The sequence below is a fragment of the Heyndrickxia sp. NPDC080065 genome (assembly GCF_050281185.1).
Classification (GTDB): domain Bacteria; phylum Bacillota; class Bacilli; order Bacillales; family Bacillaceae_C; genus Heyndrickxia.
Window position 1 is genome coordinate 1 of sequence record NZ_JBNNWS010000019.1, and the last position, 96,362, is coordinate 96,362.

At 34.7% G+C, this 96,362-nt stretch carries 94 protein-coding genes, 2 pseudogenes, 2 riboswitches and 1 other annotated feature; of the genes and pseudogenes, 83 read left to right on the forward strand and 13 right to left on the reverse strand.

Annotation, left to right across the window (positions count from 1 at the left end; all coding sequences use genetic code 11):
• Positions 1 to 445: 445 nt before the first annotated feature.
• The 24 genes and pseudogenes from ACQKP0_RS20435 (at position 446) to ACQKP0_RS20550 (ending at position 21,179) form a co-directional block, all read left to right on the forward strand.
• Positions 446 to 1,015 (forward strand): hypothetical protein, encoded by a 570-nt coding sequence (locus ACQKP0_RS20435; RefSeq protein WP_427407688.1) that lies wholly within the window; start codon positions 446 to 448, stop codon positions 1,013 to 1,015.
• A gap of 190 nt (positions 1,016 to 1,205) precedes the next feature.
• Entirely contained in the window at positions 1,206 to 2,102 is an 897-nt protein-coding gene (gnd, locus tag ACQKP0_RS20440; RefSeq protein ID WP_427407689.1) for a phosphogluconate dehydrogenase (NAD(+)-dependent, decarboxylating), read from the forward strand.
• A 395-nt stretch (positions 2,103 to 2,497) separates the two neighbouring features.
• Entirely contained in the window at positions 2,498 to 3,340 is an 843-nt protein-coding gene (locus ACQKP0_RS20445; RefSeq protein ID WP_427407690.1) for a DegV family protein, read from the forward strand.
• Between the two features lie 135 nt (positions 3,341 to 3,475).
• Complete coding sequence (locus ACQKP0_RS20450) at positions 3,476 to 4,909, forward strand: DEAD/DEAH box helicase (protein WP_427407691.1); 1,434 nt, start codon at positions 3,476 to 3,478, stop codon at positions 4,907 to 4,909.
• On the forward strand, positions 4,902 to 5,609 hold the full coding sequence (locus ACQKP0_RS20455) for a phosphoribosyltransferase family protein (RefSeq protein ID WP_427407692.1): 708 nt from the start codon (positions 4,902 to 4,904) through the stop codon (positions 5,607 to 5,609). Before ACQKP0_RS20450 ends, ACQKP0_RS20455 begins: the two co-directional genes overlap by 8 nt.
• Before the next feature lie 70 nt (positions 5,610 to 5,679).
• Positions 5,680 to 6,075: a TIGR03826 family flagellar region protein gene (locus ACQKP0_RS20460; protein WP_427407693.1), complete on the forward strand. Its 396-nt coding sequence runs from the start codon at positions 5,680 to 5,682 to the stop codon at positions 6,073 to 6,075.
• Positions 6,076 to 6,441: 366 nt separating this feature from the next.
• Entirely contained in the window at positions 6,442 to 6,708 is a 267-nt protein-coding gene (gene flgM, locus ACQKP0_RS20465; protein WP_427407694.1) for a flagellar biosynthesis anti-sigma factor FlgM, read from the forward strand.
• A 111-nt stretch (positions 6,709 to 6,819) separates the two neighbouring features.
• Complete coding sequence (locus tag ACQKP0_RS20470; protein ID WP_427407695.1) at positions 6,820 to 9,273, forward strand: hypothetical protein; 2,454 nt, start codon at positions 6,820 to 6,822, stop codon at positions 9,271 to 9,273.
• Positions 9,274 to 9,275: 2 nt separating this feature from the next.
• Entirely contained in the window at positions 9,276 to 9,575 is a 300-nt protein-coding gene (locus ACQKP0_RS20475; protein WP_427407696.1) for an EscU/YscU/HrcU family type III secretion system export apparatus switch protein, read from the forward strand.
• A gap of 207 nt (positions 9,576 to 9,782) precedes the next feature.
• On the forward strand, positions 9,783 to 10,235 hold the full coding sequence (gene fliS, locus ACQKP0_RS20480) for a flagellar export chaperone FliS (protein ID WP_427407697.1): 453 nt from the start codon (positions 9,783 to 9,785) through the stop codon (positions 10,233 to 10,235).
• A gap of 3 nt (positions 10,236 to 10,238) precedes the next feature.
• Positions 10,239 to 12,023, forward strand: a complete 1,785-nt coding sequence (locus tag ACQKP0_RS20485; protein ID WP_427407698.1) for a flagellin — start codon at positions 10,239 to 10,241, stop codon at positions 12,021 to 12,023.
• A 271-nt stretch (positions 12,024 to 12,294) separates the two neighbouring features.
• Positions 12,295 to 12,732: a YaaR family protein gene (locus tag ACQKP0_RS20490; RefSeq protein ID WP_427407699.1), complete on the forward strand. Its 438-nt coding sequence runs from the start codon at positions 12,295 to 12,297 to the stop codon at positions 12,730 to 12,732.
• A 109-nt stretch (positions 12,733 to 12,841) separates the two neighbouring features.
• Complete coding sequence (locus tag ACQKP0_RS20495) at positions 12,842 to 13,327, forward strand: flagellar protein FlgN (RefSeq protein ID WP_427407700.1); 486 nt, start codon at positions 12,842 to 12,844, stop codon at positions 13,325 to 13,327.
• A gap of 22 nt (positions 13,328 to 13,349) precedes the next feature.
• Positions 13,350 to 14,996, forward strand: coding sequence for a flagellar hook-associated protein FlgK (gene flgK / locus ACQKP0_RS20500; RefSeq protein WP_427407701.1), 1,647 nt, complete (start codon positions 13,350 to 13,352; stop codon positions 14,994 to 14,996).
• Positions 14,997 to 15,011: 15 nt separating this feature from the next.
• Entirely contained in the window at positions 15,012 to 15,920 is a 909-nt protein-coding gene (flgL, locus tag ACQKP0_RS20505) for a flagellar hook-associated protein FlgL (protein ID WP_427407702.1), read from the forward strand.
• Between the two features lie 42 nt (positions 15,921 to 15,962).
• Complete coding sequence (locus ACQKP0_RS20510; protein ID WP_427407703.1) at positions 15,963 to 16,556, forward strand: DUF6470 family protein; 594 nt, start codon at positions 15,963 to 15,965, stop codon at positions 16,554 to 16,556.
• A gap of 10 nt (positions 16,557 to 16,566) precedes the next feature.
• Complete coding sequence (fliW, locus tag ACQKP0_RS20515; protein ID WP_427407704.1) at positions 16,567 to 17,004, forward strand: flagellar assembly protein FliW; 438 nt, start codon at positions 16,567 to 16,569, stop codon at positions 17,002 to 17,004.
• Positions 17,005 to 17,008: 4 nt separating this feature from the next.
• On the forward strand, positions 17,009 to 17,236 hold the full coding sequence (csrA, locus tag ACQKP0_RS20520) for a carbon storage regulator CsrA (protein WP_427407705.1): 228 nt from the start codon (positions 17,009 to 17,011) through the stop codon (positions 17,234 to 17,236).
• A 149-nt stretch (positions 17,237 to 17,385) separates the two neighbouring features.
• Positions 17,386 to 18,219 (forward strand): flagellin, encoded by an 834-nt coding sequence (locus tag ACQKP0_RS20525; protein ID WP_427407706.1) that lies wholly within the window; start codon positions 17,386 to 17,388, stop codon positions 18,217 to 18,219.
• 134 nt (positions 18,220 to 18,353) lie between these two features.
• Positions 18,354 to 19,583, forward strand: coding sequence for a flagellin lysine-N-methylase (fliB, locus tag ACQKP0_RS20530; RefSeq protein WP_427407707.1), 1,230 nt, complete (start codon positions 18,354 to 18,356; stop codon positions 19,581 to 19,583).
• Between the two features lie 272 nt (positions 19,584 to 19,855).
• Positions 19,856 to 20,341, forward strand: a pseudogene (tnpA, locus tag ACQKP0_RS20535) (IS200/IS605 family transposase).
• 261 nt (positions 20,342 to 20,602) lie between these two features.
• The gene (locus ACQKP0_RS20540) at positions 20,603 to 20,767 is read left to right on the forward strand and encodes a helix-turn-helix domain-containing protein (protein WP_427407708.1); all 165 of its coding nucleotides are present in this window, start codon (positions 20,603 to 20,605) and stop codon (positions 20,765 to 20,767) included.
• A gap of 73 nt (positions 20,768 to 20,840) precedes the next feature.
• A complete protein-coding gene (locus ACQKP0_RS20545; protein ID WP_427407709.1) occupies positions 20,841 to 20,996 on the forward strand; it encodes a hypothetical protein in 156 nt (51 codons plus the stop codon).
• Between the two features lie 15 nt (positions 20,997 to 21,011).
• Positions 21,012 to 21,179, forward strand: coding sequence for a transposase (locus ACQKP0_RS20550; RefSeq protein ID WP_427407777.1), 168 nt, complete (start codon positions 21,012 to 21,014; stop codon positions 21,177 to 21,179).
• A gap of 883 nt (positions 21,180 to 22,062) precedes the next feature.
• Here the strand turns inward: ACQKP0_RS20550 and ACQKP0_RS20555 are convergent.
• Positions 22,063 to 22,290 (reverse strand): hypothetical protein, encoded by a 228-nt coding sequence (locus ACQKP0_RS20555; RefSeq protein ID WP_427407710.1) that lies wholly within the window; start codon positions 22,288 to 22,290, stop codon positions 22,063 to 22,065.
• Between the two features lie 212 nt (positions 22,291 to 22,502).
• Entirely contained in the window at positions 22,503 to 22,937 is a 435-nt protein-coding gene (locus ACQKP0_RS20560; protein WP_427407711.1) for a VOC family protein, read from the reverse strand.
• Between the two features lie 389 nt (positions 22,938 to 23,326).
• Positions 23,327 to 23,604 (forward strand) — a binding site (T-box leader).
• Positions 23,605 to 23,671: 67 nt separating this feature from the next.
• Between ACQKP0_RS20560 and ACQKP0_RS20565 the strand changes: the two genes are divergently transcribed.
• The 10 genes from ACQKP0_RS20565 to flaG all read left to right on the forward strand — a co-directional run bounded on the left by ACQKP0_RS20565 (position 23,672) and on the right by flaG (position 32,917).
• A complete protein-coding gene (locus ACQKP0_RS20565) occupies positions 23,672 to 24,529 on the forward strand; it encodes an SAM hydrolase/SAM-dependent halogenase family protein (RefSeq protein ID WP_427407712.1) in 858 nt (285 codons plus the stop codon).
• A 45-nt stretch (positions 24,530 to 24,574) separates the two neighbouring features.
• The gene (locus ACQKP0_RS20570) at positions 24,575 to 25,132 is read left to right on the forward strand and encodes an ECF-type riboflavin transporter substrate-binding protein (protein ID WP_427407713.1); all 558 of its coding nucleotides are present in this window, start codon (positions 24,575 to 24,577) and stop codon (positions 25,130 to 25,132) included.
• 61 nt (positions 25,133 to 25,193) lie between these two features.
• A complete protein-coding gene (locus tag ACQKP0_RS20575) occupies positions 25,194 to 26,903 on the forward strand; it encodes an ABC transporter ATP-binding protein (RefSeq protein WP_427407714.1) in 1,710 nt (569 codons plus the stop codon).
• Complete coding sequence (locus ACQKP0_RS20580; RefSeq protein ID WP_427407715.1) at positions 26,894 to 27,724, forward strand: energy-coupling factor transporter transmembrane component T family protein; 831 nt, start codon at positions 26,894 to 26,896, stop codon at positions 27,722 to 27,724. The genes ACQKP0_RS20575 and ACQKP0_RS20580 overlap by 10 nt, the downstream gene beginning before the upstream one ends.
• Positions 27,725 to 27,777: 53 nt before the next feature.
• Positions 27,778 to 28,125 carry a cupin domain-containing protein gene (locus tag ACQKP0_RS20585; protein ID WP_427407716.1) on the forward strand — a complete coding sequence of 116 codons (348 nt, stop codon included), beginning with the start codon at positions 27,778 to 27,780 and terminating at the stop codon, positions 28,123 to 28,125.
• Between the two features lie 446 nt (positions 28,126 to 28,571).
• On the forward strand, positions 28,572 to 30,752 hold the full coding sequence (gene fliD / locus ACQKP0_RS20590) for a flagellar filament capping protein FliD (protein ID WP_427407717.1): 2,181 nt from the start codon (positions 28,572 to 28,574) through the stop codon (positions 30,750 to 30,752).
• Positions 30,753 to 30,776: 24 nt separating this feature from the next.
• Positions 30,777 to 31,181, forward strand: a complete 405-nt coding sequence (gene fliS, locus ACQKP0_RS20595; protein WP_427407718.1) for a flagellar export chaperone FliS — start codon at positions 30,777 to 30,779, stop codon at positions 31,179 to 31,181.
• On the forward strand, positions 31,181 to 31,528 hold the full coding sequence (locus ACQKP0_RS20600) for a flagellar protein FliT (protein ID WP_427407719.1): 348 nt from the start codon (positions 31,181 to 31,183) through the stop codon (positions 31,526 to 31,528). Before fliS (ACQKP0_RS20595) ends, ACQKP0_RS20600 begins: the two co-directional genes overlap by 1 nt.
• Positions 31,529 to 31,753: 225 nt before the next feature.
• Positions 31,754 to 31,837: riboswitch (cyclic di-GMP riboswitch) on the forward strand.
• A 205-nt stretch (positions 31,838 to 32,042) separates the two neighbouring features.
• Positions 32,043 to 32,387 (forward strand): hypothetical protein, encoded by a 345-nt coding sequence (locus ACQKP0_RS20605; protein WP_427407720.1) that lies wholly within the window; start codon positions 32,043 to 32,045, stop codon positions 32,385 to 32,387.
• 170 nt (positions 32,388 to 32,557) lie between these two features.
• Entirely contained in the window at positions 32,558 to 32,917 is a 360-nt protein-coding gene (flaG, locus tag ACQKP0_RS20610) for a flagellar protein FlaG (protein WP_427407721.1), read from the forward strand.
• A 122-nt stretch (positions 32,918 to 33,039) separates the two neighbouring features.
• Here the strand turns inward: flaG and ACQKP0_RS20615 are convergent, their stop codons facing one another.
• Positions 33,040 to 33,348 (reverse strand): hypothetical protein, encoded by a 309-nt coding sequence (locus ACQKP0_RS20615; protein ID WP_427407722.1) that lies wholly within the window; start codon positions 33,346 to 33,348, stop codon positions 33,040 to 33,042.
• A 161-nt stretch (positions 33,349 to 33,509) separates the two neighbouring features.
• Between ACQKP0_RS20615 and ACQKP0_RS20620 the strand changes: the two genes are divergently transcribed.
• From ACQKP0_RS20620 to ACQKP0_RS20730, 23 genes are all read left to right on the forward strand, one after another.
• A complete protein-coding gene (locus tag ACQKP0_RS20620; RefSeq protein WP_427407723.1) occupies positions 33,510 to 34,502 on the forward strand; it encodes a phosphotransferase enzyme family protein in 993 nt (330 codons plus the stop codon).
• A gap of 405 nt (positions 34,503 to 34,907) precedes the next feature.
• Complete coding sequence (gene hpf, locus ACQKP0_RS20625; protein ID WP_427407724.1) at positions 34,908 to 35,456, forward strand: ribosome hibernation-promoting factor, HPF/YfiA family; 549 nt, start codon at positions 34,908 to 34,910, stop codon at positions 35,454 to 35,456.
• A gap of 147 nt (positions 35,457 to 35,603) precedes the next feature.
• On the forward strand, positions 35,604 to 35,954 hold the full coding sequence (locus ACQKP0_RS20630) for a hypothetical protein (protein ID WP_427407725.1): 351 nt from the start codon (positions 35,604 to 35,606) through the stop codon (positions 35,952 to 35,954).
• 59 nt (positions 35,955 to 36,013) lie between these two features.
• Complete coding sequence (locus ACQKP0_RS20635; protein WP_427407726.1) at positions 36,014 to 36,463, forward strand: Lrp/AsnC family transcriptional regulator; 450 nt, start codon at positions 36,014 to 36,016, stop codon at positions 36,461 to 36,463.
• A gap of 817 nt (positions 36,464 to 37,280) precedes the next feature.
• Positions 37,281 to 38,891: a gamma-glutamyltransferase family protein gene (locus tag ACQKP0_RS20640; RefSeq protein WP_427407727.1), complete on the forward strand. Its 1,611-nt coding sequence runs from the start codon at positions 37,281 to 37,283 to the stop codon at positions 38,889 to 38,891.
• A 327-nt stretch (positions 38,892 to 39,218) separates the two neighbouring features.
• On the forward strand, positions 39,219 to 39,779 hold the full coding sequence (locus tag ACQKP0_RS20645) for a chromate transporter (RefSeq protein ID WP_427407728.1): 561 nt from the start codon (positions 39,219 to 39,221) through the stop codon (positions 39,777 to 39,779).
• Positions 39,776 to 40,306, forward strand: a complete 531-nt coding sequence (locus ACQKP0_RS20650; RefSeq protein WP_427407729.1) for a chromate transporter — start codon at positions 39,776 to 39,778, stop codon at positions 40,304 to 40,306. The genes ACQKP0_RS20645 and ACQKP0_RS20650 overlap by 4 nt, the downstream gene beginning before the upstream one ends.
• Before the next feature lie 428 nt (positions 40,307 to 40,734).
• Complete coding sequence (gene secA, locus ACQKP0_RS20655) at positions 40,735 to 43,248, forward strand: preprotein translocase subunit SecA (RefSeq protein ID WP_427407730.1); 2,514 nt, start codon at positions 40,735 to 40,737, stop codon at positions 43,246 to 43,248.
• Between the two features lie 100 nt (positions 43,249 to 43,348).
• A protein-coding gene (gene prfB / locus ACQKP0_RS20660; protein WP_427407731.1) for a peptide chain release factor 2 occupies positions 43,349 to 44,450 on the forward strand; the annotation gives its coding sequence in 2 pieces (ribosomal slippage) (positions 43,349 to 43,420 and positions 43,422 to 44,450; 1,101 coding nt in all).
• 442 nt (positions 44,451 to 44,892) lie between these two features.
• A complete protein-coding gene (gene cccB, locus ACQKP0_RS20665; protein ID WP_427407778.1) occupies positions 44,893 to 45,216 on the forward strand; it encodes a cytochrome c551 in 324 nt (107 codons plus the stop codon).
• Positions 45,217 to 45,551: 335 nt separating this feature from the next.
• Positions 45,552 to 46,238 (forward strand): cell division ATP-binding protein FtsE, encoded by a 687-nt coding sequence (gene ftsE / locus ACQKP0_RS20670; RefSeq protein WP_427407732.1) that lies wholly within the window; start codon positions 45,552 to 45,554, stop codon positions 46,236 to 46,238.
• Entirely contained in the window at positions 46,228 to 47,112 is an 885-nt protein-coding gene (gene ftsX / locus ACQKP0_RS20675) for a permease-like cell division protein FtsX (protein ID WP_427407733.1), read from the forward strand. Before ftsE ends, ftsX begins: the two co-directional genes overlap by 11 nt.
• A gap of 87 nt (positions 47,113 to 47,199) precedes the next feature.
• Positions 47,200 to 48,519: a murein hydrolase activator EnvC family protein gene (locus ACQKP0_RS20680; RefSeq protein ID WP_427407734.1), complete on the forward strand. Its 1,320-nt coding sequence runs from the start codon at positions 47,200 to 47,202 to the stop codon at positions 48,517 to 48,519.
• Positions 48,520 to 48,744: 225 nt separating this feature from the next.
• On the forward strand, positions 48,745 to 48,996 hold the full coding sequence (locus ACQKP0_RS20685) for a hypothetical protein (RefSeq protein ID WP_427407735.1): 252 nt from the start codon (positions 48,745 to 48,747) through the stop codon (positions 48,994 to 48,996).
• 440 nt (positions 48,997 to 49,436) lie between these two features.
• Positions 49,437 to 50,882: a cardiolipin synthase gene (cls, locus tag ACQKP0_RS20690; protein WP_427407736.1), complete on the forward strand. Its 1,446-nt coding sequence runs from the start codon at positions 49,437 to 49,439 to the stop codon at positions 50,880 to 50,882.
• Positions 50,883 to 51,024: 142 nt separating this feature from the next.
• The gene (locus ACQKP0_RS20695) at positions 51,025 to 52,167 is read left to right on the forward strand and encodes a trans-sulfuration enzyme family protein (RefSeq protein WP_427407737.1); all 1,143 of its coding nucleotides are present in this window, start codon (positions 51,025 to 51,027) and stop codon (positions 52,165 to 52,167) included.
• 269 nt (positions 52,168 to 52,436) lie between these two features.
• A riboswitch (SAM riboswitch) is annotated at positions 52,437 to 52,549 on the forward strand.
• Positions 52,550 to 52,677: 128 nt separating this feature from the next.
• Positions 52,678 to 53,973: an O-acetylhomoserine aminocarboxypropyltransferase/cysteine synthase family protein gene (locus ACQKP0_RS20700; protein ID WP_427407738.1), complete on the forward strand. Its 1,296-nt coding sequence runs from the start codon at positions 52,678 to 52,680 to the stop codon at positions 53,971 to 53,973.
• Positions 53,974 to 54,032: 59 nt separating this feature from the next.
• Positions 54,033 to 55,037 carry a homoserine dehydrogenase gene (locus ACQKP0_RS20705; RefSeq protein ID WP_427407739.1) on the forward strand — a complete coding sequence of 335 codons (1,005 nt, stop codon included), beginning with the start codon at positions 54,033 to 54,035 and terminating at the stop codon, positions 55,035 to 55,037.
• A gap of 274 nt (positions 55,038 to 55,311) precedes the next feature.
• A complete protein-coding gene (locus ACQKP0_RS20710; protein WP_427407740.1) occupies positions 55,312 to 55,851 on the forward strand; it encodes an RNA polymerase sigma factor in 540 nt (179 codons plus the stop codon).
• Positions 55,844 to 56,359: an anti-sigma factor family protein gene (locus ACQKP0_RS20715; RefSeq protein WP_427407741.1), complete on the forward strand. Its 516-nt coding sequence runs from the start codon at positions 55,844 to 55,846 to the stop codon at positions 56,357 to 56,359. The genes ACQKP0_RS20710 and ACQKP0_RS20715 overlap by 8 nt, the downstream gene beginning before the upstream one ends.
• 3 nt (positions 56,360 to 56,362) lie before the next feature.
• Positions 56,363 to 57,202 (forward strand): hypothetical protein, encoded by an 840-nt coding sequence (locus ACQKP0_RS20720; RefSeq protein ID WP_427407742.1) that lies wholly within the window; start codon positions 56,363 to 56,365, stop codon positions 57,200 to 57,202.
• A gap of 62 nt (positions 57,203 to 57,264) precedes the next feature.
• Positions 57,265 to 58,491 carry an MGDG synthase family glycosyltransferase gene (locus ACQKP0_RS20725; protein ID WP_427407743.1) on the forward strand — a complete coding sequence of 409 codons (1,227 nt, stop codon included), beginning with the start codon at positions 57,265 to 57,267 and terminating at the stop codon, positions 58,489 to 58,491.
• A gap of 22 nt (positions 58,492 to 58,513) precedes the next feature.
• On the forward strand, positions 58,514 to 59,212 hold the full coding sequence (locus ACQKP0_RS20730; protein WP_427407744.1) for a polysaccharide deacetylase family protein: 699 nt from the start codon (positions 58,514 to 58,516) through the stop codon (positions 59,210 to 59,212).
• A 68-nt stretch (positions 59,213 to 59,280) separates the two neighbouring features.
• Here ACQKP0_RS20730 and ACQKP0_RS20735 read toward each other — a convergent pair whose 3' ends face one another.
• Positions 59,281 to 60,582, reverse strand: coding sequence for a VTT domain-containing protein (locus tag ACQKP0_RS20735; protein WP_427407745.1), 1,302 nt, complete (start codon positions 60,580 to 60,582; stop codon positions 59,281 to 59,283).
• Between the two features lie 292 nt (positions 60,583 to 60,874).
• On the opposite strand from ACQKP0_RS20735, the gene ACQKP0_RS20740 reads away from it, so the two are divergent.
• Complete coding sequence (locus ACQKP0_RS20740) at positions 60,875 to 62,332, forward strand: S41 family peptidase (protein ID WP_427407746.1); 1,458 nt, start codon at positions 60,875 to 60,877, stop codon at positions 62,330 to 62,332.
• Positions 62,333 to 62,455: 123 nt separating this feature from the next.
• Complete coding sequence (locus tag ACQKP0_RS20745) at positions 62,456 to 63,643, forward strand: PDZ domain-containing protein (protein WP_427407747.1); 1,188 nt, start codon at positions 62,456 to 62,458, stop codon at positions 63,641 to 63,643.
• A 278-nt stretch (positions 63,644 to 63,921) separates the two neighbouring features.
• Here the strand turns inward: ACQKP0_RS20745 and ACQKP0_RS20750 are convergent, their stop codons facing one another.
• Positions 63,922 to 64,785 (reverse strand): TetR/AcrR family transcriptional regulator, encoded by an 864-nt coding sequence (locus ACQKP0_RS20750; RefSeq protein WP_427407748.1) that lies wholly within the window; start codon positions 64,783 to 64,785, stop codon positions 63,922 to 63,924.
• 123 nt (positions 64,786 to 64,908) lie between these two features.
• Here ACQKP0_RS20750 and ACQKP0_RS20755 point away from each other — a divergent pair, with 123 nt between their 5' ends.
• The 9 genes and pseudogenes from ACQKP0_RS20755 to ACQKP0_RS20795 all read left to right on the forward strand — a co-directional run bounded on the left by ACQKP0_RS20755 (position 64,909) and on the right by ACQKP0_RS20795 (position 71,253).
• A complete protein-coding gene (locus ACQKP0_RS20755; RefSeq protein ID WP_427407749.1) occupies positions 64,909 to 66,357 on the forward strand; it encodes an MDR family MFS transporter in 1,449 nt (482 codons plus the stop codon).
• A gap of 268 nt (positions 66,358 to 66,625) precedes the next feature.
• Entirely contained in the window at positions 66,626 to 67,075 is a 450-nt protein-coding gene (locus tag ACQKP0_RS20760; protein WP_427407750.1) for a LytTR family DNA-binding domain-containing protein, read from the forward strand.
• Positions 67,075 to 67,494: a DUF3021 domain-containing protein gene (locus tag ACQKP0_RS20765; protein ID WP_427407751.1), complete on the forward strand. Its 420-nt coding sequence runs from the start codon at positions 67,075 to 67,077 to the stop codon at positions 67,492 to 67,494. The genes ACQKP0_RS20760 and ACQKP0_RS20765 overlap by 1 nt, the downstream gene beginning before the upstream one ends.
• Positions 67,495 to 67,767: 273 nt before the next feature.
• Positions 67,768 to 68,436 carry a DUF2306 domain-containing protein gene (locus tag ACQKP0_RS20770; RefSeq protein ID WP_427407752.1) on the forward strand — a complete coding sequence of 223 codons (669 nt, stop codon included), beginning with the start codon at positions 67,768 to 67,770 and terminating at the stop codon, positions 68,434 to 68,436.
• Positions 68,437 to 68,440: 4 nt separating this feature from the next.
• Positions 68,441 to 68,571: pseudogene (locus ACQKP0_RS20775) on the forward strand (ABC transporter permease); the annotation flags it as partial.
• A gap of 466 nt (positions 68,572 to 69,037) precedes the next feature.
• Positions 69,038 to 69,682, forward strand: a complete 645-nt coding sequence (locus tag ACQKP0_RS20780) for an SdpI family protein (RefSeq protein ID WP_427407753.1) — start codon at positions 69,038 to 69,040, stop codon at positions 69,680 to 69,682.
• Positions 69,683 to 69,903: 221 nt separating this feature from the next.
• The gene (locus tag ACQKP0_RS20785; protein WP_427407754.1) at positions 69,904 to 70,308 is read left to right on the forward strand and encodes a DUF2606 family protein; all 405 of its coding nucleotides are present in this window, start codon (positions 69,904 to 69,906) and stop codon (positions 70,306 to 70,308) included.
• A gap of 277 nt (positions 70,309 to 70,585) precedes the next feature.
• On the forward strand, positions 70,586 to 71,059 hold the full coding sequence (locus ACQKP0_RS20790) for a carboxymuconolactone decarboxylase family protein (protein ID WP_427407755.1): 474 nt from the start codon (positions 70,586 to 70,588) through the stop codon (positions 71,057 to 71,059).
• Between the two features lie 83 nt (positions 71,060 to 71,142).
• Positions 71,143 to 71,253 carry an aspartyl-phosphate phosphatase Spo0E family protein gene (locus ACQKP0_RS20795; protein WP_427407756.1) on the forward strand — a complete coding sequence of 37 codons (111 nt, stop codon included), beginning with the start codon at positions 71,143 to 71,145 and terminating at the stop codon, positions 71,251 to 71,253.
• 359 nt (positions 71,254 to 71,612) lie between these two features.
• Here ACQKP0_RS20795 and ACQKP0_RS20800 read toward each other — a convergent pair whose 3' ends face one another.
• On the reverse strand, positions 71,613 to 72,053 hold the full coding sequence (locus ACQKP0_RS20800; RefSeq protein ID WP_427407757.1) for an Lrp/AsnC family transcriptional regulator: 441 nt from the start codon (positions 72,051 to 72,053) through the stop codon (positions 71,613 to 71,615).
• A gap of 120 nt (positions 72,054 to 72,173) precedes the next feature.
• Here ACQKP0_RS20800 and ACQKP0_RS20805 point away from each other — a divergent pair, with 120 nt between their 5' ends.
• Entirely contained in the window at positions 72,174 to 72,596 is a 423-nt protein-coding gene (locus ACQKP0_RS20805) for a carboxymuconolactone decarboxylase family protein (protein ID WP_427407758.1), read from the forward strand.
• Positions 72,597 to 72,910: 314 nt separating this feature from the next.
• Entirely contained in the window at positions 72,911 to 73,726 is an 816-nt protein-coding gene (locus ACQKP0_RS20810; protein WP_427407759.1) for a hypothetical protein, read from the forward strand.
• A 150-nt stretch (positions 73,727 to 73,876) separates the two neighbouring features.
• On the opposite strand, the gene ACQKP0_RS20815 is transcribed toward ACQKP0_RS20810, so the two are convergent.
• Positions 73,877 to 74,536: a potassium channel family protein gene (locus ACQKP0_RS20815; protein WP_427407760.1), complete on the reverse strand. Its 660-nt coding sequence runs from the start codon at positions 74,534 to 74,536 to the stop codon at positions 73,877 to 73,879.
• A 126-nt stretch (positions 74,537 to 74,662) separates the two neighbouring features.
• A complete protein-coding gene (locus ACQKP0_RS20820) occupies positions 74,663 to 76,009 on the reverse strand; it encodes a TrkH family potassium uptake protein (RefSeq protein ID WP_427407761.1) in 1,347 nt (448 codons plus the stop codon).
• A 321-nt stretch (positions 76,010 to 76,330) separates the two neighbouring features.
• Here ACQKP0_RS20820 and ACQKP0_RS20825 point away from each other — a divergent pair, with 321 nt between their 5' ends.
• The 5 genes from ACQKP0_RS20825 (at position 76,331) to ACQKP0_RS20845 (ending at position 83,316) form a co-directional block, all read left to right on the forward strand.
• On the forward strand, positions 76,331 to 77,581 hold the full coding sequence (locus tag ACQKP0_RS20825; RefSeq protein ID WP_427407762.1) for a glycosyltransferase family 4 protein: 1,251 nt from the start codon (positions 76,331 to 76,333) through the stop codon (positions 77,579 to 77,581).
• A complete protein-coding gene (locus tag ACQKP0_RS20830) occupies positions 77,578 to 78,894 on the forward strand; it encodes a glycosyltransferase (protein ID WP_427407763.1) in 1,317 nt (438 codons plus the stop codon). The genes ACQKP0_RS20825 and ACQKP0_RS20830 overlap by 4 nt, the downstream gene beginning before the upstream one ends.
• A gap of 19 nt (positions 78,895 to 78,913) precedes the next feature.
• Complete coding sequence (locus ACQKP0_RS20835) at positions 78,914 to 79,201, forward strand: hypothetical protein (RefSeq protein ID WP_427407764.1); 288 nt, start codon at positions 78,914 to 78,916, stop codon at positions 79,199 to 79,201.
• Between the two features lies 1 nt (position 79,202).
• Entirely contained in the window at positions 79,203 to 81,959 is a 2,757-nt protein-coding gene (locus ACQKP0_RS20840) for a glycosyltransferase (RefSeq protein ID WP_427407765.1), read from the forward strand.
• 79 nt (positions 81,960 to 82,038) lie between these two features.
• A complete protein-coding gene (locus ACQKP0_RS20845; RefSeq protein ID WP_427407766.1) occupies positions 82,039 to 83,316 on the forward strand; it encodes a nucleotide sugar dehydrogenase in 1,278 nt (425 codons plus the stop codon).
• 378 nt (positions 83,317 to 83,694) lie between these two features.
• On the opposite strand, the gene spoIIP is transcribed toward ACQKP0_RS20845, so the two are convergent.
• The 3 genes from spoIIP to ACQKP0_RS20860 form a co-directional block, all read right to left on the reverse strand.
• Positions 83,695 to 84,819 (reverse strand): stage II sporulation protein P, encoded by a 1,125-nt coding sequence (gene spoIIP / locus ACQKP0_RS20850; RefSeq protein WP_427407767.1) that lies wholly within the window; start codon positions 84,817 to 84,819, stop codon positions 83,695 to 83,697.
• A 142-nt stretch (positions 84,820 to 84,961) separates the two neighbouring features.
• Positions 84,962 to 85,198, reverse strand: a complete 237-nt coding sequence (locus ACQKP0_RS20855) for an indolepyruvate ferredoxin oxidoreductase subunit alpha (protein WP_427407768.1) — start codon at positions 85,196 to 85,198, stop codon at positions 84,962 to 84,964.
• Positions 85,199 to 85,325: 127 nt separating this feature from the next.
• A complete protein-coding gene (locus ACQKP0_RS20860) occupies positions 85,326 to 85,460 on the reverse strand; it encodes a hypothetical protein (RefSeq protein ID WP_427407769.1) in 135 nt (44 codons plus the stop codon).
• A 135-nt stretch (positions 85,461 to 85,595) separates the two neighbouring features.
• Between ACQKP0_RS20860 and ACQKP0_RS20865 the strand changes: the two genes are divergently transcribed.
• Positions 85,596 to 86,228: a helix-turn-helix transcriptional regulator gene (locus tag ACQKP0_RS20865; protein ID WP_427407770.1), complete on the forward strand. Its 633-nt coding sequence runs from the start codon at positions 85,596 to 85,598 to the stop codon at positions 86,226 to 86,228.
• A gap of 35 nt (positions 86,229 to 86,263) precedes the next feature.
• On the opposite strand, the gene pnpS is transcribed toward ACQKP0_RS20865, so the two are convergent.
• Complete coding sequence (gene pnpS, locus ACQKP0_RS20870) at positions 86,264 to 88,033, reverse strand: two-component system histidine kinase PnpS (protein WP_427407771.1); 1,770 nt, start codon at positions 88,031 to 88,033, stop codon at positions 86,264 to 86,266.
• On the reverse strand, positions 88,026 to 88,733 hold the full coding sequence (locus ACQKP0_RS20875; protein ID WP_427407779.1) for a response regulator transcription factor: 708 nt from the start codon (positions 88,731 to 88,733) through the stop codon (positions 88,026 to 88,028). The genes pnpS and ACQKP0_RS20875 overlap by 8 nt, the downstream gene beginning before the upstream one ends.
• 358 nt (positions 88,734 to 89,091) lie before the next feature.
• Between ACQKP0_RS20875 and ACQKP0_RS20880 the strand changes: the two genes are divergently transcribed.
• From ACQKP0_RS20880 to ACQKP0_RS20910, 7 genes are all read left to right on the forward strand, one after another.
• On the forward strand, positions 89,092 to 90,006 hold the full coding sequence (locus ACQKP0_RS20880) for a phosphate ABC transporter substrate-binding protein PstS family protein (protein WP_427407772.1): 915 nt from the start codon (positions 89,092 to 89,094) through the stop codon (positions 90,004 to 90,006).
• A 146-nt stretch (positions 90,007 to 90,152) separates the two neighbouring features.
• The gene (gene pstC, locus ACQKP0_RS20885) at positions 90,153 to 91,100 is read left to right on the forward strand and encodes a phosphate ABC transporter permease subunit PstC (RefSeq protein WP_427407773.1); all 948 of its coding nucleotides are present in this window, start codon (positions 90,153 to 90,155) and stop codon (positions 91,098 to 91,100) included.
• Positions 91,100 to 91,984 (forward strand): phosphate ABC transporter permease PstA, encoded by an 885-nt coding sequence (gene pstA / locus ACQKP0_RS20890; RefSeq protein WP_427407774.1) that lies wholly within the window; start codon positions 91,100 to 91,102, stop codon positions 91,982 to 91,984. The genes pstC and pstA overlap by 1 nt, the downstream gene beginning before the upstream one ends.
• Before the next feature lie 103 nt (positions 91,985 to 92,087).
• Entirely contained in the window at positions 92,088 to 92,846 is a 759-nt protein-coding gene (pstB, locus tag ACQKP0_RS20895) for a phosphate ABC transporter ATP-binding protein PstB (protein ID WP_427407780.1), read from the forward strand.
• A gap of 117 nt (positions 92,847 to 92,963) precedes the next feature.
• On the forward strand, positions 92,964 to 93,749 hold the full coding sequence (gene pstB, locus ACQKP0_RS20900) for a phosphate ABC transporter ATP-binding protein PstB (RefSeq protein ID WP_427407781.1): 786 nt from the start codon (positions 92,964 to 92,966) through the stop codon (positions 93,747 to 93,749).
• Between the two features lie 69 nt (positions 93,750 to 93,818).
• Positions 93,819 to 94,472, forward strand: a complete 654-nt coding sequence (phoU, locus tag ACQKP0_RS20905; RefSeq protein WP_427407775.1) for a phosphate signaling complex protein PhoU — start codon at positions 93,819 to 93,821, stop codon at positions 94,470 to 94,472.
• Positions 94,473 to 94,732: 260 nt separating this feature from the next.
• Positions 94,733 to 96,220 carry a tetratricopeptide repeat protein gene (locus ACQKP0_RS20910; RefSeq protein WP_427407776.1) on the forward strand — a complete coding sequence of 496 codons (1,488 nt, stop codon included), beginning with the start codon at positions 94,733 to 94,735 and terminating at the stop codon, positions 96,218 to 96,220.
• Positions 96,221 to 96,362 lie beyond the last annotated feature (142 nt).

Sequence of the window (96,362 nt, forward strand, 5' to 3'; positions counted from 1 at the left end):
CACTGTAATATAAATTGAACCGCCGTATACGGAACCGTACGTACGGTGGTGTGAGAGGGGCGAAAATAATTAAATTATTTTCCCTCTACTCGATTGTCGGTGTCTATTATCGGTGTCAGGCACCGCCCGTGGAAAATTAGGGTATTTTTCCGCCTGAGACGGACAAAATGTTATTTGTTACCAATAAATATTGTGACATAAGTTTCACAGTAAATTTGAAGGATTTTTTACTTCTTGACCATGTTAGTTGTTTAGTAAACAGATTTTCTTTAAAATAGAGATTTGAAGAGATTTATCCCGTTTAATGGACAGTAAGACTCCCATCTCAAAACTTGTAGACAATTAAAGAGATATTGTCAGGAGTACATTTGCCTGTAGAAGCCTGATTGGTTTAACTAGGGGAAAGCTCTACCGAATTTATCTAAATTTTGGAAGGTCGTGTAACATGAAAATAAATAAATGGAAGTTTTTCCTTATATTCATGCTTATGAATAGCTTACTTCTTGCTGCATGTGGGAAGGATGAAAGTTCAAAAACGAATAACGATACAAATGTAACGAAAAATAATCAAGAAAATCAACAAGCCAATCCAAAGGGATCAACAGCTAAAAATGATGAGGCTGCTCCTCCTATTAAAGAACCGGAAAATCTCCCAGCAAAAGAGAAAAAAGCCATACTTTCTGTTTTAGATAAGCATTACAAATCATTCAATAAGAAAGATTTAAATGGCTATATAGGTACTCTCTCTAAAAATTCTACTTCATTTAAAATTGAGGATGAACGAGACTACATAAAAAAGATGTTTGATACGATGAATATCAAATTAGTCCCTGAAAATGTCGTCATCATTGATTATAAGGACACAGAGGCAAACGTATTTACCCAAATGAAAACGATTGTTTCTGAAAAAGGATCCAAGAAAAAGGTAGAAAAATTAAGTCGTCAAGTTAACACTTTCAAAAAAGAAAATGGCAAGTGGAAAATTTTCTCCACCTACGCCATGGAAACAAAATAATAAATAAATAACTTGAACAATTTTTTCCAAAAATCAGGATCTGTTAAAAACTATATGCAATAAATGCTTACAAAGACACGTTCAGTATAGTTTGCCTTACGAACAGTGCCAAACAATAAAAAGTTGCACGGAATTAATTTTCTTCTATAATAAAAGTATTGCAAACAAAAGATGAAAGGCGGCAAATAATATGCAAATAGGTATGGTAGGATTAGGGAAAATGGGGTACCAACTTTCATTAAACCTAATCGATAAAGGATATAACGTTTCAGCATTTGATGTAAATAAAGATTCAGTTGATCAAATTTCTAAAGAAGGTGGACAAGGAGCATACACTCTAGAAGAGCTTGTTAAACAGCTAGATCGTCCACGTAAGCTTTGGTTAATGGTACCAGCAGGGGACATTACTGAACAAGTATTTGGGGAGCTGCTTCCATTGCTAGATGAAGGTGATATTCTCATTGATGGAGGAAATGCGCACTACAAAGATTCTCTACGTCGTTACGATATCGCCAGTGAAAAAGGTGTTCACTATTTAGACTGCGGAACAAGTGGCGGTGTTGAAGGAGCTAGACAAGGGGCTTGTACGATGATTGGCGGAGACCAAGAAGCGTTCGCACAGGTTGAAAATTTATTCCGCGATATTTCTGTTGAAAAAGGGTATCTTTATACTGGAAAAGCAGGAAGCGGTCATTTCTTAAAAATGATACATAACGGAATTGAGTACGGAATGATGCAAGCAATCGCAGAAGGCTTTGATATTTTGGAAAAAAGCCCATTCGATTACGATTATGAAAAGGTATCAACTGTATGGAACAATGGTTCCGTTATCCGTTCATGGTTAATGGAATTAATGGAAAATGCATTTTCAAAAGACAGCAAGCTAGAAAAAATTAAAGGTGTAATGCAATCTTCAGGCGAAGGAAAATGGACAGTTGAAACAGCACTTGACTTCCAAACAGCAGCACCTGTCATTGCCTTATCCCTTATGATGCGTTACCGTTCTTTAGAAGACGATACATTCACAGGTAAAGTTGTAGCAGCACTTCGAAACGAATTTGGCGGACACGCAGTCGTTGAAAAATAAGTACATTATTGGCACTTAGAACCTCAGGTTACTAAGTGCCTTTTTTTCGTAAAGTTTGTTGCTTTTTTAGTGATATTTTATTAACAATCTGAGTTGATTGTAGCGGAGGGCACTTGACTCCTGCGGGAAAAAGAGGGAAGTGGAGACCCCGCAGGCGGTAACGCCGAGGAGGCTCCCATCCCTCCCCGCGGAAAGCAAGTGTCTGTAAGTTTATAGTCTAAAAACAACAATTTATACGAAAAGAGCCTACTATTAAAGCCAAAAATATCTCTTTCTCAATGTTTAACTACCGATTATTAAGAATTTCGATTTCAAAATAAAAACGATTTCACTTTTCAAATTGGTCATTTTTTAATAAAATGGAAACAAACTAAATTAAGGATGATTAAGAGAAAATGAAAACAGTTATAGTAACGGATAGTACTTCTTATATTCCAAAGGACATCCGCGAAAAGTTTAACATACATATGATTCCGCTAAGTGTCGTAATTGGCGGTGAAACATATGAAGAAGAGATGGACCTAACCACTGATCAATTTTACGAAGAATTAAAAAGAAAAGACCGATTACCTACTTCATCCCAGCCGTCATCAGGGAAGTTTGTAGCATTATTTGAAAAGTTAGCACAGGACTATGATACGATTATCAGCATCCATCTTTCAAGCGGTATCAGCGGCACTTATCAAGGAGCTATTACTGCGGGAACAATGGTCGAAGGGGTAAAGGTGTTTGCCTACGATTCTGAAATTAGCTGTATGGCACAAGGGTTTTACGTAATCGAAGCTGCAAAAATGGCAGCTGAAGGAAAGTCACCTGACGAAATTATTACCCGTCTAGACGAAATGAAAGCATCGTTACGAGCCTATTTCATGGTCGACGATCTTAGCAATCTTCAGCGGGGAGGACGTCTTACAAGTGCTCAAGCCATTATCGGAAGCTTACTCAAAGTGAAACCGATTCTTCATTTTGTGGACAAGGTCATCGTTCCATTTGAAAAAATCCGTACCCGTAAAAAAGCGATGAATCGAATTGTTGAATTATTAGGCGAAGATGCAAGCAAAGGTACACCACTCCAAGCATCAATTATTCACGCAAATCGTGAAGAAGATGCTAAGGAATGGAAAGCTGAACTAGAACAGCTTTATCCAAATGTGGATTTTTCCATCAGCTATTTCGGTCCAGTCATTGCCACCCACCTGGGCGAAGGGGCCATGGGATTAACTTGGACGATAAAATAAGCAGCCTCTTTTTCTAATCGAAAATCTAGCGTGCGACTATAGATTAAAGCAATTTTTCCGAAAAGATGCCCTCGAATACGCAGTTAGCTACAACACAAAATAGCATACGCTATGTGAAATCAACCAATAAGTACAATGGCGCCATTCAAAAATGGATGGCGTCTTATAAAAGGAGTGGAATACTTGCCAACTGTAATTTCCCCTGAATTACAAACCTTTCTCACAGGCCGCAAGCTCCTCCTAGATGAAATACCCTACCCAGAAAAACTCATCCAACAACATCAAGAAAATGGCTGTATCACCGCTAATCAAGGAATTATCCAAAGCGGTAACCAACTAAAATGTGAACGCTGCGGAAATACTACTACACACCTTTTTGCAGAGTACCCTTGCGCGAGATGCCAGAAGAAATGTACCTACTGTCGAAGCTGTATTATGATGGGACGAGTCTCAACCTGTACCTCGCTGCTCCAATGGACAGGACCAGCTCCACTCAATCAATTCATTCACTCACCTCTCGAATGGGAGGGCTCACTATCACCAGGACAGCAAACCGCATCAGAAAAAGTAAAAACAGCTATCCTATCAAAATCTCAGCTTTTGATCTGGGCTGTATGCGGCGCTGGAAAAACTGAGATCCTCTTTGAAGGAATCAACGAAGCATTATCCAAAAACCTGCGGGTTTGCATTGCTACACCCCGCACAGATGTTGTACTCGAACTTGCACCACGTTTTCAAAAAGTATTCCCAAGTATAGACGTAGCTGCCCTCTACGGTGGTAGTGAAGACCGTCACAAATATGCACCACTCACCATTACAACGACTCACCAACTATTTCGATTCTTTGAAGCATTCGATGTCGTCATTGTTGATGAAGTAGACGCTTTTCCCTATTCCTATGATCGAACCCTCCAATGGGCAGTCGAAAAGGCAGCCAAACCAAATGCAGCAAAAATCTACTTAACAGCTACGCCTAATGAAGAATGGCAATCAGACTGCAAAACCGGAAAACGCTCCTACGTCACTATCCCAGCCCGATTTCACCGTCACCAACTCCCAGTTCCAGAATTCGCTTGGTGTGGTAACTGGAAAAAATCATTTGAAAAAGGGAAAATCCCACCCATGATCGAGAACTGGATCCAATCAAGACTACAAGAAGGAAAACAAGCACTCATTTTCCTTCCAAACATCAAACTGATGGAAAAGACCGCTAAATACTTTCAAAGACTCCATCCGAAAATTGAAACAGTCCACGCAGAAGACCGGGACCGCAAAGCGAAAGTTGAAAGAATGCGAAATAAAGAAACCCCAATCTTATTAACCACCACTATAATAGAAAGAGGTGTTACCTTTCCTAATATCGATGTTGCAGTCGTTGGGGCTGAGGATGGTATTTTTACCGAAGCTGCACTCGTGCAAATCTCTGGAAGGGTCGGCAGAAGCGCACAGCATCCAACCGGGACGATTACTTTCTTTCACTATGGACGAACAAAAGCAATGAATAAAGCGTACAAACATATTATTGAAATGAACAAGGAAGCAAAAGAAAGGGGGTTAATCGATGGGTAACCAATGCCATTATTGTCATATACCCATTCATTTTGAACTCACATGGAAATCAATTATCATACAGCCGTCACCGAAATATTTATGTGATGACTGTAATAAAAAGCTTCATCCAATCAAAGGCCTAACCTGCCAAACATGCAGCCGGTCACTCGAAAAGCTATCAAGCGAATACATCAAAGATAATATCTGCCTCGATTGTCATCGTTGGGAAGCTGATCCCGAGTGGTCAGGTATCCTTGAAAAAAATATTTCCTTATATGAATACAACGAGTTTCTGAAGGAGCTGATCGCCCGTTTCAAATTCAGAGGCGATTATGTACTAGCAAAAATTTTTTCACAAAAGATAAAAAATACCCTCTCATCCATGACATATGATGTTATTATTCCAATTCCCCTCAGCAAAGAACGTCAACAAGAAAGAGGCTTCAACCAAGCCATCGCACTTGCCCATGAAGCGGAGCTGCAAACAGCGGCAATCCTAACAAGGATCCATTCTGAAAAACAATCAAAGAAATCACGTCAAGAACGAATCCACATCGATCAAGTTTTTCACTTAAAAGATGATACATCTATGAAAGGAAAAAACATTATTTTGTTTGACGATATTTATACAACAGGCTCTACATTAAGACATGCCGCAAAACAATTAAAAATAGCAGGAGCAAGCACCGTGAAAGCAATAACAATTGCCCGAGGATAAGTGATTAACAATATTGTCCAATTATCCGATATAATAGATAGAAAGTGAAAGTACTAGGAGGAGAAGACGGATGGCAGAACTTCAAAATTGTCCGAGATGTGGTACACTATATGTTCGAAACAGCTTCCGCGATGTTTGTGAAAAATGCTATAAGGAAGAAGAAAAAAAATACGAAATCGTATATACGTTTCTAAAGAAACAGGAAAATCGTTCTGCGACGAAAGACATAGTAGTTGAGAAAACGGGTGTAGACGAAGAATTAATTTTTAAATGGATACGAAAAGGACGCCTGCAGCTCACCAGATTTCCGAACCTTGGTTATCCTTGTGCGAAATGTGGTACAATCATACGTGAAGGCAAGCTCTGTACCAATTGTATAAGCACAATACAGAACGATCTTGAAATTCATGAAAAAGAAAAAATACGAAAAGAACAAATTCACAATCAAACCTATCATAGTCAATAAAAGCGAATCCAAACACACTGTTTGGATTTTTTAAAAGATAAAAAAGTATAAAATTTACTAAGGCTATTAGACATGAAAAGTGTCTGCTATGTCTAGCTCCAGCGCCTATCGACTAGCGTACTTCAGGACTCCTCCCTACGATAAGTCAACATCGATTCGCCCTTTAGGGGCTCATCGTGTTTCTTTTATCTCAGTCGAAGTCCCTCCAAGGAAAATTTTACTGCCAATTTTCCCAGACCGTACGTCGATGAGCAAGGCGCTTGCGCTTTTCTTAATAAATGGGAAAAATCAACTATAAAACTTACATGAAATTGACCGATATAATTATTAGATAAGAATACGTTCAGTTGAAAGGAGCGTAATGCAATGAAAATTAATAACTATGGTTCATCGAGAATCAATCCATATAATCAACAAAAGAATCAATTAAATCAAATCGCAAACCAGAATAAAAAGAATATAGATAAAGTAGAAATATCTGGTGCGGCTAAAGAAATGCTGCAAGGGTCAAGCATTGAAAAAGAACGTCAAGCCAAAATTGAACAATTAAAAAACCAAATTGAGAACGGACAATACAAGCCTGATCCAAAGCAAACTGCTGAAAGTATAATGAAATTCTATTCTGGGAAATAAATTGGAAAAAGATGATGGGAGAGTATCATCTTTTTTCTTTTAGCGCTATATTATGATGTTCAAACTTTATCAAAATAAGAAGTAACTTCTTGCTACTTGGAGTGTGAAAAAATGAATGTAATTAATGACTCAAAATTATCAACTGTCATTCCTAGAGACAAAACCATCAACTTAAAAACAGATGATGTTTATAACGTAAATATAAAAGAAAAGCTACCGAATAACGAAGCAATTTTACAAATAAATGGTCAAGATGTGAAAGTAACTGTTCAAGGGGAGATGCCTGCAAGTAATAGGGCGACAGTACAAATAATAGATTCTAATCAGTCAATTCCAGTAGTTAAGGTGTTAACCTCATCAAAACAATCGATTCCATCTCCAACTATAGATTCAAGACGTCCAATTCAGTCAGAATTTCCACTCTCGAATGATCTAAAAAAAGCAGTGGGACTGATTCTTGAAAAAGGGATCTCTCTTGATCAAGAGTCGATTAAGAATATTGAAAATTTTATTGAGAAAGCAACTGGTACAATTGAACCAAAGCTTGAAACGCTTACTGCGATGGCAAATAAACGTTTGGACTTTACTTCTGTTCAAATAAATGCCGTTCATGCAACTCTACATAGTGAATCATTGAGTCATTCTTTAAATGATTTAATAGATGAAATAAAACCGGATTATAAATTTAATGTTGAAAGAGAAGTTAATCCTTATTCAAATAAAGCTGAGGATAATCGCTTATCTGATCAAAATACAGATTTTTTAAAAGCGATTGAACAGTTAAAAAAAGAATTAAGCATAAATCCTTCAAAGGATTCAGTCATTTCAAAAGAGATAGAAAAGGCACTTAGCCAAGCTGAACAACTCCATCGTGTAGGAGTCGATAAACTGATCCAAACGATTGAAAAACTACAATCAATGGTAAAAGATCCCCAAAAATTGGCGGCATTGAACGGAATAAAAAAAGAACTTCTACAAGGAAACGATATAAAACAAATAGTAGAAAAGCTTCAATCCCAATTTATGAAGGAACTATCCAATTCAAAAGATCTAAAGGATATAGTTAAACTAGATCAAATATCCAAAAATTTATTAAATCAAGTTATTCATAATAGTAGATTACCTATAAATTCTGAAAGTAATTTCCCGAACATCTCTGAAATGATTAAAATGATCCAAAAGCAGCCCAATATAAATAAAGTATTGGAAACGATCAAATTTCAATTATTGGATGCTTCTGGTTTAAATGATGAACAGTTAGAGATGATTCAACAATCAATTAACACGGCAGAGCAGCATGCGAATAAGGGAAAAGAAATATCTGCAAGAAGTGAATTGATGGGTACGTTTAACCAATTAGAAAACGAAATAGGTGCCTCTCATAAAGATATACAAGGGGGTAGTACAGATTTTCAAATCTCTGATGATCTATTAGAAGGAATCCCTTTACAATCTAAAGATATAATCGTCACAACGATTACAAAAAAATTATCGCAAGCTGCAATTGATTTTAAAGAAGTAAAAAGGAACATTACACAAAGTCTGCAAACAATGCTATCACTGCTTGATACATTCCAACAGCGGTCAACTAGTCAAGTAAAACCACTGCTTGAAACAACAATCAAACAATTAGATAATGCTATTTTAAAAAGCGATTTCATGCTCTATACCGATATGGAGACAGAAAAAAAACTAATGAATGCAAGTACCAAGTTAAGTGAAGCGAAGAAAATGCTTTCAAATGGGGATATAGGCGGAGCTAGTAAAATCATTGCAGAAGTGAAAAATATGATGGAAAAATTAATATATAAACCGTCAGATGTTAGAGTGAAACATTTTGTTTCCAATGAGTTACTAAACATTGAAAAGCCATCATTAAATGAAAGACTAGTTCATACGATGGATCAGTCGATACAGGAGATGAAGCAAGCTCCATCTGCAAGACATACTTTAGAATTCCTGCGGCAAATGGGATTAACCTATGAAGCTGAACAAGCACACTCTATAGTGACAAAGGGACATTCTCAAGAAGATTTAAACCATTCAATGAAAAATATTTTAATGAAATTAATGGAATCAGATGCCCAAGAAAATTATTCGAAATCTGCTGAAAACATATTACAGCAATTAACAGGTCAACAATTGCTAAGTAAAACGGATTACAACGGACTTCAAAGTATGATGTTGACGATCCCATACTTAATGAAGGATCAATTAGAAAACGTGAAGGTTTATATTAATTCTAGAAATAATTCGGAGAAAATAGATTGGGAAAATTGCAGCCTATATTTTCTTCTAGAAACAAAAAAGCTTGGTGAGTTTGGAATTTTATTAACATCCCAAAATCGTAATCTCTCATTTACACTCAAAAATGATCGAATAGGATTTAAAGAAAAAGTAGAGCCTCTTGCTGAAAAAGCGAAAGAACGATTAACAGAAATGGGATATACGATCGGAAATATTCAATTTACTCGTTTAACAAGCGCTGAAAAGAACGAAAACACAATGCCAAAACAATCAGAACGAACGAAATCTAGTGATAGAGGATATGATTTTACAATATGATGATGTCAAATACTCACTATTTTAACCAGAAAAATCGAAAAAAAATCAATGGGCCTTCCGCAGCGGTCATTCGTTATGATAAAGATATGGAGGGTTCTCCAACTGTTGTTGCTCAAGGGACAGGCCATGTAGCAAAGAAAATTATTGAACTTGCCAAAGCGCATGATATAAAGATGCAAGAGGATGAGAGTCTCGTTCAAAATCTTTTGGATATTGATTTAGGAGAAAATGTCCCTCCACAACTATATTCGGTCATCGCTGAAATACTGCTCTTAATTGAAGAAATAGAAAAAAATTATTAATTAAGGCTCTTTTCGTAAACTTTGTTGCTCTTGAATCGAAAATCTTTTTTTACGAAAAGAGCGGAGAATCATAGCTATATTAGCTTATTAGCACTTATACCAAATAGCAGCACGTAAAAATCGGCATTAAGATTTTTACAATCTTTGCGAAAATACTTAAATAAATTGGCGGTAAATCCGATATAAAAATTGTAGGAGGAATGACACATGGAAATCCTTAATGAAGACTGGATATATCAAAAATCCTCACAGGAAATAACCTCATTATTATATGAGGCACTTATAGATAATTTGACAGAAGCACTCAATGAATTAGAAAAAGACGACTTTATTACGACAAATCAAAAGCTCCAAAAAGCGAATGACATCCTTGAAAGATTAGGAGTTGGCATCAATTATGAAGCAGGTGTCATCGCGAACCAGTTAGATACACTATACAATTATATGGCTAATAGGTTAGTTGAAGGAAACCTTTATAAAAATCGATCGGTTATCAAAGAAGTATTAGAGATTGTTGAACAATTAGCAGACGCCTGGAACCAGGCATTGAAAGGTAAACCGAGTCACATTCAATCGATTATACATAAACAAACAAACGCATATGAAAAAAATATTTTGACATCCGAACAACCAGTAAATTCATTTGTAGGGGAGAAATAATTAATGAGAATCAATAATAATATTCAAGCATTAAATGCTTATCGCAATTTAAATCAAACGATGGGAAGTACTTCTAAAAGTCTTGAGAAATTATCTTCAGGGCTAAGAATTAATCGTGCAGCTGATGATGCAGCAGGTCTAGCGATCTCAGAAAAAATGCGTTCCCAAATTCGTGGTCTAGATATGGCGGAACGAAATTCATTAGATGCAGTTTCCCTCATACAAACCGGAGAAGGTGCATTAAACGAAGTACATAGCATCCTACAAAGAATGAGGGAACTTTCTGTTCAAGCAGCAAATGGCACATTAGAAACACAGGATCAAGAGGCAATACAGTCAGAAATTGATCAACTTACATACGAAGTCGATCGTATTGCGGATACTACTCAATTTAACCAGAAGAAGCTGTTTAGAGGAAGTGAACAAGGCCGGGCATTTGCAGATGTATCTTCCAATCAAGTTTCCTATGCAGGAGATGGAACTTGGCAAGGAGTTGTGACTGCAGATCCAACAAAGCCTGCAAGTGTTGAATTGGATTTTTCAATAGATGTCGGTAAATTAACAAGCAATGAAATTGATGGAATGACATTTGTTATTAATGGCAAAACTTATGAAATCGATACAACTGGCGCAAAGAAAGGTATTCAGGAAAATGGAAATATCGCAGTAAATGTTAATTGGATCAATACAAAAAATGATGATAATGCAGTAAATAATATTAATGAATTAATGGACAAATTAGCATCTGCGATTAATAAAAATGACGAGACATTCGATCAAAGTAAGATTATTAAAGCCAGCAATAATGATAATAAAAATGATGGTGTTATCGAAATTGGAAAACTTACCCTTGTAACATCTAAGAACATGTCTCCTGCAGATGCAGATAAGATTGGGGTTTCATCAAATGTTACAGGGCTAACTATCATTGATCCAGCCACATCTAATCCAATTGATCATATAGTAGGCTCTGACGAAGCAACTGCAAAATCAATTACGCTTCCATTTTCAAAAATACCTCAAGATGGAGATCAAATACAAATCGATGGTTTAATCATTAAATTTGGAACGACTCCTGGAGGCTACACAGGTGGAAGTAATGCGATTATTGATATTACTGATAAAGATGTTTTCTCCATTTTAAAAGAAATCGATGATATCTTAACAACAGCATCCAATGATCCTACACAGCCAGTGCCTGCTTTAACTTCGCATAAAGTAGTAGGGAATACACTTGTACTTGCTACGAATAAAACAGATGATGGAAAAGGTTTTAATTCAGGAACGAATGGATTAGAAATAGCTATCACAGATAATAATTTTAAAAATAACCAAGATAAAGAGCTTTCTATAGAATTCCAAATTGGTGCTAATAGTGGAGAAACATTAAAAGTATCATTGGGAATTATGGATGCAGCTAGTTTAGGTATCGGATGCGATGAGAAAGGTAATCCGATAACCACACCTGGAGTAAAAGCTGCTAAAGGTGTTGATGTTACGACTGCAGATGGAGCAAGTGCGGCGATTACAATTTTTGACAAAGCTATTCAGAAAGTATCAGAACAACGCAGTAAACTTGGTGCTATTCAGAACCGTTTAGAACATACGGTTTCAAATTTACAAAATGCCAATGAAAACTTAACTTCTGCCGAATCACGAATTCGTGATCTTGATATGGCAAAGGAAATGACGAACTTTACGAAAAATAACATTCTAAATCAAGCTGGACAAGCAATGCTGGCACAAGCCAACCAGCTTCCGCAAGGAATTTTACAATTATTGAAATAATGTTTAACATGGGGGGAGGACATTTAGGACTCCACCTCATTTTTTTGTACAGGAAAAATCTCTTCTGTATTTTTTCTATCGGCTTTGTTAAACAATGTTGTTGTTTCTAATAAAAACCTGTATGGTATGCGTTCAGCTAGTTTTACTATGTAAAGAAATCGCTTCACGCATTCCATACAAGGTAATTATTATCAATAATAACCATAAACAAAGCCTTTCAATATGTAAAATCATTTAAAATATCTAGAAAAAGCTGTTAGAGGTGTTATATATGGAAGTAGGAAAAGTAGATAAAATAGGTTTGAATAAACTGCAGAAAAAGGAACAGGTTGCAGCAGAATCGGTTTCATTTTCAGAAGTGATGGCAAAAGGACGGGAAAACATCGCTTTAGAAAGAATGACTAAGCTAATGAAGGATATCGAGGATCAAGGTCAAAAACTGGCAAAGTCTAGAACAATCGAAGACTTTCGCAAATATAAGAAACTAGTAAAATCTTTTATGGAGGATGCTGTCAATAATGGTTTGAAGCTAGAAGAACAGCGCGGACTAAATTGGCGTGGGCGTTCGAAAATATATAAAATCGTTAAACAAGTCGATTCCAAGCTTGTTGATTTAGCAAACAAAGTACTTGAAAAAGAACAAAAGGGATTAGAAATTCTTAATTTAGTTGGAGAAATTCAAGGACTAATAATTAATATATATACTTAAAAATTTTGTTTTTTTGTCGATAAAAAGAATAGAAATATATGAACTTACTAAAATACTCTGATCCTTCTTACTTATATATCGACTCTAATAATAGAAAGGAGGTATTTCCGTGTCAACCGAAGCATTAATAGATACGTTAGATAAGCTGCAGAAGCTCCACGAAAAACTATATGATCTTGCCATATTAAAAACAGAATACATAAAAAAAGGTGATATGGAAGGTCTTCAATCGATCCTTAAAGATGAACAAACCTTTGTTGCAGCGATTCATACGATGGAAGCTAAACGACTGGAAGCAGCTAAGCATTTACTAGGAACAGAAGATGATTCAGAAACTACACTGTCAGACTGTATTGCAGCTGCATCTGAAAAGCATAAGGACAAGCTGACAACACTTCAAACCAATCTTGTAACTAGTATTGAAAAATTAAAAAACCAAAATGAATTAAATCAAATGCTTACCTATCAATCATTACAATTCGTCAATATGACATTGGACATCCTTCAACCAATACCAGATACGATGAACTACGGCAGACCGAATGAGCAAACGGCTCAGATGCCCTCAATACCATTATTTAATTCGAAGGTTTAACAGATAAAACGGAGGGAATACGATGATTTCCACTTTTCATGGATTAGAAACAGCTAAACGTGGGATGACAACCCAGCAGAATGCTCTTTACATAACAGGTCAAAATATATCAAATGCCAATACATTAGGATACACAAGGCAACGTATTAATTTTCAAGCAACAGAGGCTTATCCATCCGCTTCAATGAATCGTCCGCAAATTCCTGGTCAAATGGGGACAGGTGTAACAGCGGGTTCTGTACAGCGTGTACGTGAATCATTTTTAGATGTACAATTTCGTGGTGAAAACAATAAGCTTGGCTATTGGAATCAAAGGGCAGATTCATTAGCAAAAATGGAAGATATTATGAATGAACCAAGTGATACAGGACTTTCTTCATCCTTAGGTCAATTTTGGCAGTCATTACAGGACTTAAGTGTTAATCCAGAAAATGATGGAGCAAGATCCGTTGTATTACAGCGCGGACAAGCGGTTGCAGAAACATTTCATTATTTAAGTGATTCCATTATCGGAACGCAAAAGAACATAGGCAATGAAATTAGTGTTTCTATTAAACACATTAATTCCATTCTTGATCAAATAAGCAAAGTGAATAAACAAATCTCTGAAGTAGAACCACATGGATATCTGCCAAATGATTTATATGATGAACGTGATCGATTAGTAGATGAACTCTCATCATATGTAAATATTAAAGTAGAAACAACTCCAAGCGGCGGAAAGCCTTCTTCCATTGCTGAAGGAATCTATAATATAAAAATGATAAACCCGAATGGACAAGAAATTTATTTGGTCCAAGGCAGTAATTATCAATCTTTTGGAATTAAAGGCGGCTTTGACAGCGATGGGGATGGTACTTTAGATCAACCACCTACAGATGGAGTTATTGAGGCATTGCTCATAGGTGGAACAGAAGTGAAGTTCTCTAAAGATGGACAGGTCGGACTAGCGCAAGGAAAACTTCGCGGATTAATCGAAAGCTATGGGTATAAAGACACGGTAATCGAAAACGGAATACCAAAGGATGTAATAAAAGGTATTTATCCTGATATGCTTGATCAATTGGATAAGCTGGCATACACATTTGGAACTGTTTTTAATAAGATTCATAATGAAGGCTATGATTTGAATGGAAATAAAGGTGAGGATTTCTTCAAATTTGATGGAATTACCGATTATAAAGGTGCTGCAGGAGCGATCAAACTAAATGATGCCATCACGAATGATATGATTGCAGCTTCTACAGCGGTGAATGCTGATGGAAAAGTAGAATCCGGGAACGGAACGAATGCAATCAATCTAGCAAAAATTCAAGGCTTTGATTTATCAGGATCCATTACACTAGAAGGATTCGATAATCAAAAAACTATAGATCTAAGCAGTCTCAACCTGCCATTCAAGTCAGGAACGATTAGTACCAACTATCAAGGAATCATCGGTAAGCTTGGTGTTGAAGCACAACAGGCAAATCGTTTAACTGCAAATAGTGCAACACTTGCACAATCAGTAGATGATAAACGACAATCTGTCAGCTCGGTCTCACTAGATGAAGAAATGATTAACTTAATTAAATTTCAACAAGCATACAATGCATCCGCACGAAATATTACCATCGTTGACGAAATGCTAGACAAGATTATCAATGGCATGGGCCTAGGTGGAAGATAAGGGAGTGAAACATAAATGCGCGTAACCCAATCAATGCTATCCAATAATTTTTTAAAACATATTAACCAAAGCTATGACAAAATGGGAAAAATCTCAGAGCAAATGAACACACAAAAGAAAATAACACGTCCATCCGATGACCCAGTTGTAGCGATGAAAGGAATTGCTTACCGTACAAATCTAATGGAAGGACAGCAGTATAAACGCAACTTCTCAGAGGCTCATAACTGGCTTGACAATACCGATGCAGCATTGGATCAAGCAACAAAAGCATTACAGCGAATTCGTGAATTAACTGTCCAAGCGAATACTGGAACGTTGGAAGGGAATCAGAGAGATTCGATAGCGAAAGAAATTGAACAGCTACGGGATCAATTGAAGGAAATTGCTAATTCCAGAGTGGGAGACAAATATTTATTTAATGGAACAGAAACATTAACACCCCCAGTAGGTGATATTACTGGAAACAAGCTTGATGCAGATGGCAACCCCATCTATGAAGTATCAACAAATAATGAATCTGTGAAGCTTGAGCTTGGAAAAGGAATTTATGTTGAAGTGAACTCCGATCCAACAAAAGTGTTTTCGAAAGACTTATTCAGTGATCTGAATAAATTACTAGATAAATTAAAGCCGGAAAATACTTCAGTCGATTTAGCAGATGATTTAAAAACTCTAGATAAGAACATTAATTCATTAATTAATGAACGCGCTACAATAGGTGCACGCAGTAATCGTGTCGAGTTAATGGAAGACCGCATCGATCAACAAGAAACTTTAGCAACAAAAATGATGTCAGAAAACGAAGATGTGGATATGGAAAAAGTGATAACTGACTTAGTAGTACAAGAATCTGTACAGCGTGCCATATTAGGAATGGGTGCACGAATTATTCAACCATCATTAATGGACTTTTTACGCTAAAAGCTATCTTTTTGGATAGCTTTTTTACTAGAGGTGAATAGCATGAATTTCCCGCAAATACGAATACAATCGCAAATGGCACAAATCGATTTAACCACTATGCCAGCAAAGCAAACAATTGAACAACCAGGTCCAGACATGGACATTCAGCAGCCACCGGCCGAATTAAATATTGATCAGGTACCTGGCAGGCTCTTCATTGACCAAACAGAGGCACGAGCAGATGTCGATTTAAAATCTATACGACGAAGAATCGCAGAATTTGCCCAAAATGGATATCAGGAATGGCTTAATGGAATCGCAAGAAGAACACAAGAAGGCGATTGGCTGATGAAGATAGAAAACAAAGGAAATCCTGTTGCAAGCCTTGCAAAGGAAAATGGAAAACTCTTCCCAACCTTTGATTTCAATATCGGCTATGTCCCAAAAGCAGGCAGTGTTAAAATTGATTTTGAACCAGCAAAGCTCAATATTCAATGGAATACTCATAAGCCTATTAATCAAACCAATATAAGAAAACCAATCATCGATTATCAGCGAGGAAATGTTGATATCAGAATAAAACAATATCAGAACCTGAAAATTGACTTTGCTAAATTAAAATATGTTGGAATCAATTATGAACTAGAAATTTAGGAGTGATTTGATGCAAATCCAAACACGCTATCATGGTGAAATAGAAATAAACGAAAAAGAAATCCTCCACTTTACAAAAGGAATTCCGGGATTTCCTGATGAGAAGCAATTTATCTTATTAGCCATGCCCGACCAAAACCTTTTTACTATTATGCAATCTGTTGAAACACCAGAACTAGCATTTGTTCTAACCAGTCCTTTTAGCTTTATTGAAAAATATGAATTTGAACTTGATGACAGTACCATCGAACAGTTAGCAATTAAAAACCAAGAGGATGTCAGCGTATTCGCAATTGTCACTTTACAAGACCCATTTGAAAAAACAAGTGCTAATCTTCAAGCACCCGTAATACTAAATGTAAAAAACAATGAAGCGAAACAAGTCATCTTAAATGATACCATTTACAAAATCAAACATCCGCTCTTTGAGCAGCCAGTAAAGGGGTGAGGAGATGTTAATTCTTTCACGAAAAAAAGGCGAAACCATCCAAATCGGTGACAACATCGAAATCACGATTACTGCCATCAAAGGCGATCAAGTCAAACTCGGTATCAACGCACCAAAAAATGTGGAAATCCACCGCAAGGAAGTTTACTTAGGTATACAAGCTGAAAACAATGAAGCATCCAAAGATATCTCCAATCTTTTATCTCTTTTACCAAAAACAAAAAAAGAATAATTTTTTTAATAAAAACTATAAAACCTTCTCGAAAAGTGTCGATATAAAGTGTGTAAGAGAGAGATGGAAGGACGGCCGACTTTCGTTTCTCGAAAACTATTTACATAGTTCACAAGGATGTGGGCTGTACATTCAAGGAGGAAAATTAAATGATTATCAATCATAATATTGCGGCGTTAAACACACACCGTCAACTAACAAGTGCAACAAATGCACAATCTAAATCAATGGAGAAATTATCTTCGGGTCTTCGTATTAACCGTGCAGGAGATGATGCTGCAGGTCTAGCAATCTCTGAAAAAATGCGTGGACAAATTCGTGGGTTGGATATGGCTTCTAAGAACTCTCAAGACGGTATCTCTTTAATTCAGACTGCTGAAGGCGCATTAAATGAAGTACATTCAATTCTTCAAAGACAAAGGGAACTTGCAGTACAATCAGCTTCAGACACAAACGTGTCTGCTGATAGAACGGCTCTAAAGGATGAATTTGATCAGTTATCAACAGAAGTTAAAAGAATTATGGATACAACTCAATTCAATACAATGAATTTGTTAGATAAGTCAGCTGGTACTAATGGTGTAATTAAGCTTCATGTAGGTGCAAATAATGGTCAATCAATGGATCTTAAATTGGACACAGCAGGTGTAGATTTAACTGCTGTTGAAACTGCAGTTAAAGCAATTGATATCTCTACACAAACAGGAGCTGATGGTGCATTAACAACGCTTGATACTCAAATTGCATCAGTTTCATCAGGAAGAAGCTATTTAGGTGCAGTTCAAAACAGATTAGAACATACAATCAATAACCTTAGCACTGCAAGTGAAAACTTGACTGCAGCTGAATCTCGCATCCGTGATGTAGACATGGCGAAAGAAATGATGGCGCAAACTAAAAACTCTATCCTTTCTCAAGCTGCTCAAGCAATGTTGGCACAAGCTAACCAACAACCACAAGGTGTATTACAATTATTACGTTAATAAAAATAAATGCAAAAAAGGAATGGAAATCCCATTCCTTTTCGTTTATAAAATAGTTAATTTTTCCAAAAGGAAAAACATACCATTGGTTTTCTTTTTGGAAAGATTACACTACATCAAGGGAGCAAGGATAAATGACAACAAAAGTAGTTGATACTTTAATTCCATTATATATAAAAGAATTCTCTTGTATTGGTGCAGCATGTGAAGATACTTGCTGTTCAGGATGGAGAGTAAATATTGATGAAGAAACATATAAAAAGTATAAAAAAGTTAAAAAAATCGAGATGAAATCTAGATTGGAAAAAAATATAATTCGAAACCGTTCTAATCCTACTAAGAGTAATGTAGCGAAAATGAAACTGGAAAAGGGGAGTTGTTCTTTTTTAAGTAAGGAAGGTTGGTGTGATATTCAATCGCAGTTAGGAGAAGATTATTTATGTAATACATGTGCTACATATCCAAGAAGAAATAATATAGTTAATCGAGTATTCGAACAATCTCTAACTGTATCCTGTCCGGAAGCTACTAGATTAGTGTTACTGAACGAGAGTGGAATTGAATTTGAACAGGGTCAGAAAGAGGTAAATATTAAAGAACTTATAAGTATAATTAATACAAGTAGTGACGAAATCACACATTGGAAAGACCTTTTTAATGAGTATCGTTATATTACTATTTTTATTTTACAAAATAGGAACTATACTCTTGAAGAACGTTTGTTAGTGTTAGGAATGCTTTATGATGAACTAGAAGAATACGTAAAAAAAAATAATATAAATGAAATTCCTAATTTATTTGGGCAATATTTAAAATGTGTGGAAGATTATACATTTAAAAATGCATTTAATAATGTTTCTAATCGATTAGATATAAAAATCCGGCTATGTAGAGAATTAGTGGTAGTACGTTTGAACCAAGGAATAAATTCTTCTAGGTATTTGGAATGTTCCAGAGATATGATGTCAGGATTAAATATTGAAGCGAAAACTACAAATGAGGAAGTCAAAGAAGCTTATGAGGATGCTTATACGAAATATTATGTGCCATTTATGAAAGAGCATGAGTATATGCTGGAAAATTACCTTGTAAATTACTTATTTAAAAATTGTATACCAATGGATTGTTCTTCTCCATTTGAAAGTTACTCACGAATGATCTTGCATTACACTTTAATTAAATTTCATTTAGTTGGGATGGCAAATCATCACAAGGGGCTAACTACTGAATTAGTAATTAAACTAGTTCAATCCCTTTCTAAGACGTTTGAACATAATCCCACATATTTTGAAAAGATATTGGGTTTAATAAAAGAAAATAACATTATGAATTTGACGTATATGTCTATGTTAATCAAAAATTAGTAACAATAGTTTTGCTTAGTTATTTAAGTTTATTGTTTTCACAATCGCAAGGGGCAGTAAACATTTAATAAAGATATAGTCTATTCTTTATCCGAAAGGAACTGTGGCAATGGAAATTTTTATTTCCGTCGCCTCTTTTATTATAGAAAAGAAAACCCCAGGCTAGGCCTAGGGTTCTTAAAAGCTTTCACCGTGGTATTAAAAAAACTTTCTCTTGGTGCTAAAATATTTTTGGTTTGCTAACCAAAATATTAGCATACGGAGGAGTTTTAATATCAAAAGAAACTAATAGTTAAGCACACACAACTTGAAATTTTAAGTATCACATCGTATTTGCCCCGAAATATAGAAAGCAAGTAATTTATGGGAAAATAAAAAAGACATTGGGGTAAATTCTTCGCACACTTTGTGAAAGAAAAAAGGTGTAGAGATAATTGAAGCAACAGCTTGTAAAGATCATGTACATATGCTTGTGAGTAACCCACCGAAAGTAAGTGTGTCGGCATTCGTAGGATATTTAAAAGGAAAAAGTAGTCTAATGATTTTTGATCGTCATGCAAATTTAAAATATAGATACGTCAATCGAAAATTTTGGTGTACTGGATATTATGTAGATACAGTTGGAAGAAACAAAAAAGTAAATAGAAGAATATATACGAAATCAATTACAAGATGATGTAGTCGCAGAACAATTAAATATGATGGAATATATTGATCCGTTCACAGGTGAAGATGTACAGAAAAAGAAACGAAGGTAAATTGAAGCCTTTGAGTCATGCCCAGTAAAAGCAGTACACTTGGCGAACCATTCGAAGGCTTTAGGGTTTGGTCAGCAACAAAGGCTTTCAGCCGCAAAGAAAACCACCCGTTATCTGATATTATCCCTTCAGTGTAGACAGTTTGAAAAAAAACATACTGCTACATAGGAGGGATTTATTTTGGCTAAAAAAAGACAAAAGATCATAAACTATTCGTTTGAGTACAAACTTGAAGCTGTAAAAAAATAATTTGAAGGTGAAATGGGAAATAAAACTCTTACTAATGAACTTGGTTTACCTAACTACTCCTATATACGTCGTTGGGTAAAAAATTATAAAGATTTGAGTGAAACCGGTCTAGACGATCGACGAGGAAAGCCTAATTTCCTATTAAAGGCAGACCAAAAACCAGACCAATGTCTTTAGAAGGGGAAAATAAGATATTAAAAATGGAGGATGAGCTTTTAATAATGTAACAAGCTTTTTAAAGGAGGTGAAAATGAAGGATAACTCTGTACGATTTAAAATTATAAAGGAATTATCCGTAGATTATCCAGTACAATTGCTTAGTGAATTTGCTGGAGTGTCAAGAAGCGGTCATTATAAATTGTTAAAGTTAAAAAATGTTAAAACGCCAAAACAACAAGAAGATTAGTTAATAAAATGATTAATAGTAGAGTGTTATAATGAAATAAATGGAATCTATGGATATTGCCGTGTTAAAATTTGGCTTTTACGTAAATATGGGATAAAGGTAAACTACAAAAGAGTATACCTGCTAATGAAAGAAATTGAAATAAGGCTAAAGTTAGAAGAAAAAGAGGAAATTACAAAATAAGAAAAGAGAATATAGTAGTTTCTAATATCCTAAATCGTGAGTTTACTGCAACAGTTCTAAATCAAAAGTGGGCTACAGATATTACTTATCTGATGTTTAATCAAAAACGTTTATATTTATCTGCAATAATAGACTTCTATAATAGTGATATTGGTGCCTATAAGATTTGTGATACCAATGATTTAAAGTTAGTCGTAAATACAATAAAGGAGGCCAAAAAAAGCAAGATATGCGTAAAGTTGCTCTTCACAGTGACCAAGGATTCCTATACACATCTCGACAATACCACAAACTTCTTAAGAAGTTTAAGAGTACTCCAAGTATGTCTAGAAAAGGGAATTGTTTAAACAACGCCAGTATGGAGAACTTTTTTGGTCATTTAAAATCAGAGGTTATGTATCTTCATTTATTTAAAATGAAGAGGAGGTAATTGAGGTAATTAATCGATATATTTATTTTTATAATAACGATCGTTTTCAAAAATATTTCAGCAACCTTAGTCTTGTGTAGTACAGGAATTCTAAAGTTGCTTAGAAGACGAAAGGAATACATTGGCTCCTTCTTCAGCTTACAGATTATACAGTTGGATAAAGAGGTGCTGCAAGTGTTTTCCCTGACAGTAGCCCCTCATCCAACTACCCTGTAAGCAGCTGAAAGGGGGTTATTATTAATACTGTCTACTTGACAGGGATATGTTTATATCATTAGTGATTTTTAGTTTTGTAAGTATTTTTCTATTGAATAATTTTTTTTAAACAATATATAGCATAATGTTGTAGTTTGTTTGTATTTAAGTCCTGTTAAGTTTTTATCATTTCAAGTTTTAGAATATGTTTTCACTATTATTTTTATTTGTTTTATCTAAATATAAAGATTATCTCAATCATCCATTCATTCTCACGAACGAATCCCCAGATAATTGGTAGCAAAACTCAATCTCATTAATTAGTTTAATTCCAGCATCAGGTACTGGAGTCATTGCTTTTTCACTAAAGATATAAGTTAAAGAGATCACACAGCCATTTACTGGGGAAATTTCCTTTTTCGTTTCCAAGTTGTGGAGAAGTTGGTCGACAGCGTGTTCATCAATTTGTCCTTTATGTTTTTTCACCAGTACAAAGAGAAATGTTTCTCCTAGTTGGAGACAGATTGCTACAGATTACTGGAAGCAAAAACTGATTGTTATTTTGAAGAAACATCAAAAAAATTTAAAAAATTTATATCCTACTATCAGTTATAATCAAGACTTTGTCAGAATCTGTATTAATTAAAAACAAAAACGACCCACCCGCAACATGCGAACAGGTCGATTGTTCAACATAATTAAAAATTCATTTGTTCCCCTTCAGTGAAAATTTGGAAGTTAACTCCAAACTTATCCGTCACACTACCATAAGCAGGGCTAAAGAAAGTTTCTTGAAGTGGCATTCCCACTTGACCGCCTTCCTGCAATGCTTCATAAAATTTTGTTGCTTTTTCTTTTTCATTTGTTGTAATGCAGATGGTCACTTGTGTTCCGCTTTGATGGGGCTGACCCGGGAACGTATCGGAAAGCATGAGTTCCGTTTCACCAATTTTTAATGTAGCATGGCTTATACGATCCTTTGTCCCTTTAGGTATAGGGAATTCGGGGTTTTCTGGCATTTCTCCGAAAGATTGGCTAAAAAGAACTTGAGCATCCAATGCTTTTTCATAGAATTGGATCGCTTCCTTTGCATTTCCATCCATTACTAAGTAGGGGATCAATCGTAATGTCATGATACATCATCTCCTTGGTTTCATTAGAATTTATTATTATTATTGATAATGACATAGTCAGGCAGAATAATCACAAAATCAGCCTTATTACATTATTACCAATAGAAAAATTATAAAACAAAGAACGTTTGTTCGCAACATATTTTTTAAAAGAGATTTCGATTTTACTGCAACAGCAATAATGACCAGGAAGCCATTCAACTATTGCTAGATTATTATTTTTCTTCCTATTGGTTTAAATACTAGAATCTTCGCGTCAGATCCAATCCAAATCTTTATAAGATTTCATTTATTACCCCCAATTCGAATTTTTCGAAATTAATCTTGCACAATCAAATTCTTTTCAGTATAATAGCATTAATATTTATCTACCATAATTTTATATCACAGTAAAAACATTGAAGAGAAAAAGTAAGATTCACCCATTTTTTCAAAAGAGAACTTCGGTAGCTGAAAAGAAGTAAAAAATGAGAATCTGAACAATGGCCTCTGAGTTTCGTACTGAACGTATCTGATGATATTAGTAGGTTCCGACGAGATTTGGTACTCGTTATCCATACCACAGTATAAAGAGTTGCAATTTTAAACTCATGTACTTGTTGAGGCTGTATGTGTGAGCATGCAGTGAAGTAAGGTGGTACCACGTTGATTCAACCACGTCCTTATCGTAATTGATAATGGCGTGGTTTTTTGTTTTTTATGGAATCATAAATGAAAATTAGGAGGAAAACAAAATGAGTAAAAACTTAGTGATTCAATCAGATTTTGGTACAAGTGATGGTGCCGTTAGTGCAATGTATGGAGTAGCAATTTCAGTCGATCCAACACTACGAATTTTTGATTTAACTCACGACATTCCACAATATAATATATGGGAGGGATCTTATCGTCTATATCAAACGATTACGTATTGGCCTGAAGAAACAGTGTTTGTTTCTGTTGTGGATCCTGGAGTAGGTTCTGATCGTTTAAGTGTAGTTGTAAAAACGGCAGATCATCATTATATTGTGACACCTAATAATGGGACGCTGACCCATATTAAAAATGACATTGGAATCCTTGAAGCCCGTGTAATTGATGAAACAGTCAATCGACTTCCGAAGTCCGGGGAATCGTACACATTCCATGGTCGTGATGTTTATGCATATACAGGTGCAAGGTTAGCAACAGGAGTTATTTCATTTGAAGAGGTAGGTCCGAAGCTTGATGTAAGTGAAATAATTGAATTGCCAAATTCAGGGCCAACGGTTAACCAAGGGGTAATTACGGGAACAATCGATATTCTGGATGTTCGTTTTGGGAACCTGTGGACTAACATTAGCCGCGAATTATTCATTAATACAGGTATTTCATATGGAGATTCGGTGGAAGTAACCATTGCAAATGATACACATCAAGTTTATAAAAATATTATGACATTTGGCCGCTGTTTTGCTGATACTCGATTAGGAGAGCCTCTACTCTTTGTGAATTCATTAGATAAATTAGGTGTTGCCATTAATCAAGGATCATTTGCAAAAGCCTATCATATCGCAACGGGGGCGAATTGGAAAATAATTATTCGCAAAATACCAAAAATCATCTATAATTAATAATCGAATATTTATGAAAAATTAATATAAAAGGGGGACAAAAGTATGAGGAGAAATCAATTATCAATTAAAACCATCGTTGCCATTGGAATCGGAGCAGCAGTTTTCGTTATTTTAGGAAGATTTGCATCAATACCAACTGGAATACCAAATACAACAATTGAAACAACCTATCCTTTTCTAGCATTAATGTCTGTAATATTTGGTCCAATTGCGGGGGCATTGATCGGTTTAATTGGTCACGCTTTAAAGGATGCCGTATTTTATGGAGGTATTTGGTGGAGTTGGGTGATTGTATCATCATTCGTTGGATTAATTATTGGATTAGTTGCTAGAAAAATTGATATTGAATCCGGTGTTTTCCGTAAGAAACAAATTGTTACATTTAATATCGTTCAAGTCATTGCCCAAGGAATTGGTTGGTTTCTGCTTGCGCCTACTTTAGATGTTTTCATTTATGCAGAACCTGCAAATAAGGTTTATTTACAAGGACTAGTTGCTGGGGGATTAAATATTGCAACAGTAGGTGTGATTGGTACGATTTTATTGATAACCTATGCTAAAACACGTAGCCAAAGTGGAAGTCTAACGAAGGATGTTTAAGATCATAGATTGAAACTTTTCATCTTTTGTAAAAAAGCAAAGTTTTTTAAGGAGAACAGCAATGAAAAACCCGGTTATTCAATTTGAAAATTTTAGCTTTAAATACCGTAGTCAAGCTGAACCAACATTGTTAAATATCGATTTAACGATTTATGAAGGTGAGAAAGTATTAATTGTCGGGCCGTCTGGTTCTGGGAAGAGTACACTTGCCCATTGTATGAATGGACTTGTTCCTTTCTCTTATAAAGGTGACATGTCAGGCAGCTTGAAAATTAAGGATAAAGAATCAAAGGATTTAGATATTTTTTCAATATCGAAAATGGTAGGAACAGTATTGCAGGACCTGGATGGGCAATTTATCGGTCTTTCCGTAGGTGAGGATATTGCCTTTGCCCTTGAAAATGACTGTACACCACAGAAATCAATGGTAAAACAAGTAGTCGATGTGTCAAAATTGGTCGATTTGAGTGAATACTTGGAAGCCTCCCTGCATCAGTTATCCGGCGGACAAAAGCAGCGAGTAGCACTTGGAGGAGTAATGGTCGATCAAGTGGACATCCTCCTTTTTGATGAACCACTGGCAAATCTTGACCCGGCAACTGGAAAGCATGCTATCTCATTGATTGATCAAATTCAAAAAGAAACAGATACAACCGTTATTATTATCGAGCATCGCTTGGAAGATGTTTTACATTGTCATGTAGATCGGATCATTGTAATGGATGAGGGAAGGATTGTTAGTGATACAACTCCTGACGAATTATTAGCTTCTACAGTATTAGAATCAAGTTATATTCGAGAACCCTTGTATATAAAAGCCTTGAAATACGCTGGTTGTTCTATTACAAAGGACATGCGCCCTGCACATTTAGATACTTTAGATCTCGAAGCATGTAAAGAAAAACTAACGCAATGGTTTGAAACAGCAAACCCATTTGTAGCGCGGGAAAAAACCACTCCTATATTAGAAATGGACAATGTTTCCTTTGGATATGGAATAAAAAATACATTAGATGGTATTTCTTTTTCAGTTGAGAAGGGGGAAATGATAAGTATCGTTGGTAAAAATGGTGCTGGAAAGTCAACCTTATCAAAATTGATTTGTGGCTTTGAAAAAGTTCAATCTGGAAGAATACTTTTCGATGGGAAGGATATCACAAAGGATACAATTAGTGAGAGCTCTGAACGGATTGGGATGGTTATGCAAAATCCGAATCAGATGATTTCTAAACATATGATATTTGATGAAGTCGCGTTAGGTCTTGTCATGCGCGGTGTGCCTGAAAGCGAAATAAAAGAACGTGTAGAGAAAACCTTACATATTTGCGGGCTTTATCCATTTCGAAATTGGCCGATTTCTGCTTTAAGCTTTGGCCAAAAGAAGCGGGTAACAATTGCGTCGATATTAGTGCTTAATCCTGACATTTTAATCCTTGATGAACCAACAGCAGGTCAAGACTTCCGTCATTATACAGAAATTATGGAATTTTTAGTGGAATTGAATTGTCAAGGGGTCACCATTATAATGATAACTCATGATATGCATTTAATGCTTGAATACACACCGAGGGCAATTGTGATTGCAGATGGAAAAATAATTGCAGACGATTTTGCCTCTCGTATTCTCTCAAATAAAGATGTGATCGAAAAGGCAAACCTAAAAGAAACATCATTATACGACTTGGCTGTACGCACCAATATTCCGGATCCGCAAGAATTTGTTGCACGATTTATTGCCTTCGATAAGGAGGTAAGAAAAACATGGCAGTAGAGATGCTTTCATATATAAAACGGACTTCACCCGTCCATGAACTGTCAGGTGTCACGAAGCTACTCATCTTTATCATGTGGTCATCTGCTGCGATGCTTACATATGATACTCGTGTACTACTATTTTTATTGGTTTTGAGTATCACTATTTTCATAGTTTCTAAAGTACAGCTTCGGGAAATTGCATTTGTTATGCTATTCATTATTCTCTTTTTAATTTTAAATAATATCGCTATTTACATTTTTTCTCCTCAAGAAGGAGTGGAAATTTACGGAACTAGTCATGTACTCGTTGATTTGGCTGGACGATATAATATAACCGCGGAACAGCTATTTTATCAATTTAATATCACACTCAAATATTTTGTTGTGATTCCTGCTGCCCTGCTTTTTATCGTAACGACTCATCCGAGTGAGTTCGCGGCTTCTTTAAATAAGATCGGGGTAAATTATAAAATTGCTTATGCTGTATCACTTGCACTAAGATATATTCCTGATATTCAAAGGGATTTCCGAAATATTGCCCAATCGCAACAAGCACGTGGAATAGATTTATCGAAAAAAGAAAAGCTTTTTAAACGGGTAAAAAATGCAGCATCAATTATCATTCCATTAATTTTTTCAAGCTTGGATCGTATTGAAGTAATTAGCAATGCCATGGAATTACGAGGCTTTGGAAAAAATAAAAAGCGCACTTGGTACAGTGCGAAACCATTTAAACGGGCGGATTACATTACAATTCTTTTAGGAGTCTGTGTATTAGTAGTTTCATTGTGGATTACATTTCATGATGGAAGTCGATTTTATAATCCGTTTTTGTGATTATTATTTACCTCTCAAAACAATAACTTTAGATAGATAAAAGGAGAAAGAGGATGCAAAAAAAAGGACAATTAGAAGTTTTTAACTTACATGAAATAATAAAAGATCAAAAGGATTACACAAACTTTATCGTAAGCGAAGTTAATGACCACGCTCTTAGAATAGCTGTAATAAATGGAGAATTCCATTGGCATAAGCACGAAGATTGTGATGAATTATTTTATGTATTAGAAGGGGAACTTTTCATAGACTTAGAAAATGATAAAACGGTTTCATTGAAACCAGGTGAAATATTTACTGTACCTGCTAATACAATGCACCGAACTCGTTCAAATGAAAGGACAGTTAATTTATGTTTTGAAAAGTCGATTAATGATATAAAAGGAGATATTAGTAAGTAATCTTGTCCAAGATAGGATTGAAAGAAGCGAACAACCTATATAGTAGGTCATTCGCTTTTTTATTTTTGTTTAGGAGACTGGAATTTTTGCACTTTCATTACACAAAAACAAATTTGTGTTCTAACCGAACGAATTTTTGTCGAAACTGCATGAATTGTGATCCGAACTGCGTGAATTTTGACCTGAACTGCACGAAAACCCGGTCGAATTGCACGAATAGTTTTTTCACCTATAAAAAGATGCTTTCCCCACAAAAATAATCCATTGCGTTCTAAACATTTACAAAACTATACCGATATATATGTTAGGAAAATATACATCAAATTGATTTGACATAATATGACCATCTAAAGGATTTTTGTAATAAAGATGACTATAAATATAGGAACTAAAAATTGATTTCCTGGAACCAAAATAGATAAAAGGCTTTAAAAGGAGTGAACCAAATGGTACGTATTAGTGGATTGGCCAGTGGCATGGATATCGACCAAATGGTAAAGGATTTAATGAAGGTCGAGCGGATGCCATTAGATAAATTAAAACAGAAAAAGCAAACACTCGAATGGCAGCGCGATGATTATCGTTCAATAAATACATTACTTTTTAACTTTCGAACAACTTTAACGAATATGAAATTAACGCCTTCATACCGAGTTCGAAGTGCGGTGTCTACGAATGATTCGTTATTAACAGCAACTGCAACGAGTGGGGCAGCGATGTCTTCGTATACAATTTCTAAAGTAAAACAATTGGCAACAGCGGCAACCAAGGTTAATGCAGGTTCAATATCCAATGACCCTAAAAACAAAGTAGATTTAAATGCAAGTTTAATGAGTCAAGAATCAAAGCTATCAGGTATGACATGGGAACAAGGTGTCGTTGAATCCAAATCTATTAGTGTATCTTCTGACGATGGTATTGTTTCTTTCTCATTAGATGGGGCAACAGTAAAAATAAGTGCTGGAATGAATATAAAGGTTGATGGAAAAACATATAAAGTTGTTACTGGGAAAACTCAAGATCAACTTGCAGATAATGAAGTGTTGTTTGACCAAGGACCAAAAGATTCTAATACAGAAGCTACCTTAACATTTATGTCACTTAAAAAAGGTAGTACTGTAAAAATTGATTATGTAGCTGATAAAAAAGTAGAAAACAAAAAAATTACAGCAGATACAAAAGAATTTCAACTAAGTCATGGTGCTATATATTATAACGAAAGCGACATAAATTCAGTCTTTTCTTTAAAGATAAATAATGAAAACTATACGCTTGGTACAACAAAAGATGGCGAAACTGAAATCTTGGACAAAGATAATAAATCTATAGGTACCTTAAATAAACAGACTGGAAAAATAAAGTTTAATGATGAATTCTCAACAATGTTAAAAGATTTAGCTGATTCGAAAGAGGAGAACGGAGAGGAAGATTTAACTTTTGATGTTGAAATCCAATATCAACAAAACTATTCAAAGTTTAATATAGAAACCTATACTTCCAAATACCCAGATGGTGTATCAGAAAATATTTTCATTGAAGGAACAGATTCTTTAAATAAAGTTATGTCAAAAGTCAACAATTCCAATGTGGGAGTAACGATGTTTTATGATTCTCATACCGATCAAATGACTTTAACAAGAACAGAAACTGGAAATTTTCATGGAAATTCTAAATATATTGTTGATAGCGATGGGAACCTTGCGGAAAATCCCAATTACACAGAAAGCGACCAAGAAATTTTTACTTCTGGTGACTTCATAAATAAAGTTTTAAAATTCGAGGGAGCTAAAGAAACCGGCGGTGAAAACGCAATTTTCGAAATCAACGGTCTCCAAACTGAACGTACATCTAACACGTTCGAAATGAACGGTGTTACCTTTACACTGAAAAAGACCTTTGAGACAGCCGAGAGTGTTACAATAAAAAATGACTCATCCAAAGTCTTCGATAATATCAAAGCATTCGTAGATGAATACAATAAATTAATAGATACAATTAATAAAAAAATTACTGAAGATCGATACAGAACATACACACCGTTAACTGATGATCAACGTGAACAGCTTTCAGATAAGCAGCAAGAGCTGTGGGAGGAAAAAGCAAGAAGTGGACTCTTAAAAGGGGATCCGATCCTTTCAAGTGTTCTTTCACAAATGAGGATGTCTATGTATCAGCCCGTTAACAATGCTGATGTTGCTTCTGCTTATAAGCAATTGGCTGCAATCGGAATCAAAACAACTTCAAACTATCTTGAGGGTGGTAAGCTTGAGATTGATGAAGCAGCTTTGAAAAAAGCAATAGAAAATGATCCGACATCGGTGGAAAATTTATTTAGAGGAACAGGAGATTCAACTGATTCAAAAGGGATCATTCAACGATTATATGATGATGTTTCTACAACGATCAATAAATTAAATGACCGTGCAGGGAAAGCTTATTCTACAAACCAACAGTTTACAATTGGAAAAAATCTTGATGATGTCGACAAGAAGATTACTTCCTTTACGGCACGTTTAAAGCAAATTGAAGACCGCTATTATCGTCAGTTTACAGCGATGGAACAAGCGATTCAAAAATCGAATAACCAAATGAACTATTTATTACAACAATTTAGTAGCGGCCAATAATTTGACAAGAAAGGAGTGGTCAAAATGGCAATGAGTAATCCATATCAAACATATCAAAATAACTCTGTAACGACTGCTTCACCAGGGGAATTAACATTAATGCTTTACAACGGTTGTTTGAAATTCACACATCTCGCGAAAACAGCCATTAAGCAAAAGAATATTGAGGAAAAAAATCAAAATATCCTAAAAGCTCAAAATATCATTCAGGAACTAATGGTTACCTTAAATATGGATCAAGAAGTTTCTAAAAATATGATGTCATTATACGATTATATCCACCGTCAATTAATCCAGGCAAATATTAATAATGACATTGCTATCCTTGAAGAGGTAGAAGGATTTGTTACGGAATTTCGTGATACATGGAAGCAAGTGATTCAATTGAATCGAAAGCAGCAATATGGTACTCAAGGTGGACAAGCATAATGACACCGATTCAAGAATGCTTTAAACTAACCGAAGAAATGATTGAAGTATTACAAGCAACTAATGAAGAAGAGCGTGATGTTACCATTGAAAAAGTTGAAAATTTTCTCGAAAGAAGAGAGAAACTGTTAGAATACATCAAACCTCCTTTTTCGGAAGAAGAACAGCTTTTGGGTGATCGCTTAGTCTTACTTGGTAAGCAATTAGATGTGCTGTTAATGAATTTAAAACAAGAAATTCAAAAGGATATGAACGGACTCAATCAAAAGAAAAAGTCACTAAATCAATATGCAAACCCTTATTCTAATCTTCAAAATGATGGATATTTTTACGATAAAAGAAAATAGAAAATACCACCTACCAGGTGGTATTTTTCGTATAATTTAAATGAATTCTAGATTAGACTTAAAAGAAGACGAATATATAAATCAGATCGCATACCAACATATGATAATCATATCTCCCAATCTCATCTTTCCTCCAATGATAATTGCCACAAATCTTTCATACTTTAATATATTGATTTTCTGCTTTACTTTGGTAAAATAGATTGATGACAAAATACCTATAACAACACGAAATGGCAAATCTATCGAAAGGTAGAGACGCAAAGCTTCAGATCTAAAGTCTTTGACTATGATGGCTGGGTTACCGAATGTATATTACGTATATTCCTAGCTGCCCTATTTTATTTAGTGCAGTTTTTTTATTGCTACTGGGAAGAAACTTGTTAGTTTCATTGTGTCGGTTAATACTTTATATCGGTGATTCTTTACACATTTGTGAAGAGTAGACATCAAACATTTGCGTTTCAATCCAATAAATAGATTATAAATAAATGAGGATATGGAGGAGTATAAAATGGTTATTGAGTCTAATATTTCACAAATAAACAATGAGTCTCATTCATGGGAAGAATATTCGGAAGTCTATTCAAAAATACGTTTGAGTCAAAATCAGGTAAAGAGAATATTGAATCAAAGTTTACAACCTTTAAAATATGTAAACATAGAGATTAACAACAACGAAAAACTTGAATTGAAAAAGGAACAAATTGTGGAGTTACTCTTGATTAACTTAAAAAGAAATGAAGTAGTTGAACTAATACATATGCTACAATTGATACTTGGTAGAAAATCAGAAATCTCTTCTTATATAAAATATATACTAATAGGAATATTGAGCAATAATAACTACGACTGCTGATATAAGGCTTCTTATTATCTCCTTTATTAGATATTTTCCAAATACCTCATATGATTTTTCGCACCTAAACATGACAGCTAGGGGAACATAATAGTTGTAAAATTCTTTAAAGATTTCAAATCTCCCTACCGATATAAAGAATAGTTAATATAAGGAAGGGAGATTTACTGATGATTAAGCACCTTGGAGGACAAGTGCAGCCCGTATCAACTATTACTAACTCGGTTCGTAGAGAAACTAACGGTATGAATACAACAGAATCGTTTCAATCACAGCAACAACAAAATACTATTAGAGAAACGGTATCAAAAGATAAGTTAGAAAAAATCGTAGACAGTATGAATGATTTCGTTTCTGCATCAAATACCCATTTAAAATTCGAGTTTCATGATAAATTAAATGAGTATTACGTAACTGTCATTGACGATATAACACAAGAAGTGGTCAAAGAAATTCCTTCAAAAAAAATGCTTGATATGTATGCAGCAATGACTGAATTTCTAGGAGTTATGGTTGACAGAAAGATTTAAAATTTATTATTTAAAGAAATGATAAGGCTTTCTTAAAACATATTATGTTTCTAATTCGTCACTCTAAAAATTATTAAAAGAGGTATTCCAATAGCGAATACCTCTTTTTTTGCTATTTAAAATTAATAATATGGGTAAGGATACCCATAGTAAGGATAAGGGTAAGGATATCCACCATAAAATCCAGGTGCTAATAATGCGGATGTCGCTAAGCCTCCCAGAAATCCTCCAAAGAAAGGACCTCCAAAGAATGGTCTTCCAAAACCGAATGGCCTACCAAAGCCAAATGGTCTTCCAAAACCGAATGGCCTGCCAAAGCCGAATGGTCTTCCGAATCCAAACGGTCGGCCAAATCCAAATTGTCTTGTTTCGTCGAGAGTTATCGGTTCACGGACACTCCAGTCTGGTACTTGATAATATTCAGGGTTCATTCTTTCTCCTCCTCAATTTTTTTATAAACGTTTTCCCTAAAGATTATGAAAAAAGCTGATAGGGCGCTTGGGTTGTTGTCACAATTAATAAAAAAATACAGAAATATTATCATGGTTGTGCTATAATTTTCTCAAAATTAGGACAATAACAGGGGGATATCATGGAAAAAACTATAGAAAGACAATTCTCTACAGGGGTAATAGAACAGATACGAAATAAATTTAATCTAGATTCGGAGTATAAAAAACTTGGAGATTTTGAAAATTATGTTTATGAAGTTTATGAAAATGGACAGCCAAAAATTTTAAGGGTAACCCATAGCTCTCACCGATCAAAGCAGCAGCTTGAATCAGAAATAGATTGGATTCGGTATTTACACCAAAGTGGGATCAGGATTCCAGCAGTTTATCTTTCACCGAGTGGAAAGTTAGTGGAGGAATTTGCAGTCGAGAATTCATTTTTTTTCGCGAGTCTTTTTGAAAAAGCCTCTGGGTATTCAATTAAAATAGATGAACCTGCTTTTAATGAAAAATTATTTTATAAGTGGGGAAGAATGATTGGGAAGATGCACCGACATACAAAGGATTATCAGCAATCAAAAGGAATTGTTTCAAGATACCATTGGGATGAAAACGATCTTCTTGATTTTGAAAAATATTACACAGGTGAAAATTCCTTATTGTTAGAAAGTGCAAAAAGTGTAGTAGCAAAAATTAAACAATTGCCTCAAAATAAGAACAGCTATGGATTAATACATACGGATATTCATCATGGGAATTTTTTCTATGATGGTGAGGAGATTTATGTCTTTGATTTCGATGATGCATCCTATCAATATTTCGTCTCGGATATTGCGATTCCACTTTATTATGCTGTAAATTCAAAGCATTTTTTTGGAACGAGAGAGGAACGGAATCAATTTGCTCATAAGTTTTTAACAGCATTTCTCGATGGATACAATGAGGAAAATCAGTTAACACGTGAATGGCTTGAGAGAATTCCATTATTTTTACAGCTTCGTGATATCGATTTATATGCTGTTTTTAATAAGAAAATTGCTCCTGAGGATCGAAATGAGCGTGTCGTTCATTGGATGAGTGAAATTAAAGAAAGAATCGAAAAGAATGTGCCAATAGTAGATATAAGTGTTTGATAAAAAGGAAGGAATGAATAGTTGGAGAATATAAAAAGCATGAATATACTCAAGCCTTCTTATATATATTGAATTGAGGTGTCTAATACTTTAGATCACTCTCTATTTTTTTGTTCTAGAATAAGAAAGGATGCTTAATCAGACAATTTTTTTCAAAATGAAATAAAAGGGGCTTTCATTTGGGAAAGACAATTTTCCTACGCGTGGCCAAGGTTAATATAGGGTATAAAAACTACTGTTTCGACAAGAACTATAAACATGTGACAAATTCGACGAAATTTTCTTTGGTTTTAAGCAGGAATTTGGACGGGTATAATAGAAATATATAAACATAGCATTAATATTAGGTAAAACTTTTATTAATTTGCTATACACAAGCATTACTAATGACAAGGAGGATTCCATATGATGAACTACAACATTCGTGGCGAAAACATTGAGGTAACTCCAGCAATTCGAGAATACGTAGAGAAAAAGGTCAGCAAGCTTGAACGTTATTTTACTGAAGTACCTGAAGCAAATGTACATGTAAATTTAAAAGTGTATCAAGATAAAAAAGCAAAAGTTGAAGTCACCATTCCTTTACCACAATTGGTTTTAAGGGCAGAGGAAGTCAATGACGATATGTATGCAGCAATAGACTTAATCGTTGACAAACTAGAACGACAAATTCGAAAACATAAAACAAAAGTTAACCGCAAATTGCGTGAACAGGGAAGTACACAGGAATTTTTCACTAACGGGAACAGCCACGCTGAAGCCGAAGATGACCTTGAGTTGGAAGTTGTTCGTACGAAACAATTCGATCTCAAGCCGATGGATAGTGAAGAAGCTGTATTGCAAATGAACATGCTTGGCCACAATTTCTTCGTCTACACAGACGCTGAATCAAATAATACAAACATCGTTTATCGTCGTAGAGACGGAAAATACGGATTGATTGAGACAAAATAATATAGTTTCTTTAAACATACACTCAAAAAACACATGAGATTACTGCTAAATCTCATGTGTTTTTTTGTGCGTAGCATGTAAATGAAGGATAAATCAAGCATATTAAAGAATAAAAATAAAAGAAACGAGTTTGTTAGGAGGGGGATTGTGAGTAAGCATTTTTTATCAGCAGCAATAATCATCTTAAGTTTATCCATCATTTATTGTGGTATGCAAATAGGTATATCAAATAGTAATCAAAAAAATAAAAAAGAAGTTAGTAATTTGGATAAAGGGCTGCTAACTATAGAAGAAACTGCGAAATATTTAAGTATGTCAGTTGATCAGCTTGAAGAAATTATTTTCCACCAAGATATCGAAAGGGCAGATCTAACCAGTTTTGATATATATGAATTTATACCCTATATTAAAGTGAATGATGAAAAATATTTTAATAAAGTTCAAGTGAACGAATGGATAAAATATAATGCAACAGAATGGGCAGAAATAAATTATTAGTAGTTGCTTAAATGTAAAGCTATAATAAAAGGAGTAAATTTCGAAATAGGGGTGGCATCATGAAAATAGATGAGACCGATCGCAAAATTCTTCAATTACTTACGGAAAATGGCCGCCTATCGTATGCAGATATTGGTAAACAATTGAATTTATCAAGGGTAGCCGTCCGTGAACGCGTAAATCATTTAATGAATAACGGAGTAATCGAAAAGTTTTCCGTAGTTATAAACTCTGAAAAAGTTGGGAAGCATGTTTCCGCTTTTTTTGAAGTGGATTGTGAACCTGCTTTTTTAGTGGAAGTCGCCCAAAAGCTCGCTGATAATCCTAATGTCGCCAGCTGCTATCAAATGACCGGTCCAAGTACATTACATATGCATGTATTAGTGGAGGATTTTTCTAGCCTCGAAAACTTTATCAATAACGAGCTTTATTGCTTAGAAGGTATTACAAGAGTAGAAAGTAATATCCTCCTAAGAAGATTCAAAAGCCGTAACGGACTTAAACTATAAGGAAAATATTTTATTAAAATCATTCAGAAAAAACTCCCAAAGCGGTCGTCAAAGAGGCCAAATGACTCCCGTAACCCGAGAAAAACCCTCGGAACGGTCGTCAAAGAGGCCAAATGACTCCCGCATCTCAAGAAAAACCCGAAGAGCAGTCATCAAGGAGGCCCGATGACTCCCGTAACCCAATGAAAAACTGCAGAGCGGTCGTCAAAGAGGCCAAATGATTCCCGTAACCCAAGAAAAACCCGCGGAACGGTCGTTAAAGCTGCCCAATGACTCCTGTATCTCAAGAAAAACCCGAGGAGCGGTCGTCAAAGATGCCCGATGACTCCCGTAACCCAATGAAAAACTGCAGAGCGGTCGTCAAAGCGGCCCAATGACTCCCGTAACCCAAGAAAAACCCGCGGAACAGTCGTCAAAGAGGTCCAATGACTCCCGTAACCTAAGGAAATTCCGCAAAGCGGTCATCAAAGTTGCCGAATGACTCCTGTGACCATAAAAAAACTCCTGGAACGGTCATCAAGCCGCTGAATCATGCCCACCCCCAGAAAATCTCTCAAATCTATCCTTAAAACCACCAAACAAAACTCACAACCCGCAAAAAAGAGATCCCGAAAAAATAACCATACCACATCATTCATGTGTGTCTTCACCACCTATATTTAAAAAATTTAAAATCTTTTTATAGAATATAATAATAGTTTTCTATATAATCATATTTATAGAAAAGTAATTCCGTTTGTAAATTAAAATCAATTAAAAAACGAACAAATGTAAACAAAAAGAGGGTATATTCATTTGGAATAGGGAGTGGGGAGAAGTGAATCTGGATCATCTGTATCAACCGTATTCTTCCATTCGTAATACGGTTTTTGCAAGAAACGGGATGGTAGCAACTTCACAGCCTTTAGCATCACAGGCTGGTCTTGAAGTTCTCCGTAAAGGGGGAAATGCAATCGATGCGGCGATTGCAACTGCAGCTGCACTAACTGTCGTAGAACCGACTTCAAACGGAATTGGCGGTGATGTTTTTGCACTTGTTTGGACCAATGGAAAGTTGCATGGATTAAATGCCAGTGGCCCGGCACCTAAGTCCATTTCAATTGAAGCCGTTCGTGCACGAGGACATGAAAAAATGCCCACATATGGTGTGATTCCAATTACTGTTCCAGGTGCTCCGGCGGCATGGGCAGAGCTTTCGCAAAGGTTTGGGAAACTTTCCTTACAAGAAGTATTAGAACCAGCTATCCGTTACGCTGAAGGAGGCTATCCTTTAACACCTATTCTCGGGAAGTATTGGCAGCTGGCATACAGACGATTTAAGGAAATGTTAAAAGATGAAGAGTTTAAACCTTGGTTTGAAACATTTGCTCCAAATGAAAAAGCACCGAATATTGGTGAGATGTGGAGATCACCAGGTCATGCAGCTACTTTAAGATCGATTGCTAATACAAATGCTGAGAGCTTTTACCGTGGGGAATTAGCTGGAAAAATAGTTGAATATATTCAAAAGTATGACGGATTTTTATCAAAAGAGGATTTAGCTGATTTCCGTGCCGAGTGGGTCGAACCGATTTCTACAAATTATCGAGGATATGATGTGTGGGAAATACCACCGAATGGGCAAGGGCTTATAGCATTGATGGCTCTTAATATCGCTAGAGGTTTTGATTTTGTCGAAAAAGAAACAGTTGATACATACCACAAACAGATTGAAGCTATAAAGCTTGCCTTTACCGATGGAAAGAATTTTATTACCGATTCAAGACATATGAAGCTTGAAACAGAGCATCTGCTTTCGGAAGAATATGCAAAGGCAAGACGTGCACTTATTAGTGAAACAGCGATTACTCCTGATCCATATCAACCACCAAGTGGAGGAACCGTTTATTTAGCGGCAGCTGATCATGAAGGGAATATGGTGAGCTTTATTCAAAGTAATTATATGGGCTTTGGTTCTGGAATTGTCATTCCTGGTACAGGTATCTCGCTGCAAAACCGTGGACACGATTTTTCTCTAGATCCTGAGCATGCGAACGCATTACAGCCGGGAAAGAAAACATACCATACGATTATTCCGGGCTTCCTGACAAAAGACAATGAAGCTGTTGGGCCATTTGGTGTTATGGGTGGTTTTCTACAGCCACAAGGACATTTCCAAGTGATCATGAATACGGTCGATTTTCTTTTAAATCCACAAGCAGCACTGGATGCACCACGTTGGCAATGGATTGAAGGTAAAAAAGTTGAAGTTGAACCTAATTTTCCAAACCATATAGCTCTAGCACTTATTAGAAAGGGCCATCAAATCCAAATTAAACCGGATTCAGGAGGCTTCGGCCGAGGGCAAATTATTTGGAGAAATACTGAAACCGGTGTTCTAATGGGCGGGACAGAATCAAGAACTGACGGATCGATTGCTGCTTGGTAAGAGAAGTTTTTCCTAAAAGGTAAGAAAGCATAAAATTTACTAAAGATATTAGGCATGAAAAGTGTCTGCTGTGTCTAGCTCCAGCGCCTATCGGATAGCGGATTTCTCCGTCTTCTCCCTACGATAAGTCAACATCGACTCTTCCCTTGCCGTGTCTCCTTTATCTCAGTCGAAGACTATGAAATCCGTACGCTAGAGCTGCGGCGCTTGCGCTTTTCCTAATAGCATCTTAAAAATACGGTCAATCTAAAACTAATGATATTGGCATATGAAAATCAACAATGAACGCACATCAAAAGATTAAGCATTTAAAGGAAGTTGATATAAATGAAACAACGTGATATTTTTGTTGCCTTTTTCCGTTCAGGTATGCTCGGATATGGCGGGGGGCTTTCGGCCATTCCTCTTATGCATAGGGAAGTTGTAAAAAACTATAAATGGATGGACGATGAAGAATTTTCGGATATACTTGCTCTAGCTAATACGCTTCCAGGTCCAATTAATACGAAAATGTCAGGTTATATTGGCTGGCGGGTTGGCGGATTTTGGGGAATGATGAATGCTTTAGCGGCAACTGTACTTCCAACGGTCATTTTAATGATAATTTTATTAACTGTTCTACACGCCTATAATGACAAACCATGGGTAAGAGGAATGTCCAGAGCTGTTGTTCCAATTGCCGGTGTAATGCTTGGAGTGTTAACCTGGGATTTTATCAAAAAGTCCAAAAATTCAATGGGATGGATTTCTACTATTATTGTCATTGTTATTAGTATTGTTGTGATGAATATACTAGGACTTCATCCAGCTATTATGATTGTAGGACTTTTAGTTGCAGCTTTATTTTCTAAACAGAAAAAGCTTGAGAAACAGGTGAAAGCATCATGATCTATTGGCAAATTTTTATTTCAAATTTTATGGCAAACTTTTTAGGATATGGTGGGGGACCTGCATCTATTCCTCTTCTTGAACATGAAGTGGTGGATCGTTATAGCTGGTATACCGTTCATGAATTTAGCGAAATGGTTGCTTTAGGAAATGCATTGCCAGGGCCAATTGCTACGAAAATGGCCGGCTTTATCGGGTATGACCAAGGCGGGATTCTAGGAGCAATCGTTGGGTTATTTGCGACCGTTGCACCGTCCATCCTATTATTAATTATTTTATTAGGTCTTTTGTTGAAATTTAAAGACTCTCCTAAAGTAAAAAATATGACAAAGCTTGTTCGTCCGGCTATCGCCGTTTTATTAGGAGTTATGACAATCGACTTTTTTACTAGCTCTTATAAAGGAATAGGTATTATCCACACGATCTTTTTAGGCGCAGTTAGTCTCCTTCTGCTAGAAAAGTGGAAGGTAAACCCAGTCTTCGTCATTGGCGGAGCACTTTTATACGGAGCCATCTTCCTCGGCTAAACAAACTTGAGGGTGTCCCAAAAGTGATGAACACAATTGCTTTCGGGATTACCCTCTGTTTTTATGTTTTTTAACCGCCTTCTCTTGTTAGTAATTTGTAAATCCGAACTGTATTTTTGTTGTTTAGTTGTCACTTGATAGCATACAATGTTAAAATTTAATTAGGTACAAAATTATGGATTTTTTTGTGAGAGATTTTTGTTTTTTTCAACATAATAAACTTTCTCACATTTTAGATATAATGAGATCTTAACGACTATTGCCTTTTTCGTAAAATTTTTAAAATCCTGATATAATTTAGTTTCTGGGCATCTTTTCTTATAAAAGTCTATCTTTTCAAAAGGTAAAAGTTGTTTATTAAAAAGTTATGATTCAAATTACAGTTACATTTAAGAAAAGAGCCTTAAATATAAAGGAGCGTTTACTAAATGGTTGCTTTTTTAGAAAAAGTTTTTGATGCAAATAAACGTGAAATTAAACGACTTGATAAGTTAGCAAGTCAGATTGAAGAACTAGCCTCCGATATGGAAAAGCTGTCTGATGACCAGCTTAGAGAAAAAACTGAGGAATTTAAACAACGCTACCAAAATGGTGAGACGTTGGATGATTTATTAGTAGAAGCATTTGCTGTTGTTCGGGAAGGTGCCCGCAGGGTGCTTGGTCTATATCCATACCATGTACAGCTAATGGGGGGTATTTCTTTACACGAAGGAAATATCTCAGAGATGAAAACCGGTGAAGGTAAAACATTAACAGCAACAATGCCTGTTTATTTAAATGCGATTTCTGGAAAAGGTGTTCACGTTGTTACTGTTAATGAATATTTGGCTAGCCGTGATGCTACCGAAATGGGCGAGCTATATCAATTCTTAGGTTTAACAGTCGGATTAAACTTAAATAGCATGTCAAGCGAGGAAAAACAGGAAGCTTATGCTGCCGATATTACTTATGGAACAAACAACGAATTTGGTTTCGATTATCTTCGTGACAATATGGTGCTATATAAAGAGCAGCGTGTTCAACGACCTTTAAATTATGCTGTCATCGATGAGGTTGACTCCATATTAATTGATGAAGCAAGGACACCGCTAATCATATCTGGTCAAGCACAAAAATCGACTTCTTTATATATTCAAGCGAATGCTTTTGTTCGTACATTGAAAAAGGAAGAAGACTACACATATGATGAAAAAACGAAAAGTGTTCAATTAACAGAAGAAGGGATTAATAAAGCTGAACGTTCTTTTAGTATCGAAAATCTCTTTGATATTTCTCATGTAACGCTAAATCACCATATTAATCAAGCATTGAAAGCCATTGTCAGTATGCATCTTGATGTGGATTATGTTGTTCAAGATGGCGAAATTGTCATTGTTGACCAATTTACTGGTCGTCTCATGAAGGGACGTCGCTTTAGTGATGGCCTTCACCAAGCCATTGAAGCTAAAGAAGCCGTTGAAATTCAAAACGAAAGTATGACAATGGCAACGATCACGTTCCAAAACTACTTCCGTATGTATGAAAAGCTTTCAGGTATGACAGGTACAGCGAAAACAGAGGAAGAGGAATTCCGAAACATCTATAATATGAGAGTTATCGTAATTCCTACAAATAAACCAATCGTTCGTGATGACCGACCAGACTTAATTTATGCTAGTATGGAAGGCAAATTCCACGCTGTTGTTGCAGATATTGCCGAACGTCATCAAAAAGGCCAGCCGATTCTTGTGGGTACAGTTGCAATTGAAACTTCGGAATTAATTTCAAGCTTACTAACGAAAAAAGGTGTTCGACATAATGTATTAAACGCAAAAAACCATGAACGTGAAGCGGAAATCATTGCTGAAGCCGGTCAGCAAGGTTCTGTGACGATTGCAACGAATATGGCTGGTCGTGGTACAGATATCAAACTTGGTGATGGTGTGATAGAGATTGGTGGTCTAGCTGTTATCGGTACAGAGCGCCATGAATCACGTCGTATTGATAATCAGCTCCGTGGACGTTCAGGTCGTCAAGGAGATCCAGGGATTACACAATTCTATCTTTCCATGGAAGATGAATTGATGCGCCGCTTTGGTTCTGATAATATGAAAAACATGATGCAGCGTCTAGGTATGGACGATTCTCAACCCATCCAAAGTAAAATGGTTTCTCGTGCGGTTGAATCTGCTCAAAAACGTGTAGAAGGGAATAACTTTGATGCACGTAAACAGCTTTTACAATATGATGATGTATTACGCCAACAACGTGAAATCATCTATAAACAACGTAATGAAGTAATAGACTCTGATAATTTACGAGAAATTGTTGAAACAATGATTTACTCTATGATCGAACGGATGGTTCAGCTTCATACCCCAGGTAATGAGGAAGAAGAGAGCTGGAATCTCCAAGGATTAATTGATTATGTTAACGGCAACTTGCTTCCAGAAGGCGATGTCACAGCTGAACAATTACGTGGCAAAGATCCGGAAGATATGATTGAATTGATAAAAGAAAAAGTAAAAGCTCGATATGATGAAAAAGAAGAATCTTTAACATCCGAGCAAATGCGTGAATTTGAAAAAGTTATTTTACTTCGTGCAGTTGATTCAAAATGGATTGACCATATCGATGCGATGGATCATTTACGTCAAGGGATTCATTTACGTGCATACGGTCAAATTGATCCACTGCGTGAATACCAAAGTGAAGGCTTTGCAATGTTTGAAGGCATGGTAGCAGCGATTGAAGAAGATGCAGCGAAATATGTGATGAAAGCTGAGATTCGAAACAATCTTCAACGTGAGGAAGTAGCAAAAGGCCAAGCAGTGAATCCGAAAGAAGACGGCGAAAAAGTGAAGAAGAAGCCTTTGAAAAAAACGGTTAACGTCGGTCGAAACGATCCTTGCCCATGCGGAAGTGGTAAAAAGTATAAACAATGTCATGGTAAACATGCATAGTTCTTAATTTTAATCTTATATTGAACACATTTTTACTTTATAAAAACGGACAGGTGTAACATGCCTGTCCTATGCTAATTTATCTTCTGAGGTGATACAAATGGAATTATTTGAAATACGTACTGAACTTGAAAAAACAGCTAAAAAACTAGCGGACTTTAGGGGGTCTCTTTGACCTCGAAAACAAAGAAGCTCGGATTGCTGAGTTAGATGAAATGATGCTGGAGCCTGAATTTTGGAATGATCAGCAGGCAGCACAAACGGTTATTAATGAAGCGAATGGCTTAAAGGATATGGTTAATGAATACAAGGATCTTCTTGAAATCCAAGAGAATCTTGAATTAACACATGAACTTGTAAAAGAAGAAAACGACGCAGAACTGCAGCAAGAACTCGAAAATGAAATGCAAGATTTGCTTCAACGCTTAAATCAATTTGAACTGCAGCTATTATTAAGTGAACCTTATGATAAAAATAATGCCATTTTGGAGCTTCATCCAGGTGCAGGAGGTACAGAATCACAGGACTGGGGTTCGATGCTACTCCGTATGTACACACGCTGGGGCGAGAAAAAAGGCTTTAAGGTCGAAACACTGGATTATTTACCTGGCGACGAGGCCGGAATTAAGAGTGTTACTTTATTGATTAAAGGGCATAATGCATATGGCTATTTAAAAGCAGAAAAAGGGGTACATCGCTTGGTGCGAATTTCTCCATTCGATTCATCAGGTCGTCGTCATACGTCGTTCGTATCCTGTGAAGTTATGCCGGAATTCGATGAAAATATTGAAATCGAAATCCGTACAGAGGATATTAAAATTGACACGTATCGTGCAAGTGGTGCAGGCGGTCAGCACATTAACACCACCGATTCAGCCGTTCGGATTACACATTTGCCAACAGGAATAGTTGTTACATGTCAATCAGAACGTTCACAAATAAAAAATCGTGAAACAGCAATAAGCATGCTAAAAGCAAAGCTATATCAACGAGAGATTGAAGAAAAAGAAAAAGCACTCGCAGAAATTCGCGGTGAACAAAAAGAAATTGGCTGGGGAAGCCAAATCCGTTCTTATGTATTCCATCCATATTCAATGGTAAAGGATCATCGTACCAATACAGAAGTGGGTAATGTGCAAGCTGTCATGGACGGAGAATTAGACAATTTTATTGATGCATATTTGCGTTCACGGATCTCATAAAAAACAAAGCTTTCACTTCGGTGAAAGTTTTTATTATAGGCTTTGTTAAAGATAATATTTGAATGACGCGGTTGGCTATTTCTATGATGATTATAGTCAGCTGAACACATCCTCGAACGTACTATATAGTTTATCAAAGTTAATACTTAAAGAAATATTTGAATCCTGAATAATTTTGTCCTATGTTAGATAAAACTATCACCATAGGGTGGTTCATTGAAAGGCCGAACCATATGGGGAATAGATAAGCAGAATTCATAAAGTTGAAACAATTAATGAAAAGCCTTGATCCATCTGCATTTGTGACGATTTGAATGGATATGAGGTATGTAGGGAAGGCTCCAAAAGTAGCTAGGATTGGTATATAGTAAAGATGAAGGGTTTATTTACCAACAAACATAGGAGGTTGACAGATGTGTTTAAGAAATTAGCAGGAGTTCTGATGATTTTAACGCTTTCTTTTAGTTTAGCTGCCTGTGGAACAAGCAGTAAGGACAAAAATACTGCAAAACAAGAGACAACAGGCACCACAGGTACTACAGCCACTGCTGGTGATGCAGCAAAACTTTTTGATCAGAAATGTTCTAGTTGTCACGGGGGAAATCTTGAAGGAAATATAGGTCCAAACTTACAAAAAGTAGGTTCAAAATACAATAAGGATGAAATTTTAAATATCATTAATAAAGGAAAAGGCGGTATGCCTCCTGGAGTAATCAAAGGTACTGATGCAGATGCAGTAGCGACATGGTTATCTGGAAAAAAATAAGCTTAAAATGGAAATGTTAAAACAACCTGATGAATTTTCAACAGGTTGTTTTTTTATGATTCTTTTGTCTTGAGAATAGACTTTTTGACCTATTTCATATTTACTAAGAATTTTTATAAATATTGGGAACTTTTTATTTTTATTTCGCTTTGAAATATAAATGTAATATAATTTTCCATTAACATTGCTGTGTATGATGTTATAATAAATTTGTGATTAATTTCGATATATTACGCCAGCTTTCGATTTTTTTGCAAAAAATAGCGGAAATTAGGACAAGCAATTGAATGAATATGGCATCTAGAAAAATGATCCTAGAAGAGTAAGGTGATTAAATGATAGAAATGCAAAATGTATATAAAAAATATCCGAATGGAATTCTTGCTGCGAATGACTTAAATGTTCAAATCAAACAAGGCGAGTTCGTCTATGTCGTTGGACCTAGTGGAGCCGGAAAATCTACTTTTATCAAAATGATGTATCGTGAGGAAAAAGCAACAGAAGGCAATATAATGGTAAGCGGAATTAATTTAAGTAAATTAAAAAATAACCGCATACCATATTTTCGTAGACAAATCGGCGTTGTTTTCCAAGATTTTAAACTCTTGCCGACATTAACTGTTTTTGAAAATGTTGCTTTTGCACTAGAAGTGATAGAGGAACAGCCTAAAAAAATCAAACAACGAGTGATGGAGGTTTTAAGTCTAGTAGGCTTAAAGCATAAATCAAGAATGCTACCAACAGAACTATCTGGTGGTGAGCAGCAGCGTGTTTCCATTGCCCGTTCAATTATTAATACACCAAAGGTTGTTATTGCGGACGAGCCAACAGGGAATCTCGATCCTGAAACATCTTGGGAAATTATGAACATATTAGAAGAGATCAATACTAGAGGGACAACAGTGGTTATGGCAACACATAACCGAGAAATTGTTAATACAATTAGACATCGGGTAATTGCTATTGAAGGCGGCCGCATTGTCCGTGATGAACAACGGGGGGATTACGGATATGAGGGCTAGAACGGTCAAACGACATCTTCGTGAAAGCTTTAAAAGTTTAGGACGTAATGGATGGATGATGTTTGCTTCTGCTAGTGCCGTAACCATTACGTTATTATTAGTAGGGGTATTCTTCGTCATTATGATGAATATGAATAAAATTGCTTCAGATATTGAGCATGATGTGGAAGTTAGAGTTCATATCGATTTAACAGCAAAACCTCAAGATCAAGAAGCACTTAAACATAGAATTGAAAATTTAAGTCAAGTTCAATCTGTTAAATTTTCTTCTAAGGAACAGGAGCTTCAAAATTTAGTCAACAGTATGGGGAATGATATGAAGCTTTTTGAACAAAATAATCCCCTGTATGACGTATTTATCGTAAAAACGAAGAATCCTACAGACACTCCATCAGTAGCGAAGCAAATAGAAACCTTTGACCATGTCGAATCAGCGAAATATGGCGAAGGAAAAGTTGAAAAACTATTTAATGTATTAAAAATAAGTCGAAATGTTGGATTAGTACTTGTTATAGGACTGCTGTTTACAGCCATGTTCTTAATTTCCAACACTATTAAAATTACGATATTTGCAAGACGAAAAGAAATTGAGATTATGAAACTTGTAGGTGCAACTAACTGGTTTATTAGATGGCCATTTCTCATGGAAGGACTTTGGTTAGGAGTAATTGGTTCAATTTTACCGATTCTCATTATCTCGTTTGGATACTATTATTTGCACAGCTTCTTAGCCCCACGCTTAAAGAGTCAATTGATTCAAATACTTGATTTTAATCCGTTTGTGTTCGAAATTACAGGATTACTTCTATTTATGGGCATTTTAATTGGTATTTGGGGAAGCACCATGTCCATTCGACGCTTTTTGAAAATATAAAACAACATAAGCTTAATGGTCGAGGCGAAAGATCTTGCCTCGACATCTATACATATAGTGTTTAAAAAATAATAAGGGGGATTAAGATTGAATAAACGTTCATTGCTTTCAGTTACACTAGCATCTGTGCTAGGATTCGGTTGTTTATTTGCTAATCAATCGGATGCGTTTGCTTCAAAACTATCAAACTTGCAAAACGATAAACAAGATGTAGAGAATAAAAGCTCGAAAATCAAATCAAATATTCAGCAAAAAGACAATAAAATTGACGAGATTAAAGGTAAGCAAAGCGGTCTTGAAAGCCAGTTGGCAACACTAGATATTAACATTGCTGACACTAATGAAAAAATACAAGAAAAACAAGAGCAAATAAATGATGCTAAAAAGGCTATTGATAAATTAAAAACAGAGATTGATGCATTAAAGAAACGAATTGAGGAACGAAATCAACTATTAGATCAACGTGCACGTACAATGCAGACAAATGGTGGCGGATCAGTCAATTATTTGGATGTGATTTTAGGGGCAGAAAGTGTTGCTGACCTCATTGACCGCGTGTCTGCTGTTACAACATTAATTAATGCAGATAAACAAATTATTGAAGAACAAAAACGAGATCAAGCAACATTAGAGAAAAAACAAGCAGATGTAGAGAAAAAGCTAAAAGATCTACAAGTAATGCAAAGCAAGCTTCAATCTATGAAAGCTGAATTCAATCGCCAAAAGGCACAAAAAAATGCAATAATGAAAGAACTCTCTAAACAGAAGAAACATCTTGAAGAAGAAAAACTATCATTAGAAGAAGAACAATCTATTCTATCTGCACAAAAATCAGCTATTGAAAAAGCTATTCAATTAGAAAAGGATCGTATTGCTGAAGAACAGCGTGCAGCTGCAGAGCGTGCGAGACAGCAGCAACAGAAGCAACAACAACAACAACAGCAACATAATTCAAATGGAAATGTTGGAGGAGGAGGCACTTCTGGAACACCGCCAGTTTCCTCTGGTACATTTATGCGTCCTGCACAAGGTTATATTTCATCTGGCTTTGGCTATAGATCCTTTGATGGTGGTTTTCACTATGGTGTTGATATCGCCAAAGGTGGAACCGTTCCTATTGTAGCTGCAGGTGATGGTGTCGTTGCACGTTCATATTTATCTTCCAGCTATGGAAATGCCGTTTTCATCACACACTCAGTAAACGGAAAAATTTATACAACGGTCTATGCTCATATGAGCTCCCGTTTAGTTGGTGAGGGTGCTGCGGTTAGAAAAGGACAAATCATCGGATACATGGGAAATACCGGTGAATCATTTGGGCAGCATTTACATTTCGAATTTTATATCGGCAATTGGACTGCATCCCATTCAAACGCTGTAGATCCAAGAAACTATATCAGCTTTTAAAGTTAGAACCACATCACTGTGGTTCTTTTTTTATGGAGAATACTAAGTCTAATTCGCTGAATAAATTTTTCATAAATCTCTGATAGGGATTCAAAAGAAAATTTCTATTACTTATGTGTTTATCTCAATCGAAATATCCTTCTTTTCATATACTGGTTTAAAAGACCATAGAAACTTTTATTTGGATTGAGAAAGTTAATATAAATAATGTGAGGTGATTATAGGATGCCATTCTATCCGCAATATCCAGGGAGAGGGCCGCTTCAGAGAAGACCGCTTCAAAGAGGACCATTTATGAGAAGTGTATCTCTTCCTACTAGAAATATGATGGTACGTTCATCTGGAAGACACCAACTAATGCCTCGTTCATCACAAGGACCGGGAGGCTATCAAAAGGTTTTTCACCATGTTGGGAACGTTACTAATGGAATCAACATGTTAAGACAACTAGGATCATTTTTGCCATTTTTCAAGTAATGCAGTAGAAAAATACCTATGGGCTAGTGTTAAATGATTGTATAAACACTTATCTCGTAGGGTTTTTTAATGGTTACCCTGGTGATAAAATCTTCTGTAGGGTATGCGTGAAGCGATTTCTTTACGAAATAAAACTAGCTGAACGTATACCCTACAGATTTTATTTGAAACAATAATATAGTTTAACAAAGCGTTTTATAAAAATATTAAAGCACATACAACTTCGAAAATAAGAGATATGGTGAAGCAAGGAGATTTATATGGTATGATACATTTGTATTATTAACTAGAAATGGCATGGTTAATAAGATAATCTGTGAGGTTTGTGTTGCAGTAATTTCTATACATAGTATAACTGGGTGTACCTGTGCACCATAGATTTTTTTAGAAAAAGGTTTAACAAAACCAGAGAAATAGGTATCTTGTTAAAGGAGTTCAGGATGACAATTTTTACAATTTTATTAGTAGTTTTTTTCATTTTAAACTTTTTTTTATCAAGTGTGGTAATTTTTTTAGAGCGCAGAAATATTGGAGCAACATGGGCATGGCTACTGGTCTTACTGTTTATTCCTGTAGCGGGATTCATTATATATTTAATTTTTGGACAAAATTTAAGCCGGAGAAGAATCTTTTATTGGAAAGACCAAGAGAAGATAGGCATTAAAGAAATATCACAACGACAAATTGATTTGTTAAGGAATAATGCCTTTCCGTTTCATGATGAGAGAACAGTCCAGTATAAAGAACTTGTATATATGCTCCTTGTTAATGATGATGCGATTTTATCACATGATAATGATGTTGAAATTTTTATCGATGGAAATGACAAATTCCAAGCATTATTTGAGGATATTAAGCAAGCGAAAAATCATATCCATCTTGTGTATTACATTTTTCGAAATGACTTATTAGGCAAAAAGCTAGTTGAATTGCTCACTGAAAAGGCGAAGGAAGGGGTAAAGGTTCGCTTATTGTTTGATGACATGGGTTCTCGGAAGTTACCGCGTAAGTTTTTTAAAGGATTAACTGATGCAGGTGGTGAAGTAGCCGCCTTTTTCCCAGCAAAAATTCCTTTGCTTAACCTGCGAGTCAATTTTCGTAATCACCGCAAGCTTGCCATAATCGATGGAAAAATCGGTTACATAGGTGGTTTTAATATTGGTGACGAATACCTTGGTTTAGATAAAAAATTTGGTTATTGGCGAGATACACATCTAAAGATAACTGGAAAAGCAGTTCTTGCGATGCAAACACGGTTCGTTCTTGACTGGAACCAAGCTTCATCTAATGATATTCGTTACAAAGAGAAGTACTTCCCAGAAATACAATCTGTAGGCTATACCGATGTCCAAATCGTTTCAAGTGGTCCTGATTCAGAATGGGAACAAATAAAAAACGGCTACATAAAAATGATAAATTCGGCCAAAAAATATATATTCATGCAAACTCCATACTTCATTCCTGATGATAGCTTATTAAATGCACTTAAGATTGCGATCTTATCTGGAGTGGATGTTAGGCTGATGATCCCGAATAAGCCTGATCATATGTTTGTCTATTGGGCTACCTACTCCTATGTAGGAGAACTGCTTAAGACTGGGGCAAAAGTGTATATATATGAAAATGGTTTTATTCATGCAAAAATGTTAATTGTTGATGGAAAAATTGCTACGGTCGGAACGGCAAATATTGATAATCGAAGTTTCCGATTGAATTTTGAAGTCAATGCATTTTTGTACAGCCATCATCTTTCAAAAAAGCTTGAAACTATTTATAAAGATGATATGAAAAAATCAAGGGAGCTTACTTTAGAAGCCTATCTTCACCGACCAAGAAGAATTCGGTTTAAAGAGTCAATTTCAAGATTATTATCTCCAATTCTATAAGCTGCACAAAGGCAGGAGTTCAAAACTCCTGCTTATTTTATTATGAAAAGCGACAATATTTTCAAGAACGGCTTTGACATTTTTATTCGTTAGACGTACAATTTATAATATTTTTACAATATTAATTATTGAGGTGTGCATAATGGGCCAATCATTTGAAACGAAAATCGTACATAATTCTTTAAAACAAACCGAGAATATTCGCAGCAAATCAACACCAATCTATCAAACCTCAGCTTTTACCTTTAGTTCATTAGAAGAGCTGGAAGGCTTTTACCATGGTGAATCACCATATCTTTATACTCGAACAGGTAATCCAAACACAGATGAGCTAGGTCAAGCAGTTGCAAATTTAGAAGGTGCTCCAGCAGGAGTAGCAACCTCCTCAGGTATTTCCGCTATTCTTGCTGGTATTCTATCTGTTGCTTCAACTGGTGATCATATCGTCGCGGCAGAAGATATCTACGGCGGCAGCCATCATCTTTTAAAACAAGAATTAAATGAACTTGGGATCGAAACAACCTTTGTTTCGTTTGGAGATGTAAACGAAGTTCGCAGTGCTATTCAAGCTAACACAAAGCTGTTATATTCTGAAACGGTTACGAACCCCTTTTTACGTGTTGAAAATATAAAGGCGCTTGTTCAACTAGGGAAAAAATATAATTTGTATACAATGGTGGACAACACTTTTGCTACTCCATATTTGCTAAATCCCTATCTAGAGGGCGTTCATTTAGTTGCTCATAGTGCAACGAAGTATTTAGGTGGTCATAGTGATGTAACTGCAGGTGTTGTGGTTGGAAATGAAGAGTTAATCATGAAAGCGCGCCAAAAGGTAGTGAATCTTGGCTGTAATTTAAGCTCATTTGAAGCGTGGCTGACATGTAGAGGAATCAAAACAATGGCTCTAAGAATGGAACGTCAAGCATACAATGCCCAGCAGTTGGCGGAGTCTCTCTCGAAAAATTCTCACGTGAAAAAAGTTTATTACCCTACTAATCTATCTACTAAGGGGAATGGAGCAATCGTAACGATAGAATTAAGTGAATCATGTGATATACATCGATTCTTTTCATCTCTAGGGTGGGTAACAATTGTACCTACATTAGCCGGAGTTGAGACGACTGTCTCTTACCCATTAGGTACATCCCATCGTGCCTTATCATTAGAAGAACAGCAAAAAATAGGAATCAATAAACAAGTTGTTCGCATATCAATAGGAATTGAGGAAGCGGAGGATATTATTAAGCAATTTGAAGAAGCGATCCAACTATCTATATTCTAAATTATTTACGAAACATAGCCTTTTCGCACGAAACATTGTCCCAACTGCACGAAATTTGGTCGGAACCGCACAAAATTTAATCCAAACTGCGCGAATATCCCTCCGAACCGCACGGAATAGGACTAATTACCTATAGAAAGCGAGGATCTTTTTCAAAAAATGATCATCAATAAAAATCTTTTTAAAAAAAAGATTGACGAAACATTTGCAACTCTTCTATAATGCAATACAAGAGCAATTTGAAATTTTCAAAATAATAATCGTGTATACTCTTATCGAGAGCGGCGGAGGGACTAGGCCCTTTGATGCCCGGCAACCTTCAAGCAATTTGCTTGAAAAGGTGCTAATTCCTACAGATCAACTATGATCTGAAAGATAAGGGGAGGAACTTGAATGTTAAGCCCTCTTCTTATGAAGAGGGTTTTTTGCTTCCCCTCAAACCCATTTCAATAATCTTCATCTATGTTTACATCATCAACGATACAAAACCATTATTAGGAGGAATATAAAATGACAAAGGAACAATTACAACCGGAAACATTATTATTACATGGAGGACAACAACCAGATCCAACAACAGGATCCCGTACGGTTCCAATTTATAAAACAACGTCCTACGTTTTTAAAGATACGGATCATGCCCAAGGATTATTTGCTCTTGAACAACAAGGATATATTTATTCACGAATTGGAAACCCAACAGTTGACGTTTTTGAACAGCGAATTGCCCTTTTAGAAGGTGGGACAGCTGCAGTTGCATTGTCATCGGGAATGGCGGCCATTGCTTTTTCAATCTTAAATCTTGCTGGTGCAGGGGATGAAATTGTTGCAGCTGGAAACTTGTATGGTGGTACTTTTAATCTATTTGCAAATACACTCCCGAAATATGGAATCACTGTAAAGTTTGTCGATGCAACAGACCCTGAAAATTTTAGAGCAGCGATAACACCAAAGACAAAGGCACTATTTGCAGAAATTATCGGTAATCCGAGCCTTCATGTTTTAGATATAGAAGCGGTTGCAGATGTTGCTCATGGAAACGGAATCCCACTTATTGTCGATAACACATTCGGTACACCTTATTTATCTAATCCAATTAAATGGGGAGCAGATGTCGTTGTTCATTCAGCAACTAAATGGATTGGTGGTCATGGAACCACAATAGGTGGCGTGGTAGTCGATGGTGGCAAGTTTGATTGGAATAGCGATAAATTTCCAGATTTTAAGGAACCAGATTTAAGCTACCATGGAATCCGTTACGGAGTGGATGTCCCACAAGCCTCATTTGCAACAAAATTACGTGTTCAAATATTGCGAGATTTCGGTGCTAGCATAAGCCCTGAAAGTGCTTTTTCATTGCTGCAAGGATTGGAAACATTGCATTTACGGGTTCCAAAGCACAATGAAAATGCATTAGAAGTAGCAAGGTTTTTACAAAACCACCTAGCTGTTGCATGGGTAAATTATACAGGATTAGAAGAACATCCTTCTCATGAGCTTGCCAAAAAATACTTAAAAGGAGGATTCGGTTCAATTGTGAATTTTGGTATAAAAGGTGGAAGGGAAGTAGGAAGAAAAGTAATCGACAGTATTCAGCTATGGTCACACGTAGCCAATGTCGGGGATGCGAAATCACTAATTATACACCCAGCTTCGACTACACATCAGCAATTAAGTGCAGATGAACTTAAATTATCAGGAGTTACGGAAGAGCTAATACGCTTATCAGTTGGACTTGAAGCAGTTGAAGATATCAAGGCAGATCTTGATCAAGCAATTCTAAAAGCAACAAGCATAACGGTTTAATTTGGTCGGTGATAGGATCTAAACAGGTCCTGTCACCTATAGTGTAGGAGGATATAGGAATGACAGTGATTAAGGCAGCTTTATTAGGTTTTGGAACAGTGGGGGAGGGCGTTTATACTGCTATCCAAACCCATCAAACCCACCTAAGATGTATTTTAGGTGCAGAGGTTGAAATCGCAGCAATATTAATTCGTGATTCAGAAAAAGAACGCAAAATTGATGCGGATATTCTAGTGACAACCAATTTTGAGGATATTTTAAACATACCAGACCTTCATGTTATTTTTGAAGCAATTGTCGGAGAAGAACCGGGATATACGTATTTACAGCAAGCAATAGATAGAGGTTTGCATGTTATTACAGCAAACAAAGTGATGTTTGCAAAATATGGTGAATATTTGATCCATAGATCCAGGCAGAAAGGCGTAAAAATTGGCTTTGAAGCGACAACTGCAGGGGGAGTTCCGATCATTCGAACCATTCAACAGTTATTACAGGTTAATCAGATTACAAAAATCCAGGGAATTCTTAATGGTACCTCTAACTTTATTTTAACCGAAATGAGGAAACGAAAGCTTTCATTTGATGAAGCACTAGAACTGGCACAGCAAAAAGGATACGCAGAGGCCGATCCGACGAATGACATAAATGGAAAGGATGCATTCTGTAAACTGATGATATTGAGTCAATTAATATTTGGAGAGCAGCCTAATTGGTCTGAAGTAGGCATAGATGGGATTACCTCGATAACTCAGGAGCAGATTGAGCATACGGAGAGCCTTGGTCAAAGGTATAAACATATTGCACAAATCTCAAAAATAGGAAACTCTATCCATGCCACAGTTAAGCCAATTGTTGTTAACTCAGATCATTCCCTTTACTCCATTGAAGGGGTAGAAAATGCCATTTCAATTGAAGCAAGTCTGGTAGGAAAAATCACCCTTCAAGGACCTGGTGCAGGAAAACTTCCAACAGCAAGTGCAATGATTGAAGATTTTGTTGATATTTTTCAAAAAGAACCGATACATGAAAGAAAATTAGAATATCAAGTACAAGGCCTCTAACATGATGTTGGGGGTCTTTTAATTTTTTCTTAGGGAATAATGAACATTTTTGAATCTTAACAAGTCTATTTATTTGTATTAATTAAATAGCTGTTATTTAAGTGATATTGGTTCAAAATAACTAAAAGATAATAAAAAATACTCGTTCTTAAGTTCAGAAAGAATAGTATTTCTTATCTCTCAAGCGCAAACAGCGAGTTCTCGAAGTATTTTTCAAAGGCAAGAGACTATTTAAAGCATCGTGCGCTTTTCGTGATTGTCAGGGAGTGAAGGAATGGATATAGAACTGACTAAATTAATACGAGAGGCTAAGAAGGGGAGTCAAGAAGCCTTTACCAAGCTTGTCTCGAAATACAAAGCTCAGGTATTCCGTCATGCATATGCCATGGTGAATGACCGAATGGAAGCAGAGGATATTGCCCAAGAAGCATTTGTTAAAGCCTATTTATCACTATCCAAATTAGATAATGAATACGCCTTTGTTTCTTGGCTAACGAGGATTGTGTCTAATCTATGCTACGATAAATTGAAAAAAAATCAAAAACTTAAGGAATTAACAATCGAAACTGATATAAAAATCATGACTAATACGACAGATATCGATCGAAGTCAATTACGACTTGAGTTAAAGGAAGCTTTAAAAAAGCTCTCAATCGATCATCGTACAGCACTTGTTCTACGAGATGTCCAAGGTTTTTCTTATGAAGAAATATCCGGAATTCTCAACATTCCAATCGGAACCGTTAAATCACGCATTAATTCAGCAAGATTGGCGTTAAAAAAAGATCTATCAAGGGGTGATCAAAATGAGTGAACATGTTAGTGATCTTCTCTCCGCTTATATAGATGAAGAATTAAGTGAAGAAGAAAGCATGAAGGTGAAGAGTCATGTTACCAATTGCCATCTTTGCAGTGATGAGTTACATAACCTGATAGAGCTGAAAAATGAGATTTCCATGCTATATGATACGATACCTATTCCTGATAAACATTTTGAAGAAACGGTCATGTCGAAAATAAATAACATCTCATTTGGAAAAAGCGTGTCACAAAAAGTTTTTACCTGGGGAATAAGTATTATTTGTATACTTATGATTTTCATCATCATGGCAAAGGTAAGTTCGGTTTTATACGTGATTGGGACCATCCTCTCCAGCTTTTTTAATATAGGAATCGGTTTATTTCATGCAGCGGCAGCTGCAATAACCTCTATTCCATTTGTATTAGAAATAATTGCCGTAACAACTTTGATTATAGTAGGGCTTTCAATATGGTCTGTTCGTTTTTTACTAATTGGAAAAAATTACAATAAGGGGATGTAGGAAATGAAAGGCAGGAGGACTTTCCTAAGTTTGTTAGCTGTCATTATGTTAAGCTTTCTTCTCATTCCTCCAGTTTTAGCTGCGGAGGATGGCATCGTTCATTATAAAAAAACCGTTATTCCTGAACATGAAAAAATAGAAAATGTAATTGTTCTAGGAAGTGATGCGACTATTAGTGGCGAAGTTACAACGGCAGTAATTGTTATAAATGGAAATTTACAAATCAATAAGACAGCCAAAATAAAGGGACCTGTTCTCGTACTTGGAGGAAAAATAAATCAACAACAGGGAGCCGATGTTTCGGAGCATATCATTTCCTTAAACTTTAATAATCAAACACAGAATAGCTTTATTCTTGGGGGAATTCTATTTCTCTCTTCTTGGATCATTAGATTGATTCTTAGCATGATAACCATATTACTTACCGTTCTTGCTAGCTTGTTTATTCGAAAACGGATTACTCAAATACCTGAGTATATCACCAAAAAAACAGGAAAAGTAATTATAACTGGCTTCATCATTAGCTTTGCCTTATTTGCCTTAAGTGTTCTTTTAACGATTGTTATTATTGGTATCCCAATTGTCATTTTAATTATTTTAGGTATTTTTATTTCTTTTTTCCTTGGTATGGCTTATTTGAGTCACAGAATAGGGGAAGGTATCAAAGTGATAGACGAAAAAACCGATTGGATTAAAATTCTAGTTGGTTCAATAGTGTTAGTTTCCATGATGAATCTTCCATTGTTTGGAGGAATCATATTATTCTTAATTACATGCTATACCTTAGGATTTGTCATTACATGGATGTATCAGAGATTTTCATTAAGAAAAAATAATAAATAAAATCTGTTTTCGTAAAGATAGTTGCTTTTAGTGATAATAAAGAGGAAAAGGAGATCAAAAAAATGGAAGAGATGGTTAAAGGGAAAGTTCTCATACTTTCTGGCTCATTTGGACAAGGACATCAGCAAGTTGCTTATGCTGTTGAGGAAGCCATTCAAAAACGCTCGCCGAATACAGAGGTGGTTGTCGTAGATTTTTTGGCATGGGCCCATCCATATTTCTACCATGTCGCTCATTTTACGTATATGAAAATGCTGAAATATTCACCGAAACTATATGGTTTTCTATATAAAAAAACCTATAAAAAATCAAGTATGTCAACCAAATTAGATAAAATATTATCGGCTGGAATAGGAAAAATGCAAAACCTTATTCAAATGATCCAACCATCTATTATTATTAACACCTTTCCGTTTGCAGCAGCTATTGTATCAAAATTAAAAGAGTATCAGGTAATAGATATCCCTTCTATTACAGTGATTACAGATCATACAAGTCATAGTTATTGGATTCATCCTTTTACTGATCAATATATTGTTGCTTCTGGGAAAGTAAAGCAAAGTCTTGTTGATCTAGGAATAAAAAGGGAAACGGTTGCTTGTACAGGTATTCCTATTCGGTCAAAATTTAGCGAACCATCTAATCGCGATGAGATAAGAAAAAAATATGAACTTGATCCTACTCTGCCAACAATATTAATCATGGGTGGTGGTGAAGGACTAATTGGGAAGGAAATTTTAAAATCTAATGAATTAGAAACGTTACATGAAAAAATACAATTTCTTATAATATGTGGGAAGAACAAAAAGCTAAAGAAAAATTTAGAGAAAGAATTCTACGATTCAAAGCATATAATTAAAATATTTGGCTATACAGAAAACATTCATGAACTCATGTCTGTTTCAGAATTAGTCATTACAAAGCCAGGGGGAGTAACAACATCAGAGGCATTGGTTACAGAGTTACCTATGATCCTTTTTAAACCCCTTCCTGGTCAAGAAGAGGACAATGCACATTATTTAATTCAATCGGGAGCTGCAATTGCAGCGGAGAATTCATTTGATTTGCTTCATAAAATCAATATTATTTTAGCAAATAAAAATATTTTACAGAAATTGAAAAGCAGTGCAAAGAAAATTCAAATGACTAATGCATCATTACATGCGCTTTATGCGATCATCAATGCAAAGGTACAAGTAGGATTAAATTCAGGTCACCAAACTCGGATTGATCGATGGAAGACGAATCGATTATTTAAGAAGTCCCTACTATTTAATCAAGGGCATTAATAAGATAAAGGAAGTTGGATAAATGGTATTCGATATCGCATTTTTTCTTATTATTTTCTATATGATTATCCCGTATATATTATCATTTATAGTGGGATGGAAGGTTTTTCGCAAAGGAAAAGAACAAAAAGAAGTTGCTTTTACATTTGATGATGGACCCGATCCAACATATACAGAAAAATTATTGAACTTATTAGCTCAATACCAAATCAAAGCAACATTTTTTGTTGTAGGATCCAAGGCAGAAAAGTATCCTGAATTAATTTTAAGGATGCATAACGAAGGGCATTTAATAGGTATTCATAATTATGTACATCATTCGAATTGGCTCATGCTGCCTTGGAAAATAAAAAATGAATTAAAACAATCTGCGTTAACAGTAGAAAAAATAACAGGAATCAAACCGACCTATTATCGTCCGCCATGGGGGTTATTAAATCTGTTTGATTTTTTTATTCACAAAGATTTTCATATCGTTTTATGGTCTTTAATGGTAGGAGATTGGCGAATTAAAGGTGGAAGTGAACGAATAAGTAGAAACCTATTAGCAAAAATACAGCCGGGAGATGTCGTGTTATTACATGATAGTGGTGAAACATTAGGTGCAAACAGCGATGCTCCTTACTACACGATTGAGGCATTAAAAACTGTATTTAAAGAATTAAAGCACCAAGGCTATATATATAGACGTATTGATAACATGATTATCGATAAAAAATGAATAAAAATTAATGAGGGGATCTAAAAATTGTTCGAAACATGAAGGATCCCCTCATAAATAGACTTCAACTAACGCTCTTTTGGAAATTCCGTTTGCTTAATTAATGTTAAAAGTCTAGACACTTCTAATAAAAATATATTAAAGCTAACCCAAACTCCTCCGAATGCATAACCAGCGACAAGATCACTTGCAACATGCAAACCTAAATATACTTCACTAACCGCAACCGCAAGTAAAATAAATAGAGTTAAAATGAATACAGCCATTTTAAATAACGCACTTTTGCCGTGTCGAATGACAACATACATGAAGAAGAAAAAAATAACAAACGAACTTAGCGTTTGACTATGTGGAAATGTTTGGCTAAACATTCCTTTTCCACTAGTAATGAAATGAAAAAGTAAGTTCAATCCCTTTCCCAAAAAAACGGCTCCCGCTAAACTAATTAAATAATATTGTAATTCAATTCGTTTGTTTTCTCCTTTTGTTAAAATCCATATAATGGTTAATAGAATGATGACAGCAAGTACTTTCCATGTAGTGATCGAATTTATTATAACCATAATGCTTTTCCAATTAGGAGTAAAAGTGTACATAACAACGGTACGTACAATCGTGTTTAATTGTCCAAACTCATTGCCAATAAAATCTTGTATTAATCCAGCCATTAAAAAAATAAGTGCGATAAGAGTAATTAACACTCCAAAAATAAGGATTTTTGTTTTAAGAAAGCTATTAAATCGTTTAATTGTATTTTCAATTAACAACATCATATTTTCTTTAATCTTTTCCTTATTCGATTTAATTAAAAAATAGGTTAAATAAATCACACCAATTCCGATGCAGGCCAAAGTGACATAAAGCTTGGATTGCTGATGAAATTGCGCCCATTTCGGTCCAAATATTTTTCCTAATGTAATAAATGTTCCGACCCAAATGAAGACCCCAATATAAGCAAAAAATGCATATGTTTTAAAGGAGATACGTGTAATTCCGGAAAATAAACTAGTAATATGACGTACACCAGGGATAAAAAATGAAAATAATAATAGCCGTTTCCCATACTTTTTATTCCATTTTGAAATTTTTTCTATCTTGTCTGGCCCCATATGAAATTTGCTTCCATATTTATAGAAAAAAGGTGCTCCTAGTTTGTAACCAATCCAATAGGATATAGTAACTCCAATAATACCTCCGAGTCCTCCAAACATGATCGATAAATATAAATTTAATTTTCCTTGAAAAACAAGAAAGCCGACATAACTCATTAATATTTCATTTGGAATTGGAACGATGATTAATTCCAGCATAAGTGAAAAAAATAATACAATATAGCTATAATTATCTATTAAATGAAATAACCAATTCAACATTATTGCCACCTCAGATTTTTAAAGCCTGATTACAATTTAAAAGACTCTTTTTTATATAAAAAAGTTCAATTACCACTAGAGTTATTATAAACAATAATTGATATTAATATGGAAAAAAGGAAATGAAAATTTTTTCACTTTTAGGGAATGGTTTATTCTTGTTAATTAGTATGATCTATTATATTAGTTTTGTAGAAGAATCATCATAACTCGTCCTCTCTAGTCATATATTGAAATATCAACAGCAGTTTATAACTATGGGTAGCTTGTATCGATTAGGGGGATTCGCATGAAGCGGAAATGGATGGCAGTGATGATTTTAAGTGCATTATTGACAGGAGCCGGTAGTACATATGTTGGTATGATGTACTTCAAGTCAGATGATGTTCAAATAAAGGATCGTTCGGGGAAAAGTAATTTATTAGAGTCTGTAAAGAATAACGGAAATTCGCTGCCTGATTTAGCGAAAATTGCTCAAGCGTTTGATTTAATAAAAGGCTCATATATAGAAAAAGTAGATGAAAGTAAGCTTGTTGAAGGTGCTATTCAAGGTATGGTTAGTACGTTAAATGATCCTTATTCTGTTTATATGGATGCAAATACCGCTTCTCAATTTAACGATTCACTTGATTCTTCATTTGAAGGAATTGGAGCAGAAGTAACTATAAAGGATGGGAAAATATTAATTGTTGCTCCGTATAAGAATTCTCCGGCAGAGAAGGCAGGTTTGAAGCCAAAAGATCAAATTATCAAAATCGATGGTATAAATGTAGAAGGTTTTGACCTATATCAAGCAACCACGAAAATTCGCGGAAAAAAAGGGACGACCGTAACACTTGAAATTAAAAGGGAAGGTGTGATCGACCCTCTTCAATTTGAAGTGAAGCGCGATGAAATTCCAATGGATACTGTTTTTTCAAATATGAAGCATGAAGGTAGTAAATCGATTGGATACATTGAAATTACTCAGTTTTCAAAGAATACGGCAGATGATTTTAAACTTGAATTAAGTAAATTAGAAAAGCAAAAAATGGATGGACTTATTATTGATGTAAGAGGGAATCCAGGAGGTTTCTTATTAAGTGTGCAAAAGATTCTGGATGTTCTAGTGACTAATCATAAACCTTATTTTCAAATACAACAGCGGGATGGGGAAAAGCTCCCTTACTACTCTAAGCTTACACAAAATAAGCCTTACCCAATTGTTGTGTTAGTTGATGAAGGCAGTGCATCAGCCTCTGAAATTCTTGCAGGTGCCTTAAAAGAGGCAGAAGGATACACATTGATTGGAGAAAAAACGTTTGGAAAAGGTACAGTTCAAGAAGCAGTATCGATGGGAGATGGTAGTACAATCAAATTAACGATGTTTAAATGGCTGACGCCCAATGGAAACTGGATTCATCATAAAGGAATTACGCCAAACATCGAAATAAAACAGCCCGACTATTTCTATATACACCCTCTTGAGGTAAGGAAGACCATTTTCCTCGATATGAATAATGATCAAGTAAAAATTGCTCAACAAATGCTAGAAGGTTTAGGATATGCCACGGGGCGTAATGATGGCTATTATGATACAAAAACAGAAAGAGCTGTCAAAGCTTTTCAAAATCAAGTTCAACTACCTGCAACCGGTGAAATCGATACAAAAACAGCTCAATTACTGGAAGAAGAAATTACTACAGCTATTAAAGATGAGAAAAATGACCTCCAACTCCAGGTCGCTTTAAAATATTTTAATAAATAATGAATATAAGGGAACAGAATAATAAATCTGTTCCTATTTTTATGTCAATGTTTATAGGCTTTAATACAACAATCTGCTAAAATGAAAATAATAGTTTGTTCGCAAGTAAGGTGGTGAAGGATATTGGATCAGGTTTGGATTACTGAAATATTGAAAGGGATAGGGAAGTTCTTTCTAGATCCGATTTTTTATTATTCTATTATTCTAGCAGTTATTGCTGGAATGGTAAGGGTGAAGCGAGAACGAAATGACTTTCATATTCGGGTGTTAAATCCGCTACAGGAATTAAGTTTTCTATTTCCAGCAGGTTTGTTAATTGGTTTATTATTATCAATTATTACAATAGCCAGTGGATTCACGATTTCTTACTCAATGATAGCAATTCTAGCCATTATAACTATCGTGCTATCATTAATTGGGAATTTCCGTTTATTGTCCCCTGCATTTACAATCGGATTGTCATTTATTTTGTTATTTTTAGCAAAACAATTTAATTGGAATCTTCCAATTGTCTCAGAATATCCGTCTGAAAAAAGTTTGTCTGGTTTTATAGTGTTGTTAGGCCTGCTGTTAATTATTGAAGGAATCCAAATGAATCGAAATGGAACAAAGAGATTTTCGCCAATTTTACGAAATAGCCGCCGCGGATTAACTGTCGGTGCCAATCAAGTAAAAAGAATTTGGTTGATTCCCGTTTTTTGTTTTCTCCCAGCTGGACCATTGACCGCACCGTTTGAATGGTGGCCAACCTTTGATTTTGGTACAGGCTCTTATTCACTTATTCTTGTTCCGTTTATTATTGGATTCCAACAGCAAATTCAAAGCACGCTGCCGCAATTAGCAGTTAAACGTGTTGGAAAACAAGTTCTATTACTTGGTTTCCTTGTTTCAGCTATTGCCGCCGCCGGAATGTGGCTGCCAATTTTATCAATAGGAGCTATTTTTGTAGCATTGGTGGGCAGGGGATGGATTTCTTATCAGCACCGTGTTCGCGAGAATTCCACGACTTATTATTTTACACCACAAAAAAATGGATTAATGGTATTAGCTGTTATTCCACATACTCCTGCTGAAAAGCTGGGGCTCGAAATAGGAGAGATCATTCATAAATGTAATGGGTATGTAGTTCATGATAAAGATGAATTTTACAAGGCTCTCCAAAAAAACCGGGCATACTGCAAGCTTGAAATTTTTAACACAGATGGAGAGGTACGCTTTGTACAAGGAGCATTATTTGAAGGTGATCACCACGAATTAGGAATATTGACGGTAGAAGCTAAGAAGAATTGGGATGGGAACGAAGCATCATAACTTATTATGATTCTTAACTGAAAAAGAATACCACACATTCGAGCCTTTTAACAAATTTTTATACAATTTGTTATACTTAGAATATCTAATACTGTTAGCTTCCTTTTTACAGTCATGATTACTTCTAAATCCAATACGATGTAACATGAGGTAAGCTATACTACTGGCTTCAAATTTCCCTCATTTCCTCAAAGTGGGATGGAAACTTGAAGCCTAGTACATGAGCTAAATTCATTTCACATTTACATTCCTGACATCATTTCTGGCTTAATAATGTTTTATTCGTTTTTTTTTCTAGATTGTTTAAAAATAATTTCATAAACTTTTTGGTAATTTTCTTCTCTTTTAATTGAAGAACAGGGTAAAAATTTAAGTTGACGAGATGCCCCTTCGCATACCATCCATCTAATAGTTGAGCGTTGACATTCCTCTAAGATAAAATCAATTAATTCATTTTCTTCTTTAGAAATCATATCTTTTTTTACTTCTTCAAGTATATTCCTAATATTTCTGAGAACCGTTTCCAGTGATTTATTTATAATTCCAATACTAAACGGAAAAAGAATATTATTGTGTTGTTTCGTTATCTCAATGTTTTTTTCTAATCGAAGAATATTGTAGTCTAATATATCTGAACTTTTAGTATCTAAGTTCATTTGATTACAGTACCTAAATTGATATCCAAGACCTCCAATAAAATGAGTAGCTAGATCCATTGCATTCGCTTCGAGTCCAAAACCGTAAACTTCAATCAATCGTTTTGCTAACCAATTTAATTCTTTATAGTGACTTTCCTCCATATATTCTCTTAGTTTTTCATCGTTTTCAGCCATTGAAATATTGTATAGCTCTAAAATATTTTCTGAACTATAGATTGAATGCTTTACTCGAAGTTGGTTATGAAATATATGTTTGCTATGAATATCTCCATCTATAAGCATCTGGTTTTGTTGTTCTTCAACTTTTATATCCACCTCTTGAATAATGTATAAAATCAGTTGAGATTTAGAAGAAAAGTGATTATAAAAAGTCCCTTTTGAAACACCAGATTGCTCCAATATATCTTGGACAGAAGTATGATGATATCCTTTTAGTTGAAATAATGATTTGGCAACTTCAATTATCTGTTCTCTTTTTGTCATTTAGCTTCTTCTCCTAAAAATTTTATTGACATTTACAGTATACCACCTTTATTATATTTAGGTATTGTACTTCGGTATAAAAAAATATACTTAAGTCAAAATCATGAAAGGTGTGTGTGTAAAATGAATAATTTAGCTACTTTACCAGTAGATGTAGAGGGGAGACCCTTTAAAAGAGCTGGTTTTGTAATAGTTCTTTTGGTAGGTGCTTTTATAGCAATTTTAAATCAAACCCTATTAGTCACGGCTCTTCCGAAAATTATGGATGATTTGAATGTTTCAGCTAATAATGCTCAATGGCTCATCACAGCATTTATGTTAATTAATGGGATTATGATTCCTATTTCAGCATTTTTTTTAAATCAGATTACTAGTAGGACTTTGTTTTTTCTTGCAATGGGATGTTTTGCTATAGGGACAGTCGTTTGTGCTTTAAGTACAACTTTTCAACTTTTGCTTATTGGTCGTATTATACAGGCTATTGGATCTGGAATAATGCTGCCATTAATGCAAACATTAATGTTTATGATTTTTCCACCTAATCGTCGGGGAGAAGCAATGGGGCTGGTCGGGATCGTAATCGCTTTTTCTCCTGCAATAGGGCCCACCTTATCAGGGTGGATTGTTGATTTCTATCATTGGCATTATCTTTTTTATATAATCCTACCAATTGCAGTTATTGATATGTTTCTTGCATTCTATTTTCTAAAAAACGTCATTCATTTAACAAAACCTAAATTGGATATTCTATCTGTCCTATTAAGTAGTATTGGTTTAGGAACACTTCTGTATGGAATTGGAGTTGCAGGAGATAAAGGATGGGGAAGTCAAATAGTATGGATAACTTGCGGAATAGGTCTAATAGTACTAATTCTATTTTCTCTTCGTCAATTCAAATTAAAAGAACCAATATTGGAGCTGCGCGTATTTAAAAGTAAAATATTTACTTTAACTACAACTGTTGTTTCAATAATTTTTATGACTATGATAGGATCTGAAATTCTACTTCCTATCTATACCCAAAAGATACATGGATATTCTGCACTTCAATCAGGCTTAGTCCTTCTTCCAGGTGCATTAGCATTAGGCCTTATATCTCCTATTGCAGGGAAAATATTTGATCGGTATGGTGTTAGAAAACTTTCTGTAGTAGGAATGGTCGTTTTAGCTTTAGGTACATTACCATTTTTATTTTTAGAGCAGAATACATCCATTTGGTGGATTATATGTGCTTATTCATTTAGAATGCTAGGTATGGGGCTAGTTATGATGCCACTTGCAACTGCGGGAATTAATGCACTGCCTCCAGAGTTAATAAGCCATGGAACAGCAGCTAATAATACAGTCCGTCAAATTTTTGCCTCTCTAGGTTCTGCTATTATTGTAGGAGTAATGACGACTTCCGTCACCCAATATATTAGTAATCATTCGGTAGACAAAGCAACAAATATATTATTGGATGCAACTATACGTGGACTCAATAATGGATTCTTTGCTGCTTTTATACTTATAATCATAGCATTCATTTTTTGCTTTTTTATAAAGCAGCCTATTAAATATAATCTACAATGAAATAGATGAATAAAATTTATACTAAAGGGAACGGCCATAATAATCTTTTTTAGTCAGTTTCCTTACAAAGTGATCGTTTACAAATACTAAAATGCTATAAAAAAGAATAAGTCGTTAAATGCTAAAAGATTGTTTAAAGATTAAACCGACACCGAAACTAAAAAGTGTCGGTTTTTTACCGTTTATTTGCCGAATTGAACCACTTATATAAGAAAACTAAATATCTAGTTTTTCAATGTTATATTTTATATATGGATGGAGGGTGCATATGCAAATCAAGTTGATCATCGATGAGAAAATAAAAGAAACAGAAATACATATTCATACAGATGCTTATACAGATGAAATTGAACAAATTATGAAGTATTTAAAGTCCTCTAACAATGAAGTAATTGATGGTTATTTACAACAGCAAATTTATATGTTGAAGATAACAGATATTTACTTTGTTTATTCAGAGAGTGCAAAGGTTTATTTTCAAACTGATGAGGATGAATATGAGTCAAAGCGGAAGCTTTATGAGTTGGAAGAGTTATTAGAAAAGGACTTTGTCCGTATTAATAAATCAACACTCGTAAATATGTCTAAAATTTCCTTTATGAAGATGGAGAGAATAGGGATGATGCAGCTCGTGATGGATAATGGATCAACAGCTCATGTTAGTCGTATGTATTTAAAGGTACTAAAGAAACGACTAGGAATAGGGAGGGATGTTTAATGAAAAAAATAATTCAATATTCTCTTCTAGGGGCCCTTATAGGGTTAAGTACTACTTATATTATAATTACTGTTGTTTTACTAATAAATCCAACGAGAGTAATTGATGGGAAAGAGCTTTTATTGCAATGTATTTTAGCCGTTTCTTTAGGAGTAGGTTGTGGTTTAATTACTCTTATTTTTTACTTGGATCGCTTGCAAACAGTAGTTAAATTAGCCGTACATTATATTTTTATTTTAATACTTGTGCTTATTTGTGGAGCAATTGGAGATTGGTATGAAAGTCCAGCTGAACAACCAGTGAGCTTTGTAATGTTTATTGTTATTCAATTATTCATTTATATCATCATCTTAGCAGCGGTTTATTGGATAGATTTGCAAAGTATAAAAAAAATTAATGAGAAATTAAAAAGAAAATAAAAAATATGATATCGAGGTGCTATGAATGCTGTTTCTGGAGTATGTTTATTAATCTTTATGAATTATTTCTTAAAGAAAAACTGTATAGATGCTTATATTTATAAATGTTTTTGAAGCTATTCTTATTAACGAACGGGGCAGGATAGCGATAGTGGAAGACGATTTTTTATTCCATTCACCAATAAAAAACACTAGACTATATAATTTGCTTAAATGTAAAATATTGTTATTTATAAAAAGTGAATTTCTAGAGTATTAAGAGTAGGAGTAATTATGAATAAATACACATGGTTTATATTCAATTTTTTAGTTATTGTGGTAGCTGGTTATGTAGTTGTTCAATATTTTATTATGGACGGAACCCAAGCAGGGTTAGTTCAAATGAAGCTTATCTTTCTTTCTAAGTTAAGTATATTTTGGTATATTATGTTATTTATACACGTGGCAACTTGTGTAGTTGCATTAGTAATTGGTCCTTTTACATTATCCACAAAGTTTAGAGAAAAGAATATCAATCGTCATCGAATGTTGGGTAAAATATATATGATTGGTATATTATTAGGTGGTGTTTCAGGGCTGTATTTATCTTTTTATGCTACTGGGGGATTAGTAGGGAAGATTGGTTTCGGTTTGTTATCAGTATTTTGGCTGATATCGGCATATCAAGCATTAAATAGAGTTAAAAATAAAAAAATTCAAGAGCATCGCAATTGGATGATTAGAAATTATTCCTTAACCTTTGCGGCAGTTACATTAAGGCTTTGGTTACCTTTGTTTGTATTGCTGTTTGGCTTAGAGCATTTTGAACTTAGTTATGCTGTTATCTCTTGGCTAGCCTGGGTGCCGAATTTAATTATTGCAGAAATAGTTATAAAACAAAATCTTAATAAGAGGCAGCAGCAGAAAAATAAAGATATCGACATTGTGAAGGTTTCCACTTAAATAATCGGGTTCAATTAATTTATTTTTAGTTCTATCTATTAATTCGCAAAATGCTTTTTCAACATTAAGTACCATTGTGGGTACCGTACTGTAATTGGTTTTTTGTGTGGTGTATATGTACCAATCGGTGGTGTACAAAATTTATTATTTGACAACAAAATAGACTTGAGCATCGGGAGGATAGGGGCAATAGTACTTAATTTAATGAAGTAAAAGTGAGTGGAGTTAAGTATTATTTGATTGCCAGTAGTATATATCAATTCCAGCACAATATTTCATATAAAACAGCCTTCGATTAAGAAGGCTGTTTTATTGCTTCTTTTTTGTCATGCATCCTATCCTCTAAAAATATATTGACAACTTCAATATCTCACTATTATTATAATTAATGACTATACTAAAGTATAGAAAAATATACATGTGTCAAAAAAGTGTTGTAAATAAGTTTTCCTCCTTACTTGTAAATGTATAGAAAGGACAATATGTTGTATATAAACTTACTTTGACAGTGTGTTTTAAGAAATTATTAGTTGGGCAACTGGATTTAGTCAAAATAAATAGATTAAAAAATCATTAAAGGTCACAGGAAAGGAGAATAATTATGAAAAAACACATATTCCCGATTGTAATTATTGGAGGAACGATAATAATATGGCTCTTTTCATTACCTTATCTTTCTACTGAAATTCCTGTTCATTGGGGGCTAAAGGGTGAAATAGATAAATATGAATCAAAATTAACCGCCATGTTGTCTTTAACAGGTATTATGGTGTTAACTTATTTTGCAATTACCATGCTACCAAAAGTTGATCCTAAAAGGGAAAACTATAAATACTTTAAAAGAGGATACACATTTTTAGTCAATTTCTTTTTACTTCTATTTTTTATCATGAATGGTTTTGCCATCCTTGGTGGATTAGGGTATAAGCTACCATCAGGTAGTATAGGAATAATTTTAATAGGAACAATTTTTATTGTAATAGGTAACTTTCTTCAAATAATTCGATCCAATTTCTTTATTGGAATTCGAACTCCTTGGACATTAAGTAGTGATGTTGTATGGACAAAAACTCATCGTTTTGCAGCTAAACTATTACTTATTTCTGGATTTATCATTATTCTAACAAGTTTATTACCTATAAAATGGACTGACTATTTAGTATTAGGAATAGTATGCTTTTCTGTTATATCAACAATATCTTACTCATATTTCATTTTTAAAAAAGAAGTCCAGATGATTAACTGAATTTTGAATATCTAAATATAAAATCATATATGTTTAATAGTACAATTGACTTTTTAGATTAATTTCTGAAGAGAAAAGGTAATAATTAAGATGAATGAGAGTAAATGTACTAATGCTAGTAGCTTAAAACAACAAATCTATTCATTTTTATTTACAATATAGACTGATCACACGGAAGCAGTTAAAAGAGGATAATTTGGATAATCAAAGGGGAGTGAAGGATGGATTCAAGACAATTAGTTTTAGTGAGAAGTCACAAGTATGGAAAACTATTAATTATCATTTTTTTCTTGATTTTATGCGGTTGTAATAAAAGGGAAGATTCAACTAGTAACAGCACTAAAAAAGAAATTCCTGTTACTTTGCATATTGTGAATTTAAAAGGGGAACCAAAAAAAGGAGTTACAGTTACCATTGTAGAATTTCCGAAGTCAGATAAACAGCCTAGTATTGAGAGGGGGCAAATATTAGGGAAAACAGATAAAAAGGGGAATATTTATTGGCAAGATGGGATTAAAGGTAATTATTTTGTTGTTTTAAATAAAAATAAGACTCCAGTATCCATTAAAGTTTCATTAACTGAAGAAAAAAAGAATTCTAGTATAACATTAATAATAGAAGATTAACAATATTAAATTATTAAAAATTAAACCTCATTTTTCTTTATGGGGTTCATTTCATTTATTGTTAGAAAAAAACTTTCAGCCATTTTTGAATTTCTTCTTCTGTAGATTTTGAATTTATACAGTTTCAATTCTATTAATATTAAAGCAAGATTTTATTTTTTTAATCAATAATACTATTTATGTTAAATTTGAAAATGTTTTGTGTGAAATAAATTAAATACTTAATGTGAAAATATGAATGAAGAAGGTATGATATTATTACAGGAGGTGATTGGTGATGACAAAGATTTATGAATCAAAAACAGGAGAAACTTCTATAAAAAAATATTTAATGCATAATAAAGATGCAATGAGCGGATGGCTTAGATTAAAAGAAATGTTTGAAAAAAGAGGGATCTTATCTTCGAACCTAAAAAAACAAGTAAGAAATACAATATTATATCCAGATAGTAGTAATAAGAGTAAATCTGACCTTTGTAATGATAAAATATTTGTTGCAGTAGATTTTGCAGAGAAATTTATGTTACAAAAAAGGGAGTTATCAAGTACTACGATTAGTATGTTAAGAGAGTTTTTTACTAAACAGGAAATAAGTGAACTTTGTGCATTTATTGTATTTACATCTGCTTCGAGGGATTTAGAAGTGATGTTATCATCAGTTTTATCTGAAAATTCAGTTAATGAAATAGATTCTCGGAATTGGAAAGAATATTTTATGGAAATTGTTAAATCTATTATGTTGTATAAATGAAAATAATTGTTTTTATTTAATCATATATTACAGGGGATAATTAATAAATTTCCCTTTTTTGTATTAATCACAGGTTCTCCATTTTGTCATGTATAACAGAAAAGTTAAAAGGGCTAACTCATCCGGATACTATTCGATTTAGTCAAGAATTAGAAATATTTATTTTAAGGTATCAACTATTTTTTTATGAATAAGATCTTTAAGATTATGGAAAATACCATAAACTAATTGTAAGGAATACGAAGGATAGGGGATTATGGTGTAAAAAAATTGGGAAAGTCTTTAAAGGAGACAGAGTTAAAATCATAATAGTTTATACATGATGTTTTTGTTTCTGAAAGAGGCAACTTTTTAATGGTGTATGAAAAGGATTTACACAAAAATAATTACCTCTTGAGAGATAAGATTCCTTATGTTTGAATGCAAAAAGGAAAATCTTATAAACCAGGAGGTTTTATTAGTTTAGAGTAAGTGTATTAATAGAAGATAATTCTGTTGTCAACTAGAAATAAAATTATTAGAAAACTAATCCAAAGTATTCTAGAAATATTGTTTAATCATTATTAATTCTTAAATTTGTTTGAACTTGCGAAAAAATAAAATGTGTTACAGTATGGGCAATTGGGCTAACATTATCAATGAATTCTTCTGCTTTTGAAAAAGTTTCAAATTGCATTTTAATCATGTAACAGGTATTACCAGCGATACGATAACAAAATTCTACATTTGGTAGTTCCTCTATATATTTCTTAAAAGATTTGTAGTCGCCATTTTTAATGGTCGCTTCGATAATACAATGGATCGGTAAACCTAATTTCAAATAATCAATTTCTAAGGTATATTTCTTTATTATTCCAAATGACTCCATTTGTCTTACTCGTTCTGTTACAGAAGGGGATGACAAGTTGATTCTTCTCCCAAGTTCACTCATTGATAAACGACTATTTTGTCGTAATTCATCTATAATTTTTTTATCAATTTCATCAATTTTCATTTTAAAAGAAAACCTTCTTTCATTCGTTAAATTATATCATTAATATCTATTAATACATTAATTATTTAATGTAATTGATTAATTTTATTTTATATAATAATATACAAGGTGGTGTTAAAAATGGCAAGAATTATTGAATCTAAATTTGGGAAAACCCCTTTTCAAAGACTTCTAGGACATAATGAAAAAGTAATGGAAGAATGGTCTAACTTAGGTGAGGTATTAGAAAAAGATGGACTACTCTCTTCAGAATTAAAGGAACAAGTAAGGAGAACTTTAGCTCAGAGCAACGGTTGTGAATATTGTAAAGCAAAAGGAGCACCTGAGATTGATAAGTTTAATGAGAAAATTTCTATTGCAGTAGGTTTTACGGAAGTCTTTTTAAAACAAAAAGAAGATATACCAAATTCATCTTTTGAAATTTTAAAGAAGTATTTTACCGAGAAAGAAATAAGTGAACTTTGTGCATTTATTTCATTTACAACCGCTTCACAATATTTTGGAGCGATGATGAAATTAGAAGCTGAAAATAATACAATTTGATTTTAGATTAATTTGCAATAAAGATAAGGTCAGGTTTTTATTCTTATGTAACTCCATAACTAGTAATTGTTAATAATCCCTATATCATTTAGAACATTCTATTTTTTATATATTAATTAAGTTATAATTAATAAAGTAGAAAATATATCTATTCTAGTTAATTGTGAAAGGTTTATTTATAAAGAACGTTGATAATATTGCTTTTGATTTTAAATATTGATGAAATATCATAATAATTGTTATTTTCCATCAATCACTGGAATAAATATTTTGTTATTACTGAGAGTTATGATTGTAAGGAAGGAGAAAGATGATTGAAAAACCTGCTAATGATTACAGTTTTAGCTGTCACTCTTTTATTGTCTGGCTGCGGAGCTGCGAGAGTACCAATGTCAGTGAAAAACCATGATATGGGGAATATGGAGCCAGTTACCAGTGATAAGACGAATTCGGATTGGACAACACCAAAAGATGCAAAGGCAAATGAGGATGTTCCAATTACTATTCGAATTATGGATAAAAACAATAAGCTAATTAAAAAATTTGCTACTGTAAATGAAAAGAAAATGCATATGATAGTTGTCAGCAAAGACCTTTCTTATTTTGATCATATTCATCCGACCTTAAAGGACAATGGAGAGTTTGATATTACTACTCAATTTCCAGCAGGCGGGGACTATAGAATGTATGCGGAAATAACCCCAGAGGGTGCAAGTGAATATAGCATTGAAGATCACTTGATCAATATACAAGGGGATATTCCAAAAGCAGAACCAATTGTTCCTGATAAGGATTTTACTAAAGTAATAGATGGAAAAAAGGTAACTCTCTCTTTTGATGACAAACTACAATCTAAAAAAAATATCCATATGACTTTTACTATTAGTGATGCAAACACGAAAAAGCCAATAACTGATCTTCAGCCTTATTTAGGCGCAATGGGACACGCTGTGGCTATTGACAAAGATTTAAAACATTTTTTACACATTCACCCTATATATTCACAAACGACAGGTCCTGATGTTACATTTATGACTTATTTCCCTGAAAAGGGAATATATCGAGTTTGGGGACAATTTAATATCGATGGGAACATTTTAACGATTCCTTTTACAGTCGAAGTTTCGTAAAAACTTTACTGGTCAACTATAAAATACGCTTGGAAAGTTTAAAAAGCCAAGCGTATTTTGTTTTTGGATAAGGTATTATTATTTCGTTTTTCTTTATGCTGTATTATTAAAGATTTCTATTCAAACGTTACAAAGTTTAAGAAAAATTCCTTAATCTTTAAAATCTGCTAATCCCTTTATATCCTTGTTTTTTCCAATTACAATCATTTTGTCGTTATGGCTTAAAGTGAAATTAGGATCAGGTGCAATTTCTAGTTCCCCATTATCATGACGGATAGCAATGACGTTGACATTATACTTTGCACGAATATTTAAATCGATTAATGATTTTCCAACGATTCTTGATGGTATTCTCATCTCTTCAATGCTATATTCTTTAGATATTTCGATGTAATCAATAATATTTGGAGACATTAATTTGTGAGCAATCCTTAGCCCCATATCACGTTCGGGAAAGACTACTTCAGTTGCTCCGACTTTCGATAATACAATTCCATGATGTTTGTTTAATGCTTTTGCAACAATATGTTTAACACCTAATTCATTGAGGATGACAACTGTTAAAATACTGGCTTGCATATTATCTCCAATTGAAACAATTACAGTATCAAAATTACGTATTCCTATATTTTTCAAGCTTCCTTCTTCTGTACTATCGGCAATCATAGCATGACTCACAATGTCCTGATTCTCTTCAATTCTTTCTTCTCTAATATCAATTCCTAGAACGTCATTATTATCTGAATATAGCGCTTTTGCAATGGCTGAGCCAAATCTTCCTAGTCCGATAACTGCGTATTGCTTTTTCATCAATGAATCCCTCACTTTAAGAAATACATTTTTTGTCGTTTTGGAAATTATAAAATATTCGCACTGCGGATAACTTTATAAAGAGCGAGGTTTACGTCTAGCTCCAGCGCTTGCGCTTTTGTTCCTTTAGCCAATCATAAATCTTCCTTTTGGATGCCGATATAACTCTTTTGAATCTTTATGTGCTAACGCGATGGCAATCGTTAATGGTCCTAACCGACCGATAAACATTGTTAAAGCAATAATAATTTTCCCAGCTGAAGTAAGATTAGGTGTAAGCCCCATAGAAAGCCCAACAGTACCGAAGGCAGAGGTTGCTTCAAATAATAATACAAGAAAATTCTTTCCAGTTTCGGTAATAGAGAGAATCATGGTTACAACAATCACCAATAATAAACTGCTTATAGCCACTGTTAAAGCCTTATATATCATAGTCGGAACCAATCTTTGACGAAAAAATACAACATCTTCCTTCCCTTTTATTTGTGACCATGCTGCACCTAATAAAGTAACAAATGTTGTCGTCTTGATTCCACCTCCCGTCGATCCTGGAGAGGCGCCGATAAACATTAAAATAATCAATAAAAATACCGTTGAGTCAGTGAGATCAGGAATGTTTACCGTGCTGGCGCCAGCTGTTCTAGATGTAACTGATTGAAAAATTGATCCAAGAATTTTTCCGGAAGTTGATAAAGGCTGAAGAGTTTTAGGATTGTGAAATTCCAATAAAAAAATGAACAAGGTTCCAAGAACAACTAAGGCACCTGTCGTGCAAAGTACTACCTTGCTATGGAGTGAAAATTTACTAAACGTTTTGTATTCTATAAAATCGTGAACAACAATGAAGCCAATACCACCTAAAATGATGAGCGAAGAAATGACTAAAGTAACTAAGGGATCATTTACATACCCAGTTAAACTTTGGAATCCACCCATTAAATCAAATCCAGCATTATTAAAGTTAGAAATAGAATGGAAAATCCCATAATAAATTGCTTTTGAAATGGGCATTTCAAAAGCGAAGCGGATGCTTAACAAAAGAGCACCTGCTCCTTCGTTAACGAGAGTGAAAAGTAATACCGTTTTTACAAGCTTAACTACTCCTTGAGGTGATACAACATTTAAAGCTGCTTGTATCAGTAATCGTTCTTTAAGAGAGATTTTTTTACCAATTATTAGTGCAATTAATGTGGCAAATGTCATAAAGCCAAGTCCGCCAATTTGAATTAAGGACAAAATGACGATTTGCCCAAAAAGTGAAAAGGTTGTCCCAGTATCTACTACTACTAGTCCTGTAACACATGTTGCTGAGGTAGCAGTAAATAATGCACTTAACCAATCTATTTCTTCTCCATTTTGGGAGGCAATTGGAAGATGAAGAAGGATACACCCTATCAAGATAATGCAGGCAAATCCTAACGTTAGTATTTTAGGCGGTGTTAATTTCAATCGTTTATACAAATTATTGAGCATAATGCAAATCCTCCCATAAAATAAATCATTTTAGTTTGGCAATGATTCTATATTTTTTATTCCATTTTTAGAAAATAAGATTATTCAGATAATTGATTTATGCTTATTAAATAAAATCTGTAGGGTATGCGTTAAGCTAGTTTTACTTCGTAAAGAAATCGCTTCACGCATACCCTACAGAGGATTTTATTATTAATAACTCGAACAAAGCCAAAAAATTTAGCATTTCACAACCAACTCTTAACAAAACATTAACACTTTTTCGATAAAATTTTTCGATAAGAGTTCCTAATGTATTGAAGACGGAGGAGATTGACTAGCATGGGGAATAAAAAAGTAATCATTATCTCACAAAACTTTTATCCTGAAATAGGAAGTGCCGCAAATCGTATGAAAAACCTGTTCCAGCTCCTTAAAATACAAGGATATGAAGTGACTGTGCTAACAACTGAGCCATCTTATCCATACAAGAAAATATATGACCAAGAACGATTTTGGAATAATGATGAGATGAATACTGATGACTCGATTCATCGGGTAATGATTAAAAATAGAAAATATGCCATTAGTATGTTGAATCGACTCCTCTATTATTTAGAGATGGCCTTTAAAATGCTTTTCTATATTTTAAAAGATAAGAAAAAATATGATTTTGTATTAGTGACCTCTCCTCCGATATTTGTAGGCATGGTTGGCTTAATAGCAAAAATAAGATATAAATCTTCACTTCTCCTAGACATTCGAGACTTATGGCCGGAATCCTTAAAAGGAGTGGGTATATTAGACAATCCGTTAATCTTTTTTATTTTTAATCGAATTGAACAGCTATTGTATAAAAAAGCGGATTTTATCATTGTTAACAGCAAGGGCTTTGAAAAGCATATTCAAAAAAGAGGTAAGACCCCTCAAGATAAGATTGTTTTTCTTCCAAATGCTGCAAGACAATTTGAAATCAAGCCTTTTATGTCTAAAAAGGAATTTAAAGTGGTCTATGCCGGGAATTTAGGATTAGCTCAAGATGTTGAACTGATTAAAAATCTAGCGAGAAAATTAAAAGAGCATCAAATTAAGCTAACGATCATCGGCTATGGAATGAAAAAAAACAGTTTAATGGAATTTGTGAAAACCGAAAAATTAAATAATGTAAAATTTATCAATCCAGTAACAAGAGAAAAATGTTTACATATTATTTCTGAACATAGTGTGGGTGTGGTCACACTAAAGGATAAGGAAGTTTTTGAAACGGTATTACCTGGAAAAGTCATTGATTATATGACATGCATGGTGCCAGTTGTAGCCTCTGTTTCTGGATTTACGAAACAAGTGATAGAAACAGAGAATGTAGGGCTAGTTTCAACATCAAAAAGTGTTGACGAAATGGTTCAGCAGATTCTGTTTTTAAAAGATCAAGAAAGCGTAAGAAAGGAAATGGAGATAAATTGTAAACAATATATTCAATCGAATTTTACATGGGAAAAGAACATTCCATTATTAACGAATGTAATGGAAAGTAATAGTCAAATTCAAAAGGCCATATATGATATTCAGGAGGCGAAAATTAAAAAGTTATGAGAAAAAAAGTGGGGATGTTTGTCTGGAATCATTTTACGAATGATGCCAGAGTATTAAGAGAATGTACAGCTTTAGTTGAAAGTGGCTATGAAGTAGATTTATTTTGTATTGATGACCCTAATGATCAAGGACTGCCTAGTTTCGAACAAAGGAATGAATTTTTTCGAATTACTAGAGTTAGAAGATATCCGATTTTATTTACATGGATGCAAAAATGTAAAAAGCATCCCCTCCTACTATTGCCTTTATTACTGATTTACCTTTTTAGCCTAGTTTATTTGCCAATCCCCACAATCAGTTTGTCAGTGCTGATTATTGGTTTATTAAAAACAAAATTGCGGGTCATTTGGGTAAGAGGAGGAATCATTGCTAGAATGATCATCCTTGGCTGGATAGGCCGTTATGATATTTACCATTCAAATGATTTGAATACCTTACCTCAAGGATATATATGTGCCAAATGGCGATGGAAAAAGAAAAAACTGATTTATGACTCACATGAGGTACAAACGAGTAGAACAGGATACGATGGAAAATCTTATGGAATTCTCGAAAGGTTTCTCATAAAACGAATCGATAAGATGATTGTCGAAAATCAAACACGTGCAAAATACAATGAAGAATTATACGGTTTTTATCCGGCAGTCGTTCATAATTATCCCTTTAACATGGATTCAAATGACCAGAAAAAAGTTCCTCTGCATGATTTGTTACGATTACCACCGAGTGAAAAAATTCTACTTTACCAAGGCGGAATTCAAGTCGGGAGAGGCTTGGAGCAGTTAATTCAGGCGGTACCTTTATTTGATGAGGGAACATTGGTCATGATTGGAGACGGTCGCTTAAAGCCAAAGCTTGAGGAAATGGTGGAGGAAATGGAATTAAAAGAAAAGGTAAAATTTCTTCCTAAAGTGCCATTGGTCGACTTACCGAAATATACGAGAAATGCCTATATTGGCTTTCAAGTCCTAAATAATGTTTGCTTTAATCACTATTCGGCCTCGTCAAATAAATTATTTGAATATTTAATGGCTGGTGTACCTGTTGTAGCTTGTCAATTTCCTGAAATTAAAAGAGTGGTTGAAGGAGATGAAACAGGTATTTGTGTGGATTCCCATGATTATCGTGAGATTGCAAGAGGAGTTAATGAGCTGTTAAGCAATCCGGAAAAATATATGAATATGCGAAAAAATTGTAAGATTGCCAGTCGAAAATATAACTGGGAAAAGGAAAAACATTATTTAACAAGCGTCTATGATCATTTGCTAAATGAAGATACAAAAAAGAATAATTCCATCTTGGAATTACCATAACATACAGGAGGGTTCATGAGTGCAAAAGGATTTAGAATATACGGAAGAAGCCTGGAAGGAAATTCAAAATACAGCAGCCACTGATGCAATCAATCAAATAAAAACTCTCCAACTAGAAGTGAACAAGCTGAAGCTAGAAAAACTTCAGCTTCAAGAACAATTGCTGCAAGCATATAAAAATGAACTGCATTTATTACATCTACATAAAGTTCTTCTAAGCAAATACAACGCCTTGCGTAAATCGAAACTTGGTAAGCTCACACTGTTTTACTGGAAAAAAAAGCGGAGAATCTTCGGAGGAAAATAGAATGGACATCCACTCAATTCAGAATCGAATACAAATTTTACAAGAATTAATGGTCGATTTAATGGAACAAATAGATGAAGAAAAAAGTAAAATGGATCCTTTTATATATCAAACCCTGGTTTCGAATGATGCTGCGGAACCCATCCATCATTCGAAATACATTTCTAAAATAATTAGGGAAGAGAATCCAAAAGCTAGAAAGCGATACTTAAAGTATTTGCAGAAGCATTATGATAAACGATATTTAAAAAAACTCTTACCTCTTATTGAACAACTGCCAGTTAGTAATGGAAGCCGTTATTACGAGAAAATACGTGTAAAAATTGGTATTATTGCTGATGAATTTTTATTTAACTCCTTCAAAGATGTAGGAAGGTTCGTCTATATTACGAAGGAAAATTATGAACAATATGCAGATGATTTAGATGTTCTTCTCGTTTGTACTACATGGAAGGGATTAAACCGGGAATGGAAAGGATTGGGTAATCCGAATATTCGAAAGCCTAGACAAGCGTTATTTGAAATTATTAGCTTTTACAAATCAAAAGGGATAAAAACGGTTTTCTATTCAAAGGAGGACCCTGTCAATTATGATATTTTTGTAGACATTGCAAAGCAATGTGAGTTTATTTTTACAACCGCATTAGAAAAAGTAGATTGCTATAAGAAGGATTGCAACAATCCAAATGTGAGCGTATTAACATTTGGCGTGAATCCATTGGTACATAATCCAATAGGGATACGAAAGTTTCCTAAAGAGAACGAAGTCGTTTTTGCGGGATCATGGTATAACAAATATCCAGAAAGACAGGCAGACTCTCGAATGGTATTTGATGGGGTTGTGAATTCGAATCGTCGTCTTAAGATCATCGATCGTAATTTCAATTTAAAACTCGAACAATATTTTTTTCCGAAAGAGTATGTGAAATTTATTTCTCCTGCATTGGACCATGGAGACTTGCAAAAATTTCATAAATTATTTAATTGGTCAATGAATTTGAATTCTGTTAAATTTAGTTCGACGATGTTTGCTAATCGTGTATATGAATTACAAGCATTAGGCAATATCATTTTGTCTAATTATAATACGGGCATCAATAATCTATTTCCAAATGTTGTAATGGTTCACAATACAAATGAAATGAAGGATATCCTTCATTCCTTTACCGAAAAAGAAATTTATCAACATCAAGTATATGGTATACGTAAAGTCATGAGTAAACATACAACCTTTCAGCGTCTTCATCAAATTCTTGAAGCAATAGGCTATCCTGCTAATAACGAAGAAAGAAATGTAGCAGTAATCGTTAATGATATGACAGCGGAAATAATGGACATGTTTAATAAACAAACCTATAGATACAAGCAATTAATTAGAAGTGATGAATTCGATGAACAGGTTAAAAATTCATTTGATATGATTACTTTTTTTTATGAAAAAAATGAGTACGGGGAGTTTTATTTAGAGGATATGATTAATGCCTTTAAATATACCGATTCAGACTATATCACAAAAGATTCATTTTACGATGGAGAAAAGCTTATTAAAGGGATAGAGCATGATTATGTAAATAGAATAAAAAATAAAGAACGAACAGTGTTTTGGAGTTCAGCTTTTACTTCAGAAGAATTGCTTTCCATGAATGGAGAGATGTCTAGGCCAAATGGATATAGTATCGATCCATTTGAATTTAACGATCAAAAAATAGGTGAAATTGTGAAAGAGAACAATGACTATAAATTGTCTGTCATCGTACCTATATTTAATAATGGTGATCATTTATTAAATAAGTGTTTTCAAAGTTTAAAACGGAGCAGTTTATTTAAAGAAATGGAAATTGTGCTTGTCGATGATGGGTCAACTGATCATTATACTCCAAAAATTATTAATCGATTAGCTGCACAATATTCAAATGTAAAAGCATACTTTTTTCAGACTGGAGGTAGCGGAAGTGCTTCTAGACCTCGTAATAAGGGATTCGAAATCTCTACAGCGCCATTTGTTACCTACTTAGATCCTGATAATGAGGCAATAAATGATGGATATTATCATCTATATAAGGAGATAAAATCCAAAAAATATGATTTAGTTGTAGGAAATATGATAAAAGTTGCAGAGGATATGTTACATTTCGACTACTATAAGACAGTCATGGCCTACAATCATCATGAAGTGATTCGCGGAGAGATGGATCAGTATTTAGTTAAAACCCAGTTTAAAGCAATGAGTATCCAAGCGTTAATCATTAACCGACAGTTAATTGAAGAGCATTCCCTACAAATGGTAGAAGGGGCAATTGGTCAGGATACATTATTCTTTCAAGAGCTTCTATTGCATGCAAAACGCGTGAAAGCTATTAATAAGGATATTCATATTTACTATGGCGCTGTTTCAGGATCTGTCGTCAACAGTATTTCGAAAAAATTTTTAGAGAAGTACTTTTTATTAGAAAAACGGAGAATAGAGGTTTATAAGCAGCATCATATTATAAAAGATTATGTAGAGATAAGATTTGAATATTATTTTAAAAATTGGTATTTAGAAAAGCTGAAAAAAATAAAAAAGGAAGAAGCAAGGGATGCTATTCTTATTTTGATAGAAATTTTTAATCTTTATAAGGATATGCTTCAGCTCCAAGATCTTGAAATGATTCGTTTTTCGCAGCTGGCTGCCCAAGAAAGATATGACGATATTTGGAATGAAATAATTGTAAAGCAATCTTCACGATCCCTAAACAATACCTTAATCAATTATTAAAATATTTATTTTATTCTTGATTTGTAAAGCGATTTTATTAAATCACTTAAAGTGAGAGGTTTAAAAGGGAGAGAGATAAATGAAACTATGTACAATTGGGTTAGGATATATTGGATTGCCAACATCGATCATGTTTGCCAAGCATAATGTGAAAGTTGTCGGGGTGGATATTGACCCAAGGGTAATTGATTCGTTAAATAAGGGTACCATTCATATTGAGGAACCTGGATTGCAGGAGTCACTTAATGAAGTAATGGAAAAAGGAACCTTCCATGCATCTTTAGAACCGGAAAAGGCTGATGCTTTCATTGTAGCAGTCCCAACTCCAAATCAACAAGATCTGTACAAATCCTGTGATTTATCTTTTGTCATAAGTGCGGTAAAACGTGTAATCCCATTCTTAGAGAAGGGGAATGTCTTAATTGTTGAATCCACTATAGCACCTAGAAGCATGGATGATTTTATAAAACCTTTAATTGAAAAAGCAGGTTTTATCGTTGGGGAAGATATTTTTCTTGTCCATTGCCCGGAACGAGTTTTACCAGGTCAAATTTTGCATGAGCTCGTCTACAATAATCGAATAGTAGGAGGCATCACACCAAAATGTACGGAAGCTGGAGCTGATGTATATCGTACCTTTGTGCAAGGAGAAATTATAAAAACGAATGCCAAAACAGCTGAAATGTCAAAGCTAATGGAAAATACATATCGTGATGTTAACATCGCATTAGCTAATGAATTAACGAAAGTATGTAATGAATTAGAAATCAGTTCATTAGAAGTCATTGAGATGGCGAATAAACACCCGAGGGTTCAGCTTCATTCACCAGGGCCTGGAGTTGGAGGTCATTGTTTAGCAGTTGACCCATATTTTATCGTCTCAAAATCTCCTGAAACAGCAAAGCTCATTCATTTATCTCGACAAATTAATACGTCTATGCCTCAATATGTCGTTGAAAGTATTAATAAGCTAATGAAAAAAACCGCTGGGAATATCATTACATTATTCGGCCTAACCTATAAAGGTAATGTAGATGATATCAGGGAAAGTCCGGCAATAGAAGTACTTGGGCTATTAAAGGAACAGGGTAATTATGAAATTCGTTGCTATGACCCGCATGTTATTCATCCATTAGTAGAAAAGGATATCAATGAAGCTGTACAGGATTCGAACTTGATTGTTGTTTTAACAGATCATGACGAATTTAAGGAACTTAATTTTCAACAAATGACGAGTATGGCTCATAAACGTATTTTTGATACGAAAAATATAATAAAAGTACGAGATGAGGATTTTGAATATATTCATTTCGGTAACTTATATCAATATGTTAAAAAGGAAGCTGTTACTGTATAAATAAAAAAATAAGGAGGGATGTTTATGAAGAACATTCCTTCTTATTTTTGTGAGGAAAAGTATCTTTTGTAGGTAAAAAGACCTAACTCGTGCGATTCGAACAGGTTTTCGTGCAGTTCGGGACAAAATTCACGCGGTTCGGTTCACAATTCGTGCGGTTTCGACGAAAATTCGTGCGATTAGAACACGAAATTGTGTTTGTATAGCAGCAAACAACCTATTATAGCTAGGTTTCGGGACTTCTTTTTATGAAAATTCGTGAAATCTATAAGTTGACCACTGTTTATATATGTTTTACTCTTCGAAAAGAGCTTTAAATTAAAAACACATTTGGTTCAGATGAGCACCAAATTGTGTTTTTTAAATTTAGATATAATTTCACTTTTTTTGTGCGGAAACTTTTTCCGCCTCCCAATAAAATTCGCTATATACATCTGCTATTGCTTCAGCGGTTCGATATAATTCATCTAAATTATTATCAATACCACCGATTTCTATTAAAAGGGGATTTTTTGCAAGGTCTTGATTGTATTTTCCATTACCTTGATTAAAACCTTTTGCTATGACCAATCGAACAATTCCTGGATATTTTGCTTCTAATCTTTTCCGAAGCTTTTCAGCAAAGCTAAGATTTTTTTCATAGTTTTTTACTTCTTTTCCAACGACAAAGGATATACGTGCATAAGATTTTCCATTAATGGTGGCTGTTGTTTTGTTGCGAGGTAAATCATCCCGATGGATATCAATGGTGTTGATAATATCCTTATTTTTCGATAATGAAGAAGTAACGATGCTTCTTGATAGGGTATAGGCTTCGTTCCATTTCCAACCTTTTAAGTGAAGAGCTTCTGTCATATTCGTTTTATCATGCACTACACCAATTCCGCGATCTTCTAACGCCTTAGCTAGCTTTGTTCCAACAGCTATCACATTTACTTTTTCATTATTACTTATATATGCCCCATTTTTTAAAAGAGGCTTAAACGATTCGTAACTATGGGTATGGTAAATAAACACAACCTTTTTCCCATTTGTCGTCATTTTCGGTTTCTTTGTATCATTAACTTTCTCCTCCGTTTTTATATTTTCTTCATTGATTTCACTTTCTTTAAGCAATTGCTCAATAGGAGGGGATGATTCATGGGGGATGTTCGTGTAATCCGCACCTTCTCCAGCGTAAAATATTTCTGTATCATAAGAGTAGAAGCCAGGCAGCTCTCTGCCTAATAAGCTTCTGATATCCCCAGGCTTTAGATTAGTAGCGGCATTGAAAACTACGGTAGATATTTTTGGGGGTTTACTTTTTTCAGGTAAGACCTCGTGTACTTGTGAAAATTCTAAGCCCATTAAATATACAAAGCTTTCTGATGGGAAATTTTTTAATGATTTATTCACATATGTGGAGGTGAAAAATGAGCTTCCAATTGAGGTTAGTAAGCTGGAAATAAGCAGGAAAGTTCCGACAAGTGCAACTGGGACAAAAATTGGTACTCTTAACTTCATTAACTCACCTCATGAAAATATAATCAGTTTTGGTTTCTATTAGTATTTATATGTTATTTTAAGTTTAATAGAATCAATACTTAAAAAAGATCCCATGGAGAAATAAAAAAAACGTCCTATTCTAGGACGCTTCCGGAAGATATCATGATGTGAAAAATTTACGTGCTTTTTCCAAATACTCAGCATCTTCATCAAGTAATTCTTCCTCATGAAAGATTGCGTCTACAGGACACACAGCTTGACAAGCACCACAATCGATACAAATATCTGGATCGATGTAAAATTGATCTTTACCTTCAGCGATACAATCTACAGGGCAAACTTCCATACATTCAGCTGCCTTTTCCCCTTGACAAGGAAATGTAATAACATAAGCCATTTGAAACAGACCACCTTTACATGTTCTATGTGAACGGAATATTCACTTCTTTTTTTCTGAAGAATCATACTTCCATTCCAATTTATATACTCATTCTATATTTTATCATATAATATAAACAATTATTTTATTTATATTTTAATGATTTTTGCATAAAAACAACTTGATTTGTAAGTCCGTTAATCCTTTGAATAACTTCATCATCAATAATCTCGTTGCTCGAATTAAAAGGGTCATCATGAACATAATAGTGATGCTGCATATTATCGATTATGCGAAGCTTTCCTAAAATGAACAGTTTTTATATATTTTTGTATAAAATGTTGTTATAATAAATATATCAAACTGAATTACTTCGTTCAACGAAAAAGTTTGTCCAAATACGGAGGTGAGAACGTTGAAAAAAATATCCTCTACGAAAGATGAAATTCTTTATTTATTAAAAAGATATAAGAAATTAAGTGTGGTCGATTTAGAATCACATCTTGAAATAACTGGGATGGCTGTACGGCGCCATTTAAATAATTTAGAAAATGATCGGCTGATTCATTCAGAAACGATTCGTAAAAATATGGGAAGGCCTGTACAGGTTTATTCTCTGACAAAAGATGGGGAAGGACTATTCCCAAAAAGTTATTCCAATATAACGGTTGAGTTCCTCGAAGATATTGAGAAAATCAATGGCATGGAAATGATTGATGTTTTATTTCAAAACCGTGAAACACGTTTAGAAAATAAATATAAAGATCGAATTGGTCATTTGAATTTAAAAGATCGAGTAGCCGAGCTCACTGAGATTCAAAATGAAAATGGGTACATGGTCGAGTGGGATGAAAAGGATGATGGAACCTTTGAAATAATTGAGTACAATTGTCCTATATTTGAAGTGGCTAGAAAATATCCGAAGGCATGTTCATGCGAGCATTCCCTCTTTCAAAAGGTATTAAAAACAAGTGATATTGAACAAGTGTGCTGTATGTCCAAAGGCGGAGATCATTGTAAATATGTAATAAAAGAAAAAAATATGTAAAAAAACACATCTAATTAGGATGTGTTTTTTTACTATTATTGTTTTTTCGGTAAGGTAATCGTAAACTGAGTTCCCTTTCCCTCAACACTTTCTACTTTTATAGAGCCGTAATGAGATTCCACAAGATGTTTCACAATCGCTAAGCCGAGTCCAGTTCCACCGGAGTTCCGTGATCGTGCCTTGTCTATCCGGTAAAAACGTTCAAAGATTCTAGGTAAATCCTGTTTCGAAATCCCTATCCCTGTATCTTTTACAATTAAATCTATTTCCTCTTCTTTTTCTACTATATTAATCTCAATAGATCCTTTTTCTGGAGTATAGGTGACTGCATTGGCAACAAGATTTAGGATAATTTGCTGCAGACGATCTCTTTCAGCTTCAATGAAAATTGCTTTATTTTCAGGAAGATGAATATGTAATTGTTTTTTATTAATTTGTTCTTGAATGGTGTCTACCGTTTCGTAAATAACCTCAATCACATTCAAAGGTTCTGGATGAAACGGAAGCTGATGCTGTTCAATTTTTGATAAATGAAGTATGTCACTAATCAATCGATGAAGGCGTTCACTTTCATCATGAATGATCGTAAGAAATGATTTCGTCAGCTCGGGATCATTCATCGCACCATCTAATAATGTTTCGGCAAAACCCTTAAGTGAAGTAACTGGGGTTTTTAGTTCATGAGAAACATTTGCGACAAATTCACTCCTCATTTTTTCCAGCCTGCGAATCTCTGTAATATCATGAAGAACGGTAATAATGCCTTTTATCTCCCCATTTACACCGACATATGGTGCAAGATGAGCGTCAAGTACGCGTTCGTTTGGAAAATACATATGAACTTCCTCATGAAGAGGGATGTTTTCCTTTAATGATCGATCGATTAATTGACTAAGACCAAAGTTTTTTCCAGCTTCAATATGAAGCTTACCTGTTAATTGTTCAGCATTTGTTCCGATGATTCTCTCCATTGCGGGGTTGACTAACATGATCCGGCCTGCTGGATTAATCAACATAACTCCGCTTACCATATTGGCTAAAACCCCAGTCAACATTTGTTGATTTTCTCTAATTTCTTCCATTTGACGCTGCAAGCTTTTCGCAAGTTTATTTATAGCATTAGCCAGCTGTTCAAGCTCTCCATTCGTTTTTGCTCTTACTCTGCTGCTATAATCCTTTTCGGTTAATCGCCTTGCTACTTGGATAATATCTTCTATAGGTCTAGTAATTCCTTTGGCAAGCCTAATCCCAATAATGCTTGAAAGAATCAAGGTGACACCCATAGCTAATCCGAGACTTAACCATAGTTTATTGATCGCCTGATCGATATTTTGCAATGTAAATGCAACCCTTATCACTCCAATCACATGATTATTTTCTTTAATTGGAGTGGCAACATACATCATATTATAGCCTAGGGTTTTACTGTAACGAATGGATTCTGCACTATTTTTGTGATTCTTAATTACCCCTTTAAATTCTGGTCGATTCGCATGGTTTTCCATGTTTTCAGGTTTATTTTCTGAATCTGCAAGCACCTTTCCATTCATATCAATTATCGTAATTCTAGGCTGGTTTTCAGCATAAAAGCTTTGCACTTTATCTTGTAATGATGGAGAGTTCCTTTTAATTTCATTCGTATTAATAAATTCAGTTACAATATTCGCGTCTTGAAATAATTGATTTCTTGTCATATCCATATATGTATTTTTCATTATATCTGCTATAAAAAAACCAATTGCTAATAAAACAAAAAACAATAAAATTAAAAACCGAAATGAAATTTTCAGCCAAAGTTTATTCATTTCTAGGTCCTTCCATTTTATATCCGAATCCTCTTATTGTTTTAATGTACATTGGCTGTTTCGTATCTTCTTCAATTTTTTCACGTAAATGACTGATATGGACATCAACAATTCTCGTATCACCAGCATAATCATAGTTCCAAACCGAGTCTAGAAGCTGATCACGACTTAAAACTTTTCCACGATGATTTGATAAGAAGAGTAATAGCTCGAATTCTTTTGGTGTAAGCTCTAGCTTTTCGTTTTTAAAATAGGCTTCGAATTGATCAGGATAAACCTTTAAATACCCAATTGTGATAGTTGAATTTTCTTTATTTCCTGTCTCTTCAAACGTGGTTATCCTACGCAAAATTGCTTTTACCCTTGCGACTACCTCTCGCGGACTAAAAGGTTTCGTCAAATAATCATCTGCTCCAAGTTCAAGTCCTAATATTTTGTCAAATTCATCACTTTTTGCGGTTAACATTAAAATAGGTGTTTTTATTTTTTCCTGACGAAGTCTTTTGCAAATTTCCATTCCATCCATTCCAGGTAACATTAAATCTAAAATGATTAATTCCGGATTTTCAGATAATACTAATTCAAAGCCTTCTGCCCCATTAGATGCTGTAATGACAGAATAACCTGCTTGTTCCAGGTTGAATTTTAACAATGTTACGATTGAAGGTTCGTCATCAACTACTAATACTTTATTCATTATAAAGGCTCCCTTCCAAGTCCAACCTATTTTTCTTTATCATACATGGTAGGTGTTTTTATGTCACCATAGAAATATTTTCAAAAAGTTTTCAATTAAGAATAGAGTCTTTTTACCTAAATCGGAACGAGTGACAAAAGGATTGATTATAGTATTTTTCTTTTAATAAGCTCTTATTAAAACATATTGTTGTTTTTAATAAAAACGTCAAACCTAGATAAGTTAGGCGTCGGGTTAATTGAGTTTATATTCTGAATTCCACCTTTACAATATCTTAACATTTCATTAACACTCGCTTAATACCCTCGTATTATCTTAGTCTTGTAAGAAAAATTACCTAAAAAATCTAGGGGGCACAAGAATGAAAAAAAGAGTCGTAGCTTTATTTAGTATGTTACTAGTGTTTGCGATTGTCGCAGCAGGATGTGGAAGTAGTAAAGGAACAGACTCAAAAACAAACGCCGATGGCGGAAACGATAAAACAACAGAAACAGCAAAAGGATCAATTACTGCTGTTGGATCAACTGCATTACAACCATTGGTTGATGAAGCAGCAAATGAATATATGAGCAATAATCAAGGTACAACGATTAATGTACAAGGTGGCGGAAGTGGTACAGGGCTTAGCCAAGTTAGCGAAGGTGCAGTTGACATTGGTAACTCTGATATTTTCGCTGAAGAAAAAGATGGCATTGACTCAAGTAAAATCGTAGACCATAAGGTTGCCGTTGTAGGAATGGGACCTGTTGTAAATAAAGAAGTTGGCGTTGATAATATTACAAAAGAACAACTAATCGGTATTTTTACAGGAAAAATTAAAAACTGGAAAGATGTTGGCGGTAAAGATGAAAAGATCGTTGTCATCAATCGTGCAGCGGGATCAGGAACAAGAGCAATCTTTGAAAAATTAGCACTTGATGGAGCAACTCCAGTACAAGCACAAGAACAAGATTCTTCTGGTACTGTTCAAAAAATTGTTAGTGAAACTCCAGGAGCAATTAGTTATCTAGCATTCTCTTATTTCAATAGTAATATTACTGCATTAAAAGTAGACGGTATTGAGCCAACTCAAGCGACTGTTGAAACAAATGATTGGAAAATCTGGGCTTATGAGCATATGTACACAAATGGTGAGCCTACAGGTTTAACAAAAGATTTCATTGATTACATTTTAAGTCCTGATGTTCAATCTACATTAATTACTAAACTTGGTTATATCCCAATGACTGGTATGAAAGTAGAACGTGATGCTTCAGGAAAAGTAACGAATAAATAAGTAAAAAAATATTGAAAATGAAACTTCCATTTAGAAGCATAGCTATGAATGGAAGTTTCGTTAATTGTAAAAAGGTGAATTTTTAAAGGGTGAAGTAGAATTATTGTTTTTTAAAATGACTAGTGCAAGTAACTTGCACTTTTCTTTTGAAAGGGGAAAGTATCTTGGAATTAAAGGATATTAAGATGACAGAAAAGCAATGGAATTCATCAACGAAGATCTGGACGGAAAAAAGAGGGCGAATCATTACATTAGCCTCTGTATCCATCATGATTATTATTGCAGTTTCCATTCTTTATTTTGTTGCATCAAAGGGTTTCAGTACTTTTACTGTTAATAAAGCGAGTATCTTGGACTTCTTTACCGGAAAGCTGTGGAAACCTGGAACCTTAGATGAATTAGGAAGGCCAATTGTTGGCGCATTACCACTTATTTTCGGTTCTTTTGCAGTTACACTATTAGCAGCTGTTATTTGTGCACCGATAGCAATAGGAGCAGCAATTTTTATGACAGAAATCTCTCCGAAATTCGGTAAAAAATTTCTGCAGCCAATTATTGAACTGCTTGTTGGTATTCCATCGGTAGTATATGGCTTTATCGGACTAAGTGTCGTCGTTCCATTCCTACGTGAAAACATTGGGGGAAGCGGATTTGGAATTTTGGCAGGGACAATTGTTTTGATGGTCATGATTTTACCAACGATAACAAGTCTTTCTGTGGATGCAATTGAGGCAGTTCCAATGCAAATTAGGGAGGCGTCACTAGCGTTAGGGGCAACCCGCTGGCAAACAATATATCGTGTTGTTCTAAAAACTTCCTTACCTGGGCTGTTAACAGCGATTGTCTTTGGGATGGCTCGTGCCTTTGGTGAAGCATTGGCTGTACAGATGGTAATAGGGAACTCGACAGTGATTCCACATTCATTGGTAGAACCTGCTTCAACATTGACGAGTATCTTAACAATGGGAATGGGGTATACGGTCATGGGTCATGCTGAAAACAATGCCTTATGGTCATTAGCATTAGTACTATTACTCATGTCACTTGTCTTTATTCTTATTATTCGTATCCTTGGTCGTAGGAGGATTTACTAATGAACGCAAAACTAGCAGACCGCATAGCTACAATAGTATTTTATGCTATTGCAGGATTGATCGTTTTATTATTAGCTGCCCTATTTGGTTATATTCTCGTAAACGGTGTATCAAATATTAGCTGGAACTTTATCACTTCTCCACCGAAATCGTTCCAAGCGGGTGGCGGAATAGGACCCCAGCTATTTAACTCCTTTTATTTACTGATTTTAACTATGATTATTAGTATTCCACTATCATTAGGCGCAGGTATTTATATGTCAGAGTATGCTAAGAAGAATATTTTCACAGATATTCTCCGTACAGTAATTGAAGTTTTATCATCTTTACCATCGATAGTCGTAGGTTTGTTCGGATTTTTATTTTTCGTCATCTATATGGGATGGGGATTCTCAATATTAACGGGGGCATTAGTCCTAACCATTTTTAACCTCCCGCTAATGGTTCGTGTCGTAGAAACATCACTCCAAGGTGTAGCTAACGCACAAAGGGAAGCGGGATTAGCTCTAGGTATTTCAAAATGGGAAACAATCAAGAAGATATTGGTCCCTGCGGCTATTCCTGGGATTGTAACTGGAATTATACTCGCGTCAGGCAGAGTGTTTGGTGAAGCAGCTGCTTTAATTTATACGGCAGGTATGAGTACGCCAAATCTAGATTTTTCTAATTGGAATCCATTCAGTCCTTCGTCACCGCTTAATCCGATGAGACCTGCTGAAACACTTGCCGTTCATATCTGGAAAATAAATTCAGAAGGACTTATGCCAGACGTCAAAGAGGTTTCTAGTGGAACATCAGCATTACTGATTATTTTAATCTTAATATTTAATCTTAGTGCGCGTTGGATTGGAAAACTCATCTATAAACGAATGACATCTTCTTAAACTCAGGAACTAAGGAGCGGAGAGAATGGAAGCTATAATGGAAAAAAAACAGGAGAAAGTTGCCGTTACACTTGCCAGTCGAAATCATAAAGATTTGGGGAATATGCAAGTAAAGGCCATAGAAACAAAGAATTTAAATGTTTATTATGGTAGTCATTTAGCGTTGAAAAATGTTTCTATGCCCATCTATAAAAATCAAGTGACCGCATTTATTGGTCCTTCTGGCTGTGGGAAATCTACTTATTTACGAAGCTTAAATCGAATGAATGATGAAATACAAGGATGCCGTGTTGAAGGAAACATTTTATATAAGGATTTCGATATTAATCAATCTGGTGTTAATGTTTTTGAAATTCGAAAGAATATTGGGATGGTATTTCAACGACCTAATCCGTTTGCAAAATCCATTTTTGACAATGTTGCCTTTGGTCCGAGACAGCATGGAGAGAAAAATAAAAAGGTGCTTCAAGACATTGTAGAAAAGAGCTTAAGAAAAGCAGCTTTATGGGATGAAGTAAAGGATCGATTGAATAAATCAGCATTAGCACTTTCTGGTGGACAGCAGCAGCGTCTTTGTATTGCTAGAGCGATTGCAATGGAGCCTGATGTTCTCTTGCTTGATGAGCCGGCATCTGCCTTAGACCCTATTTCAACAAGTAAAATTGAAGAACTTATTATTGAACTGAAAAAGGATTTTACTGTTGTCATTGTTACCCACAACATGCAGCAAGCAGCTCGAATATCTGATTATACTGCATTTTTCTACATGGGTGATTTGATTGAATACAATCAAACAAGTGATATTTTTACTAATCCCCAGAAAAAGCAAACAGAAGATTATGTGTCAGGTAATTTCGGATAGGCATTGTTGTTGGGGATAATTAATAAAAGTTCTGTGGGACTTTAGAGAGAATTCTACCACAGGAGCTTAAAACAACAAGCCTTTGGATAAAAAATTGTATGGAGTAGGTGAATGGATTTGGCCATCTCATTAGAACAACGAGAAGCGACGAAAACAATCATTCGTAGCCAGGCATTAAATGTATATTATGATCAATTTCAAGCATTAAAAGATATAAATATAGATATGAAGAAAAATACAGTAACTGCACTTATTGGTCCTTCAGGGTGTGGGAAATCGACATTCTTACGAACATTGAATCGTATGAATGATCTAGTTCCAGGATTTCGAGTAGAGGGAAACCTATATTACAACAATGAAGAAATGTACAGTTCGAAAATTGATGTAGTAGAGCTTCGTAAGCAAGTAGGAATGGTCTTTCAAAGACCGAATCCTTTTCCGATGTCAATTTATGATAATGTAGCATATGGTCTTCGGATTCATGGGGTAAAGAAAAAAAATGTTATAGATGAAATCGTAGAAAAAAGCTTACGCCAAGCTGCTTTGTGGGATGAAGTGAAAGATCGATTACACACATCTGCGATGGGGCTTTCTGGCGGACAGCAGCAAAGGCTTGTCATTGCAAGAGTTCTTGCAGTTCAACCAGATGTTATTTTAATGGATGAACCAGCCTCTGCGCTTGATCCAATTTCAACGTCTAAAATTGAAGAGTTAATTTTAGAGTTAAAAGAACAATACACAATTATTATTGTTACACACAGCATGTCACAGGCAGCTCGTGTATCAGATGAAACAGCATTTTTCTTAAATGGAGAAATTATTGAATTTGACCAAACCCATTCAATATTTACTAATCCGAAAAGAAAACAAACAGAAGATTATATTTCAGGCAGATTTGGATAAGAAACTTTGATTGGTTACGGGTAGCATTACTTTCAAATAATAGTCGAGTTTTTAAAGGGGGATTTTAGGGTGGCAAGAAAAGTGTTTGAGGATCGCTTATCAGAACTTCACGAATCATTAATGTCTATGGGACTTTTAGTAGAGGAAGCTATTTATAAAAGTGTAAAATCATTAGTGGATAAAAATGTTGATTTGGCTCTTGAAGTAGTAACAGATGATCAGCGTATTAATGAATATGAAGTGAAAATCGAAAAAAAGTGCTTTGAATTAATTGCGTTACAACAGCCGGTAGGCACAGATTTGCGCAGAATTGCGACCATGCTAAAAGTAGCAACTGATTTAGAACGAATGGCTGATCATGCCGTTAGTATTTCCAAATCAACGATAAGTCTCAAAGACGAAATCTATGTAAAGCCATTAATCGATATACCTAAAATGGCTGAGATTGTCAAAGAAATGGTAAGAGAAGTATTAGATGCATATATTTCTCTAGATAGAGAAGCAGCCATCCAAGTTTCGAAAAAAGATGATCAAATTGATAAGTATTTTTCTATGATATTTATGGAGTTACTAGAGATTATGCAGCAAGATCCTGCGAAGGTTAATCAAGCAATACATTTCTTACTTGTTGCCCAACATCTAGAAAGAATAGGTGATTACGTAACAAATGTATGTGAGTGGATCGTTTATTTAAAAACAGGTTCATTAGTTGATTTGAATTAGTAATTTATAAACAATATTAAATGGAAAGTAGAAAACAGGCGGATGGTATCGTCTGTTTTTTTTGACATATAAAAGCAAAACATTTCTTTCATTTCTAGCGCAAGCAGCTGCCCCTTTAGGTCAGATATCCTCCATTCAGAGAAGTCAAAACACTATAAAAGTGATACAAGCATTGTTAAAAGAATACATTGGTTGTGCATATAATGGAATAAGTGTTAACATAGCACTATAATAGAAAATTAATGTAGGGGGCGTGTTAATTGCAAGAAAACTTAAAGGCTGATGTAAAAAAATCAACTTTAAGAGAAGGAAAAAAAACCGCTAAAAATTTATTTGTAAAGATTGGAGGTATGATAAAAAGGCGAATCCCAAGAATTAATGCTTATCATACGAAACTAGAGTTAGCTAAAACAGCAATGAAAGATAAAGATTGGAAACAGGCAAGTCATCATTTGTTTGAGCTAATCCATGAATTTAAGCCGAACGTGGACAATTATGTGATGTTAGGTAAAGTTTTGCGAAAAGACAAGCAATATCAAGAGGCAGAAAAAATATTAAATGAAGGGCAATTGCATTTTCCGAACAATCACATAATCCTAACTGAGTTGGCAAAGGTTACGATAGATACATATAATTGGGTGAAAGCTAGAGAAATTTTGAATCTAGCAAAAACTCATCATGATGAAATACCGGTTTCTGCACACTTTGGACTTAGTATTGTAAATCGGGTCCTCGGGAATGATAAAGAATCAAATGCACAGCTAAGCCATTGTTTGGATGAGCATTCCGAAGAATTGAAAGAGACATATAAAAAAGGCTATCGGAAAATTATTTTATATAATAATGGAGAAAATCGGATTGAATATTATAAGATGACTCAAAAAAACGATACCGTTACCATAACTTTTGATTCTATTAATATGGTTTGGGATGAAATGCCATTTGGTTTTAAGTTTTTAAAAAAACAAAATACGGATATTATTGCTGTTCGTAGAAGAACTGGAAATAACTATTACCAGGATCTATCATTAGAGGACTTTAATAAGACCGTAAATTTACTTGTACATTCCTATAAAAGAAAAGTTGCATACGGCTTTAGTTTAGGTGGTTATGCCGTACTATACTATTGTGCGGATTTAAACTGTGAGATTTTATCTCTCTCTCCTCGGAATTCAGCACATCCAAATTATGGAGATAAATTAAGTGAAGAAATTCCTTTTAAGCACAATCTCTCGCTGACTAATAACCCAAATATAACCCCAATCATAATTTATGATCCTAAAAATCGAACTGACAATAGCTATATTGAAAAAGAATTGAAAAAATCATTTTTAAATGCTAGATTCATTGAACATCATTATGCTGGTCATAGAACAGCTCCATTTCTTAGTCAGATCGGCGTAATCAAAGATTTAGTTGGTAGGGTTGTCCACGGAAAAGAATTAATAGAATATGATAAAAAACTTCGTTCAAAATCCCATCAATATTTAAGGGTACTAGGGCAAGAATGCTTAAGACGAAACAAGGGTAAATGGGCATTAGAGCTTTCTGAAAAAGCACTAGAATTATCGCCTGAAGATAGTAAGGCGTTAGCGTTAAAAGAAAAGGCAATAGTAAGACTAGAATCAAATAAAACAAAAGAATACAGCTGGCTGAGGGAAGCAGCAATACAAATTTCGGAAAAAAAAGATCAAATTATCAAGCTTTTTTCTTTGGCTTTCATAGAGTTATTAGAGATTATGCTGTAAGACCCTCCAATAAAAATTTTCAGTAAAAACAGGCGAATGAATCGCCTGTTCAGATTGTAGACAAAAGGGGTTCGAAATGGTCACATTCCGAACCCCTTTTGATATTTTTCTTACTTTTTTACCTTTTTGGATGTATGCTGAC

Excerpts from the sequence above, each read along its gene's own strand:
- spoIIP (WP_427407767.1), bottom strand. The coding sequence starts at position 84,819 with ATGAAGTTAAGAGTACCAATTTTTGTCCCAGTTGCACTTGTCGGAACT.
- ACQKP0_RS20685 (WP_427407735.1), top strand. The coding sequence starts at position 48,745 with ATGCCATTCTATCCGCAATATCCAGGGAGAGGGCCGCTTCAGAGAAGA.
- ACQKP0_RS20740 (WP_427407746.1), top strand. The coding sequence starts at position 60,875 with ATGAAGCGGAAATGGATGGCAGTGATGATTTTAAGTGCATTATTGACA.
- pnpS (WP_427407771.1), bottom strand. The coding sequence starts at position 88,033 with ATGAATAAACTTTGGCTGAAAATTTCATTTCGGTTTTTAATTTTATTG.
- ACQKP0_RS20855 (WP_427407768.1), bottom strand. The coding sequence starts at position 85,198 with ATGGCTTATGTTATTACATTTCCTTGTCAAGGGGAAAAGGCAGCTGAA.
- csrA (WP_427407705.1), top strand. The coding sequence starts at position 17,009 with ATGTTAATTCTTTCACGAAAAAAAGGCGAAACCATCCAAATCGGTGAC.
- ACQKP0_RS20825 (WP_427407762.1), top strand. The coding sequence starts at position 76,331 with ATGGGGAATAAAAAAGTAATCATTATCTCACAAAACTTTTATCCTGAA.
- ACQKP0_RS20600 (WP_427407719.1), top strand. The coding sequence starts at position 31,181 with ATGACACCGATTCAAGAATGCTTTAAACTAACCGAAGAAATGATTGAA.
- ACQKP0_RS20760 (WP_427407750.1), top strand. The coding sequence starts at position 66,626 with ATGCAAATCAAGTTGATCATCGATGAGAAAATAAAAGAAACAGAAATA.
- fliD (WP_427407717.1), top strand. The coding sequence starts at position 28,572 with ATGGTACGTATTAGTGGATTGGCCAGTGGCATGGATATCGACCAAATG.
- flaG (WP_427407721.1), top strand. The coding sequence starts at position 32,558 with ATGATTAAGCACCTTGGAGGACAAGTGCAGCCCGTATCAACTATTACT.
- ACQKP0_RS20845 (WP_427407766.1), top strand. The coding sequence starts at position 82,039 with ATGAAACTATGTACAATTGGGTTAGGATATATTGGATTGCCAACATCG.
- ACQKP0_RS20695 (WP_427407737.1), top strand. The coding sequence starts at position 51,025 with ATGGGCCAATCATTTGAAACGAAAATCGTACATAATTCTTTAAAACAA.
- ACQKP0_RS20730 (WP_427407744.1), top strand. The coding sequence starts at position 58,514 with ATGGTATTCGATATCGCATTTTTTCTTATTATTTTCTATATGATTATC.
- ACQKP0_RS20755 (WP_427407749.1), top strand. The coding sequence starts at position 64,909 with ATGAATAATTTAGCTACTTTACCAGTAGATGTAGAGGGGAGACCCTTT.
- cccB (WP_427407778.1), top strand. The coding sequence starts at position 44,893 with ATGATTTTAACGCTTTCTTTTAGTTTAGCTGCCTGTGGAACAAGCAGT.
- ACQKP0_RS20620 (WP_427407723.1), top strand. The coding sequence starts at position 33,510 with ATGGAAAAAACTATAGAAAGACAATTCTCTACAGGGGTAATAGAACAG.
- ACQKP0_RS20820 (WP_427407761.1), bottom strand. The coding sequence starts at position 76,009 with ATGCTCAATAATTTGTATAAACGATTGAAATTAACACCGCCTAAAATA.
- ACQKP0_RS20460 (WP_427407693.1), top strand. The coding sequence starts at position 5,680 with ATGGCAGAACTTCAAAATTGTCCGAGATGTGGTACACTATATGTTCGA.
- secA (WP_427407730.1), top strand. The coding sequence starts at position 40,735 with ATGGTTGCTTTTTTAGAAAAAGTTTTTGATGCAAATAAACGTGAAATT.
- ftsE (WP_427407732.1), top strand. The coding sequence starts at position 45,552 with ATGATAGAAATGCAAAATGTATATAAAAAATATCCGAATGGAATTCTT.
- ACQKP0_RS20710 (WP_427407740.1), top strand. The coding sequence starts at position 55,312 with ATGGATATAGAACTGACTAAATTAATACGAGAGGCTAAGAAGGGGAGT.
- ACQKP0_RS20450 (WP_427407691.1), top strand. The coding sequence starts at position 3,476 with ATGGCGCCATTCAAAAATGGATGGCGTCTTATAAAAGGAGTGGAATAC.
- ACQKP0_RS20525 (WP_427407706.1), top strand. The coding sequence starts at position 17,386 with ATGATTATCAATCATAATATTGCGGCGTTAAACACACACCGTCAACTA.
- ACQKP0_RS20650 (WP_427407729.1), top strand. The coding sequence starts at position 39,776 with ATGATCTATTGGCAAATTTTTATTTCAAATTTTATGGCAAACTTTTTA.
- fliW (WP_427407704.1), top strand. The coding sequence starts at position 16,567 with ATGCAAATCCAAACACGCTATCATGGTGAAATAGAAATAAACGAAAAA.
- ACQKP0_RS20715 (WP_427407741.1), top strand. The coding sequence starts at position 55,844 with ATGAGTGAACATGTTAGTGATCTTCTCTCCGCTTATATAGATGAAGAA.
- ACQKP0_RS20720 (WP_427407742.1), top strand. The coding sequence starts at position 56,363 with ATGAAAGGCAGGAGGACTTTCCTAAGTTTGTTAGCTGTCATTATGTTA.
- cls (WP_427407736.1), top strand. The coding sequence starts at position 49,437 with ATGACAATTTTTACAATTTTATTAGTAGTTTTTTTCATTTTAAACTTT.
- pstB (WP_427407780.1), top strand. The coding sequence starts at position 92,088 with ATGCAAGTAAAGGCCATAGAAACAAAGAATTTAAATGTTTATTATGGT.
- ACQKP0_RS20445 (WP_427407690.1), top strand. The coding sequence starts at position 2,498 with ATGAAAACAGTTATAGTAACGGATAGTACTTCTTATATTCCAAAGGAC.
- ACQKP0_RS20840 (WP_427407765.1), top strand. The coding sequence starts at position 79,203 with ATGGACATCCACTCAATTCAGAATCGAATACAAATTTTACAAGAATTA.
- ACQKP0_RS20575 (WP_427407714.1), top strand. The coding sequence starts at position 25,194 with ATGAAAAACCCGGTTATTCAATTTGAAAATTTTAGCTTTAAATACCGT.
- ACQKP0_RS20560 (WP_427407711.1), bottom strand. The coding sequence starts at position 22,937 with ATGACATTACGATTGATCCCCTACTTAGTAATGGATGGAAATGCAAAG.
- ACQKP0_RS20455 (WP_427407692.1), top strand. The coding sequence starts at position 4,902 with ATGGGTAACCAATGCCATTATTGTCATATACCCATTCATTTTGAACTC.
- ACQKP0_RS20475 (WP_427407696.1), top strand. The coding sequence starts at position 9,276 with ATGTCAAATACTCACTATTTTAACCAGAAAAATCGAAAAAAAATCAAT.
- ACQKP0_RS20705 (WP_427407739.1), top strand. The coding sequence starts at position 54,033 with ATGACAGTGATTAAGGCAGCTTTATTAGGTTTTGGAACAGTGGGGGAG.
- flgM (WP_427407694.1), top strand. The coding sequence starts at position 6,442 with ATGAAAATTAATAACTATGGTTCATCGAGAATCAATCCATATAATCAA.
- ACQKP0_RS20790 (WP_427407755.1), top strand. The coding sequence starts at position 70,586 with ATGACAAAGATTTATGAATCAAAAACAGGAGAAACTTCTATAAAAAAA.
- ACQKP0_RS20490 (WP_427407699.1), top strand. The coding sequence starts at position 12,295 with ATGGAAGTAGGAAAAGTAGATAAAATAGGTTTGAATAAACTGCAGAAA.
- ACQKP0_RS20580 (WP_427407715.1), top strand. The coding sequence starts at position 26,894 with ATGGCAGTAGAGATGCTTTCATATATAAAACGGACTTCACCCGTCCAT.
- ACQKP0_RS20860 (WP_427407769.1), bottom strand. The coding sequence starts at position 85,460 with ATGCAGCATCACTATTATGTTCATGATGACCCTTTTAATTCGAGCAAC.
- ACQKP0_RS20485 (WP_427407698.1), top strand. The coding sequence starts at position 10,239 with ATGAGAATCAATAATAATATTCAAGCATTAAATGCTTATCGCAATTTA.
- ACQKP0_RS20545 (WP_427407709.1), top strand. The coding sequence starts at position 20,841 with ATGAAGGATAACTCTGTACGATTTAAAATTATAAAGGAATTATCCGTA.
- ACQKP0_RS20770 (WP_427407752.1), top strand. The coding sequence starts at position 67,768 with ATGAATAAATACACATGGTTTATATTCAATTTTTTAGTTATTGTGGTA.
- hpf (WP_427407724.1), top strand. The coding sequence starts at position 34,908 with ATGATGAACTACAACATTCGTGGCGAAAACATTGAGGTAACTCCAGCA.
- ACQKP0_RS20570 (WP_427407713.1), top strand. The coding sequence starts at position 24,575 with ATGAGGAGAAATCAATTATCAATTAAAACCATCGTTGCCATTGGAATC.
- fliB (WP_427407707.1), top strand. The coding sequence starts at position 18,354 with ATGACAACAAAAGTAGTTGATACTTTAATTCCATTATATATAAAAGAA.
- ACQKP0_RS20700 (WP_427407738.1), top strand. The coding sequence starts at position 52,678 with ATGACAAAGGAACAATTACAACCGGAAACATTATTATTACATGGAGGA.
- ACQKP0_RS20510 (WP_427407703.1), top strand. The coding sequence starts at position 15,963 with ATGAATTTCCCGCAAATACGAATACAATCGCAAATGGCACAAATCGAT.
- ACQKP0_RS20540 (WP_427407708.1), top strand. The coding sequence starts at position 20,603 with ATGGGAAATAAAACTCTTACTAATGAACTTGGTTTACCTAACTACTCC.
- ACQKP0_RS20470 (WP_427407695.1), top strand. The coding sequence starts at position 6,820 with ATGAATGTAATTAATGACTCAAAATTATCAACTGTCATTCCTAGAGAC.
- ACQKP0_RS20725 (WP_427407743.1), top strand. The coding sequence starts at position 57,265 with ATGGAAGAGATGGTTAAAGGGAAAGTTCTCATACTTTCTGGCTCATTT.
- ACQKP0_RS20780 (WP_427407753.1), top strand. The coding sequence starts at position 69,038 with ATGAAAAAACACATATTCCCGATTGTAATTATTGGAGGAACGATAATA.
- ACQKP0_RS20585 (WP_427407716.1), top strand. The coding sequence starts at position 27,778 with ATGCAAAAAAAAGGACAATTAGAAGTTTTTAACTTACATGAAATAATA.
- ACQKP0_RS20805 (WP_427407758.1), top strand. The coding sequence starts at position 72,174 with ATGGCAAGAATTATTGAATCTAAATTTGGGAAAACCCCTTTTCAAAGA.
- ftsX (WP_427407733.1), top strand. The coding sequence starts at position 46,228 with ATGAGGGCTAGAACGGTCAAACGACATCTTCGTGAAAGCTTTAAAAGT.
- ACQKP0_RS20800 (WP_427407757.1), bottom strand. The coding sequence starts at position 72,053 with ATGAAAATTGATGAAATTGATAAAAAAATTATAGATGAATTACGACAA.
- ACQKP0_RS20615 (WP_427407722.1), bottom strand. The coding sequence starts at position 33,348 with ATGAACCCTGAATATTATCAAGTACCAGACTGGAGTGTCCGTGAACCG.
- ACQKP0_RS20830 (WP_427407763.1), top strand. The coding sequence starts at position 77,578 with ATGAGAAAAAAAGTGGGGATGTTTGTCTGGAATCATTTTACGAATGAT.
- ACQKP0_RS20785 (WP_427407754.1), top strand. The coding sequence starts at position 69,904 with ATGGATTCAAGACAATTAGTTTTAGTGAGAAGTCACAAGTATGGAAAA.
- ACQKP0_RS20635 (WP_427407726.1), top strand. The coding sequence starts at position 36,014 with ATGAAAATAGATGAGACCGATCGCAAAATTCTTCAATTACTTACGGAA.
- flgK (WP_427407701.1), top strand. The coding sequence starts at position 13,350 with ATGATTTCCACTTTTCATGGATTAGAAACAGCTAAACGTGGGATGACA.
- ACQKP0_RS20435 (WP_427407688.1), top strand. The coding sequence starts at position 446 with ATGAAAATAAATAAATGGAAGTTTTTCCTTATATTCATGCTTATGAAT.
- ACQKP0_RS20815 (WP_427407760.1), bottom strand. The coding sequence starts at position 74,536 with ATGAAAAAGCAATACGCAGTTATCGGACTAGGAAGATTTGGCTCAGCC.
- ACQKP0_RS20605 (WP_427407720.1), top strand. The coding sequence starts at position 32,043 with ATGGTTATTGAGTCTAATATTTCACAAATAAACAATGAGTCTCATTCA.
- gnd (WP_427407689.1), top strand. The coding sequence starts at position 1,206 with ATGCAAATAGGTATGGTAGGATTAGGGAAAATGGGGTACCAACTTTCA.
- fliS (WP_427407718.1), top strand. The coding sequence starts at position 30,777 with ATGGCAATGAGTAATCCATATCAAACATATCAAAATAACTCTGTAACG.
- ACQKP0_RS20750 (WP_427407748.1), bottom strand. The coding sequence starts at position 64,785 with ATGACAAAAAGAGAACAGATAATTGAAGTTGCCAAATCATTATTTCAA.
- ACQKP0_RS20880 (WP_427407772.1), top strand. The coding sequence starts at position 89,092 with ATGAAAAAAAGAGTCGTAGCTTTATTTAGTATGTTACTAGTGTTTGCG.
- flgL (WP_427407702.1), top strand. The coding sequence starts at position 15,012 with ATGCGCGTAACCCAATCAATGCTATCCAATAATTTTTTAAAACATATT.
- fliS (WP_427407697.1), top strand. The coding sequence starts at position 9,783 with ATGGAAATCCTTAATGAAGACTGGATATATCAAAAATCCTCACAGGAA.
- ACQKP0_RS20765 (WP_427407751.1), top strand. The coding sequence starts at position 67,075 with ATGAAAAAAATAATTCAATATTCTCTTCTAGGGGCCCTTATAGGGTTA.
- ACQKP0_RS20565 (WP_427407712.1), top strand. The coding sequence starts at position 23,672 with ATGAGTAAAAACTTAGTGATTCAATCAGATTTTGGTACAAGTGATGGT.
- ACQKP0_RS20645 (WP_427407728.1), top strand. The coding sequence starts at position 39,219 with ATGAAACAACGTGATATTTTTGTTGCCTTTTTCCGTTCAGGTATGCTC.
- pstA (WP_427407774.1), top strand. The coding sequence starts at position 91,100 with ATGAACGCAAAACTAGCAGACCGCATAGCTACAATAGTATTTTATGCT.